Source organism: Candidatus Pantoea gossypiicola, assembly GCF_008632075.1.
GTDB lineage: Bacteria > Pseudomonadota > Gammaproteobacteria > Enterobacterales > Enterobacteriaceae > Pantoea > Pantoea gossypiicola.
In genome coordinates this window covers 344,625-456,787 of sequence record NZ_VWVM01000001.1, presented here as the reverse complement: position 1 = coordinate 456,787, position 112,163 = coordinate 344,625, and the positions used below count along the sequence as shown (strand labels likewise).

Annotated in this window: 116 protein-coding genes, 8 tRNA genes, 2 other RNA genes and 3 pseudogenes (2 of these 129 cut by a window edge); 67 read left to right on the top strand and 62 right to left on the bottom strand. The window is 49.6% G+C overall.

The window, feature by feature from the left end:
- Positions 1 to 426, top strand: partial view of an esterase gene (gene ypfH, locus F3I20_RS02090; RefSeq protein ID WP_150038306.1) — the 3' portion only. 255 nt of this gene lie to the left of the window's left edge; only the last 426 of its 681 coding nucleotides appear in the window; the start codon falls outside the window, past its left edge; the stop codon is at positions 424 to 426.
- Positions 427 to 457: 31 nt separating this feature from the next.
- Here ypfH and F3I20_RS02085 read toward each other — a convergent pair whose 3' ends face one another.
- The 3 genes from F3I20_RS02085 to F3I20_RS02075 are packed head-to-tail and all read right to left on the bottom strand — an operon-like array spanning position 458 to position 2,166.
- The gene (locus F3I20_RS02085) at positions 458 to 646 is read right to left on the bottom strand and encodes a YpfN family protein (protein WP_003848800.1); all 189 of its coding nucleotides are present in this window, start codon (positions 644 to 646) and stop codon (positions 458 to 460) included.
- A gap of 22 nt (positions 647 to 668) precedes the next feature.
- On the bottom strand, positions 669 to 1,796 hold the full coding sequence (gene dapE / locus F3I20_RS02080; RefSeq protein ID WP_150038304.1) for a succinyl-diaminopimelate desuccinylase: 1,128 nt from the start codon (positions 1,794 to 1,796) through the stop codon (positions 669 to 671).
- Position 1,797: 1 nt separating this feature from the next.
- The gene (locus F3I20_RS02075) at positions 1,798 to 2,166 is read right to left on the bottom strand and encodes an ArsC family reductase (RefSeq protein WP_150038302.1); all 369 of its coding nucleotides are present in this window, start codon (positions 2,164 to 2,166) and stop codon (positions 1,798 to 1,800) included.
- Positions 2,167 to 2,578: 412 nt separating this feature from the next.
- Here F3I20_RS02075 and ypfM point away from each other — a divergent pair, with 412 nt between their 5' ends.
- The gene (gene ypfM / locus F3I20_RS24615; RefSeq protein WP_376747919.1) at positions 2,579 to 2,641 is read left to right on the top strand and encodes a protein YpfM; all 63 of its coding nucleotides are present in this window, start codon (positions 2,579 to 2,581) and stop codon (positions 2,639 to 2,641) included.
- A 99-nt stretch (positions 2,642 to 2,740) separates the two neighbouring features.
- Here the strand turns inward: ypfM and acrD are convergent, their stop codons facing one another.
- The 3 genes from acrD to narQ form a co-directional block, all read right to left on the bottom strand.
- Positions 2,741 to 5,857 (bottom strand): multidrug efflux RND transporter permease AcrD, encoded by a 3,117-nt coding sequence (gene acrD / locus F3I20_RS02070; RefSeq protein ID WP_150038300.1) that lies wholly within the window; start codon positions 5,855 to 5,857, stop codon positions 2,741 to 2,743.
- A 168-nt stretch (positions 5,858 to 6,025) separates the two neighbouring features.
- On the bottom strand, positions 6,026 to 6,655 hold the full coding sequence (locus F3I20_RS02065; protein ID WP_150038298.1) for a response regulator: 630 nt from the start codon (positions 6,653 to 6,655) through the stop codon (positions 6,026 to 6,028).
- 129 nt (positions 6,656 to 6,784) lie between these two features.
- Positions 6,785 to 8,473 carry a nitrate/nitrite two-component system sensor histidine kinase NarQ gene (gene narQ / locus F3I20_RS02060; RefSeq protein WP_150012525.1) on the bottom strand — a complete coding sequence of 563 codons (1,689 nt, stop codon included), beginning with the start codon at positions 8,471 to 8,473 and terminating at the stop codon, positions 6,785 to 6,787.
- A 254-nt stretch (positions 8,474 to 8,727) separates the two neighbouring features.
- Here narQ and F3I20_RS02055 point away from each other — a divergent pair, with 254 nt between their 5' ends.
- The 4 genes from F3I20_RS02055 (at position 8,728) to F3I20_RS02040 (ending at position 12,758) form a co-directional block, all read left to right on the top strand.
- A complete protein-coding gene (locus F3I20_RS02055) occupies positions 8,728 to 9,000 on the top strand; it encodes a YdgH/BhsA/McbA family protein (RefSeq protein WP_150012523.1) in 273 nt (90 codons plus the stop codon).
- 280 nt (positions 9,001 to 9,280) lie between these two features.
- A complete protein-coding gene (ansP, locus tag F3I20_RS02050; protein WP_150012521.1) occupies positions 9,281 to 10,777 on the top strand; it encodes an L-asparagine permease in 1,497 nt (498 codons plus the stop codon).
- A gap of 142 nt (positions 10,778 to 10,919) precedes the next feature.
- Complete coding sequence (gene nudK / locus F3I20_RS02045) at positions 10,920 to 11,498, top strand: GDP-mannose pyrophosphatase NudK (protein WP_150012519.1); 579 nt, start codon at positions 10,920 to 10,922, stop codon at positions 11,496 to 11,498.
- Between the two features lie 186 nt (positions 11,499 to 11,684).
- Positions 11,685 to 12,758 (top strand): DUF1176 domain-containing protein, encoded by a 1,074-nt coding sequence (locus F3I20_RS02040; RefSeq protein ID WP_150038296.1) that lies wholly within the window; start codon positions 11,685 to 11,687, stop codon positions 12,756 to 12,758.
- On the opposite strand, the gene ampH is transcribed toward F3I20_RS02040, so the two are convergent.
- The 5 genes from ampH to amiA all read right to left on the bottom strand — a co-directional run bounded on the left by ampH (position 12,755) and on the right by amiA (position 19,384).
- Positions 12,755 to 13,918, bottom strand: a complete 1,164-nt coding sequence (ampH, locus tag F3I20_RS02035) for a D-alanyl-D-alanine-carboxypeptidase/endopeptidase AmpH (RefSeq protein WP_190285903.1) — start codon at positions 13,916 to 13,918, stop codon at positions 12,755 to 12,757. The genes F3I20_RS02040 and ampH overlap by 4 nt on opposite strands.
- Positions 13,919 to 14,176: 258 nt before the next feature.
- Complete coding sequence (tkt, locus tag F3I20_RS02030; protein ID WP_150012513.1) at positions 14,177 to 16,177, bottom strand: transketolase; 2,001 nt, start codon at positions 16,175 to 16,177, stop codon at positions 14,177 to 14,179.
- Positions 16,178 to 16,234: 57 nt separating this feature from the next.
- Positions 16,235 to 17,185, bottom strand: coding sequence for a transaldolase (gene tal, locus F3I20_RS02025; protein WP_150012511.1), 951 nt, complete (start codon positions 17,183 to 17,185; stop codon positions 16,235 to 16,237).
- 347 nt (positions 17,186 to 17,532) lie between these two features.
- Positions 17,533 to 18,447 carry an oxygen-dependent coproporphyrinogen oxidase gene (gene hemF / locus F3I20_RS02020; RefSeq protein WP_150012509.1) on the bottom strand — a complete coding sequence of 305 codons (915 nt, stop codon included), beginning with the start codon at positions 18,445 to 18,447 and terminating at the stop codon, positions 17,533 to 17,535.
- 88 nt (positions 18,448 to 18,535) lie between these two features.
- Positions 18,536 to 19,384, bottom strand: coding sequence for an N-acetylmuramoyl-L-alanine amidase AmiA (gene amiA, locus F3I20_RS02015; RefSeq protein ID WP_150012507.1), 849 nt, complete (start codon positions 19,382 to 19,384; stop codon positions 18,536 to 18,538).
- 207 nt (positions 19,385 to 19,591) lie between these two features.
- On the opposite strand from amiA, the gene F3I20_RS02010 reads away from it, so the two are divergent.
- From F3I20_RS02010 to F3I20_RS01965, 10 genes are all read left to right on the top strand, one after another.
- Positions 19,592 to 20,017, top strand: a complete 426-nt coding sequence (locus F3I20_RS02010) for a GNAT family acetyltransferase (protein ID WP_003848834.1) — start codon at positions 19,592 to 19,594, stop codon at positions 20,015 to 20,017.
- Positions 20,007 to 20,474, top strand: a complete 468-nt coding sequence (locus F3I20_RS02005; protein ID WP_150012505.1) for a DUF2919 domain-containing protein — start codon at positions 20,007 to 20,009, stop codon at positions 20,472 to 20,474. The genes F3I20_RS02010 and F3I20_RS02005 overlap by 11 nt, the downstream gene beginning before the upstream one ends.
- Positions 20,475 to 20,538: 64 nt before the next feature.
- A complete protein-coding gene (locus F3I20_RS02000; protein ID WP_150012503.1) occupies positions 20,539 to 21,156 on the top strand; it encodes an RpoE-regulated lipoprotein in 618 nt (205 codons plus the stop codon).
- Positions 21,157 to 21,409: 253 nt separating this feature from the next.
- Complete coding sequence (locus F3I20_RS01995) at positions 21,410 to 22,426, top strand: sulfate ABC transporter substrate-binding protein (protein WP_033733464.1); 1,017 nt, start codon at positions 21,410 to 21,412, stop codon at positions 22,424 to 22,426.
- Positions 22,426 to 23,259, top strand: coding sequence for a sulfate/thiosulfate ABC transporter permease CysT (gene cysT / locus F3I20_RS01990; RefSeq protein WP_150012501.1), 834 nt, complete (start codon positions 22,426 to 22,428; stop codon positions 23,257 to 23,259). Before F3I20_RS01995 ends, cysT begins: the two co-directional genes overlap by 1 nt.
- Complete coding sequence (gene cysW, locus F3I20_RS01985) at positions 23,259 to 24,134, top strand: sulfate/thiosulfate ABC transporter permease CysW (RefSeq protein WP_150012499.1); 876 nt, start codon at positions 23,259 to 23,261, stop codon at positions 24,132 to 24,134. The genes cysT and cysW overlap by 1 nt, the downstream gene beginning before the upstream one ends.
- Positions 24,124 to 25,212 (top strand): sulfate/thiosulfate ABC transporter ATP-binding protein CysA, encoded by a 1,089-nt coding sequence (gene cysA / locus F3I20_RS01980; protein ID WP_013358663.1) that lies wholly within the window; start codon positions 24,124 to 24,126, stop codon positions 25,210 to 25,212. Before cysW ends, cysA begins: the two co-directional genes overlap by 11 nt.
- An 82-nt stretch (positions 25,213 to 25,294) precedes the next feature.
- On the top strand, positions 25,295 to 26,176 hold the full coding sequence (gene cysM, locus F3I20_RS01975; RefSeq protein WP_150012497.1) for a cysteine synthase CysM: 882 nt from the start codon (positions 25,295 to 25,297) through the stop codon (positions 26,174 to 26,176).
- A 169-nt stretch (positions 26,177 to 26,345) separates the two neighbouring features.
- Positions 26,346 to 27,026 carry a response regulator transcription factor gene (locus F3I20_RS01970; RefSeq protein WP_150012495.1) on the top strand — a complete coding sequence of 227 codons (681 nt, stop codon included), beginning with the start codon at positions 26,346 to 26,348 and terminating at the stop codon, positions 27,024 to 27,026.
- The gene (locus tag F3I20_RS01965; RefSeq protein ID WP_150038294.1) at positions 27,023 to 28,363 is read left to right on the top strand and encodes an ATP-binding protein; all 1,341 of its coding nucleotides are present in this window, start codon (positions 27,023 to 27,025) and stop codon (positions 28,361 to 28,363) included. Before F3I20_RS01970 ends, F3I20_RS01965 begins: the two co-directional genes overlap by 4 nt.
- Positions 28,364 to 28,424: 61 nt before the next feature.
- On the opposite strand, the gene crr is transcribed toward F3I20_RS01965, so the two are convergent.
- The 6 genes from crr to cysZ form a co-directional block, all read right to left on the bottom strand.
- Positions 28,425 to 28,925: a PTS glucose transporter subunit IIA gene (gene crr, locus F3I20_RS01960; protein ID WP_069728735.1), complete on the bottom strand. Its 501-nt coding sequence runs from the start codon at positions 28,923 to 28,925 to the stop codon at positions 28,425 to 28,427.
- Positions 28,926 to 28,967: 42 nt separating this feature from the next.
- The gene (ptsI, locus tag F3I20_RS01955) at positions 28,968 to 30,695 is read right to left on the bottom strand and encodes a phosphoenolpyruvate-protein phosphotransferase PtsI (protein WP_150012491.1); all 1,728 of its coding nucleotides are present in this window, start codon (positions 30,693 to 30,695) and stop codon (positions 28,968 to 28,970) included.
- A 161-nt stretch (positions 30,696 to 30,856) separates the two neighbouring features.
- Positions 30,857 to 31,114 (bottom strand): phosphocarrier protein Hpr, encoded by a 258-nt coding sequence (gene ptsH / locus F3I20_RS01950; RefSeq protein WP_003848868.1) that lies wholly within the window; start codon positions 31,112 to 31,114, stop codon positions 30,857 to 30,859.
- 172 nt (positions 31,115 to 31,286) lie between these two features.
- Positions 31,287 to 31,481 (bottom strand): hypothetical protein, encoded by a 195-nt coding sequence (locus F3I20_RS01945; protein WP_150012489.1) that lies wholly within the window; start codon positions 31,479 to 31,481, stop codon positions 31,287 to 31,289.
- A gap of 20 nt (positions 31,482 to 31,501) precedes the next feature.
- Positions 31,502 to 32,470, bottom strand: coding sequence for a cysteine synthase A (gene cysK, locus F3I20_RS01940; protein WP_033733457.1), 969 nt, complete (start codon positions 32,468 to 32,470; stop codon positions 31,502 to 31,504).
- 141 nt (positions 32,471 to 32,611) lie between these two features.
- Entirely contained in the window at positions 32,612 to 33,379 is a 768-nt protein-coding gene (cysZ, locus tag F3I20_RS01935) for a sulfate transporter CysZ (RefSeq protein WP_150038292.1), read from the bottom strand.
- Positions 33,380 to 33,596: 217 nt separating this feature from the next.
- Between cysZ and zipA the strand changes: the two genes are divergently transcribed.
- The 3 genes from zipA (at position 33,597) to F3I20_RS01920 (ending at position 36,908) form a co-directional block, all read left to right on the top strand.
- On the top strand, positions 33,597 to 34,595 hold the full coding sequence (gene zipA, locus F3I20_RS01930) for a cell division protein ZipA (RefSeq protein WP_150038290.1): 999 nt from the start codon (positions 33,597 to 33,599) through the stop codon (positions 34,593 to 34,595).
- Between the two features lie 74 nt (positions 34,596 to 34,669).
- Positions 34,670 to 36,688: an NAD-dependent DNA ligase LigA gene (gene ligA / locus F3I20_RS01925; RefSeq protein WP_150038288.1), complete on the top strand. Its 2,019-nt coding sequence runs from the start codon at positions 34,670 to 34,672 to the stop codon at positions 36,686 to 36,688.
- 1 nt (position 36,689) lies between these two features.
- Complete coding sequence (locus tag F3I20_RS01920; protein ID WP_003848878.1) at positions 36,690 to 36,908, top strand: DUF3820 family protein; 219 nt, start codon at positions 36,690 to 36,692, stop codon at positions 36,906 to 36,908.
- A gap of 27 nt (positions 36,909 to 36,935) precedes the next feature.
- On the opposite strand, the gene F3I20_RS01915 is transcribed toward F3I20_RS01920, so the two are convergent.
- Entirely contained in the window at positions 36,936 to 37,946 is a 1,011-nt protein-coding gene (locus F3I20_RS01915) for a bile acid:sodium symporter family protein (RefSeq protein ID WP_150012481.1), read from the bottom strand.
- A 95-nt stretch (positions 37,947 to 38,041) separates the two neighbouring features.
- On the opposite strand from F3I20_RS01915, the gene F3I20_RS01910 reads away from it, so the two are divergent.
- Positions 38,042 to 38,962 (top strand): LysR family transcriptional regulator, encoded by a 921-nt coding sequence (locus F3I20_RS01910; protein WP_150012479.1) that lies wholly within the window; start codon positions 38,042 to 38,044, stop codon positions 38,960 to 38,962.
- On the opposite strand, the gene F3I20_RS01905 is transcribed toward F3I20_RS01910, so the two are convergent.
- From F3I20_RS01905 to F3I20_RS01875, 7 genes are all read right to left on the bottom strand, one after another.
- Complete coding sequence (locus F3I20_RS01905) at positions 38,959 to 39,309, bottom strand: FlxA-like family protein (RefSeq protein WP_223811639.1); 351 nt, start codon at positions 39,307 to 39,309, stop codon at positions 38,959 to 38,961. The genes F3I20_RS01910 and F3I20_RS01905 overlap by 4 nt on opposite strands.
- A gap of 414 nt (positions 39,310 to 39,723) precedes the next feature.
- Positions 39,724 to 39,856, bottom strand: a non-coding RNA gene (locus F3I20_RS01900) — RtT sRNA.
- Positions 39,857 to 39,899: 43 nt separating this feature from the next.
- A non-coding RNA gene (locus tag F3I20_RS01895) (RtT sRNA) lies at positions 39,900 to 40,033 on the bottom strand.
- 43 nt (positions 40,034 to 40,076) lie between these two features.
- A tRNA-Lys gene (locus F3I20_RS01890) sits at positions 40,077 to 40,152 on the bottom strand.
- A 4-nt stretch (positions 40,153 to 40,156) separates the two neighbouring features.
- A tRNA-Val gene (locus tag F3I20_RS01885) sits at positions 40,157 to 40,232 on the bottom strand.
- Positions 40,233 to 40,266: 34 nt separating this feature from the next.
- Positions 40,267 to 40,342: transfer RNA gene (locus tag F3I20_RS01880), tRNA-Val, on the bottom strand.
- Between the two features lie 40 nt (positions 40,343 to 40,382).
- Positions 40,383 to 40,458: transfer RNA gene (locus tag F3I20_RS01875), tRNA-Val, on the bottom strand.
- 272 nt (positions 40,459 to 40,730) lie between these two features.
- Between F3I20_RS01875 and gltX the strand changes: the two genes are divergently transcribed.
- Entirely contained in the window at positions 40,731 to 42,146 is a 1,416-nt protein-coding gene (gltX, locus tag F3I20_RS01870) for a glutamate--tRNA ligase (protein WP_150012477.1), read from the top strand.
- A gap of 35 nt (positions 42,147 to 42,181) precedes the next feature.
- Here the strand turns inward: gltX and F3I20_RS01865 are convergent, their stop codons facing one another.
- Complete coding sequence (locus tag F3I20_RS01865; protein WP_150036918.1) at positions 42,182 to 42,535, bottom strand: YfeC-like transcriptional regulator; 354 nt, start codon at positions 42,533 to 42,535, stop codon at positions 42,182 to 42,184.
- A gap of 111 nt (positions 42,536 to 42,646) precedes the next feature.
- Positions 42,647 to 43,435: a formate/nitrite transporter family protein gene (locus tag F3I20_RS01860; RefSeq protein ID WP_150012475.1), complete on the bottom strand. Its 789-nt coding sequence runs from the start codon at positions 43,433 to 43,435 to the stop codon at positions 42,647 to 42,649.
- Positions 43,436 to 43,794: 359 nt separating this feature from the next.
- Between F3I20_RS01860 and F3I20_RS01855 the strand changes: the two genes are divergently transcribed.
- A tRNA-Ala gene (locus F3I20_RS01855) sits at positions 43,795 to 43,870 on the top strand.
- Positions 43,871 to 43,914: 44 nt separating this feature from the next.
- A tRNA-Ala gene (locus tag F3I20_RS01850) sits at positions 43,915 to 43,990 on the top strand.
- 285 nt (positions 43,991 to 44,275) lie between these two features.
- Here F3I20_RS01850 and F3I20_RS01845 read toward each other — a convergent pair.
- Entirely contained in the window at positions 44,276 to 45,466 is a 1,191-nt protein-coding gene (locus F3I20_RS01845) for a NupC/NupG family nucleoside CNT transporter (RefSeq protein ID WP_013358646.1), read from the bottom strand.
- Positions 45,467 to 45,835: 369 nt separating this feature from the next.
- On the opposite strand from F3I20_RS01845, the gene F3I20_RS01840 reads away from it, so the two are divergent.
- Positions 45,836 to 47,077: an Nramp family divalent metal transporter gene (locus F3I20_RS01840; protein WP_150012473.1), complete on the top strand. Its 1,242-nt coding sequence runs from the start codon at positions 45,836 to 45,838 to the stop codon at positions 47,075 to 47,077.
- Positions 47,078 to 47,209: 132 nt separating this feature from the next.
- On the opposite strand, the gene F3I20_RS01835 is transcribed toward F3I20_RS01840, so the two are convergent.
- Together F3I20_RS01835 and mgrA are read right to left on the bottom strand one after the other, a co-directional pair.
- The gene (locus tag F3I20_RS01835; protein WP_150036919.1) at positions 47,210 to 47,623 is read right to left on the bottom strand and encodes a DUF2502 domain-containing protein; all 414 of its coding nucleotides are present in this window, start codon (positions 47,621 to 47,623) and stop codon (positions 47,210 to 47,212) included.
- A gap of 170 nt (positions 47,624 to 47,793) precedes the next feature.
- The gene (gene mgrA, locus F3I20_RS01830; RefSeq protein WP_150036920.1) at positions 47,794 to 48,783 is read right to left on the bottom strand and encodes an L-glyceraldehyde 3-phosphate reductase; all 990 of its coding nucleotides are present in this window, start codon (positions 48,781 to 48,783) and stop codon (positions 47,794 to 47,796) included.
- Between the two features lie 219 nt (positions 48,784 to 49,002).
- On the opposite strand from mgrA, the gene ipdC reads away from it, so the two are divergent.
- Positions 49,003 to 50,655 (top strand): indolepyruvate decarboxylase, encoded by a 1,653-nt coding sequence (gene ipdC / locus F3I20_RS01825; protein ID WP_150036921.1) that lies wholly within the window; start codon positions 49,003 to 49,005, stop codon positions 50,653 to 50,655.
- Between the two features lie 160 nt (positions 50,656 to 50,815).
- Positions 50,816 to 51,781 carry a glucokinase gene (gene glk, locus F3I20_RS01820; protein WP_013358641.1) on the top strand — a complete coding sequence of 322 codons (966 nt, stop codon included), beginning with the start codon at positions 50,816 to 50,818 and terminating at the stop codon, positions 51,779 to 51,781.
- Positions 51,782 to 51,915: 134 nt separating this feature from the next.
- Here the strand turns inward: glk and F3I20_RS01815 are convergent, their stop codons facing one another.
- Together F3I20_RS01815 and F3I20_RS01810 are read right to left on the bottom strand one after the other, a co-directional pair.
- Positions 51,916 to 52,644, bottom strand: coding sequence for a LytR/AlgR family response regulator transcription factor (locus F3I20_RS01815; RefSeq protein ID WP_003848909.1), 729 nt, complete (start codon positions 52,642 to 52,644; stop codon positions 51,916 to 51,918).
- On the bottom strand, positions 52,641 to 54,311 hold the full coding sequence (locus F3I20_RS01810; RefSeq protein ID WP_150037058.1) for a sensor histidine kinase: 1,671 nt from the start codon (positions 54,309 to 54,311) through the stop codon (positions 52,641 to 52,643). The genes F3I20_RS01815 and F3I20_RS01810 overlap by 4 nt, the downstream gene beginning before the upstream one ends.
- Before the next feature lie 278 nt (positions 54,312 to 54,589).
- On the opposite strand from F3I20_RS01810, the gene F3I20_RS01805 reads away from it, so the two are divergent.
- A complete protein-coding gene (locus F3I20_RS01805) occupies positions 54,590 to 55,114 on the top strand; it encodes a GNAT family N-acetyltransferase (RefSeq protein ID WP_150012663.1) in 525 nt (174 codons plus the stop codon).
- Between the two features lie 116 nt (positions 55,115 to 55,230).
- Positions 55,231 to 56,463, top strand: a complete 1,233-nt coding sequence (gene alaC / locus F3I20_RS01800; protein ID WP_150036922.1) for an alanine transaminase — start codon at positions 55,231 to 55,233, stop codon at positions 56,461 to 56,463.
- A gap of 51 nt (positions 56,464 to 56,514) precedes the next feature.
- On the opposite strand, the gene ypdK is transcribed toward alaC, so the two are convergent.
- The 3 genes from ypdK to F3I20_RS01785 form a co-directional block, all read right to left on the bottom strand.
- Entirely contained in the window at positions 56,515 to 56,589 is a 75-nt protein-coding gene (gene ypdK / locus F3I20_RS01795) for a membrane protein YpdK (protein ID WP_099257831.1), read from the bottom strand.
- A gap of 201 nt (positions 56,590 to 56,790) precedes the next feature.
- Positions 56,791 to 57,819, bottom strand: coding sequence for an HlyD family secretion protein (locus F3I20_RS01790; protein ID WP_150036923.1), 1,029 nt, complete (start codon positions 57,817 to 57,819; stop codon positions 56,791 to 56,793).
- A 2-nt stretch (positions 57,820 to 57,821) separates the two neighbouring features.
- A complete protein-coding gene (locus F3I20_RS01785; RefSeq protein WP_150036924.1) occupies positions 57,822 to 59,420 on the bottom strand; it encodes an MFS transporter in 1,599 nt (532 codons plus the stop codon).
- 149 nt (positions 59,421 to 59,569) lie between these two features.
- Here F3I20_RS01785 and F3I20_RS01780 point away from each other — a divergent pair, with 149 nt between their 5' ends.
- From F3I20_RS01780 to F3I20_RS01765, 4 genes are all read left to right on the top strand, one after another.
- Entirely contained in the window at positions 59,570 to 60,355 is a 786-nt protein-coding gene (locus tag F3I20_RS01780) for an IclR family transcriptional regulator (RefSeq protein ID WP_010257875.1), read from the top strand.
- A 7-nt stretch (positions 60,356 to 60,362) separates the two neighbouring features.
- The gene (locus F3I20_RS01775; RefSeq protein WP_013358635.1) at positions 60,363 to 60,815 is read left to right on the top strand and encodes a universal stress protein; all 453 of its coding nucleotides are present in this window, start codon (positions 60,363 to 60,365) and stop codon (positions 60,813 to 60,815) included.
- A gap of 9 nt (positions 60,816 to 60,824) precedes the next feature.
- A complete protein-coding gene (locus F3I20_RS01770; protein ID WP_150036925.1) occupies positions 60,825 to 61,631 on the top strand; it encodes a hypothetical protein in 807 nt (268 codons plus the stop codon).
- 266 nt (positions 61,632 to 61,897) lie between these two features.
- Entirely contained in the window at positions 61,898 to 62,179 is a 282-nt protein-coding gene (locus F3I20_RS01765) for a putative periplasmic lipoprotein (RefSeq protein WP_150012457.1), read from the top strand.
- Between the two features lie 75 nt (positions 62,180 to 62,254).
- Here F3I20_RS01765 and F3I20_RS23830 read toward each other — a convergent pair whose 3' ends face one another.
- Entirely contained in the window at positions 62,255 to 62,428 is a 174-nt protein-coding gene (locus F3I20_RS23830; RefSeq protein ID WP_190285901.1) for a hypothetical protein, read from the bottom strand.
- A 263-nt stretch (positions 62,429 to 62,691) separates the two neighbouring features.
- Between F3I20_RS23830 and F3I20_RS01760 the strand changes: the two genes are divergently transcribed.
- The gene (locus F3I20_RS01760; RefSeq protein ID WP_150019163.1) at positions 62,692 to 63,567 is read left to right on the top strand and encodes an SMP-30/gluconolactonase/LRE family protein; all 876 of its coding nucleotides are present in this window, start codon (positions 62,692 to 62,694) and stop codon (positions 63,565 to 63,567) included.
- Positions 63,568 to 63,614: 47 nt separating this feature from the next.
- Here the strand turns inward: F3I20_RS01760 and F3I20_RS01755 are convergent, their stop codons facing one another.
- Positions 63,615 to 64,841, bottom strand: coding sequence for an L-lactate MFS transporter (locus F3I20_RS01755; protein WP_150036926.1), 1,227 nt, complete (start codon positions 64,839 to 64,841; stop codon positions 63,615 to 63,617).
- 295 nt (positions 64,842 to 65,136) lie between these two features.
- Here F3I20_RS01755 and F3I20_RS01750 point away from each other — a divergent pair, with 295 nt between their 5' ends.
- Positions 65,137 to 65,370 carry a hypothetical protein gene (locus F3I20_RS01750; protein WP_033733431.1) on the top strand — a complete coding sequence of 78 codons (234 nt, stop codon included), beginning with the start codon at positions 65,137 to 65,139 and terminating at the stop codon, positions 65,368 to 65,370.
- Positions 65,371 to 65,406: 36 nt separating this feature from the next.
- On the opposite strand, the pseudogene F3I20_RS01745 reads toward F3I20_RS01750, so the two are convergent.
- Positions 65,407 to 65,922: pseudogene (locus F3I20_RS01745) on the bottom strand (DMT family transporter); the annotation flags it as partial.
- Here F3I20_RS01745 and F3I20_RS24610 point away from each other — a divergent pair.
- The 5 genes and pseudogenes from F3I20_RS24610 to F3I20_RS01730 form a co-directional block, all read left to right on the top strand.
- Positions 65,901 to 65,993, top strand: a pseudogene (locus tag F3I20_RS24610) (YdcA family protein); the annotation flags it as partial. The pseudogenes F3I20_RS01745 and F3I20_RS24610 sit on opposite strands and share 22 nt — an antisense overlap.
- A gap of 78 nt (positions 65,994 to 66,071) precedes the next feature.
- A complete protein-coding gene (locus F3I20_RS23825; protein WP_190286139.1) occupies positions 66,072 to 66,230 on the top strand; it encodes a hypothetical protein in 159 nt (52 codons plus the stop codon).
- Positions 66,206 to 66,334: pseudogene (locus F3I20_RS24085) on the top strand (GIY-YIG nuclease family protein); the annotation flags it as partial. The gene F3I20_RS23825 and the pseudogene F3I20_RS24085, both read left to right, overlap by 25 nt.
- A 46-nt stretch (positions 66,335 to 66,380) precedes the next feature.
- Complete coding sequence (locus F3I20_RS01735) at positions 66,381 to 67,757, top strand: VasL domain-containing protein (protein WP_150036927.1); 1,377 nt, start codon at positions 66,381 to 66,383, stop codon at positions 67,755 to 67,757.
- Between the two features lie 495 nt (positions 67,758 to 68,252).
- Positions 68,253 to 69,062: a DUF6387 family protein gene (locus tag F3I20_RS01730; RefSeq protein WP_150036928.1), complete on the top strand. Its 810-nt coding sequence runs from the start codon at positions 68,253 to 68,255 to the stop codon at positions 69,060 to 69,062.
- Positions 69,063 to 69,097: 35 nt separating this feature from the next.
- Here F3I20_RS01730 and F3I20_RS01725 read toward each other — a convergent pair whose 3' ends face one another.
- Positions 69,098 to 71,074 carry a hypothetical protein gene (locus F3I20_RS01725; protein WP_150053473.1) on the bottom strand — a complete coding sequence of 659 codons (1,977 nt, stop codon included), beginning with the start codon at positions 71,072 to 71,074 and terminating at the stop codon, positions 69,098 to 69,100.
- A gap of 368 nt (positions 71,075 to 71,442) precedes the next feature.
- Here F3I20_RS01725 and F3I20_RS01720 point away from each other — a divergent pair, with 368 nt between their 5' ends.
- From F3I20_RS01720 to F3I20_RS01685, 8 genes are all read left to right on the top strand, one after another.
- Positions 71,443 to 71,655 (top strand): helix-turn-helix transcriptional regulator, encoded by a 213-nt coding sequence (locus tag F3I20_RS01720; protein WP_033775676.1) that lies wholly within the window; start codon positions 71,443 to 71,445, stop codon positions 71,653 to 71,655.
- A 40-nt stretch (positions 71,656 to 71,695) separates the two neighbouring features.
- Positions 71,696 to 72,319, top strand: a complete 624-nt coding sequence (locus tag F3I20_RS01715) for a hypothetical protein (protein ID WP_150036931.1) — start codon at positions 71,696 to 71,698, stop codon at positions 72,317 to 72,319.
- Positions 72,320 to 72,635: 316 nt separating this feature from the next.
- Positions 72,636 to 73,856 carry a tyrosine-type recombinase/integrase gene (locus F3I20_RS01710; RefSeq protein ID WP_150036932.1) on the top strand — a complete coding sequence of 407 codons (1,221 nt, stop codon included), beginning with the start codon at positions 72,636 to 72,638 and terminating at the stop codon, positions 73,854 to 73,856.
- A complete protein-coding gene (locus tag F3I20_RS01705; protein WP_150036933.1) occupies positions 73,843 to 75,156 on the top strand; it encodes a site-specific integrase in 1,314 nt (437 codons plus the stop codon). The genes F3I20_RS01710 and F3I20_RS01705 overlap by 14 nt, the downstream gene beginning before the upstream one ends.
- Entirely contained in the window at positions 75,153 to 76,784 is a 1,632-nt protein-coding gene (locus F3I20_RS01700; RefSeq protein ID WP_150036934.1) for a DNA-binding protein, read from the top strand. The genes F3I20_RS01705 and F3I20_RS01700 overlap by 4 nt, the downstream gene beginning before the upstream one ends.
- Positions 76,785 to 77,201 (top strand): hypothetical protein, encoded by a 417-nt coding sequence (locus tag F3I20_RS01695; protein WP_150036935.1) that lies wholly within the window; start codon positions 76,785 to 76,787, stop codon positions 77,199 to 77,201.
- A gap of 83 nt (positions 77,202 to 77,284) precedes the next feature.
- Positions 77,285 to 77,692, top strand: a complete 408-nt coding sequence (locus F3I20_RS01690) for a hypothetical protein (RefSeq protein WP_150036936.1) — start codon at positions 77,285 to 77,287, stop codon at positions 77,690 to 77,692.
- A gap of 226 nt (positions 77,693 to 77,918) precedes the next feature.
- A complete protein-coding gene (locus F3I20_RS01685) occupies positions 77,919 to 78,491 on the top strand; it encodes a hypothetical protein (RefSeq protein ID WP_150036937.1) in 573 nt (190 codons plus the stop codon).
- A gap of 115 nt (positions 78,492 to 78,606) precedes the next feature.
- On the opposite strand, the gene F3I20_RS01680 is transcribed toward F3I20_RS01685, so the two are convergent.
- From F3I20_RS01680 to F3I20_RS01655, 7 genes are all read right to left on the bottom strand, one after another.
- Positions 78,607 to 80,430, bottom strand: a complete 1,824-nt coding sequence (locus F3I20_RS01680) for an ATP-dependent nuclease (RefSeq protein WP_150036938.1) — start codon at positions 80,428 to 80,430, stop codon at positions 78,607 to 78,609.
- 85 nt (positions 80,431 to 80,515) lie between these two features.
- A complete protein-coding gene (locus tag F3I20_RS01675; protein ID WP_150036939.1) occupies positions 80,516 to 81,157 on the bottom strand; it encodes an EcsC family protein in 642 nt (213 codons plus the stop codon).
- A 135-nt stretch (positions 81,158 to 81,292) separates the two neighbouring features.
- Positions 81,293 to 81,886 carry a DUF4755 domain-containing protein gene (locus F3I20_RS01670; protein WP_223822594.1) on the bottom strand — a complete coding sequence of 198 codons (594 nt, stop codon included), beginning with the start codon at positions 81,884 to 81,886 and terminating at the stop codon, positions 81,293 to 81,295.
- 284 nt (positions 81,887 to 82,170) lie between these two features.
- Positions 82,171 to 83,277 carry a relaxase/mobilization nuclease domain-containing protein gene (locus tag F3I20_RS01665; protein ID WP_370513502.1) on the bottom strand — a complete coding sequence of 369 codons (1,107 nt, stop codon included), beginning with the start codon at positions 83,275 to 83,277 and terminating at the stop codon, positions 82,171 to 82,173.
- Between the two features lie 9 nt (positions 83,278 to 83,286).
- Positions 83,287 to 83,679, bottom strand: a complete 393-nt coding sequence (locus tag F3I20_RS01660) for a hypothetical protein (RefSeq protein ID WP_150036942.1) — start codon at positions 83,677 to 83,679, stop codon at positions 83,287 to 83,289.
- A 366-nt stretch (positions 83,680 to 84,045) separates the two neighbouring features.
- A complete protein-coding gene (locus F3I20_RS23820) occupies positions 84,046 to 84,303 on the bottom strand; it encodes a hypothetical protein (RefSeq protein ID WP_150036943.1) in 258 nt (85 codons plus the stop codon).
- Entirely contained in the window at positions 84,291 to 84,533 is a 243-nt protein-coding gene (locus tag F3I20_RS01655) for a hypothetical protein (protein WP_150036944.1), read from the bottom strand. Before F3I20_RS01655 ends, F3I20_RS23820 begins: the two co-directional genes overlap by 13 nt.
- Positions 84,534 to 85,040: 507 nt before the next feature.
- Between F3I20_RS01655 and hxsD the strand changes: the two genes are divergently transcribed.
- From hxsD to F3I20_RS01630, 5 genes are all read left to right on the top strand, one after another.
- Positions 85,041 to 85,313: a His-Xaa-Ser system protein HxsD gene (gene hxsD, locus F3I20_RS01650; RefSeq protein ID WP_150036945.1), complete on the top strand. Its 273-nt coding sequence runs from the start codon at positions 85,041 to 85,043 to the stop codon at positions 85,311 to 85,313.
- The gene (gene hxsB / locus F3I20_RS01645; RefSeq protein WP_150053162.1) at positions 85,310 to 86,704 is read left to right on the top strand and encodes a His-Xaa-Ser system radical SAM maturase HxsB; all 1,395 of its coding nucleotides are present in this window, start codon (positions 85,310 to 85,312) and stop codon (positions 86,702 to 86,704) included. Before hxsD ends, hxsB begins: the two co-directional genes overlap by 4 nt.
- The gene (hxsC, locus tag F3I20_RS01640; protein ID WP_150036947.1) at positions 86,697 to 87,809 is read left to right on the top strand and encodes a His-Xaa-Ser system radical SAM maturase HxsC; all 1,113 of its coding nucleotides are present in this window, start codon (positions 86,697 to 86,699) and stop codon (positions 87,807 to 87,809) included. Before hxsB ends, hxsC begins: the two co-directional genes overlap by 8 nt.
- Positions 87,806 to 88,438, top strand: coding sequence for a His-Xaa-Ser repeat protein HxsA (gene hxsA, locus F3I20_RS01635; RefSeq protein ID WP_074399303.1), 633 nt, complete (start codon positions 87,806 to 87,808; stop codon positions 88,436 to 88,438). The genes hxsC and hxsA overlap by 4 nt, the downstream gene beginning before the upstream one ends.
- A 72-nt stretch (positions 88,439 to 88,510) precedes the next feature.
- Complete coding sequence (locus F3I20_RS01630) at positions 88,511 to 90,133, top strand: DUF6119 family protein (RefSeq protein ID WP_150036948.1); 1,623 nt, start codon at positions 88,511 to 88,513, stop codon at positions 90,131 to 90,133.
- A gap of 170 nt (positions 90,134 to 90,303) precedes the next feature.
- On the opposite strand, the gene F3I20_RS01625 is transcribed toward F3I20_RS01630, so the two are convergent.
- From F3I20_RS01625 to F3I20_RS01605, 5 genes are all read right to left on the bottom strand, one after another.
- Positions 90,304 to 91,176 carry a plasmid partitioning protein RepB C-terminal domain-containing protein gene (locus F3I20_RS01625; RefSeq protein ID WP_150036949.1) on the bottom strand — a complete coding sequence of 291 codons (873 nt, stop codon included), beginning with the start codon at positions 91,174 to 91,176 and terminating at the stop codon, positions 90,304 to 90,306.
- Positions 91,177 to 91,183: 7 nt separating this feature from the next.
- A complete protein-coding gene (locus F3I20_RS01620) occupies positions 91,184 to 92,056 on the bottom strand; it encodes a ParB/RepB/Spo0J family partition protein (RefSeq protein ID WP_150036950.1) in 873 nt (290 codons plus the stop codon).
- Positions 92,057 to 93,589, bottom strand: a complete 1,533-nt coding sequence (locus tag F3I20_RS01615) for a recombinase family protein (protein WP_150036951.1) — start codon at positions 93,587 to 93,589, stop codon at positions 92,057 to 92,059.
- A 426-nt stretch (positions 93,590 to 94,015) separates the two neighbouring features.
- A complete protein-coding gene (locus tag F3I20_RS01610) occupies positions 94,016 to 95,275 on the bottom strand; it encodes a tyrosine-type recombinase/integrase (RefSeq protein ID WP_150036952.1) in 1,260 nt (419 codons plus the stop codon).
- 179 nt (positions 95,276 to 95,454) lie between these two features.
- Positions 95,455 to 95,529, bottom strand: a tRNA-Arg gene (locus F3I20_RS01605).
- A 195-nt stretch (positions 95,530 to 95,724) separates the two neighbouring features.
- Here F3I20_RS01605 and F3I20_RS01600 point away from each other — a divergent pair.
- Positions 95,725 to 96,894: a tyrosine-type recombinase/integrase gene (locus tag F3I20_RS01600; protein WP_150019165.1), complete on the top strand. Its 1,170-nt coding sequence runs from the start codon at positions 95,725 to 95,727 to the stop codon at positions 96,892 to 96,894.
- Here F3I20_RS01600 and F3I20_RS01595 read toward each other — a convergent pair.
- From F3I20_RS01595 to F3I20_RS01550, 10 genes are all read right to left on the bottom strand, one after another.
- Positions 96,878 to 97,063 (bottom strand): DNA-binding protein, encoded by a 186-nt coding sequence (locus F3I20_RS01595; RefSeq protein ID WP_150019166.1) that lies wholly within the window; start codon positions 97,061 to 97,063, stop codon positions 96,878 to 96,880. The two genes, F3I20_RS01600 and F3I20_RS01595, sit on opposite strands and share 17 nt — an antisense overlap.
- A complete protein-coding gene (locus F3I20_RS01590; protein ID WP_150019167.1) occupies positions 97,050 to 97,640 on the bottom strand; it encodes a 3'-5' exonuclease in 591 nt (196 codons plus the stop codon). The genes F3I20_RS01595 and F3I20_RS01590 overlap by 14 nt, the downstream gene beginning before the upstream one ends.
- Positions 97,641 to 97,739: 99 nt before the next feature.
- Positions 97,740 to 97,952: a hypothetical protein gene (locus tag F3I20_RS01585; protein WP_150019168.1), complete on the bottom strand. Its 213-nt coding sequence runs from the start codon at positions 97,950 to 97,952 to the stop codon at positions 97,740 to 97,742.
- Entirely contained in the window at positions 97,931 to 98,293 is a 363-nt protein-coding gene (locus F3I20_RS01580; RefSeq protein WP_150019169.1) for a LexA family protein, read from the bottom strand. The genes F3I20_RS01585 and F3I20_RS01580 overlap by 22 nt, the downstream gene beginning before the upstream one ends.
- Before the next feature lie 300 nt (positions 98,294 to 98,593).
- A complete protein-coding gene (locus F3I20_RS01575; RefSeq protein WP_150019170.1) occupies positions 98,594 to 99,118 on the bottom strand; it encodes an HD family hydrolase in 525 nt (174 codons plus the stop codon).
- Positions 99,119 to 100,426: a ParB/RepB/Spo0J family partition protein gene (locus F3I20_RS01570; RefSeq protein ID WP_150019171.1), complete on the bottom strand. Its 1,308-nt coding sequence runs from the start codon at positions 100,424 to 100,426 to the stop codon at positions 99,119 to 99,121.
- Between the two features lie 77 nt (positions 100,427 to 100,503).
- Positions 100,504 to 101,313 carry a YfdQ family protein gene (locus F3I20_RS01565; protein ID WP_150019172.1) on the bottom strand — a complete coding sequence of 270 codons (810 nt, stop codon included), beginning with the start codon at positions 101,311 to 101,313 and terminating at the stop codon, positions 100,504 to 100,506.
- Positions 101,314 to 101,342: 29 nt separating this feature from the next.
- The gene (locus tag F3I20_RS01560; RefSeq protein WP_150019173.1) at positions 101,343 to 101,708 is read right to left on the bottom strand and encodes a YfdP family phage-associated protein; all 366 of its coding nucleotides are present in this window, start codon (positions 101,706 to 101,708) and stop codon (positions 101,343 to 101,345) included.
- Between the two features lie 291 nt (positions 101,709 to 101,999).
- Positions 102,000 to 102,188 (bottom strand): hypothetical protein, encoded by a 189-nt coding sequence (locus F3I20_RS01555; protein WP_150019174.1) that lies wholly within the window; start codon positions 102,186 to 102,188, stop codon positions 102,000 to 102,002.
- Positions 102,189 to 102,627: 439 nt separating this feature from the next.
- Positions 102,628 to 103,320, bottom strand: a complete 693-nt coding sequence (locus tag F3I20_RS01550; protein WP_150019175.1) for an XRE family transcriptional regulator — start codon at positions 103,318 to 103,320, stop codon at positions 102,628 to 102,630.
- Between the two features lie 107 nt (positions 103,321 to 103,427).
- On the opposite strand from F3I20_RS01550, the gene F3I20_RS01545 reads away from it, so the two are divergent.
- The 11 genes from F3I20_RS01545 (at position 103,428) to F3I20_RS01490 (ending at position 110,425) form a co-directional block, all read left to right on the top strand.
- Positions 103,428 to 103,652 carry a helix-turn-helix domain-containing protein gene (locus F3I20_RS01545; protein ID WP_150019284.1) on the top strand — a complete coding sequence of 75 codons (225 nt, stop codon included), beginning with the start codon at positions 103,428 to 103,430 and terminating at the stop codon, positions 103,650 to 103,652.
- A 30-nt stretch (positions 103,653 to 103,682) separates the two neighbouring features.
- Positions 103,683 to 104,006, top strand: a complete 324-nt coding sequence (locus F3I20_RS01540) for a CII family transcriptional regulator (RefSeq protein WP_150019176.1) — start codon at positions 103,683 to 103,685, stop codon at positions 104,004 to 104,006.
- Between the two features lie 377 nt (positions 104,007 to 104,383).
- Complete coding sequence (locus F3I20_RS01530; RefSeq protein WP_223811641.1) at positions 104,384 to 104,884, top strand: NUMOD4 domain-containing protein; 501 nt, start codon at positions 104,384 to 104,386, stop codon at positions 104,882 to 104,884.
- The gene (locus tag F3I20_RS01525) at positions 104,878 to 106,410 is read left to right on the top strand and encodes a DEAD/DEAH box helicase (protein WP_150019178.1); all 1,533 of its coding nucleotides are present in this window, start codon (positions 104,878 to 104,880) and stop codon (positions 106,408 to 106,410) included. The genes F3I20_RS01530 and F3I20_RS01525 overlap by 7 nt, the downstream gene beginning before the upstream one ends.
- Entirely contained in the window at positions 106,407 to 107,258 is an 852-nt protein-coding gene (locus F3I20_RS01520; RefSeq protein ID WP_150019179.1) for a Rha family phage regulatory protein, read from the top strand. The genes F3I20_RS01525 and F3I20_RS01520 overlap by 4 nt, the downstream gene beginning before the upstream one ends.
- The gene (locus tag F3I20_RS01515) at positions 107,258 to 108,232 is read left to right on the top strand and encodes a DUF7146 domain-containing protein (RefSeq protein WP_150019180.1); all 975 of its coding nucleotides are present in this window, start codon (positions 107,258 to 107,260) and stop codon (positions 108,230 to 108,232) included. The genes F3I20_RS01520 and F3I20_RS01515 overlap by 1 nt, the downstream gene beginning before the upstream one ends.
- Positions 108,229 to 108,804: a recombination protein NinG gene (locus tag F3I20_RS01510; RefSeq protein WP_150019181.1), complete on the top strand. Its 576-nt coding sequence runs from the start codon at positions 108,229 to 108,231 to the stop codon at positions 108,802 to 108,804. The genes F3I20_RS01515 and F3I20_RS01510 overlap by 4 nt, the downstream gene beginning before the upstream one ends.
- Entirely contained in the window at positions 108,801 to 109,445 is a 645-nt protein-coding gene (locus F3I20_RS01505; protein ID WP_150019182.1) for an MT-A70 family methyltransferase, read from the top strand. Before F3I20_RS01510 ends, F3I20_RS01505 begins: the two co-directional genes overlap by 4 nt.
- On the top strand, positions 109,438 to 109,836 hold the full coding sequence (locus tag F3I20_RS01500; protein WP_150019183.1) for an antiterminator Q family protein: 399 nt from the start codon (positions 109,438 to 109,440) through the stop codon (positions 109,834 to 109,836). Before F3I20_RS01505 ends, F3I20_RS01500 begins: the two co-directional genes overlap by 8 nt.
- A 209-nt stretch (positions 109,837 to 110,045) precedes the next feature.
- A tRNA-Thr gene (locus tag F3I20_RS01495) sits at positions 110,046 to 110,121 on the top strand.
- Between the two features lie 85 nt (positions 110,122 to 110,206).
- Positions 110,207 to 110,425, top strand: coding sequence for a DUF1327 domain-containing protein (locus F3I20_RS01490; RefSeq protein ID WP_150019184.1), 219 nt, complete (start codon positions 110,207 to 110,209; stop codon positions 110,423 to 110,425).
- A 20-nt stretch (positions 110,426 to 110,445) separates the two neighbouring features.
- On the opposite strand, the gene F3I20_RS01485 is transcribed toward F3I20_RS01490, so the two are convergent.
- A complete protein-coding gene (locus tag F3I20_RS01485; protein ID WP_190286010.1) occupies positions 110,446 to 110,748 on the bottom strand; it encodes a hypothetical protein in 303 nt (100 codons plus the stop codon).
- 241 nt (positions 110,749 to 110,989) lie between these two features.
- Between F3I20_RS01485 and F3I20_RS01480 the strand changes: the two genes are divergently transcribed.
- The 3 genes in view from F3I20_RS01480 to F3I20_RS01470 are tightly spaced (each overlapping or abutting the next) and all read left to right on the top strand, a layout consistent with a single transcriptional unit that may run on beyond the window.
- Positions 110,990 to 111,334 carry a phage holin, lambda family gene (locus F3I20_RS01480; protein ID WP_150019186.1) on the top strand — a complete coding sequence of 115 codons (345 nt, stop codon included), beginning with the start codon at positions 110,990 to 110,992 and terminating at the stop codon, positions 111,332 to 111,334.
- Complete coding sequence (locus tag F3I20_RS01475) at positions 111,327 to 111,941, top strand: glycoside hydrolase family 19 protein (protein WP_150019187.1); 615 nt, start codon at positions 111,327 to 111,329, stop codon at positions 111,939 to 111,941. Before F3I20_RS01480 ends, F3I20_RS01475 begins: the two co-directional genes overlap by 8 nt.
- Positions 111,938 to 112,163 carry the start of a lysis protein gene (locus F3I20_RS01470; RefSeq protein WP_150019188.1) on the top strand. It continues 236 nt past the right edge of the window, so only the first 226 of its 462 coding nucleotides appear in the window; the start codon lies at positions 111,938 to 111,940; the stop codon falls past the right edge of the window. The genes F3I20_RS01475 and F3I20_RS01470 overlap by 4 nt, the downstream gene beginning before the upstream one ends.

Below are 112,163 nucleotides of genomic sequence, written 5' to 3'. Positions count from 1 at the left end.
CGTCACTGGCAAAAAAAGAGTGGCGTGCGGCCGGAAGCGACAGCCTTAGTTGGTTTTTCGCAGGGCGGCAGTATGGTACTGGAAGGGGTTAAAGCCCATCCGGACCTGGCAGGTCGCGCAGTGGTGTTTAACGGCCGGTTTATTACCCTGCCAGAGAAAGCGAGCACCCGCACCACGATTCACCTGATCCACGGTGATTATGACGAGCAGATCCCGATGCACCACGCCCGGCAGGCAGAACAGCGGCTGACTGCCTGCGGTGGCGACGTCACGCTGGATATCGTTGACGATCTGGCGCACGCCATTGATAACCGCAGCATGGAGCTGGCGCTGAATCATCTGCGCTATACGGTGCCAAAACGCTACTTTGATGAGGCGTTAAGCGGCGCAAAACCGGGTGACGATGACGTTATCGCAATGATGTAAAAAAGCCCCTGCATTGCAGGGGCTTTTTCGTTTACTTCTTCTTCGGCCAGTTGTCGTCGTCATCCCACTTATCGTTGAAATCACGATGCGGCGGCAGGTCAGGTTTGTTATCCATAAATTTTTTGTGATCGATGCGTTTCAGATCTTTATAAACGTTCATCAGCACGCCAACCATCAGCAGGATCACCAGGATCCACCAGTAATCTTTAATAAATTCCATTTGCTGCTCCTTAACGTCGCCGTCAGGCGATCAGTTGTTCCATGATGCGCTGGTACATCCGGCTCAGCATCTGCAGGTCGGAGGCTTTCACACACTCATTGATTTTGTGAATGGTGGCATTCACCGGCCCCAGCTCCACCACCTGCGCGCCCATCCGGGCGATAAACCGGCCATCGGAGGTGCCGCCCGTGGTCAGCAACTGCGGCTTAATTTCATTATAGTGCGCTACAGCTTTCACGACGGCATCCACCAGCTTACCGCGTGAGGTCAGGAAGGGCTGACCCGAGAGTTTCCACTCGATGGTGTAACGCAGCTGATGACGATCCAGCAACTCAGCGACCCGCTGGCGGATCATTTCATCGGTAAGTTCAGTGCTGAAGCGGAAGTTAAACTGCACAAACAGCTCGCCGGGAATCACATTGTTGCTGCCGGTGCCCGCCTGGACATTAGCAATCTGCATGCTGGTGGCCGGAAAGAACTCATTTCCCTGATCCCACTCCGTCGCGACCAGCTCAGTCAGCGCGGGCATCGCCCGGTGAACCGGATTATCCGCCAGATGCGGATAGGCGACGTGGCCCTGCACACCGTGTACCGTCAGGTTGGCGGTAATTGAGCCGCGTCGACCATTTTTCACCACGTCACCGACAACTTCCGTACTGGAAGGCTCGCCGACCAGACAGTAGTCCAGGCGTTCACGACGCGCCATCAGCCGCTCAACCACTTTAACCGTGCCGTTGGTCCCGCTGGCCTCTTCATCAGAGGTAATCATAAAGGCGAGGCGGCCCCGGTGATTGGGACGCACCGCCACAAAGCGTTCGGCGGCCACCACCATGGACGCCAGTGAGCCTTTCATGTCAGCCGCGCCACGGCCAAACAGCATGCCATCGCGGATGGTGGGTTCAAATGGCGGGTTAATCCAGCGGCTGGCATCGCCAGGCGGCACCACATCGGTGTGACCGGCAAACGCCAGCGTTTCACCTTCGCCACGGGTGGCCCAGAAATTCAGGGTATCGTCGATGTTCATCGTTTCAATCTTAAAGCCAATGGCTTCAAGACGGGCGATCAGCAGAGCCTGACAACCGGCATCATCGGGGCTGAGAGAGGGGCGACGAATAAGCTGCTGCGTCAACTCAATGACCGGGCAAAACATATTATGGCTTCTCCTGAATAGCATTCTGATAGGTGGCTTCGCTGAAACCGGCGAGCAGGGAGCCATCCCGGGTGCGCAACAGCGGACGCTTAATCATGGCGGGATGCGCCAGCATCAGCGCTTTGGCGCTACTGGCATCGTTAACCGCTTCACGATCAGCCTCGGGCAGTTTACGCCAGGTCGTGCCGCGTGTGTTAAGCAGGGCTTCATAGCCCAGCGCATCGATAAATTCCTGTAGCAGGGCATCGCTCAGCCCATCGGCACGGTAGTCGTGAAAATGATAATCAACGCCTGCATCTGTCAAAAAGCGCCGGGCTTTTTTTATGGTGTCGCAATTTTTAATCCCGAACATCACCCACTGCGTGCTCATTGCCCGATCCTTTTTGTCCTGTGAGAAGAGAAAGCTGAAAAAGCAGCCAAAGCGCGAGTTTAGCATAGTGTGATCGGTTGCGGCATCCGCGCTGGCGCGGGAATCGGTCCGGATAGCCTGCACACCCAGTCGTTATGTCCCCGCGGGTAAACGCTATCAATTTCGCAGGCAATTATTACCCTGCTTATCAATGCGTGTTTAAGAATTTCGCCATGTTGATAAAATAGTCTACCGCTGGGCTTAAAATAAATTATTTTCAATGAGGTTAAGGAGTTGCTGAAATGTGCGTCAGCTTCCAGAATCAGTAACATTCATGTTTTTGTGAGGCTTGCCGATAGGTATAACAGGTGTAAACGTATTCACCTGCTTAAAAAAAGCGCGTAATATTGCCAGCACAATAAGAGAGGGCATTATGATTGACACTGAAATGGGAACCTGGAAAGAATTCATCGAAGCGATGTTACGCAACAAGTAACACGTGGAGATTAAAGCAGGACATTCCCGCTTGCTGACATTCTTACCACACACAGAAATAAGGCGGCCGCTGATCTCAGGGGCCGCTTTTTATTTAGCGTTAGTCGTGCGGTTTCTCTTTCAGCGGGAAGCGACGGCGGACCAGCACAAAGAACAGCGGCACAAAAAAGATCGCCAGCAGCGTGGCGGAGATCATCCCGCCCATTACGCCGGTTCCCACGGCGTGCTGGCTGCCGGAACCTGCACCGCTACTGATTGCCATCGGCAGCACCCCAAAAATAAAGGCCAGGGAGGTCATCAGAATCGGCCGCAGACGCTGACGCGACGCCTCCAGCGTGGACTCCACCAGTTCACGGCCTCTGCTGTTAATCTCATTAGCAAACTCAACAATCAGGATGGCGTTTTTGGCGGATAGTCCTACCACCGTCAGCAGGCCAACCTGGAAGTAGACATCATTCTCCAGCCCGCGCATCCAGGTGGCGATAAGCGCGCCCACCACACCCAGCGGCACCACCAGCATCACCGAGAACGGGATCGACCAGCTCTCATACAGCGCCGCGAGACAGAGGAACACCACCAGCAGCGAAATCGCATAAAGCGCTGGAGCCTGCGAGCCCGAGAGCCGTTCCTGATATGAAGCACCGGTCCACTGGAACCCGACGCCCAGCGGCAGGGCATTCACCAGCTTTTCCATCTCATCCATCGCCGTACCGCTGCTGACGCCATTCGCCGCTTCGCCGACAATCTCCAGCGACGAATAGCCGTTGTAACGTTCAAGACGTGGTGAACCGGTCTCCCAGCGGCTGCTGGCAAACGCAGAGAAGGGCACCATTTTGCCGCTGCTGTTGCGCACGTACCACTTGTTGATGTCGTCCGGCAGCATGCGGAATTCGGCGGCGGCCTGCACATAGACCTTTTTCACCCGGCCACGATCCAGGAAGTCATTCACATAGCTGGAGCCCCATGCGGTAGTCAGGGTGTCGTTAATGGTGTCCAGCGACACGCCCAGCGCCTGCGCTTTACGGGCATCCACATCGATCCGCAGCTGCGGGCTGTCATCCAGTCCATTGTGCCGCACCCGCGATAGCGACTTATCGTTGCCCGCCATCTCCAGCAGTTTGTCACGCATCGCCATCAGTTGCGTATGACCGATACCCGCGTGATCCTGCAACTGCATGTCAAAGCCAGAGCTGCTGCCCATGCCGGTAATGGCGGGCGGACTGCTGGCAATCACACGCCCCTCTTTAATCTTCTGAAACGCCTGAGTTGCACGATCGATAATGGCGAATGAGGTGCGATCGGCACCGGGCCGATCTTCCCAGTCTTTCAGCCGCACAAACAGACGCGCCACGTTCTGCCCATTGCCGCCCGGGCCAGCGCCGATGGTGGAGAAAACCGACAGCACGTTGGCCTTTTCCTCGGTGAGGTAATAGTGTTCGACTTTCGCGACCACGCTGGCGGTTTGCTCAAGCGTTGCGCCTGCCGGAAGCTGGACCTGAGTCAGGAAGACGCCGCGATCCTCCAGCGGCAGAAACGAGGTGGGCAGACGCAGAAACAGAAACGCCATCAGGCCGATAATGCCGAGATACAGCAGCAGCCAGCGGCCCCCCCGGCGCAGAATGCCTGCAACGCCGCGCTCATAGCGGTCAGCATTGCGATTAAAGTGACGATTGAACCAGCCGAAGAAGCCGCGACGTTCAGGCTGCTCACCTTTCGCCACGGGTTTCAGCAAGGTGGCACACAGCGCCGGTGTCAGGATCATCGCGACCAGCACCGACAGCACCATCGCCGAAACAATGGTGATGGAGAATTGACGGTAAATAGCGCCGACGGTACCGCCGAAAAACGCCATCGGCACAAACACTGCTGAGAGCACCAGCGCGATCCCGACCAGCGCGCCCTGAATCTGTCCCATCGATTTTCGCGTGGCGGCACGCGGCGAGAGTCCCTCTTCGTGCATGATGCGCTCAACGTTTTCCACCACCACGATGGCATCGTCCACCAGCAGTCCTATCGCCAGCACCATGGCAAACATGGTCAGGGTATTGATGCTGAACCCGCAGGCATAGAGCACGCTGAAAGTACCGAACAGCACCACCGGCACCGCAATAGTCGGGATTAACGTGGCGCGGAAGTTCTGCATAAACAGGTACATTACGCCAAACACCAGCACGATCGCCTCCAGCAGTGTTTTCACCACATCGGTGATCGATGCTTTAACGAACGGCGAGGTTTCGTAGGCAATTTTTGCTTCCAGCCCGTGCGGGAAGTAGTGCGACAGCTCCTCTATGCGTGCGCGCACCAGCTTATCGGTGTTCATCTCGTTGGCACCGGATGCGAGCTTCACCCCCAGACCGGAGGCGGGCTGGCCGTTGTAGCGGCTCAGATAATCATACTTTTCTGCGCCCAGCGCCACGCTGGCGACATCACCCAGCGTCACCACGGAACCGTCGGGGTTGTTCTTCAGGGTAATGGCCCGGAACTGCTCGGGGGTCTGCAGCATCGACTGGGCATTCACCGTGGCGTTCAGCGCCTGCTTCTCTACAGATGGCAGACCACCGACCTGACCCACGGCAACCTGGCTGTTCTGCGACTGAATTGCACTGACCACATCGTCGGTGGTCAGCGCGTAGGCGATCAGTTTGTTAGGATCGAGCCAGATGCGCATCGCATATTGCGAGCCGTAAGCGTCTACCTGGCCGACGCCGTCAATACGGCTCAGCGGGTCCTGAATATTACTGGCGACATAGTCTGAAATATCCTGCTTATCCATACTGCCGTCGGTTGAGACGAAGGCGACCATCAGAATATTACTGTCACCGGTTTTATTGACCGTCACGCCCTGCGACTGTACCGCCTGCGGCAATTTGCGCAGCGCTGACTGCAACTGGTTCTGAACCTGCTGGCGGGCTTCATCGGGATTGGTCCCGGCGGTAAAGGTGAGGGTGATCTGTGCCTGACCGGTATTGCTGCTGTTCGAGGACATGTACATCAGATTATCGATGCCGGTCATGTTCTGCTCGATGACCTGGGTAACGGTATTCTCCAGGGTCTGGGCGGATGCGCCGGGGTAGTTGGCGGTAATGCGCACGTTGGGGGGGGCCAGATCGGGATACTGTTCAACAGGCAGCGAAATAATCGAAAGCGTGCCACACAGGCACAGCAGAATCGCCAGAACCCAGGCAAAGATGGGACGGTCGATAAAGAAATTCGACATTAAATCGACACTCCTCAGAAACTTTCATAAGCGTTCAGGCCCACCGGCAACGGGCGCACTGGCGGGCAAACCGGATGATCTATGCCACGATTTTCCGCCGCCATTTACTCTACGTGCGGCAGCGGGGGAAATCGTGGAGAAATTGAGGAGAAAATGTAAATTCGTTGGCTATTTGCGGCTTTCAAGCCACATCACCGTGGCGGCGACGCGTGAGCGGACATCCAGCTTACGCAGCAGGTTGCGGATATGCACTTTTACGGTCTCTTCAGAGATATGCAGATTAGACGCGATCTCTTTATTCGACAGGCCGCGCGCTACCTCCTGCAGCACGTCGCACTCGCGCCCGGTGAGCTGACGCAGGGGATCGGCACTGTGCTGGCGGTTAGCCAGATAACGGGCCACGCCTTCACTGAAGACCTTTTCACCCTGCGATGCCTGCAGAATATGCCCCAGCAGGATTTCCGGCTCGCTGTCCTTAAGCAGATAGCCATCGGCACCTGCATCCACCATGGCGAAGATATCACTGCGGGCGTCAGAGACAGTCAGGACCAGAATGCGTGAACTGATCCCTTCATGGCGCAACGCCTTCAGCGTATCCAGTCCGGACATACCTTTCATATTCAGGTCGAGCAGAATGATATCGGGTTCCTGACGGCGGGCCTCAGCCAGCGCTTCCGTGCCGTTGTTGGCTTCTGCGATGACCTCAAGTCGGGGATCCAGCGCCAGCAGCTGACGAACACCGCGGCGCATCAGCGGATGGTCATCCACAATCATCAATGTTAATGCGGGCTGTTGCATAGGTTCTCCATTTCATCGGCTTCAGACGGCAGCAGAAGAGCAGGGCTGGTACCCAATGGCTCCGTACCCGCTGGCCTGCATGCTGAGACCGATAGATTATCTGAATAAGTTAACATCACACCGGGCGATCTATGTCAGTGAGCGCGCCGGCTGCGGTGGAAAGCGCAGTTCGACCCGGGTGCCCCGTTGCTGAGTGTGAATCGTCAGATTGCCACTCAGACGCTGGGCACGCTCGGTCATAATCGTCAGGCCGTAATGGCCCGCAGGCTCGTCAGTGCTGCTCATTCCCACCCCGTCATCGGTAATTGTCAGTAAGTGCTCACCATGTTCGCTGTGCTGATAATCCACCCGAATCACCTGCGCGCTGGCGTGACGAATGGCATTCAGCAGCGCCTCACGGGCAATCTGCAACACATGCACCTGCTGTTGTGCCTCCAGACTCTGCAGGCCGGTCTGATAGTTAAAGTGTATCTCTGCGCCGCTTTTTTCCTGCAACGAGGCGATCATCGCCTGCATCGCCGCCACCAGATCCGCCTGCTCAATGGTCAGGCGGAAGGTGGTCAGCAGCTCACGCAGCTGACGGTAGGCATCGGCCAGCGCCTGATCGAAGTCAGCGATAATCGCGTGGGCGGCGCTGTCATCCTTATCTACAGTGCGGCGCAGCAGGGTCAGCTGAATACGTAAAAACGAGAGCGACTGGGCCAGCGAGTCATGTAGTTCCCGGGCAATGGTGGCGCGCTCTTCAATCAGCAGCATCTGCTGATACTGCTGCTGTGCCTGCCAGATCCAGATGGCCCGTCCCAGCATCGCCGCCAGGCTGCGCATCAGCTCATTGGGATACGTAACGCCAGCCGACTGCCAGCGCAGTTCGCCAATCTGCTGGTCGTCCTGCTGTAACGGCAGACGCTGCCACTCACCGTCAGCCTGAGCATCGCCCGCGCAGAACTGAAACTGGTCGCTGTCCAGCCGGATCGCTGTCAGTTTTTCGCGCGTCAGCACAGTGGTCAACACTGCCTCAAACAGTGCCGGGTGCAACGGGCTGGCCGTCAGCATCTGCGAACTGTCGTAAAGCAGTGACAGCGTGCGATTCGCCTGGGTTAAGTCTTCCGTTTTCGCGCGTACCGTACTTTCCAGCAGTTGATAGTGCGAGTGCAGACGCGCCGCCATGCCGCTAAAGGCGTGTGATAGTACCCGCAGTTCATTCTGGTGCTCAACGTGCAGCGGCGGAAAAGCAAAGTTGCCGCTTTCGACGTAGCGACTGGCCGTGACCAGCGCATTGAGTGGCCGCACCACCTGTAGCCGGGTAAAGCGAATCGTCATCAGTGCCAGCACGACGATTGCAATAACACCTGCCAGACTGCTGGCCGCCACAAGACGCATTTTCAGCTCGGTATAGCGCTGCAAACCCAGTACAAAGCGATCGATTTCACCGACGTAGTTCGGCACCTGCTGCTGGTATGCCACGGTATCACCCTGCTGCAACTGCTGCTGCAGGGATGGCCATGCAGCGCGCAGTCGCTGATAGCGAGCGCTGACTTCGCGTGGCACCCAGGGCCGATCCAGCTTTTGCAGCACCGGGGCATCAAGCGTTTGCTGATAGAGCGTCAGGTGATGCGCAAGATTTTGTGGCTGACGGCTGGCATCCCATGCCATGCGATAGCTCTGCATGCGCAGGGATCCCGCCAGATTGATCGCCTCTGCATCGCGCTGACTGCTGAGCAGCGTGACTAAGGCGAGACCGGTGGTAAGCAGCGACAGCAGGACAATAGCGCTGAGCGCCTTAGCGATACTTTGAGTAACGGAACGTTTAACAATCACATGGATGGCCCTGTTGAAAGTGCGGGAATTATAAGAGCGCAATAGCGTAACGCAAATGATCCCTTCCCTGTTTATCGCACAGACGGTTACACATCGCACATAAAATGACCTCAACTGACAGTTCCCAGGATGGGCTACCGGTTTGTGGTTAAAAAAGGAACAGGTTTACATCGTCCCGATGTTGCTTTTCATTGCAACGCTAATAATTCATCCAGTCATCAGCTCAACCCCGATCGCAGATTAAGGAGCATCCAATGAAAAAGCTGAATGCTGTACTGGCGGGCGCACTACTGGCTACCGCTTCCTTTGCCACTTTTGCTGCTGCGCCGGTCGACCGGTCACAGGCTCAGAATATGCAGAGCATCGGCAGCGTGTCGGTCTCCGGCGTTCGCGGCTCACTGGACGATGCTAATCGCCAGTTGTCGCAAAAAGCCGAAGAGATGGGTGCCAGCCATTACCGCGTTATCGGCGTTGATAACCCAGGCGACTCCAGCCTGTGGAGCGGCACCGCAGAGATTTATCGCTAACCCAACCCTCCTGTTTCCATCCCTGTAGCTTTTACCGGCCTGAAAATGGCCGGTTTTTTTGTTTTTGTGCATCAGGATGGATTCTTACAAATCAGCCTGTGCATCTGCCCGGTATATTTTGCTTCGTTCCTGCAGAACGGGTAGGATTCATCGCCGTAAATTCCCGCGTTGCCCGGCACTCACTCACGGGCAAAGGCACAGAGGAAAATCCCCCATTTTGCAGGACGTTACGTCCGCATTGGGGAGACGACGATTTATGGTCAGGACAAACAGGAATGCTATGAAATCTAAAAAGAAAACCCCAGGTGAGATGCGCGCTGCGAAGCGCCGCTGGCTGAATTCTCACGATGCTGGTTACCAGAAGGCGATGGGTAATCGTCACGTACAGATGATTGCGATCGGCGGTGCTATCGGTACCGGTTTGTTCCTGGGCGCAGGTGGCCGTTTGCAGGCTGCTGGCCCCGCGTTAGCCATCATCTATCTGGTGTGTGGCATCTTCTCCTTCTTTATTCTGCGTGCGCTGGGCGAACTGGTATTACACCGTCCCAGCAGCGGCAGCTTCGTCTCCTACGCCCGTGAATTCCTGGGCGAAAAAGCCTCCTATGTGGCGGGCTGGATGTACTTCGTCAACTGGGCGATGACCGGCATCGTTGATATCACTGCCGTCGCGCTCTACATGCACTACTGGGGCGCGTTTGGTGATGTGCCACAGTGGGTCTTCGCCCTGGGCGCGCTGGCGATTGTCGGCACCATGAACATGATCGGCGTTAAGTGGTTTGCCGAGATGGAGTTCTGGTTCGCGCTGGTAAAAGTGCTGGCGATTGTCATCTTCCTGGTGGTGGGCGTGGTATTCCTTGGCACCGGCAAACCGCTGGATGGCAACAGCACAGGCTTCCATCTGATCACCGATAACGGTGGCCTGTTCCCGCACGGTTTACTGCCTGCGCTGGTGCTGATTCAGGGCGTGGTGTTCGCCTTTGCCTCTATCGAACTGGTGGGTACGGCGGCCGGCGAATGTAAAGACCCGAAAACCATGCTGCCGAAAGCGATCAACAGCGTGATCTGGCGTATCGGTCTCTTCTATGTTGGCTCTGTGGTACTGCTGGTGCTGCTGCTGCCATGGAACGCTTACCAGGCGGGCCAGAGTCCGTTCGTGACCTTCTTCTCGAAGCTGGGCGTGCCTTACGTTGGCAGCATCATGAATATCGTCGTACTGAGTGCGGCGCTTTCCAGCCTGAACTCCGGCCTCTACTCGACCGGGCGTATCCTGCGCTCCATGTCGATGGGGGGCTCTGCACCGAAATTCATGTCGAAAATGAGCAGTCAGCAGGTTCCTTATGCTGGTATTCTGGTGACCATCGCCGTCTATGTGATTGGTGTGGTGCTTAACTACTATGTGCCTTCTCAGGTGTTTGAGATCGTCCTGAACGTTGCTTCGCTGGGCATCATCTCCTCCTGGGCCTTTATCGTGGTTTGCCAGCTGCGTCTGCGCAAAGCGATCAAAGAGGGCAAGGCGGATGATGTCAGCTTCAAGCTGCCAGGCGCACCGTTCACCTCGTGGCTGACGCTGCTGTTCCTGTTCAGCGTGCTGGTGCTGATGGCGTTTGACTACCCGAACGGGACGTACACCATCGCCTCCATTCCGCTGATTGCGGTATTGCTGGTGCTGGGATGGTTTGGCGTGCGTAAGCGCGTTCACGCCGTCGCTCAGACCGAACAGGATCATCACGAAGAAGAGCCTCAGCCGACCCGACTGGCTGACGACACCTCTCGCTGATAAGTTCTGCAGCAATCAGGCCAGCCTCCGGGCTGGCTTTTTTTTGCCCGCAAATCGATACGTTACGACGCGAATTAGGATAGTTTTCCCGCAAGCACCCCTCTATGATGAAAGGCTCCCTTTATGCGGTAGCGGAGCCATCATGTCGTTCAAGATCAACATCATCAAAGATAAACTCCTGTCTGAAAACTGGTTTGTGCTTCGTAACTATACCTATGAAATCACCGATCGCCGTGGCGAGGTTATCCGCCATAAGCGTGAAGTCTACGATCGCGGAAACGGGGCAACCATCCTGCTCTACAACCGTGAAAAGAACAGCGTGGTCCTGACGCGCCAGTTCCGTATTGCGACTTACGTCAACGGTAACGACGACGGCATGTTAATCGAAGCCTGTGCGGGCTTGCTGGACGACGACTCCCCGGAAGATTGCATCCGCAAGGAGGCGATTGAAGAGACCGGTTATGCGGTGGGCGAGGTGGAAAAACTTTATGCCTGCTATATGTCGCCGGGCGGCGTGACTGAGCTTATCCACTTTTTCGCAGCAGTTTATAATGAATCGTTGCGCGACAATGCTGGCGGTGGCGTCGAAGATGAGTCAATCGACGTGCTGGAATTAAGCTTTCCGGATGCGCTGGCGATGGTCGCTGAGGGTCGAATTCGTGACGGCAAAACCATCATGCTGCTTCAGCATGCACAGATTGCGGGCTGGCTGACGCCATAAAACCGTGTTAATAAGCCTGTTGCCGCGTGACAGCGTTGAGAGAGAGTGGTGAGAGTTAATCCACTTTATGCACGCTTTTTAAGCAGTTAACTGCGCTTTTTGCACAGGTTCACAGATTGCGAACCCTGGCAGGCCCGTTGATGCGCTATTCTCTCCACTCTGGCTATTCGGGGATCGATCTTCTTAATGTCGTATTGGATGAAATCGTTTTGGCTGTTGCCGTCTCTGTGGGTTGCCTCTGTTCAGGCGGAACCGTTGCAAAAGTCATTCAACGACTGGCAAATCACCTGCAACAATGAAGCCTTTTGCGTGGCGCGGAATATTCCGGGGGACAAAGGGCTGGTGATGACGATTTCGCGCCATGCGGGCGTCAACGATCGCCCTTTGCTGCGCATCGACTACGGCAGCGCCTACAGTGGTGCGCTGCCGGGTGGCCCGCTACAGGATAATCTGCTGCTCGATCAACGCCGGCTTAAACCCGACCTCAAACACTGGACGGTAGAGCCGCATCATCTCGCCACCAGCAATGCTATCGCCATTGATGAATTTTTTAATCTGGTGATGGAGGCCAAAAACCTGCAGCTCACCTACGACCCCAATGCGCTGATCTCCCTGCGCGGCATGAAGGCCGCGCTGTTGCTGATGGATGACACTCAGGGACGGGTCAACAGCATGAGCGCGTGGATCAAACGTGGCGACAGGGCCAGCTGGGATGTTCCGTTACCACCAGCACTGCCGCCGCTGCCGCCTGCGGTCAGGTCACCCGCTGCACTGACGCGCGATGAGACCAGCGGATTAATTGACTACGGCACCTGGCGGGTTAATACCGACTCCTGCTCACTCGATCCGCTGCGCCGCGAAGTCAGCGTGGCTCCACTCACCGACCAGCGTGCGCTGCTGCTGGTGAGTTGTGAAATGGGGGCGTATAACGTGATCGATCTGGCGTTTGAAGTGACGCGCAGTCCGCCCTATGTGGCGCGTGGCATCACCCTGACTCTGCCGTTTACCCCGCCAGGCGCCAGCGATCGCCAGCTTGAGCTGATTAACGCCGAATATGACGCGGCCAGCGGCCAGCTCTACACGTTTGGTAAGGGCCGTGGATTGGGCGACTGCGGCAGGGCGACACGCTGGCAGTTTGATGGCACGCGTTTTGTGTTAGCGGAATATGCGGAAGAGTCGACCTGTGACGCCTGGCACAGCAGTGATGACTGGCCAACCCTGTGGGTCAGCCAGTCTGACGGTGGTGTACAGCAGCGTTAACGAATGACCTGCACCATCATCGGTGAGCCAAGCTGGTTGCCGACCAGCTCGGCCAGCATATCATTCACACCGTCACTCATCGGCGTAAAGCGGGTCAGCGGCGAGCGCGTCACCACCACAAAAACCCCCACATTATGCTGCGGCACCATCGCCATATAGGTGATGAATCCGCCGCCGCCGCCGGTTTTCTGAATGATGCCGGGACGACCATTTTTCGGTCCCATGTAAACCCAGCCCATGCCCAGCGCATCCGCTTTCCCTGGCACATCCATACCTTCAACTTTATTGAGCTGGTCGCGGCGATAGATCAGCGTCTGCAGGCGATCGATCTGTGGTGTACGATGGTTAACCGACGAGTTAAGGAACTGCTGCATCCAGCGGCCCATATCATCCGGCGTTGAGTAAACCCCTCCGCTGCCAATCGCGGCCAGCGTGTTATTACACGGACTGGCCCCTTTTTCAGCCACCATCAGGCGTCCGCACTGTTCAGGCGATGGCGTAAACGTGGTGTCCTTCATGCCGAGCGGGCGGGTAATCAGCTGCTGAAACAGCGCCGGATAGGGTGTTCCGCTGGCACGTGACAGTGCATCGCCCAGCAGATCGTAGCCCAGGTTAGAGTAGGCGGCACTGCTGCCAGGTGCCGCTTTGAGGTTCGCCCGTGACAGCCATGCCCAGCGTTCGCTCTTCGTTGGCCAGACAAATACCGGACGTTGCGCTTTGCCGCCGGGCTGCTCGCGCGGCAGTCCGCTGGTATGGGTCGAGAGATTAATCAGGCGAATCGGCTGGCCATTGTAAGTGGGTACTCGTGCACCCGGAGGCGCATATTTACTCAAGGGGTCGTCAAGGCGAATCTGTCCGCGCTCAGCCATTTTTACCATCACTTCACTGGTCATCAGCTTACTCAGCGAGGCGATCCGAATCAGCGAATCTTTCTGCGGACGAACATTGTTGCCGGGACGGGTTTCACCGAAGCTGGCGAACACCCGCTGATTGCCATCAATCGCCACCAGCGCCATACCGGTTGCGCCGCTGCCATAAAAGATATGTTCCGCATAGCGATCAACAATCTGTGAGGCCAGCAGCGGATCGGGCGCAACCTGCGCCATGCTTTTTAATGGAAGCAGTGAAACCATCAGGGCCAGTAAATAGGGTGTACGCATGTTCAACGGAAGTGGCTTCGCTATAAAAATCGGAGAAAATCTGCCTTCACTCATCAGGATGCATCAGGTCGCAGCCGCGTTATCCCGGCATTATGACAGCAGGAAAAGACGGTCAGCCCGTACACAGGCAGCATTAAGTATGACGGCTCTATAGTAATCAGTTTGCGCGGAGCGGGAAGAGGGGAATGGATATTTTTTTAACGGTGGGGCTGCAAAATAAAATGGCCCTTCCCGATGAAGCCGGGAAGGGCAAATGCATTAAACCGGCTTGAGTAATGCTTCAGCGTGGCTGACGATGTTCTCTACCGTGAAGCCAAACTCCGGGAACAGCTGACTGGCTGGCGCGGATTCACCAAAGGTGGTCATGCCCACAATCGCGCCGTCCAGACCGACATACTTAAACCAGTAATCCGCAATACCGGCTTCAACCGCCACACGCGCTTTCACGCCGCTCGGCAATACGGATTCGCGGTAAGCGGCATCCTGTGCATCAAACAGGTCCGTAGAGGGCAGTGAAACCACCCGCACCTTGTGACCGCCTGACGTGAGCTTATCGGCTGCACCCAGGGTGATCTCAATCTCTGAACCGGTTGCGATAAGAATCACCTCTGGCGTGCCGTCACAATCCTTCAGCACGTAGCCGCCGCGTTTGATGTTTTCAATCTGCTCCGGTGTGCGTTCCGGCTGCATCAGGTTCTGACGTGACAGGATCAGTGCAGTCGGCCCATGATGTCGCTCGACAGCGGCTTTCCACGCCACCGCGGTTTCTACCTGATCGCATGGACGCCATACGCTCATGTTTGGCGTCAGACGCAGGCTGGCGATCTGCTCAACTGGCTGGTGCGTCGGGCCATCTTCGCCCAGACCGATGGAGTCATGGGTGTAGACCAGAATCTGGCGTGCCTTCATCAGCGCTGCCATACGCGCGGCATTACGCGCATATTCGACAAACATCAGGAAGGTTGCGGTGTAAGGCACGAAGCCGCCGTGATGTGCGATACCGTTACCAATTGCCGTCATACCAAATTCACGCACGCCGTAGTGGATGTAGTTACCCGCCGGATCCTCTTTGATCGATTTGGAGCCTGACCAGATCGTGAGATTACTCGGTGCCAGGTCAGCGGAACCGCCAAGGAATTCCGGCAGCATTTTGCCGTAGGCTTCCAGTGAGTTCTGAGACGCTTTACGGCTCGCAATTTTCTGCGGATTAGCCTGCAGCTCCTGGATGAAGCGAGTCGCTTCTGTTTCCCATGTGGCGGGCATCTCGCCATTCATCCGGCGCTCATACTCTTTCGCCAGCTCAGGGTGGGCCTCTTTATAAGCTGCAAACTTCGCATCCCAGGCTTTTTCGCGTTCAGCACCCGCCGCTTTGGCATCCCACTGCTGGTAGATTTCAGCCGGGATTTCAAATGCCGGATAGTTCCAGCCAAGCTGTTTGCGGGTCAGCGCCACTTCGGCCTCGCCCAGCGCTGCGCCATGCGACTCCTCTTTACCGGCTTTGTTCGGCGAACCGAAACCGATAATGGTGCGGCAGATAATCAGTGAAGGCTTATCCGTGACGCTCTGCGCTTCTTTAATCGCCTCGCGGATAGCATCAGCGTCATGGCCGTCGATGTCGCCGATCACATGCCAGTTGTAGGACTCAAAGCGTTTATGCGTATCGTCGGTAAACCAGCCACTGGTTTCGCCATCAATCGAGATGCCGTTGTGGTCATAGAAGCCGATCAGTTTACCCAGACCCAGGGTGCCCGCCAGAGAACACACTTCGTGCGAGATCCCTTCCATCAGACAGCCGTCGCCCATGAATACATAGGTATGGTGGTCGACAATTTCATGGTCCGGACGGTTAAACTGTGCAGCCAGCGTGCGCTCAGCAATCGCCAGGCCTACGGCATTAGCCAGACCCTGACCCAGTGGGCCGGTGGTGGTTTCAACGCCTGGCGTATAACCAATCTCCGGGTGGCCTGGGGTTTTAGAGTGCAGCTGACGGAAATTTTTTAACTCTTCAATCGGCAGGTCATAACCACTGAGGTGCAGCAGGCTATAAAGCAGCATGGAGCCGTGACCGTTGGAGAGGATGAAGCGGTCACGATCAAGCCAGGCGGGATTGGTCGGATTATGCTGGAGGAAGTCGCGCCACAACACTTCGGCGATATCGGCCATACCCATCGGCGCACCGGGGTGGCCTGAATTTGCCTTCTGAACCGCATCCATGCTCAGTGCACGAATCGCGTTTGCCAACTCTCTGCGTGAGGACATAAAGTTCTCCCTTGTTATGCATCAGGGCGGGAAAGTCCCGCCCGACTAAAATAAAGACTACAGGCGTGCGGCGAGCACATCTTCCAGCTTCTGCTGGTCAACCGCGAACTGGCGGATGCCGTCAGAGAGTTTTTCGACTGCCATTGGATCCTGGTTATGTTCCCAGCGGAACTCCGCTTCGGAGAGCGGTGATGGCTGATGGAAGCCTTCGGTAGAGGGTTCCAGCTTGCGCTCCAGCGGCGCGTCGCTGTTCTGCAGCTCTTCCAGCAGGTTCGGCGACAGCGTCAGGCGATCGCAGCCGGCCAGCGCGATAATCTGCTCCACTTTACGGAAGCTGGCACCCATGATGATGGTGCTGTAACGGTGCTTTTTGTAGTAGTCATAAATACGACGCACAGATTTTACGCCTGGATCTTCATCCGCCACGTAGGGTTCCAGTGGCTTGCGTGAGTTATACCAGTCGTAGATACGGCCAACGAACGGGGAGATCAAAAACACGCCCGCTTCGGCACAGGCACGCGCCTGTGCAAAGGAGAACAGCAGCGTCAGGTTACAGTGGATGCCGTTCTTCTCCAGCTCTTCCGCGGCACGGATGCCTTCCCAGGTCGAGGCCAGCTTGATCAGCACGCGTGAGCGATCGATGCCGTGCTCTTCATACATCCGAATCAGTTTTTCTGCTTTGGTGACACACATGCCACGATCGAAGGAGAGGCGCGCATCCACTTCGGTCGAAACACGGCCCGGTATGCTTTTCAGGATTTCCATACCGAGGTTAATCGCCACTTTGTCGCTGGCATTGATAATCTGCGTCTCTTTGCTGCCGCCCTGTTTTTTCGCGTACTCAATCGCGTCATCCATCAGGTGCTTATACCCTTCAAGACCGGACGCTTTCAGAATGAGTGAAGGGTTGGTAGTGGCGTCTTCCGGGTGGTAATGACGAATCGATTCGATATCACCACTGTCCGCCACCACGGTGGTGAACTGTTTTAGGGCTTCTAGCTGGTTCATCTCTAAACTCCTTGAAAAGAAAAAATAAAAGCGAACAGGGTGCACCTCAGGCCTCGCAGCCGGTCTGGGTCATGTTCTGCTACCGGTAACGCGAACCCATAACACTGCAACAGAGACTTTCTGATGAAAATGCGGTTTCTCTGATTGTTGCGCTGCGAGGCGGTGCGAAGGAGCCGTCATGCGGTGTAACCCGAGGGGTGCGCCATATTCCATCCTTAAGCATAGCAGTCAGGACGAATGACGCAGGTAACACTGTAGCAATCTGTGCCCTGTGAAACGGAACGGGCCGATCGGGAGAAAGGTAAGCGCAGCGCGGGTTGCGGGCCGCGCTGCAACGGGATAAGCGATCAGACGGGGAGGTTAAGCCAGTTTTTTACCGGCAGGAAATCGCGATAGAGGGCAGCTTCAGGGGAGTCGGGGTCAGGCTGATAATCATATTCCCAGCGCACCAGCGGTGGCATCGACATCAGAATCGATTCCGTACGGCCACCGGTCTGCAAACCAAACAGCGTGCCGCGGTCCCAAACCAGATTGAATTCCACATAGCGACCACGGCGGTAGAGCTGGAACTGGCGCTCACGGTCGCCCCACGGGTGATCTTTACGGCGCGCGACAATCGGCCGATAGGCATCAATAAAGCCACGGCCTACCGCCTGCATAAAGCTGAAGCTCTGCTCAAAGTCGGGCGTGTTGAGATCGTCAAAAAAGAGGCCGCCAATGCCGCGTTGCTCATCGCGGTGTTTCAGATAGAAATAGTCGTCGCACCACTTTTTATAGCGCGGATAAACGTCGTCGCCAAAAGGCTGACAGAGATTGGCTGCGGTCTGATGCCAGTGAAGCGCATCTTCTTCAAAGCCATAAAATGGCGTCAGGTCAAAACCGCCGCCAAACCACCAGACCGGATCGGCCCCTGGTTTCTCTGCGATAAAAAAGCGCACGTTGGCGTGGCTGGTCGGCACATAAGGGTTATTCGGGTGGATCACCAGCGACACGCCCATCGCTTCAAAGCTGCGACCGGCCAGCTCAGGCCGGTGCGCGGTCGCCGATGCCGGCATCTGATCGCCATGCACATGCGAAAAGTTAACGCCCGCCTGCTCAAACACGGTGCCGTTGCGCAGGACGCGGCTCTGACCGCCGCCGCCGCCAGGGCGCTGCCAGCTATCTTCAGCGAACCGTGCGCCGCCATCTTCAGCCGCCAGCTGGTTACAAATCTCATCCTGCAATGCGAGCAGGAACGCTTTTACGCGGGAAATATCAGCCATCTTTTCGCTTATCGTTTATCAAAGTCTGACGCGATTATACGCAAAAGCGCGCCGCTTGCATGAGCGCGGCGCAAACCGGCCAGACGAATCAGGCATTGCGGCGGTCAAACTCATCGAAGTAGTTGATGATGCCGCTGGCAATAGCCGAAGCAATTTTCTGGCGAAATGCGGTGGTGCCGAGCAACTGCTCTTCACGTGGATTGGTAATAAAAGAGGTTTCGACCAGCACCGAGGGAATCGACGGTGACTTGAGCACCGCGAAGGCCGCCTGCTCGGTGTGTTGGCTGTGCAGATGGTGCACCGGACGGATCTGATCCAGCACATGCTTGCCCAGTGTCAGGCTGTTCTTGATGGTGTCGGTCTGCACCAGGTCGAACAGAATCTGCTGCAGATAGTGATCCTGCTGCTGTGCCTTTACGCCGCCCAGTTTGTCCGCATCGTTCTCCCGCTGTGAGAGATAACGTGCCATCGAGCTGCTGGCTCCACGGTTAGAGAGCGCAAACACCGAGGCGCCACTGGCATCGGGGCTGGTAAAGCCGTCGGCATGGATTGACATAAAGAGATCGGCACCGTGCTGGTGGGCGATTTCTACCCGCTGATAAAGCGGAATGAAGTGATCACTGTCGCGGGTCAGTCGCACTTCAATGCGTGGATGGCTCTGCAGCTGGCGCTGCACGTTACCGGCAATCTCCAGCACGATGTGTTTCTCTTCGGAACCCTCTTCGCCAACGGCACCCGAGTCAATACCACCGTGGCCGGGATCGATCATCACAATACGTTTGCCGTTTTTCGCGGGCGGGGCAGGGCGTGCAAGACGATTTGCCCCGGTAAGGGCAGACGACTCTTTAGCCTGAACCGCACGCGGCGATAAAATGGCCAGAGCCAGCCCGGAAAGCAGTAACTGGCGACGATGGATCAAACGTTTAAGCAGGTGCATGTACGGGTCCGGTAACAGGAATCTTGCCGGTGTTATAGCCTAAGGCTCTGCTGCCTGCGATCACAGAACCATTTCAGGGCATTACTTTGTATTGCAGGTCGCGAACAGAAAATTCGCGCTTTTTTATTTTCCGCCGGCCATCGAGGGTTGCGTGCAGCAGAGAATGCGTGATAATCAGCAAATTGTGCTTATCTGCAGGTAATTAAGATGGAAATCCGCGCCTTTCGCCAGGAAGATTTTGAAGAAGTGATCACCTTATGGGAACGTTGCGATTTGTTACGGCCATGGAACGATCCTGAGCTGGATATCGAACGCAAAATGAATCACGACCCCGATCTCTTTCTGGTCGCTGAAGTGGGCGGCGTGGTCGTTGGCACGCTGATGGGCGGTTACGATGGTCATCGCGGCGCGGCTTACTATCTCGCGGTTCATCCAGACTATCAGGGACGCGGCTTTGCGAATGCCCTGATGAATCGTCTGGAGAAGAAGCTTATCGCGCGCGGCTGTCCGAAACTGCATCTGATGATCCGCGAAGAAAACGATCAGGTGGTGGCGTTCTATGAGAAGCTCGATTATGAACCGGTAGACGCGTTACTGTTTGGTAAACGTCTGATCGAAGATCGTGAATACTAATCCATTGCCTGACTATTCGCCGGACGAGTATGACGCCAGAGGGCAGCTGCGGCTGCCGTTTCTTTTTTGGCTGATCCTGTTACTTCAGGCGCGGACCTGGCTGCTGCTGTTGATGGCCGGGGCGTCACGGCAGCAGGGCAACGACCTGCTGGCACTGTTCTATCCGGATCGTCAGGCGTTCTGGGTCGGTCTGACGCTGGGATTACCGGCACTGGCGGGGCTGCTGCTGACCGGCTATCGCACACGCCTGCCGCGACTGTGGCAATCCTGGCGCAGCGTGCTGGCACTGTCGCTGCTGGTGAACCTGGTCTGGCAGGGCATGCAGTTTATGCAGGGCGATCTGCTCAGTTCGCCGCTGCCGTTGCTGCTGGTGCTGTTTGACCTGCTGGCACTCATCTGGCTGCAATCCAGCCGCCGTTGCCGCGACTGCTTTCTGCCTGAACATCATCTCAACTAAACTTTTTGTCGCTTTGCGACTCCAATCAGTTCCGCCTTCCGGCATCGCATTTACAGGAGTTCTCATGAAAGCTGTTCGTTCCACGCTACTGATCGCCGCCGTTGTACTGAGCGGCTGTGCCAGTTCGGGTTCCGGCGCTGACAGCAGCCAGCAGGCAAGCTGGTGGAATCCACTGACTTATCACTGGTCTTCGGCGCTGCCGTGGAACTGGTTCGGTTCCACGCTGACCGCGACTGAACAGGGTGTGGGTGGGTTAACCGCCTCGACCGCCATGAAAGAGGACGCAATTAAGGACGGACTGAACGGTGACTATACCCTGCGTCAGGGCATGCGCAGCCAGAACGGCCAGGTAGTCTCTTTCTGGCAGGCGCTGGATGACGGCAAAGTTAAGCTGGTGATTTACGGGCAGTCGCAGGTCGAGCGTATTGAGGTTATGGACAGCGCGATTGCCAGCAGTGACGGCAGCAAAGTGGGCGACGCCTTCAGTAATAAGTTCAGCAAAGCCTTCGACAACTGCACACTCGCCAGTGGCACCGATGCGCGTGATGTAGCGTGCCGTGCGCCAGGCAGTCAGCATCTGACCTATGTCTATCAGGGTGACTGGCACGGGCCGGAGGGATTAATGCCGTCAGACGATACCCTGAAAAACTGGAAAATCAGCAAGATTGTCTGGCAGCGTTAATCTTTTTCTTCAGCGCGCCGCTCCCCAGGCGGCCGCTGACGCCTCTTAAAACCCCCGCCAGAACGGGCTGCACGCGGGTCCTCTCTTCCATCGGCTTTTGCTGATTTCTGCATAAACTCTGCCGTCGTCTTATGCTTTTTTCGACTTTGAAATCATCAAACGATATATAAAACCGTTACTGGTTTTCACTGAGTTATAAATAAACTGATGCCTCAGCGGGTAAGATCCGCATCAAACTTTTTCAGGGTGCCAAATGACATTACAAGCGATGAAAAAAATCGTGAGCGGTATCGCGTTGTCGCTGAGCCTGGCCGGCGCAGCCAATGCCACTGAACTTCTTAATAGCTCATACGATGTGTCGCGGGAGCTGTTTGTCGCCCTGAATGCTCCGTTTGTTAAACAGTGGGATGCCAGTCACCCCGCTGATCCCCTGACCATTAAGATGTCGCACGCCGGTTCATCGAAGCAGGCGCTGGCTATCCTGCAGGGACTGCGCGCAGATGTGGTCACGTACAACCAGGTAACAGATGTACAGGTGCTGCATGATAAAGGCAATCTCATTGCGGCTGACTGGAAAAGCCGTCTGCCGAACAACAGCTCGCCTTTCTACTCCACCATGGCGTTTCTGGTGCGCAAAGGGAATCCAAAGCAGATTCATGACTGGTCAGATTTGACCCGCAGTGATGTGAAGCTGATTTTTCCGAACCCGAAAACCTCGGGTAATGGTCGCTACACTTACCTGGCCGCCTGGGGCGCAGCAGATAAAGCGGACGGCGGCGATCAGGCTAAAACCCGTGCCTTTATGACGCAGTTCCTGAAAAACGTGGAAGTGTTCGACACCGGCGGTCGCGGCGCGACCACCACATTTGCTGAACGCGGCCTGGGCGACGTACTGATTAGCTTTGAGTCGGAAGTGAATAACATCCGTAATCAGTACGGTAAAGATGAATACGAAGTAGTGGTGCCGAAAACCAACATTCTGGCGGAGTTTCCGGTGGCATGGGTGGATAAGAACGTCGCGACGAATAAAACCGCTGATGCGGCCAGCGCCTATCTGAACTATCTCTACACGCCAGAAGCGCAGAATATTATTACTCACTACTATTATCGTGTGAACAACCCACAGCTGATGGCAGAGCAGAAAGATCGCTTCCCGCAGACCAGCCTGTTCCGGGTCGAAGATGCCTTTGGCGGCTGGGATAAGGTGATGCAGACGCATTTTGTCAGCGGCGGTGAGCTGGATAAATTGTTAGCGGCGGGGCGCGGATAATGTTTGCAGCCAGCCATAAACGCGTGTTGCCCGGCTTCAGTCTCAGCCTTGGCACCAGCCTGCTCTTTACCTGTCTGATCCTGCTGCTGCCGATTAGCGCGGTGATCATGCAGCTGTCGCAGATGACGCTGCAGCAGTACTGGGATGTCGTGACCAACCCTCAGCTGGTTGCCGCCTACAAGGTGACACTGCTCTCTGCCGGTGTCGCCTCTCTTTTTAACGCGGTGTTCGGCATGCTGATGGCATGGATCCTGACCCGTTATCGTTTTCCAGGCCGGACACTGCTGGATGGCCTGATGGATCTGCCGTTTGCACTGCCGACTGCGGTAGCCGGCCTGACCCTGGCCGGACTCTTTTCGGTTAACGGCTGGTACGGACAGTGGTTCGCCCAGTTCGACATCAAAATTTCTTACACCTGGATTGGTATCGCCATTGCCATGGCCTTTACCAGCATTCCGTTTGTTGTGCGTACCGTGCAGCCAGTGCTGGAAGAGTTAGGCCCGGAGTATGAAGAAGCCGCCGAAACGCTGGGTGCCACGCCGTGGCAGAGCTTCCGCCGCGTCGTGCTGCCGGAAGTCGCGCCTGCGCTGCTGGCCGGTACGGCGCTCTCCTTTACCCGCAGCCTGGGTGAGTTTGGTGCGGTAATCTTTATTGCCGGTAACATCGCCTGGAAGACGGAAGTCACCTCGCTGATGATTTTTGTCCGGCTGCAGGAGTTCGACTATCCGGCAGCCAGCGCTATCGCCTCGGTGATCCTGGCGGCATCGCTGATTCTGTTATTCGCGATTAATACATTGCAGAGCCGCTTTGGCCGTCGTCTGGGAGGTCACTAATGGCCGAGGTTTCACAACTTAATCACACGGCTCATCAGCCTGTGAACTGGGGCAAATGGCTGCTGATCGGTATCGGCGCGCTGATCTCGATTCTGCTGCTGGTCGTTCCGATGGCCTCCATTTTCTGGGAAGCGCTGAATCAGGGGCTGATTGTTGCGCTCAGCAATCTGGCCGATCCGGACATGCTGCACGCTATCTGGCTGACTGTGCTGGTGGCGCTGATTACCGTTCCGGTGAACCTGGTGTTCGGCACGCTGCTCGCGTGGCTGGTAACACGCTTTACCTTTCCGGGCCGTCAGTTGCTGCTGACCCTGTTTGATATTCCTTTTGCCGTGTCGCCCGTCGTAGCCGGTCTGATGTATCTGCTGTTCTGGGGCGTGAATGGCCCGGCAGGCGGCTGGCTGGATGCGCATAATATTCAGATTATGTTTGCCTGGCCTGGCATGGTGCTGGCGACGGTGTTTGTGACCTGCCCGTTTGTCGTGCGCGAACTGGTGCCGGTGATGCTGAGCCAGGGCAGTCATGAAGATGAAGCGGCGGTGCTGCTAGGCGCGTCCGGCTGGCAGATGTTCCGTCGTGTGACGCTGCCGAACATTCGCTGGGCGCTGCTGTATGGCATCGTCCTGACCAATGCCCGTGCGATTGGTGAATTTGGTGCGGTCTCGGTGGTATCGGGATCGATTCGCGGTGAGACCTATACGCTCCCGCTTCAGGTTGAATTATTGCATCAGGACTACAACACCGTTGGCGCGTTTACCGCCGCCGCCCTGTTAACCCTGATGGCAATTGTGACGCTGTTTCTGAAAAGTATTGTGCAGTGGCGTTTAGAGCAACAGCACAAACGCCTGCAACAGGAGGGAAATCATGAGCATTGAGATTAACAAGATCAACAAGTCCTTTGGTCGCACCTCGGTGCTGAACGATATCTCTCTGGATATTGCCTCAGGTGAAATGGTGGCGCTGCTTGGCCCATCAGGCTCGGGTAAAACCACGCTGCTGCGCATTATTGCCGGGCTGGAGCATCAGAACAGCGGTCAGATCCGTTTTCACGGCAACGATGTCAGCCGCCTGCATGCGCGCGATCGTCAGGTCGGCTTTGTCTTCCAGCACTATGCGCTGTTCCGTCACATGACGGTGTTCGACAACATCGCCTTTGGCCTGACCGTACTACCACGCCGTGAACGTCCTTCAGCGGCGGAGATCAAACAGCGTGTAACCCGTCTGCTGGAGATGGTGCAGCTGGCGCATCTGGCGAACCGCTTCCCGGCACAGCTGTCAGGCGGCCAGAAGCAGCGTGTGGCGCTGGCGCGTGCATTAGCGGTTGAACCGCAGATTCTGCTGCTGGATGAACCTTTTGGTGCGCTGGATGCTCAGGTGCGTAAAGAGCTGCGCCGCTGGCTGCGTCAGCTGCATGAAGAGATTAAATTCACCAGCGTGTTCGTGACCCACGACCAGGAAGAGGCGATGGAAGTCGCAGATCGCGTGGTGGTGATGAGCCAGGGCAACATTGAGCAGGTTGGCACGCCAGATGATGTATGGCGCGATCCGGCGACCCGCTTTGTGCTGGAGTTCCTGGGTGAAGTGAATCGCTTTGATGGCGAAATTCAGGGATCGCAGTTCCATGTCGGCGCGCACCACTGGCCGCTGGGTTATACCTCAGCTCATCAGGGCGCGGTTGAGCTGTTCCTGCGTCCGTGGGAAGTCGACGTGTCACGCCGCAGCAGTTTAGAAACGCCGCTGCCGGTGCAGGTGCTGGAAGTCAGCCCGCGTGGACACTTCTGGCAGCTGGTGGTTCAGCCTGCTGGCTGGCAGAGCGAGCCGTTCTCGCTGGTGTTTGAAGGTGAGCAGACAGCCCCGATTCGCGGCGAGCGTCTGTTTGTTGGCTTGCAGCAGGCGCGGCTCTATAAGGGCGACACGCCGCTGCGCGCAGTTGCCTTTGCACAAAGCGCCTGATATTTTCTCATCAACACCCGGGCGGGAGTGTCACTCCCGCCTTTTTTTCGCCTCTCGTTTGTAAGATGCCAGGAACTGCACCGTGACGACTCTTGAACATACCATCGGCAATACCCCGCTGATTAAGCTGCAGCGCCTGACGCCCGCTAACGGCAGTGAGGTCTGGCTCAAGCTGGAAGGCAATAATCCGGCAGGCTCGGTAAAAGATCGTGCGGCCTGGTCAATGATCAATCAGGCGGAGCTGCGCGGTGAAATTTCACCCGGCGATCAGCTGATTGAAGCGACCAGTGGGAATACCGGTATTGCGCTGGCGATGATTGCGGCGATGAAAGGCTACCGACTTCGCCTGCTGATGCCGGACAACATGAGTCAGGAGCGGCAGGATGCGATGCGTGCTTATGGCGCAGAGCTGATTCTGGTGCCGCGCGAGCAGGGCATGGAAGGCGCACGCGATCTGGCACTGGCGATGGCGGCGCGTGGTGAAGGCCGGGTGCTGGATCAGTTTAATAATCCCGATAACCCGCTGGGCCATTATCAGACCACTGGCCCGGAGCTGTGGCAGCAGTCAAACCAGCGGATGACCCATTTTGTCTCCAGCATGGGCACCACCGGCACGATCACCGGCGTGGGACGTTACCTGAAAGAGCACAACACCGGCGTGCAGGTCATTGGCTTACAGCCCAGCGAGGGCAGCAGCATTCCGGGCATTCGCCGCTGGCCGCTGGCCTATCTGCCGGGGATCTACCGCCCCGACTTAGTGGATGATGTGTTGGATATGACGCAGAAAGAAGCGGAAGAGACCATGCGGTCGCTGGCTCGCCGTGAAGGTATTTTCTGTGGCGTCAGTTCAGGCGGCGCGGTTGCGGGTGCACTGCGCATCGCCCAGGCAAATCCGGGAAGCGTGGTGGTGGCGATCGCCTGCGATCGTGGCGATCGTTATCTCTCGACCGGACTCTATCATTAGTAATCTCTGCTGATGGGAAATCAGACCTGTGCGCGCGTTTACCGCCCACAGGTCTTTTTTTTAGCCAGCATCCCCATCGGATAGACTGAATCTGTAAGGATCGCGTAAATCAGGCTGCGCGAATGCCCGGCACAGGACAAAATAGCGCCAATTCTGTCGAGAGATAACCATGAAAATTTTGCTTGTTGATGATGATGTCGAATTAGGCACGATGTTAAGCCAGTACCTCATTGCCGAAGGATTTGATGCCCAGCTGGTGCTGACCGGCAGCGCCGGGATTCAGGGCGCGCTCTCCGGCGATTTCACTGCCATGATTCTGGATATTATGCTGCCCGACATGAGTGGCATCGATGTGTTACGTCAGGTGCGTCAGAACAGCCGGATACCGGTGATCATGCTGACTGCCAAAGGCGATAATATTGATCGCGTGATCGGCCTGGAGATGGGGGCGGATGACTATATGCCTAAACCCTGTTATCCCCGTGAACTGGTCGCCCGTCTGCGCGCGGTACTGCGCCGTTTCGAGGAGCAGGTACCGCAGCCGGATGCTAAAGAGCCGCTGCGCTGGGGAGACCTGACGCTTAATCCTGCCACCCGAATGAGTGAATGGCAGGGTAAAACGTTCGATCTGACTGCATCAGAATTTAATCTGCTGGATTTGCTGCTGCGCGCGCCGGACAGGGTCGTGTCAAAAGATGAACTCTCTGAAAAGGGGCTGGGACGTCCGCGTGAAGCCTATGATCGCAGCGTTGATGTGCACATCAGCAACATCCGCCAGAAACTCAGCGCACTGACCGCTGACAGCATCATTATCGAAACCGTACGCAGCATCGGTTACCGCATTCGATGAAACAGAGTTACCGTGGACGCATGTTCTGGAAGATCTTTATCGGCTTCTGGGTCGTTTTTGTCATCATGAGCCAGCTTATCTGGCTCGGTTTTTCGCTCTCCGGTAAACGGCATGAACCGCCTGAAATTATGGCTATCCGTCGCATTATTGATCTGCAGATGACTTCTGCTGCGTCGGTGCTGGAGCGGGGCGGGCCTGATGAGCTGAATGCGATGCTGTCGGACTGGGATGAAACTGACCGTCAGTTCTTTCACGTCACGCAGCAGATTAAATCGCCACAATCACAGGACAGCGGCAACCTGGATTTCAGGGGCCCTCTCCCTGAAGAGGTGGTGCGCTGGGTACAGGGTGCGGATGGCAAAGAATATCAGCTGCGCTACGACCTGAATGGCATGCGCATCAACAGCAAACAGAACATGATGCCGCGAAAATTTCTGAATATCCCCGAGCCGATGTTTGTCTTCGCCGGGTCGGTGGGGTTGCTGTTCAGTCTGCTGCTGGCCTGGAATCTGACGCGGCCCATGCGTCAGTTGCGGGAGGGATTTTCCCGCGTCGCCGAGGGTGATTTAAGCGTGCGTCTGTTCCCGATTATGCGTAAGCGGCACGACGAGATTTCAAATGTCGCTGAAGCGTTTGATGCCATGGTTGAGCGGCTTGATACCCTGGTGCGCGCTCGTGAAGAGCTGCTGCACGATATCTCACATGAGCTTCGTTCACCGCTGGCCCGACTGCAGCTGGCGACCGGACTCGCCAGACAGACGCCAGAAAGCGTAAACAGTTCGCTTGATCGCATTGACGAAGAGGCGCATCGCCTGGACAAAATGATTGGTGAACTGCTGACGCTGTCGCGGGCTGAACATGAAAGCATCCCGGATGAGCAATATTTTGACCTGACCGGTTTGCTGGAGGCGGTCATTACCGATGTCCGCTATGAAGCACAGATCCCCGGTGTGCAGGTCGATTTTCAGGTTGACGAGCGGGGTGATTACACCGTGCGGGGTAATGCGGAGCTGATACGGCGCGGGGTCGAGAACGTCTTACGCAACGCGCTACGCTTCTCTTTGCCAGGGCAGCGGATTGAGGTCGACTTACGCGTTGAGCAGCAGTGGCTGGCGATTCAGGTGCGCGATCAGGGGCCGGGTGTCGATGAGGAGAAAATCTCCAGCATTTTCGATCCGTTTGTGCGGGTAAATTCGCCGCTGATGGGCAAAGGTTATGGTCTGGGACTGGCTATCGTGCGTAAAGTTGTGCTGGCGCATCATGGTGAAGTTGAGGCGCGGAATCGGCCAGAGGGCGGACTTGAACTGACGCTGCGCCTGCCACACTGGCAGGGTTAAAACGTCATCCGGCAGAAACGATAACGGCACCCGCAGGTGCCGTTATGTTATATCCGAATGCTTACTTTTTGATGCGAATCACCGGCGTTTCGCCGACGGTGACCTGACCAGACAGCTTAATCAATTCCTTGATTTCATCCATGTTGGAGATGACAACCGGTGTCAGGGTTGATTTTGCTTTCTCTTCCAGCAACGGCAGATCGAACTCAATAACCACGTCGCCTTTTTTGACCTTCTGGCCTTCTTCAGCGATGCGTTTGAAGCCTTCACCTTTCAGTTCAACCGTATCGATACCAAAGTGGACGAACAGCTCGATGCCGTTGTCTGATTCGATCGAAAAAGCGTGATTGGTTTCAAAAATCTTGCCGATAGTGCCATCAACCGGCGCAACCATTTTGTTGCCGCTGGGTTTGATCGCAATACCGTCGCCCACGATTTTTTCTGCAAACACTACATCTGGTACGTCTTCAATGTTCACGATTTCGCCTGACAGAGGCGCTACGATGTCGATTGTCCCAGCGCTATCCGTTTTTTCGCCAAAAAGTTTAGAAAACAAACCCATGATCTTCTCCTAAGCAGTAATTTGGGGCCAGCATCATGCAGGTTAGCAGAGCGTTTTTTCTTTAATGAACTTGTTAACAAGGTTCATTAAGTCTTCCGCTGTCGGTTGAGCCAGTGCCTGCTCTGCCAATGCCTTCGCATCTTCAAAATTAGTATTACGAATGATTTTCTTGATGCCAGGGATAGAAATGGCACTCATACTGAACTCGTCCAGCCCCATTCCCAGTAACAGTAGTGTAGCACGTTCATCACCTGCCAGCTCACCACACATGCCGGTCCATTTACCTTCAGCGTGAGATGCATCAATGACTTGCTTGATTAAGTTAAGCACAGACGGCGTCATTGGGTTGTACAGGTGCGAGATCAAATCATTACCACGATCGACCGCCAGAGTATACTGCGTCAGATCGTTTGTCCCAATACTGAAGAAGTCGACCTCTTTCGCCAGATGATGGGCAATGACGGCTGAAGCCGGGGTCTCGACCATGATGCCGACTTCGATGCTTTCATCAAAGGCTTTACCTTCTTCACGCAACTGCGCTTTCAGCAGTTCCAGTTCCGCTTTCAGGCTGCGTACTTCTTCAACCGAAATGATCATCGGGAACATGATGCGCAGTTTACCGAAGGAGGAGGCGCGCAGGATGGCACGCAGCTGTGCATGAAGAATCTCTTTGCGATCCATCGCGATACGGATAGCACGCCAGCCGAGGAACGGGTTCTCTTCTTTTGGCAGATTCATGTAAGGCAGATCTTTGTCACCGCCGATATCCATGGTACGTACGATAACCGCCTGGGAACCCATCGCTTCAGCGACCGCTTTGTACGCCTGGAACTGCTCTTCTTCGGTCGGCAGCGCATCACGGTCCATGAACAGGAATTCGGTGCGGTAGAGACCGACGCCTTCCGCGCCGTTGCGCTCAGCACCGGCGATATCGCGTACAGTACCGATGTTGGCACAGACTTCAACCTGATGACCATCCAGCGTCACGGCTGGCAGATCTTTCAGCTTGGCTAATTCATGTTTTTCCGACAGATACTGGTTCTGTACGGCTTTAAGCTCTTCCTGAACTGCTTCTGAAGGATTGACGTGAATGGCATTGTTAACGCCATCCAGAATCAGGAAATCGCCATTTTTAATCGTGACGGTCACATTGCCGGTGCCGACAATGGCCGGGATCTCCAGCGAGCGCGCCATGATTGAGGTATGTGAGGTACGGCCACCCAGATCGGTGATAAAGCCCAGCACCTTTTTCAGGTTTAGCTGTGCGGTTTCTGACGGCGTTAAATCTTTGGCCACCAGAATGGATTCGTCCTGAATAGCGCTCAGGTCAACGATGTGCAGACCAAGGATGTTTTGCAGCAGACGTTTACCGATGTCACGCACGTCAGCCGCACGCTCTTTCAGATATTCGTCATCTAATTCTTCCAGTGCTTTCGCCTGGCCATCAATGACCGAGTAAGCAGCAGCATCGGCAGTCGCGTGATCTTTTTTGATCAGGTCGATGATTTCCTGCTCCAGCTCTTCATCTTCCAGCAACATGATGTGGCCTTCGAAGATGGCTGCTTTCTCTTCACCGAGGGTTTCACCCGCTTTGACGCGAATCGCTTCCAGTTGTAATGCCGCTTTGCTGCGGCCATCGAGGAAGCGCTGAACTTCCTGCTCAACCTGGTCATCAGAAATTTTCTTGCGGTTGATGACGATCTCGTCTTCTTTCAGCAGCAGTGCTTTGCCGAAAGCGATACCTGGTGATGCTAAAATGCCTGAAATCATAACGCTACCTTTTAATCACGATGGCTGATGGGACTCTTTGCGGTGCCATTGTCGCGGGACACGTACTTTACGAAAGCAATAACGCGGACAGGTTGTCCGCGATCAAGATGTTTGCACTCAATGGCGCAGAGGAGTCGATTGGCTGGAGAGCTGAGCGGAGATTACTCCAGTTCAGCCATCAGTTTGACCAGATGCTCAACTGCTTTCTGCTCATCTTCACCTTCCGCGGAAAGGGTGACAACCGTTCCCTGGGTTAAACCCAGCGTCTGCAGTTTGAACAGGCTTTTCGCGCTCGCTGATTTGCCGTTAGAGGTCACGGTGATTTCTGACTGGAAAGCTTTGGCTTCTTTAACGAATTGCGCAGCTGGGCGAGTATGCAGACCGTTTGGTGCAGTAATGGTAACTTCTTGCTGGAACATTCTATTTCCCCAACGTTATCAGGATGAGTATTATGGATCTAAAGTCTAGCCTGGAGCCTTCACTTTAGCCTGTGTAGGTGCGCGGGTATAGCTTCATGCTGACCAAAGACGCGCATGCGTCAAATCTGCAATCCGTTGCGTCTCAAAACCGATTCTACACGTCACCGGTTAATTATGCCGTGATTCGCCGTTTCACTGAATCCGTAAATCGATTCAGCTTGATCCACTTCAAGCGCGGATTAATTTCAGGCATCGAAATAATTGGCAGTCTGAATACCAGATCGGCATCACTGAAATCAATCTGCCGGGTGATGAAAGTGAGATCTGCACCACAAAAAAGCACCCGGATGGGTGCTTTTTTCGACATTTTCAGACTATCGGCTCCAGCTACTGCAGCTCTTTTTCCGTAAAGAGATCGGCGAACAGCGCGGTACTCAGATAGCGTTCGCCAGAGGAGGGCAGAATCACCACGATGTTTTTGTTCGCGAAGGTTTCGTCTTCCTGCAGCTTCAGCGCGGCGGCGACAGCAGCACCGGATGAGATACCGGCCAGGATACCTTCTTCTTCCATCAGCCTGCGCGCCGTGCTGATCGCTTCTTCATTGGTAATGGCCACCACGCGGTCAACCAGGTTCAGTTCCAGATTGCCCGGAATAAAGCCTGCACCAATACCCTGAATTTTGTGCGGGCCGGGTTTGATCTCTTCACCCGCCAGCGCCTGTGCAATCACTGGCGAATCGGTCGGCTCAACCGCGACGGTAATCAGATCTTTTTTGCCTTTGGTGTTTTTGATGTAGCGACTGACGCCGGTCAGCGTCCCGCCTGTGCCGACACCCGCAATAAAGACATCCACTTCGCCATCGGTATCTTCCCAGATTTCCGGGCCGGTGGTCTTTTCATGGATTTCCGGGTTAGCCGGGTTGCTGAACTGCTGCAGCAGCACATATTTGTCCGGGTCGCTGGCGACAATCTCTTCTGCTTTGCCGATGGCACCTTTCATGCCTTTGGCACCTTCGGTCAGAACCAGCTTCGCACCCAGCGCTTTCAGCAGCTTACGACGTTCCACCGACATGGTTTCCGGCATGGTCAGCGTAAGCTTATAACCGCGCGCAGCGGCAACGTAGGCCAGCGCGATGCCGGTGTTACCACTGGTCGGTTCAACCAACTCAATACCGGGTTTCAGAATACCGCGTTTCTCTGCGTCCCAAATCATGTTGGCACCGATACGGCATTTAATGCTGAAGCTCGGGTTACGGGATTCAACTTTCGCAAGAATGCGGCCGTTACCGATGCGGTTCAGTCGAACCAGTGGCGTATGACCAATTGTCAAAGAGTTGTCTTCATAGATCTTACTCATAGCCTGCCCTTAACTGTATGAATTATTGGGAACCCTATGAGCATACCTGTTCTGCCTGGGGGCGGAAGGAAAGAAATCGTATATCTATATGTCCCCCGGCAATAAGCCCTGCGAAAAAGAGCATAAGGCGCGCTGATGAGTCTAGCGCACCTCATTACGTGCCAGCTGCGGTCGGTAGCGATCGACCCACATGGCGGTGGCACCGCAAACAGCAACGGGCATAATCACCAGATTCAGAACTGGAATCATAGTGAACAGGCTGGTGAGTGCGCCAAACTGCATATTGGCTGTTTTGTGCCGACGCAGGGCGTTTCGCATCTGCTGAAACGGCACTTTGTGGTTGTCGAACGGATAGTCGCAATACTGGATGGATAACATCCAGGCACTGAACAGGAACCACAGCACCGGGGCAACCGTCTGACCAAAACCAGGAATAAAGTAGAGCAGCAACAGTCCCAGCGCGCGGGGCAGGTAATAGCCCAGTTTTTGCATCTCGCGCTTCATAATACGCGGCACATCTTTAATCATTCCTGCCCAGCCGCTATCGGGCAGAGGCTTACCGGTCAGGCGTCCTTCGAGCTGCTCGGCCAGCAGGCCGCAGAAAGGGGCCGCTATCAGATTTGCCAGCGTCGAGAAAAAGTAGCTAAACACCAGCACAATCGCAATCACAGACAACGGCCACAACAGATAGCTCAGCCATTGCAGCCAGTCCGGAATATGGGTCATCAGGCGCGGGATCCAGTCACCGAGACGATAGAACAGCCAGACGAATGCGCCACCGAGCATGATAATGTTAATCAGCAGTGGCATCACCACAAAGCGGCGAATGCCAGGCAGACGGACCAGTTTCCAGCCCTGGCTAAAGTAGTGCATGCCGTTAAAATCTGAGACCGAATTCTCAAAGGCCATAAAGCCATTTCTCCTGGAAGTGTTAAGGCGCGCCCACTATAACCTGGCTTTTTCTCCAGGCCAGGTGCCGTTTGGGTAAAAAAACAGCGAAAAAGCGTGGGTGCCTATCTTATTTGTCAGAAAATAGTGCACAGACTTGCACTTGTGTAGCAGGGCAAATACAGTTAGAGGATAAAGTTTGCCGCGGTGGCAAGGTATTGGAACAACAGAGAATACAATGATGCAGGATTTGCGTCTGATATTAATCGTTGTTGGCGCGATCGCCATTATAGCGCTCCTTCTTCACGGGCTGTGGACCAGCCGTAAAGAGCGTTCGTCAGTGTTCCGTGATCGCCCGCATAAACGTCTGAAACAACGTAAAGAACATGATGAGCAGGATCTGATTGACGACGAAGATGACGGCGTCGGCGAGGTTCGCATTCGTTCTGAACGCAGCACACACCAGGAACCGCGTTTCGATGAGATTCGTGAGCCACAGTCAGAAGCGCCGCGTAAGCAAGCGCCTGCTGAGCCTGTGCGTCAGCCTGCGCCACGACCTGCTCCGCAAGCCGAACCAGAAAACGATCCGCTTTTCAATACGGCACCGAAGCCTGCTCCGCAGCCGCGCCCTGAACCGGCTCGTCAGCAGCCCGCGCCGACTTTTGTCGCGCCGCCAGTCCAGGCTGACCCGCTGCTGGATCTCGATCCGCTGGAATCTGTCCAGCCCGCTCCGCAGTACCAGGCAGAACCTGAGCCTCAGCCTGAAGTAACACCGGCTCCCGCGCCTGCACAGCCTGCAGCGAAAGCGCCAGTGGAAAAACCGAAAGAAGCGGTACTGGTACTACATGTTGCAGCCCATTCGGGCGGTGAGCTGAACGGTGAGGCATTACTGCAGGGTATACTGCAGGCGGGCTTCCAGTTTGGTGAAATGAACATTTTCCATCGTCATCTGAGTCCGGCAGGCAGCGGCCCGGTTCTGTTCAGTCTGGCTAACATGGTTAAGCCGGGTTCGTTCAACCCTGATCTGATGACTGATTTCAGCACGCCAGGCATCTCTATCTTTATGATGGTGCCTTCTTATGGTGATGCGAATCAGAACTTCAAGCTGATGCTGCAGTCTGCACAGCGTATCGCTGATGACGTTGGCGGTGTCGTGCTCGATGATGAGCGTCGTATGATGACGCCGCAGAAGCTGGAAACCTACAAAGCGCGTATTCGCGATGTGGTTGGCGTCTGAGACCTGCGCTGACCGCTATCTTAATTGTTAAATAAACCCCCGCCTGTCGGGGGTTTTTTATCTGATGGGGCTATATGAAATCCGTCCAGGATCACATCACTGAACTGCGCACCACGCTGCGCCATCACGAATATCTTTATCACGTCATGGATGCACCGGAAGTGCCGGATGCCGAATACGATCGTCTGATGGGCGAACTGCGTCAGCTGGAAGAGGAACACCCCGATCTCATTACGCCGGACTCGCCGACGCAGCGTGTAGGTGCTGCACCGCTGACGGTATTCGAGCAGGTTCGCCATGAAGTCCCGATGCTGTCGCTGGATAACGCCTTTGATGAAGCCACGTTCATGGCTTTCAACAAGCGGGTGCAGGATCGGCTGAAAAGCAGTGACGACATTACCTACTGCTGTGAACTCAAGCTCGATGGCGCTGCGGTCAGCCTGATGTATGAAAATGGCCTGCTTGTGCGGGCCGCAACGCGCGGTGACGGCACGACTGGCGAGAACATTACTGCCAACGTTCGTACCATTCGCGCTATCCCGCTGCGGCTAAAAGGCGACAACATTCCGGCCCGGCTGGAAGTACGCGGCGAAATATTTATGACGCAGCGCGGCTTCGAAAAGCTGAATGAGGAAGCGCGACGCACTGACGGTAAAGTCTTTGCTAACCCGCGCAACGCAGCAGCAGGCTCTCTGCGTCAGCTTGATCCGCGCATTACCGCTAAACGTCCATTAACTTTCTTCTGCTACGGTTTTGGCCTGCTGGAAGGCGGGGAGATGCCGCACAGTCACATGGGGCGTCTGCAACAGTTCAAAGCCTGGGGCCTGCCGGTCAGTGACCGCATTAAGCTGGTACATAATGCGGAAGAGGCCCTGGCTTTCTATCGGGATATTGAGCAACAGCGTCCGAACCTGGGTTTTGATATTGATGGTGTCGTAATCAAAGTCGATTCACAGGCACTGCAGGAACAACTGGGCTTTGTGGCGCGCGCGCCACGCTGGGCGATTGCCTTCAAATTCCCGGCTCAGGAACAGCTGACCTGGGTACGGGATGTCGAATTTCAGGTGGGTCGTACGGGTGCTATCACGCCGGTGGCTCGTCTTGAGCCGGTTCAGGTGGCGGGCGTGATTGTCAGCAACGCCACGCTTCACAACGCCGATGAAATCGCGCGGCTGGGACTGCGCATTGGCGACCGGGTCGTGATTCGCCGTGCAGGCGATGTGATCCCGCAGGTTGTGAATGTGGTCACCGCTGAACGTCCTGAAGAGACGCGTGAAGTGGTGTTTCCCGCTCACTGCCCGGTCTGTGGTTCTGAGGTGGAACGGGTCGAAGGCGAATCGGTCACGCGCTGCACCGGCGGTCTGATTTGCGGCGCGCAGCGAAAAGAGGCGCTGAAGCATTTTGTCTCGCGCCGGGCGCTCGATGTCGACGGTATGGGCGATAAGATTATCGACCAGCTGGTGGAGAAAGAGTATGTCTCGACCCCAGCCGATCTCTTTCGTCTCACGGCGGGCAAGCTGACAGGGCTGGATCGCATGGGGCCAAAATCGGCGCAAAACGTTGTCGATGCGCTGGAAAAAGCAAAGTCGACCACGCTGGCACGTTTCCTCTATGCGCTGGGGATCCGCGAAGTGGGTGAAGCTACCGCCGCCAATCTGGCAAACCACTTTGGTGAGCTGCAGAAAGTGATGGATGCCGACCTTGAGGCGCTGATTGCCGTGCCGGATGTCGGCAAAGTCGTTGCCGCGCACGTGCGCAACTTTATGGAAGAGGAGAGCAACCGCGAGGTCATCCGCCAGCTGACGGACGACATCGGCATTCACTGGCCGGCCGTTGTGGTGGTGAAAGCCGAAGAGATCGACAGTCCGTTCGCCGGTAAAACCGTGGTTCTGACCGGCTCGCTGTCGCAGATGAACCGCGATGATGCCAAAGCGCAGCTAATCGCGCTGGGCGCAAAAGTCAGCGGCAGCGTATCGAAGAAAACCGATCTGCTGATTGCCGGTGAAGCGGCGGGTTCCAAGCTGGCGAAAGCGCAGGAGCTGGGCATTGAGGTGATCGATGAAGCTGAAATGATTCGTCTGCTGGGTGCCTGAGATGGATGAACATCAGCTGGTGGCGATTGCCAATACGCCTATGCCGTTTGGCAAATATAAGGGGCGGATGCTGATCGATCTGCCTGAGCCTTATCTGCTGTGGTTTGCCCGTAGCGGCGACTTCCCGTCCGGGTTGCTGGGGGATTTGATGCAGCTGACCCTGACGATAAAAATAGAAGGTCTGGAGGGATTAGTTAAACCGCTCCAGACCCGCAAGTAAAAGTGCCCGCGCAGGCGGGCAGCTGTTTTACTTCTGTGACTCCATTACCGAATCTTTCACCTGCAGAGCCTGCTGTTTCTCATTGGTCCTTTTGTAACGTCCGGCGATAAACGAGCAGACCATCAGCTGTACCTGATGGAAAATCATCAGCGGCAGCACAATGATTCCCACGGTACTGGCCGGAAACAGAATGTTCGCCATCGGCACGCCATTCGCCAGGCTCTTCTTTGAGCCACAAAACAGCACCACAATCTCATCGGCGCGTTTAAAGCGGAACAGACGCGAAGCCAGCAGGTTGATAATCAGCACGGCGGTCAGCAGGATGACAGAACCCGCCACAATCCACAGCAGCGTAATCAGGCCAACACGATGCCAGATACCGTTCACCACGGCTTCACTGAAAGCGGAATAGACCACCAGCAGAATTGAAGTCTGGTCAGTTTTGCCAATCAGGCTACGGTGTTTCTCAACCCAGCCACCGATCCAGCGACGTGAAAGGTGACCCAGAATGAAAGGCACCATCAGTTGCAACATAATCTTGCCGATCTGCTCCAGACCATCGCTGGGCGCACTGCTGTGGATATCCATCACCAGATTCACCAGCAACGGTGAAATGAAGACACCCAGCAGGCTTGATGCCGAGGCGCTGCACACCGCTGCGGCAACGTTACCGCCTGCCATTGAGGTAAAGGCGATAGCAGACTGCACCGTCGCAGGCAGGATGCAAAGGTAGATAAAGCCGGTATAAATCTCCGGGCCGACATCAACCGGATGCCACCAGACCAGCAGCAGACCCAGCGCCGGAAACAGCACAAAGGTGCTGAACATAATCCAAAGATGCAGCTGCCAGTGACTGCTGCCTGCGATGATCTTTTCACGCGAGAGCTTGGCACCGTGCATAAAGAACAGCAGTGCTATTGCTGCTGTCGCAAGGTAGCTGAAGATATCGACATAGATCCCTTTCGCTGGCAGGAAAGAGGCCAGCAGCACGGTGATGATGAGTTTAACCATCATCGGATCGAGTTTTAAAAAGCCCATTGTTAAAATCCGGTAAATTTTTCAATAGCACGATTGTGCGACAAGTAGTTTTAGAAATAAAATTGATTTATTGAATCAATCTATGAGAAAAATCGATGAATTATACGCTGCGTCAGCTACGGACGTTTATTGCGGTGGCCCACTATGGCGGCTTCAGTCAGGCGGGGCAGGCGATAGGTCTGAGTCAGTCGGCGGTGAGCCACAGTATCAAAGAGCTTGAAGCGGAAACCGGCGTGCGGTTGCTGGATCGTACTACGCGTGAGGTGATGCTGACCGAGGCAGGCAAACAGCTGGCATCACGCATGGAGCGCCTGCTGGAGGAGATTCATACCACCTTGCTGGATATCCGCAGTTTTGGCGAGCAGCGCAGTGGCACCGTCAGAGTCGCCGCCAGCCAGACTATTTCCGCGCATCTGATGCCGCAATGTCTTGCCGCCAGTCAGCACCATTTTCCCGATATTAAAGTCATCCTGCACGATCGCGCCCAGCAATGGGTGCTGCAAAGTGTGCGTAATGCCGAAGTCGATTTCGGGATCGTGATTGGGCCACTCAGCGACAGCGATTTCGACAGCATCGCGATTCTGGATGAGCCTTTCCTGCTGTTATGTCGCGAGGATGATCCGCTGGCGATGGTGGAAAGAGCTGAATGGGCGATGCTGGAGGGCCGAACCATGGTCTTGCAGGATTACGCGTCCGGCAGTCGGGTTTTGATTGATGCGGCAATGCAGCAGCAGAATATCAGGGCAGAAGTGGTGCAGGAGATTGGTCATCCCGCCACGCTGTTTCCGATGGTGCAGGTAGGGATTGGTATCAGTATTCTGCCCGCGCTGGCCTTACCGCTACCGGCGGATCGCGCCCTCAAGGTGCGGCGTCTCTATCCGGAAATCAATCGCAGCCTGACGCTAATCAAACGGAAAAACCGCTCGCTGACGCCTGCCGCAGAAGCGATATGGCAGGAAGTGCGCCAGCAGGCGGCGCTGCTGGCGCAACAACGCACGCTTAAACCGGCGTTTTAGATATAGACATCGACATTATTTTTGTCAGTTGGGCGGTTAATACCGTTCGCCTGGCTTTCACTGACCGGATTAACACTGTCGTTTTTGTGCTGCGCCTTCTCGGCCTGCTCAGCCTGTTTCTTTTGCAGATGAGCAATCTGCGCCCATAGCATGGTGAGTTGCGACTGGTACATCTGCGCTATTTTAAATTTCTGTTCTTCGTCGAGATCGTGGTTGTCGGCCAGCTCTTTGATTTTTTTCATCACGCTCTGAATCTGTTTATTCAGTGCGGCGATCTGCGAGGCGATACTGCCGCTGTCACCACCCCCCGGCATAACTTTCAAAACTCCGGCTATTGAGGACATCATTTTCTCCCTGTAGTTCGTCTATAAAGTTATCGGCGCAGGCGAAAATAACTAAAGTGTCAAAAAGAGCAGGGGAGTAAAAAAGCAGATTCTTCTCCTGAATGTCCTTTCTGAGGGGACTCGTCATTCAGGCTTAGCCTGGCGCAGTAAAATAAACGTGGCACTCAGGCAGCATAAATGGAGTGGGATTCTGAACGCGTAAGCGGCTAAAGCGCAGAAACGAAAAAAGCGCCCAAAAGGCGCTTTTCTCGGAATGGGAGGGTCGTGCAGGATAGCCTCGGCCCATCCGGGTGATGCTGTCGCATCAGCCTGAATCGCCAGGCGATTCAGTCGAACCTGCAGCAGGTTCTCATCCTGCACGGGAATGACTGTGCGGCAGAAACGAAAAAAGCGCCTTAAAGGCGCTTTTTTCTGAATTGGTGGGTCGTGCAGGATAGCCTCGGCCCATCCGGGCCTCGCCCTGCGGGTGATGCTGTCGCATCAGCCTGAATCGCCGGGCGATTCAGTCGAACCTGCAGCAGGTTCTCATCCTGCACGGTAAAGTCCGTACCTCGGAAACGAAAAAAGCGCCTTAAAGGCGCTTTTTTCTGAATTGGTGGGTCGTGCAGGATAGCCTCGGCCCATTCCGGGCCTCGCCCTGCGGGTGATGCTGTCGCATCAGCCTGAATCGCCGGGCGATTCAGTCGAACCTGCAGCAGGTTCTCATCCTGCACGGCATAGTCCGTGCTCCGGAAACGAAAAAAGCGCCCAAAAGGCGCTTTTTTCTGAATTGGTGGGTCGTGCAGGATTCGAACCTGCGACCAATTGATTAAAAGTCAACTGCTCTACCAACTGAGCTAACGACCCGAAGTGGTGGGTGATGACGGGTTCGAACCGCCGACCCCCTCCTTGTAAGGGAGATGCTCTACCAACTGAGCTAATCACCCACTTCGTACTTCGATACTACTAACAGGCAAGATATGGTGGGTGATGACGGGTTCGAACCGCCGACCCCCTCCTTGTAAGGGAGATGCTCTACCAACTGAGCTAATCACCCATATCTTCATACCTGTTCACTGCGGGCACCCTGTTAAGAGTGGTGGGTGATGACGGGTTCGAACCGCCGACCCCCTCCTTGTAAGGGAGATGCTCTACCAACTGAGCTAATCACCCCCGCTGTGTGGAGTCGCATTATAGGGATAGTTGATTTTGAGTCAACGCTTTTTAAAACATAAATGTGCGTTCGGTTTATTTTTAAACATCCTGTTGCGCTTTTAGTCAATGTGCTGGTTTTACTGGCAGAAAAGCGCCTTTTCCCTGAGGGCAACCCGCGGGCATGCATTGAGGATTCACCGTCAGATGCTAGAATGTGCCCACTGTTTTTTCGCGTCTAACCTGTTTTTTGTCATCCAGACAGAGAACCCGCGCATCTAAGGCAATACTCAATGAAAATCAAAACACGCTTCGCGCCCAGCCCAACCGGCTACCTGCATGTTGGTGGCGCCCGTACCGCACTTTACTCCTGGCTCTTTGCGCGTCATAACCAGGGCGAGTTTGTGCTGCGCATTGAAGATACCGATCTGGAGCGCTCCACGCCGGAAGCTATCGAAGCCATCATGGATGGCATGAACTGGCTCAGTCTGGACTGGAATGAAGGCCCTTACTACCAGACTAAGCGTTTTGATCGCTACAACGCGGTCATTGATGAAATGCTGGAAGCGGGCACGGCATACAAATGCTACTGCTCCAAAGAGCGTCTGGAAGCCCTGCGTGAAGAGCAGATGGCTAACAACGAAAAGCCGCGTTACGACGGCCGCTGCCGTGACAGCCATGAACATCATGCCGATGATGAGCCGTGCGTGGTACGTTTCCGCAATCCACAGGATGGTTCGGTCATCTTTGACGATCAGATCCGCGGCCCGATCGAGTTCAGCAACCAGGAACTCGACGATCTGATTATCCGCCGCACCGATGGTTCCCCCACCTATAACTTCTGCGTCGTTGTGGATGACTGGGATATGGGCATCACGCACGTTATTCGCGGTGAAGACCACATCAACAACACACCACGTCAGATCAACATCCTTAAAGCGATTGGCGCGCAGGTTCCGGTCTATGCCCACGTTTCAATGATCCTGGGCGACGATGGCAAAAAGCTCTCTAAGCGTCATGGCGCAGTAGGGGTGATGCAGTATCGGGATGATGGCTACCTGCCGGAAGCGCTGCTCAACTACCTGGTTCGTCTGGGCTGGTCACATGGCGATCAGGAAATTTTCAGCGTGCCTGAAATGACTGAGCTGTTTACGCTGGACGCCGTCAGTAAGTCTGCCAGTGCGTTCAACACAGAGAAACTGCAGTGGCTGAACCATCACTACATCAATACGCTGCCGCCAGAATATGTGGCGACGCATTTGCAGTGGCATATTGAAGAGCAGAAAATTGATACCCGTACCGGGCCGGAACTGGCGAAACTGGTTAGCCTGCTGGGTGAGCGCTGCAAAACGCTGAAAGAGATGGCGGCGTCCTGTCGCTACTTCTATGAAGACTTTGCAGAGTTTGATGCCGATGCCGCGAAGAAACATCTTCGTCCGGTGGCGCGTCAGCCGCTGGAAGTCGTGCGTGATAAGCTGGCCGCAATCACCGAGTGGAACGCTGAAAACATCCATCAGGCGATTCAGAGCACTGCAGATGAGCTGGAAGTGGGGATGGGTAAAGTCGGCATGCCGCTGCGTGTGGCGGTGACCGGTGCCGGTCAGTCACCGGGTCTGGATGTCACTGTTGAAGCGATTGGCCGCAGCCGCAGTGTGGCACGTATTGAGCAGGCTCTGGCCTTTATCAGTGAGCGTGAAGCACAGGCTTAATCAACACAGCCGGAAGCATCACGCTTCCGGTTTCTTTACTCCTGGCTGATGCCCAGTCGTTGCAAAACGCCTTTTATCCCTTCACGTAAGATTAACGCGGTGAACTGATCCTGTTCATCCTGACTCATTTGCTGGATGGAACTTATCAATAACGCAGGTAAAGAGTTAGCCACTGCACCATAGGTCGCTGCGGGCTCGTTAAGATTGCGTGTCGACTGAATAAAACTTTTTACGCGTTCATCAATATGAATCAGACGTGCCTTGCCGCCTTGTACACCGGGCTTTGGCGTGGTTGTCCAGTTCTCTCGTTTAATCCATTTATTCACCGTTTGCCGACTGTAACCCGTTTCTGCAGCCAGCTCTTCGGGAGTAAGCCATTCCTTTTTCACGATGCTATCCCTGTTAAATACATTAGCGGTACATATTACAGCAAAATGTAACGGGGGAAAGTAACTGAAGCTGAAATTGCCTTTTGTCTTTTGACAAAAGGCAAAACAGGATTACTGCGGGTTGCTGGCAGGTTCTGCGGCAGGGCGGAAGGCAAGGAAGTAGGCCAGGCCAACGAAGACGGCACCGCCCACGGCATTGCCCAGGAAGACGGCAACAAAGTTAGGGAGATACTCTGCCCAGGTCATCTGACCGGCAAAAATGGCGGCCGGAATGATAAACATGTTGGCGACAACGTGCTGGAAACCAATAGCAACAAACGCCATAACCGGGAACCACATGCCGAAGATCTTGCCGACCACATCTTTACTGGCAAACGCCAGCCACACCGCCAGACACACCAGCCAGTTACAGCCAATGCCTGAAATAAAGGCGTGCAGGAAATCGGCATGGACTTTTGCAGAGGCAATCGCAACGGTCTTTTTCAGGTAATCGCCTTCGGTCATGCCCAGCATATGGCCAAAGAACCAGGCGACAGCCACGCTGCCGAGGAAATTCGCCAGGGTCACCCAGAACCAGTTCCGCGCTACGCTCATAAAGCTGATGCGGCGGGCGAACCAGGCTACCGGCAGGGTCATCATATTACCGGTCAGCAGCTCACCCCCTGCCAGCACGGTCATGATGATACCCACAGGGAAGACAGCTGCACCTAACAGGCCACCAAATGAGCCCCACTCAGCCGGCAGAGTGTTAATCACGTGAAGATCCAGCAGGAAGCCGGTCGCAATAAATGCGCCCGCCATAAAGCCGAGAATAAGGAGGATGCTGACAGGCGCACGGCTTTTGGCCACGCCTGACTGGATCGCCAGTTGTGCGATTTCTTTAGGTGTATGCAGCGACATAGTATCTCAATAGTTTTTTTATGATTAATGGGACGATAACGCCTGGTGGACGCGTGGTGTGCGGGAGAGGATCCCGGTGACCACTAAGTTAGCGGGCTAAGTTTTGCACGCGAAAAAGACGAAGACAAGAAAATTCCTATAACATATTTAACCGGGAATTAACCTGACGGCAGACTGAATAACAGTTAAAAAACGGCCCTGCCGGAACAGACACGATTTTCAGCTGCGGCATGCTGCTGAAACTTCGCAGGTTGCCGCCTTTTTCAGCGATCAAACAGAGAATGTCATTTTGCCGTTGACACCCTGGAGGCGGTTTCATATTATGCCGTCCGTCGCTTAACGCGACAGTTTTTCGGTTCGGGGCTATAGCTCAGCTGGGAGAGCGCCTGCATGGCATGCAGGAGGTCAGCGGTTCGATCCCGCTTAGCTCCACCAAACTTCGTCTCAAAAGTTTGGCACTGAAAAACGATTCCAGATGTGGGGGTATAGCTCAGCTGGGAGAGCGCTTGCATGGCATGCAAGAGGTCAGCGGTTCGATCCCGCTTATCTCCACCATTTTCTGACACGTCGCTGTCAACATCCTTCCTGCTATCCCCTTCATTCGCCTTTTCGTGCGGATAAAAACCTTATTGCTTTATTATGCACGTCACGCTGAGACGTTTTAGCCGGCATGACCTTCGGAACGCGGTGCTGCCTCACGCGCACGGGTTAACTGCAGATGTGAATTTGTTGTGTAATGTGAGAAGCGACGCTTTATGGGCGAATCAACGGGAAGCAGAGCAGGAATGCCGCGGAAAGAGAAGGGCGAGACCCGCTCGCCCTTTATTGCTTAGAACCGTATCAGAACGCCAGAACCAGACCGGCGATAGCGGCGGAGAGCACGCTGACCAGCGTAGAGCCGTACAGCAGCTTCAGGCCGAAGCGGGAAACCACGTTACCCTGTTCTTCGTTCAGACCTTTAATCGCACCCGCTACGATGCCGATTGAAGAGAAGTTGGCGAACGACACCAGGAACACGGACAGAATACCTTCTGAATTTGGCGACAGCTGACCCGCGATTTTCTGCAGATCCATCATGGCGACAAACTCATTCGATACCAGCTTGGTCGCCATAATGCTGCCGACCTGCAACGCTTCGCCAGAAGGCACACCCATCATCCAGGCAAAGGGATAGAAGACAAAGCCGAGAACGCCCTGGAAGCTGATGCCGAAGATCAGATCAAACAGCGCATTCAGGCCTGAAATCAGCGCGATAAAGCCAATCAGCATGGCGGCTACGATAATCGCGACGCGGAAGCCAGCCAGGATATATTCGCCCAGCATCTCGAAGAAGCTTTGACCTTTATGCAGATCCTGCAGTTGCAGATCTTCTTCGTTCTCAACGCGGTACGGGTTGATCAGCGACAGCACGATAAAGGTACTGAACATGTTGAGTACCAGTGCAGCGACCACATATTTTGGCTGCAGCATCGTCATATAGGCTCCGACGATAGACATTGATACCGTCGACATTGCGGTCGCAGCCATGGTGTACATGCGGCGCTGTGACATCTTGCCGAGAATATCTTTATAGGCGATGAAGTTTTCTGACTGTCCCAGTATCAGAGAACTCACGGCGTTGAAAGATTCCAGTTTTCCCATGCCATTGACTTTCGACAGCACGGTACCAATACCGCGGATAACCCATGGCAGGATACGGAAATGCTGCAGAATACCGATCAGTGCAGAGATAAAGACGATTGGGCACAGTACGTTAAGGAAGAAGAAGGCCAGGCCTTTATCACTCATGTTGCCGAAGACAAAGTTGGTTCCCTGAGCCGCATACTTCAGCAGATGGTCAAAGAAGCCCGCGAAGCCTTTGACGAAACCCAGCCCCGCTTCTGAGTTCAGGAAGAACCAGGCGAGCACAATTTCAATCACCAGTAGCTGTATAATGTAGCGAATGCGAATGCTTTTACGATCGTGACTGACCAGCAAGGAGAGTATTCCGACCACCACCAGTGCTAAAAGAAATTGCAAAATATGGGACATGGTTGCTCCAAATTTGAGGAGGGTTGTATTTTGTTGCGTATTCTATGTAACGCGTTACTTAAAAACGAGATCTGAACCACAATATAAGTATTCGCTATCGCTATATTTTCCAGAAAAGTTCCAGAGATCACGTCCTGTTTACAAATCATTCACTCCAGATAACCACATATTTATTGTCTATATTTTACACGAGGCGTAGAGTGACACTATTGCTCACATTTTTAGCAATCACCTCCTTTACTGTAATGTATAGCAATGGCTATACTTTATAGCAGCATCTATTACACCGATTACAATAAACGAATTTCACTTGCACATGCTAACCCCTAAGCTGCCGGGGCAGGCAAATGTTCAGACAGGGTACCGGATATGTTTGAAAGTCGTACCGCCGAGCGCGCCGCTCGCGGAGTCAGAAAAGTCAAACTCGCACTGCTGGGCCCCGCCTTTATTGCCGCTATCGGCTATATCGATCCGGGCAACTTTGCGACCAACATTCAGGCGGGCGCTGCTTACGGCTACAAATTGCTGTGGGTAGTGGTATGGGCCAACATCATGGCCATGCTTATCCAGCTGATGTCCGCCAAGCTGGGTATCGCCACCGGCAAAAATCTCGCTGAACACATCCGCGATCGCTTTCCACGTCCAGCCGTCTGGTTTTACTGGGTGCAGGCAGAAATTATTGCGATGGCCACCGACCTCGCGGAGTTTATCGGCGCGGCGCTGGGCTTCAAACTCTTGCTCGGCATCTCGATGATGCAGGGCGCGGTGCTGACCGGCATCGCCACGTTCCTGATATTGATGTTACAGAGCCGCGGTCAGAAACCGCTGGAGAGGGTGATTGGCGGACTGCTGCTGTTTGTGGCGGCGGCCTATATCGTCGAACTCTTCTTTTCTCAGCCCAACGTCAAAGAGCTGGTAGTCGGCATGGCGCTGCCCGCGCTACCGACGTCGGATGCCGTCTTCCTGGCAGCCGGTGTGCTGGGTGCGACCATTATGCCGCACGTAATCTATCTGCACTCCGCACTGACGCAGGGCAAAAGCGAGGACAGCAAAAGCCAGCGTTACTCTTCAACCAAGCTGGACGTTGCGATTGCGATGACCATCGCCGGATTTGTTAATCTGGCGATGATGGCGACCGCGGCAGCGGCCTTCCACTTCAGCGGCCACAGCAAAATCGCTGAGCTTGACCAGGCCTATCTGACGCTGCAACCGTTGTTAGGTCAGGCGGCGGCAACAGTATTTGGTCTGAGCCTGGTGGCTGCTGGCCTCTCCTCAACGGTGGTCGGCACGCTGGCGGGACAGGTAGTCATGCAGGGCTTTATCCGTTTCCATATTCCGCTCTGGGTGAGGCGAACTGTCACCATGCTGCCTTCCTTTATTGTTATCTGGGCAGGATGGGATCCGACACGTGTTCTGGTGATGAGTCAGGTGCTGCTGAGCTTCGGTATCGCGCTGGCGCTGATTCCGCTGCTCTCCTTTACCGGCAACCGCGAGCTGATGGGCGAAGATATGGTGAACTCGCGCCTGATGCAGAACACCGGACGACTGATCGTGCTGCTGGTCATTGCGCTGAATCTTTATCTGCTGGTGGGCGAAGCGCTGGGGCTATAAGGGGCGGGGGAAAAAACGCCCGGCATAGCCGGGCGTTTTTTGTTCAGGCGGTCTGGCCTGCATCGCTTTAAGACAGTACCTGCGCGTTGAGTTTATCCGTTGCGGTCAGATTCATCCTGTCGGGCGTTTTTATTAGTGACGATCGTGGCCATGCGGGCCGGGTCCACCGGGTCCATGAGGGCCAAAACCACGCGGGCCAGGACCACCACGGTCATGACGATCCCAGTCACGATCGCGGCGATGCTGATGTTCCCAGCGGCGCTCACGGTCGCGCTCATGCCAGCGGCGTTCACGCTCCCATTGCTTCTGACGACGCCACTCTTCGTGTCGCCACCAGCGGCGTTCGTTATAGGTATAACGATCATTCCACCAGCGTGGTTCACGCCAGCGACCGCCATCCCAGTAATAACCACGATTGTCGCGATCGCCCAGATTCAGCGTAACGCCGGGGGCCAGAGTAATAGAGGCACTGGAGGCCTCAGCTGTGTGGTTTGCCAGCGGCGACAACACCGCCAGCAGGGCAGCAAAAATAAGTGCTCTTTTCATTATATTCTCCTCATCAACAGTCTGATGCTGTTGCGGCGCAGTGATTATGCCTGCGTAATGCTGTCGTTACCGCATCATTGTGTCGGAAGATTGTGAGGAAATTGGGGAGAGAAAGGGGATTGAGACTATTCTGGTGAGAAAACACCCGGCCTGCACCGGGCGGGGAAAAATTACAGCAGGGCCGTGTCAATCGCCGTTAACTCCGCGTCGCTGAACTGACGTCGGGCGAGCATTGCCATCGCGTCATCAATCTGAGCCGTTTTACTGGCACCAATCAGCACCGAGGTGACGCGATCGTCGCGCAACACCCACGCCAGCGCCATCTGCGCCAGCTTCTGTTCACGTTGCTGCGCAATCACATTCAGCCTGCGGACCCTCTCCATCTTCTCTTCGGTCAGTTGGCTTTCACTCAGGAACTTGCTGCCGCTGGCCGCACGCGAATCTTCCGGGATGCCCTGCAGGTAGCGATCGGTGAGCACGCCGCCTGCCAGCGGCGAGAAGGCGATACAGCCGACACCCGCATCATCCAGCGTCTGAATCAATCCCTGTTCAGGCGTACGTTCAAACATCGAATAGCGCGGCTGGTGGATCAGACAAGGGGTGCCGAGATCGCGCAGGATAGCGATCGCCTCGGCAGCAAGATTGGCCGGATAGTTAGACAGGGCAGCATAAAGCGCTTTACCCTGGCGCACCACATGATCCAGCGCACGCATGGTCTCTTCCAGCGGCGTTTCCGGATCGGGGCGGTGATGATAAAAAATATCTACATACTCCAGTCCCATGCGCTTCAGGCTCTGATCCAGGCTGGCGACAAGATACTTACGCGAACCCCAGTCGCCATACGGTCCCTGCCACATGGTATAGCCCGCTTTGGTAGAGATAATCAGCTCATCACGATGGGCGCGAAAATCTTCCCGCAGAATACGACCAAAATTCTCTTCTGCTGAGCCCGGCGGCGGACCGTAGTTATTCGCTAAGTCGAAGTGGGTGATGCCGAGGTCAAACGCATGGCGCAGCAGCTCACGGCTGTTATCGACCCGGGTACTGTCACCAAAGTTGTGCCACAGTCCCAGCGAAATGGCGGGCAGTTTAATGCCGCTGCGGCCGCTGCGACGGTATTCCATCTGTTGATAGCGTTCGGGACGGGGGAAAGAGGACATTCAGCGCTCCTGAGTAAAAACGGGGATATGTGCCAAAAGTCTATCAGTGTATACGGTTACACTCAGTGACAGCGCGCAGCAGTTCGCGTTTTTACAGAATATTCTGCCAGCGTAACGCCGCCTTTCCAGCCATTGTGGCTGGCGAAAAGCGTGGCACTCCTCGCTAATTTCATCGGCTGTCAGATACTTAACCCAACTCTTCCCTGAAAGGATTGCGCAATGTGCACATTCACTGTTGGAGACTACCTGCTGACCCGTCTGCAGGAGATAGGTATTAAGCATCTGTTTGGCGTGCCGGGCGACTATAACCTGCAGTTTCTTGACTGCGTTATCGACCATCCGGAAATCAGCTGGGTGGGCTGTGCCAATGAGCTTAATGCCGCCTATGCGGCGGACGGCTATGCACGCTGTAAGGGGGCTGGGGCGCTGTTAACCACCTTTGGTGTTGGCGAACTCAGCGCGATTAACGGCATTGCAGGCAGTTATGCTGAGTATCTGCCGGTGATCCATATCGTTGGCGCGCCAGCGACTTCAGCACAATTACAGGGTGACTGTGTTCACCATTCTCTGGGCGATGGCGATTTCCGGCATTTCATACGCATGGCCGCCGAAGTCAGTGCGGCAACGGCCCAGCTTACGGCCGATAATGCCACTGCTGAGATTGACAGGGTAATAGAGCACGCGTTACAGGCCCGTCGTCCCGGCTATCTGTCGCTGGCCGTTGACGTGGCAGCCATCGAGGTGCAGCCACCTGTTCAGCCCCTGAACCCTCATCAATCCTCTTCGCCCGATGCGCGCCGCGCTTTCCGCGAGGCGGCGGAACGGTTGCTGGCACCGGCAGAGCGCGTTTCACTGCTGGCCGATTTTCTCGCACTGCGCTGGCAGCAGCAGTCCGCCCTGGCCGCGCTGCGTGAACAGAGTGCGATTCCCTGCGCCAGCCTGCTGATGGGCAAAGGCGTACTGGATGAGCAGCAGCCGGGGTATGTGGGGACTTATGCCGGTGAAGCCAGCGCAGGGCAGGTGTGCGGGCAGATTGAGCAGGTGGATGTGGCTGTCTGCGTCGGGGTACGTTTCACCGACACCATTACTGCAGGCTTCACGCAACAGTTTGCGCCTGAGCGACTGATCGATCTGCAACCCTTCAGTGCCAGCGTGGGCAGGGAACATTTTGCACCGTTGTCGATGGCGGATGCGCTTAGCGAGCTGCAACCACTGTTTGAACACTACGGCCAGCAGTGGCAGCCCGCCATAGCACCGTCTGCCGTGCAGCCGGCGGAACCGGCCGCCATGATCAGTCAGCAGGCTTTCTGGCAGGCGATGCAGAAATTTCTGCAACCCGGCGACCTGATTCTGGCGGAGCAGGGGACAGCCGCTTTTGGTGCCGCTGCGTTGCGACTGCCCTCGCAGGCACAGCTGGTGGTTCAGCCATTATGGGGATCAATCGGCTATACTCTTCCGGCAGCGTTTGGCGCGCAGACCGCTGATCCTGATCGCCGGGTTATCCTGATTATCGGCGACGGTTCGGCGCAGCTGACGATTCAGGAACTGGGTTCAATGCTGCGGGATGAGCAGCGACTGACACTCTTTTTGCTGAATAATGAAGGCTATACCGTCGAACGGGCCATTCATGGCGCAACACAGCGTTATAATGATATTGCTCAGTGGAACTGGACAGCTTTACCGCACGCACTGAGTCTGCAGGGCCAGGCGCAGAGCTGGCGCATCAGTGAAACGGTGCAGTTAGACGAGGTGATGGCGCGACTTTCCGCGCCTCAATGGCTGTCGCTGGTTGAGGTGGTCATGCAGAAAGAGGATTTGCCGCCACTGCTACGAAAAGTCACCGCCTGCCTGAATCAACGCAACGGCGGCTAAGATTCAGATAGTTGCCGCTGTGCAGGGTGGACTATCGCGGTTAGGCTGTAGCGCACCTGAGTAAGACGCTCACCAATCGCACCGGTGAGCGTTGTTGTTTTATGGGCAGAAATTTATAGTGTCCTCCAACTCTTAAGACCCCAAGCGGAGCAACAGAAGAATGACAACCTATGCCTTGGTCGGCGATGTCGGCGGTACTAACGCACGCCTCGCCCTGTGTGAGGTGGAAAGCGGCAGCATCACCCAGGCCAAAACATTCTCAACATCAGAATACGACAGCCTCGAAGCCGTCATCCGCCACTATCTTGATGAACAACAGCAGGATGTTAAAGATGGCTGTATCGCTATCGCCTGCCCGATTACCGATGACTGGGTTGAAATGACCAACCATGACTGGGCGTTTTCGACACGCAAGCTCAAAGAGAACATCGGTTTTGAACACCTGGAAATCATTAACGACTTTACTGCGGTATCCATGGCGATTCCGATGCTGACCGCCGACAACGTGATTCAGTTTGGCGGCACAGCCCCGGTTAAAGACAAGCCTATCGCGATTTATGGTGCCGGAACCGGATTAGGTGTCAGCCATCTGGTGCACGTGGACAAACGTTGGGTCAGCCTGCCTGGCGAGGGCGGTCATGTCGATTTTGCCGCCAACAGCGAAGAAGAAGATCAGATTCTGGAAGTGCTGCGTGAAGAGCTGGGCCATGTTTCAGCAGAACGTATCCTGTCGGGTGCCGGTCTGGTTAACCTCTATCGTGCGATCGTTAAAGTCGATAATCGTGTGCCGGAAAACCTGAAGCCTAAAGATGTCAGCCAGCGTGCGCTGGATGACAGCTGCATCGACTGCCGTCGGGCGCTGTCGATGTTCTGCGTCATCATGGGCCGTTTCGGTGGCAATCTGGCATTGAACCTCGGCACCTTTGGTGGCGTCTATATTGCGGGTGGCATCGTGCCACGTTTCCTGGAGTTCTTTAAGGCGTCAGGTTTCCGTGCCGCTTTCGAAGATAAAGGCCGCTTCCGCGACTATGTTGCCAGCATCCCTGTCTATATGATCACGCACGATCAGCCTGGGCTTCTGGGCGCGGGCGCGCATCTGCGTCAGACGCTGGGTCGCATTATCTGATTCAGTGACACCTCGCGCGCACGGCCACTTTGCGCGCGTTCGATTTTCCTGGCCTGCCTGCTTCAGCAGGGCAGGTTCGGGAAATCATCCTCTGCTTCACCACACGTTCTCCTGAAATATTCACCACTCCAGCGCTACAGGCGCATCAGCTGCCGAAACTGCTTCACCTTGCTGCGGCTCACCGGCACCTGAAACTCCAGATCGCGCAGCTTCAGCAGATAGGTGTTGTTAAACCACGGCTCAATTTCTCGGATCTTGCTAAGGCTGACGCAGTAAGAGCGGTGGCAGCGGAAGAACTGCTGTTCCGGCAGACGTGAACAGAATTCGGTAATATTCATCGACATCACATAAGACTCGCGCCGCGTGTACACAAACGTCAGCTTTTCATGGGCCTCTACGTAGTAAATGTCGTTCACGTCCGTGACGATAATGCGCTCATCTTTGATCAGGTTGACTGTCTGCGGCGCTGGCGTGGCGCTGAGATGGCTGACCGCCTGCTGCGCCTGTGCAGTGGCTTCCAGCTTGTTCAGCATGGTGACAATCCGCGACTCCTGATAAGGCTTGAGAATGTAGTCAAACGCCTCCAGCTCAAACGCCTCCACCGCGTGCTCTTTCCACGCGGTGATAAAGACAATCAGCGGCTTATGCGCAAACTGATGGATATTCTGTGCCAGCAGCATGCCATCCAGCGAAGGAATGTTGATGTCGAGAAAAATCACATCAACCCGATGCTGTTGCAAATACTTCAGCACATCGAGGCCATCGTCGAAGCAGGCTTCAATCTCGATTTTGCTGTGATGCTGAATCATCCAGCTCAGCTCCTGCTGCGCCAGGAATTCATCTTCCACAATAATGGCTTTCATAACAGATTCTCCGCCAGGCGCTGGCCATTCTTACTCAGCGTAAAGGAAATCTCGGTTCCCGGCTGGTGCCGTACGATGTTCAGTCCCTGACCTGAAAGAAGTTTTACCCGATGATGCACATTGAGCAGGCCGATTTTATTTCCGGGCATCTCATTGCGCGCCACTCTTGCCACGACTTCGTCACTGATGCCCTGGCCGGTGTCCCGCACCGAGATGCGCACGCTATCGCCCCGATCCCGGACGCTCAGTGTCACCACGCCTTTACCTTTACAGGGCTGGATACCGTGGACAATCGCATTCTCCACCAGCGGCTGGATCAGCAGACTGGGCAGCAGAAAATGAAGATCTTCGTCGACGTCATAGATCATCGTCAGCTTGTCGCCAAACCGCGCCTGCTCAATGGCGATGTAATCTTTGACCTGCCACAGCTCCTTACGAATATCAATCAGCTCATCATCATTCAGCTCCAGGTTGTAGCGCAGGTAGCGTGACAGGTTAATCACCAGCTGGCGGGCGGTATCGGGATTGAGACGGATAGAAGAGGAGATGGCATTAAGGGCGTTGAACAGGAAATGGGGATTTATTTTACTTTGCAGCGCCCGTAGTTCCGCTTTATTGGCCATCTCACGTAGCTGCTCGGCACGTGACACTTCAAGCTGGGTAGAGATGATTTGTGACAGGCCGATGGCCATCTCTTTCAGCGAGCCGGTAATACGGTGCGCACGGCGATAGTAGATTTTCAGCGTGCCGGTGACTTTGCCTTTTTCCCATAGAGGAATGACGATCATCGAATGGATATCTTTAGTGCGGTGCGCTTCATCGTTGTTTTTAATAATAATTTTGCCACTGGCAATCGACTGCGCCGTGGTGGGACTGATGCCATCATCCCCATGTTGATAGTTGTGTTCGCCATAGCCGACGTAGGCCAGTATCTGCTTTTTATCGGTCATCGCCACCGCATCGGCTTTGATCTCCCGTCGGATAATGTCACAGATGTTGCGCAGCGAGTCGCTGTTCACCTGACGAAACAGCGGCAGGGTTTTGTTGGCGATCTCCAGTGCCAGTTTGGCCTGACGGGCGGCAATCGCCTCTTTCTCTCCTTCGACGCTCTGCACCAGCAACACAATGATACCGATACTGGAGGCACCGAGGATCATCGGCAGGGCAATCTCTGACACAATCGCCAGCCCGAGTGAGGTTGGGCGCGCCCACAGCACGATCAGCAACATCGTCAGGGCTTCACACAGCATGCCGCCGACGATACCGGCGCGCCAGCGATGCTCTTTCAGCACCCGGCGATTAATGCCGCCCGAGACGACACCGGCAATGATGCTGGTGATCAGGCAGGGTACGGAGGTTACGCCGTGAATATCGATCAGAAAACGGTGCAGGCCCGCAATCACCCCGGTGGCGATGCCGACCCAGGGACCAAACAGAATGCCGCCTGCCATCACGGCAATCACCCGCACATTCAGCAGCGAACCGTCGACATTGACCCCAGACCAGGTACTGAACAGCGCAAACAGGGAAAAGATGGCGGTTACCGCTATTTTTTCTGCGCGCGTGTGTTCATCTTTTTGCAGCAGCTGACGAAAAGGGCGGGTGCGCGTCAGGAAGAACAGGCAGATCAACATCAGGGCGGCGCGGTCAAATACTGCCAGTAACATCGTGAAGTGGGAGGACACAGGCGGCTCGTCGGCAAGGGAAAGTGTCTCTATGATAAAAAATGTGATCGCGAACCGCTAGCGCCCCGCACAATCACGCCGGGACTTCGTGTTTCAGATCAATTTTTAAGGCCTGTGCATAAAAAGGGGAAAGGTTGAGTGCAATAAAGGGGAACGGTTTTTCATCCTGTCAGCGCTGGTCGCTGTGATGCCGTTTTGCTATGTTGCGCGATGACGCGCGCCAGCGACTGCTGGAAAACCACGCCCATCGGGAGCAGCAGATGCAACTTGTCACCGCCAGATTAACCCTGAATAAATTACAGCCAGAAGACTGGCAACTGTTTCGTGCCGTCCATGAAGATCGCGACACCATGACGTGGGTGAGCGAAATCCCCGATGAAGCGGATATCCGTCAGCGCTTCAACACGCGTCTGGCACCCTGGCAGCCGGGCAGTTTTCATATGCTCTGCCTGGTGGCACGACGCCGCGACAGCGGTGAGCCGATTGGCCTGTTTGGCTGCAGCCCCGAATGGGAGCCACATCGTCAGGCTGAAGTAGGCTATATGCTGCTTCATCGCCACTGCGGCCAGGGCTATGGCAGTGAGGCACTGGCGGCGCTGTGTCAGTTTCTGCTTGAAGCCGATTTCCACAAACTCAAGGCAATGGTGGTTGAAGGTAACTGGGCGTCGCGCCGGATTCTGGAGAAAAACGGCTTCCAGCTGGAGGGCACGCTACGGGATAATTATCTGCTGAACGGCTGCTGGGTGAACGATTGGCTGCTGGGACGACTGAATCCGCAAAAATAAAAATATTTTCTGCCCCCTCGACAAAATGATCTTCACCGCGTTATGTTCGTAACGGGTCACCGCAGTGACCCGCGTCGCTCGGACGGTCCGGGCGCTTACGTAATCCAGAGGACATCATGGCTGATAACAGCACACCCCGTCGTTTCTCACGTATTGAACGTTTACCCCCTTACGTTTTCAACATCACCGCTGAACTGAAGATGGCTGCGCGCCGGCGCGGCGAAGATATCATCGACTTTTCAATGGGCAACCCTGATGGCCCGACCCCGCCGCACATCGTCGAAAAGTTATGCCAGGTAGCGCAGCGCGACGACACCCACGGTTATTCCACCTCACGCGGCATTCCGCGCCTGCGGCGGGCGATCTCGCGCTGGTACGCCGAGCGATATCAGGTGGAGATCGATCCTGAATCTGAGGCGATTGTTACCATCGGTTCCAAAGAGGGACTGGCGCATCTGATGCTGGCGACGCTGGATCATGGGGATACCGTGCTGGTGCCCAATCCCAGCTATCCGATTCATATTTACGGTGCAGTGATTGCCGGAGCGCAGGTGCGCTCGGTGCCGCTGGTGGCAGGTGTCGACTTCTTCAATGAGCTGGAACGCGCCATTCGTGAGAGCTATCCCAAGCCAAAAATGATGATCCTTGGCTTCCCGTCAAACCCCACCTCACAGTGTGTAGAGCTCGACTTTTTCGAGCGGGTGATTGCGCTGGCAAAACAATACAACGTGCTGGTGATCCACGATCTGGCTTATGCCGACATCGTCTACGATGGCTGGAAAGCGCCGTCCATTATGCAGGTGCCGGGCGCACGTGACGTTGCCGTCGAGTTTTTCACCCTGTCAAAAAGCTACAACATGGCGGGCTGGCGCATCGGTTTCATGGTGGGCAACAAAGAGCTGGTCGCCGCGCTGGCACGCATTAAAAGTTACCATGACTACGGCACCTTTACGCCGCTGCAGGTGGCGGCGATTGCGGCGCTGGAAGGGGACCAACAGTGTGTTCGCGACATCGCAGAGCAGTACAAACGGCGTCGTGATGTGCTGGTCAAGGGATTGCATGAAGCGGGCTGGATGGTCGATAACCCGAAAGCCTCGATGTATGTCTGGGCAAAAATTCCGGACCACTATGCGCATCTGGGCTCCCTGGAGTTTGCCAAACATATGCTGCAGGAGGCGAAAGTCTGTGTTTCGCCCGGTATCGGGTTTGGCGACTATGGTGATACGCACGTGCGTTTTGCACTGATTGAAAACAGCGATCGCATTCGTCAGGCGGTACGGGGAATTAAAGCGATGTTTCGTGCCGATGGCGTTTTGCCTGGCAGCATGAAAACGGAAGAAGAGCACTGACAGCCAGCAGGGGCGACGCAATGGTCGCCCCGTGGCGGCACTGTCACGCCATTACTTCAGCAGCAGAACAAAGGTTCCGAACCAAAGTAATGCGAAAAAAGATATTCCCATCAAGGCATATTTCACAAAGCAACTCCTCTGAGCGGTTACGATGATGGCGATCCCAAACCAGTGCAACGCGAACAGCTGTGGAAAAGAGATCGCCATTTCAATAATGGTCTGCTCATTTCCGGGTCGATCTGAATAACTCAGAACAGGATCAGGCGCTAATTTACGCGTAATCCCGCCTAAATGAAATAGGTCCGTTCTGAGATATTGCTCACAATTTTACGGCACCTGAATTTCCGGGATCGCCGACATGCCGACACGTAACTGAGCCAGATGCTGTTGGTCACTATCCAGCACAATTTTAACCGGCAGACGTTGAACGACTTTAGTGTAGTTGCCGGTGGCGTTATCGGGGGCGATCGCGGAAAAAGTTGCGCCGGTGGCCGGCGCGATGCTATCCACGTGACCGGTGAAGGTCTTGCCTGGCAGGGCATCGATACGAATCTGAACCCGCTGACCCGGACGTACATCGCTTAACTGCGTTTCAAGGTAGTTAGCGGTAATGTAGGTTTGCTGCAGGGGTACCACCGCCAGCAGACGGGTTCCGGCTGACACGTAAGCGCCAGTCCGCACCGAGCGCTGACCCACCATCCCGTCAACAGGTGCCGTAATACGCGTGTAGGAGAGGTTCAGTCTGGCCTGATCGACGCTGGCTTTAGCCGCTGCGACATCCGCTTCCGCTGAACGCACCGCAGCCTGTAATACGCCGACCTGTTTCACTGCCGACACTAACGCAGCCTGACTCTGATGCACGGCTGCCAGGGCTGAACGTTGGTTCGAGCTGGCTTTCTGCTGATCGTCGGCGGCTACGGTACCGCTTTTATAGAGTCGGTTGTAGCGATCGGCACTCTGACCGGCATACTGCGCGGACGCCTGGCTGGCCGCAACGCTGGCTTTCTGCTGATCAATCACCGACTGCTGCTGTTCAAGCTGGGCCTGGCTGCTTAGCAGTTTCGCCTGACTCACCTGCAGGTCAGCCTCGGCACTCTCCAGCGCCACACGATAGTCACGGTCGTCCAGTGTTGCCAGCAGCTGACCGGCTTTGACCTGCTGATTATCCTGCACCTGCACATTGCTGATGTAGCCGGAGACTTTTGGTGCCACCAGAGTGTAATCCGCATTGACGTAGGCGTCGTTGGTGCGGTGATCGTTGCCGCTCATCAGTGACCAGACTCCAAAAGCGATGGCCAGTAACACCAGCAGCAGCAGTGTGAGCACCAGAGTTCTTTTCATTTCGAAAGCACGCATATTCAGTTATTCCGGGAGGGGTTTTGAAGCAAAGTTTGAGGCGGCCAGACCCGTTTTGGCAGGATGGCGGTAAGCAGTAACAGGCAGGCGGCAAAACCGGTGAGCATCAGCCAGCTGTCGCTCAGGCTCAGCACCGTGGCCTGATGCCGGACCAGCGTGGCGAATCCGCTGAGATTATCGCTGGCGCTGATGCTGCCATCCGGCAACAATGGCAAACTGCCGCTGGCCTGATCGGCCGTCGGCGCGGTCATCAGCCAGCTGCGACTGGCGGCCTGATCAATCAGAACACTGGAGTGAAACTGCTCACGATGGGAGAGGAACACCTCAACCAGCGTGGAGGCGGCGATGCTGGAGAAGCCGCGTACTGTATTAAACATCGCCGAGGCAAACGGGCCTTCAGGGGGAGCCACCACGCTGGTGGCGCTCATCAGTATCGGCAGAATTATCATCGGTTGGCCGAACGCCTGCAGAATCTGCAGCAGCCAGAAATTCTGGCGCGCCCAGTCACTGGTAATTTGCGAGCCCAGCAGACAGGACGTTACCAGCAGGCCGACGCCCGCCGTCAGCATCCAGCGGCAATCAATCCACCGAATATTCAGCAGTGCCGCAATTAGCGGTGCGATCAGCAGTTGCGGCAGGCCGACCGCCAGCGCCAGCGGGGCAAACTCCAGGGTGGGAAAACCGCTGACCTGCGCAAAATAGGCCGAAGGCAGAGCGGAGCCAGACAGACCAAGGATGAGCACGCAGGCCAGTCCCAGCAAGCCGTGCGCCAGATTGGGCCGCCGCAGCATCTGCAATTTAAACAGGGGCAGCGGGTGAAACCACTCATTAATCAGGAAAACCAGCAGCAGCGGCAGCGCCGTCAGCAGCATACCGGCGATCAATGGCGAGTTCAGCCAGTCGAGACGCTCACCCTGAGTCAGCACCAGAACCAGCAGCGCAACCGCGCTGCAGCCGGTCACCATGCCAGACAGATCGATCTGCTGAAAGCGTTCCGGACGCAGCGGGTCCTGCGGTATCCCCCAGCTAATCAGCACCATGGCAATGAGCATTAATGGCACGACCTGCCAGAACACCATCATCCAGCTGACATGATCGGTCCATAACGACGCCAGTGAGGCCGCCATATTGGGGCCAAATGTCGCGGTCAGGGCATAGCCCGCCAGGCCAAACAGCTTAAAGGGCGGCGGCAGAAAGCGCAGGGCGACGGTCATCAGCATCGGCGGCAGTGCGCCACCAAACAGGCCCTGCAGTACGCGCAGGCTGATAAACAGCGTTGGGTCAGGCACCAGCGGCAGCAGAATGCCGGTCAGCATAAATCCTGCCGATACGCCAAGGGTGAAACGCCGCAGCGACAGCGTGACGGCAAACCAGGGCGCGATCATCATGGCAGCGACTTCGGCGGCCTGATAACCAGAAATGATCCAGCTACCCTGATCGTAACCGATGCCAATGGCAGCCCGGATATCGGCCAGTGCGATATCACTGACGCGATCATTCAGCCCGGAGGTCAGGGCAGCAATGAGTACGCCGACCAGGCCAAGCGCCAGTCGCAGTGTAAAAGGATGAGGGGCCGGCGCGGTGGCAGGCTTAGCGTTCATTGCAGGCGATCTCGTTATTATGATGCAGTGTACTGCGATGTGATACAGGGCGTGATATTACATCCCGGTATGCTGTATTGCAATGTGGTACAGGCTGTAAAAAGTGCGGCATTCGCGCTACAGTAAGGCAGCTCAAACAGGACGACGCTATGGCACATCAACCCTCCAGCCGTGAGGATGAAAAAACGGGCGGTATTCAGGTCATCGCCCGTGCGGCAAAAATTCTTAATGCGCTGGGCGAACAGCCGGGCGGCATGAGCCTCGGCGAGATTGCTCAGGCAGTAGAACTGCCCCGTTCAACGGTGCAGCGTATCGTTGCCGCGCTCGACAGCGCCGAGCTGGTGCGCAGCAGCGGGGCAGGCGGATTGCGGCTGGGGCCGGCACTGTTAAAACTGATCTCCAGCGTCCACACCGATGTGGTCGACCTGGTCAGTCCGCTGCTGGAAAAACTCTCTTCCGATACCAATGAAACCGTCTCGCTGGCGCGCGCCAGCGGCAGCCAGCTGGCAATTATTCACCACGTGGTCGCGTCGCGGGAGCTGCGGGTCGTTCCGCATATGGGACTCAATCTGCCGCTCTACAGCACCTCCGGTGGACGGGCACTGCTGGCGCTGGAGTGTGAAAAAGATGTGCGGACGATCGTCGGTGACGCCTGGCAGGAGTTAACCGATATGACGGTGAAAACACTGCCGCAGTTACTGCAACTTATCAGGGAAGTGCGCGAAACCGGTATCGCTGTGGATCGCGGTGAAACGCTGGAAGGTATCTCTACCATGGCGTTTGCACTGGATACACTGTTTGGTCGCTTTTCTGTCTCTTTGCTGGTGCCCTCTGCACGTTTTCTGCGTCACGAAGCCCGTTTTCGTGACGAGATGCTGAAGTGCAAAGAGGCGCTGGTGCGTGAAATCGGCAAAGTCGCCGCGATAGAAGGATAAGCATCTGATGAAAACCCTGCTGATGGCTATTGATCACTCTCCGGTCGCGGAGAAAGTGGTTGCCTTAACCATTGAAGAAGCGCTGGCGCATCGCGCCGATGTGGTGGTGCTGTGCTGTGTTGATCCTGCTTACTCCTCCTGCAATCAGCCAATGGAAATCGATGCTGGTGAAGATCCCGCCGATTTTGTGGCGGCGCAGGATGAGCAGAATACAGCAGAAATGGTGGTGCGCCATGCGCTGGCACCGTTATTGCGCGCGGGCATTAATGCGCGTGGCATGATTCTGGCAGGTGACGCAGCAGACACCATCGTTGCCCAGTCGCAACAGCTTAAAGCCAGCATGATTATCATGGGACGTCGCCATCTCTCTTCTTTTAATCGGCTGTTAAAAGGCTCGGTCAGCGCATCAGTTATTGAGCGTGCTCACTGTCCTGTGCTGATCGATGTGCGTAAGGATTAATCCCGCAGTATGAATTCTCTGCTTTTTATTACGCTGGCCGCGTTTGCGCTGCTGGCGCTGATTGTCATTGTGCTCATCAGAACCACCCGGCTGCGTTTGTGGCAGGGGCTGATCCTCTTTCTGCTGCCACTGATAGTGGCAAATCTGCTCTGGTTCAGCTGGGTCGCGCCGCATCAGCAGCAGACTGCTCAGCATGAGCAGGCGGTGAATCAACTGGCAAAGATGCCTGGCTATCGGGTATTGCAGACGCAGGAACCGGCATTATGGCTGTTACTGACTCAGGAACTCACCAGACGGATCCGTGCGGGCGAGCAGCCTGACAGGGCGACGGGTGAACTGCGTGGCTGGCTGATTGAGGTGATTAATCAGCGACTGATGCGCGGAACAGATGCGGCGGTCGTTAACTATATCAGCGTCTCGGTTGAAGAGATGCGGGCACTGAACCAAATCGATCCGGGCCTCTGCTTCCGTTATCTCTATCCGCAGGTGAGTGGTGGCATCAATTTGCAGACCACACTCTCAGCGTCGCTGAATCAGAAAGAGGCTGATGCCATGGAGCTGTTGCTGCTCAATAGCCCGCCACCCGAACAGCCCCTTGAAAAGATCCAGGCGCAGGATGATCTGCAAAAGATTGTCGGTCGGCTTTATCTGAAGTGGGGCGACAAGCTGCAGCAGCTGAATATGCCTGCCGACACGGCGGTGGATCGCTCTTCGCTGTGTGCCATGTCGATTGATCTCTACAGTGCCATTCTGGCATTACCTGACAAGCGCGCCGCTAATCTGTTACGTAGAATGGTTGCTATGACAGGCCAGTAAATCAGCGTACAGCGGGCGAAAAAAAGCCCGCTAAGCGCGGGCAGGGAAGAGAGAGGAACAGATTTCTTATTTTTGACATTTCCTGGTGTGGTGCAGTCTTCGTTTGGTCTGATTACATCCTGTCACGTTTAGAATGATAGTGATAGCCGTTTAATCGTATTACATTAATCGGTAAAATCTTATCAAGTTTTGATTTTTCGCGCATTAATCCTATGGATGCGCGGCATGCTGCGTCATACACTGCGTGGCAACGTGAGGATAACTAAATGAAAAAATTAATTACCGGCGCACTGGCGCTGATTCTGCTGAGTGGATGTACTGCCAGCAAACCCGGGGCATTTGAACGCGTTGATGAAGATCCCAGCTCGAATACCGTGCAATACCGTTATGACCCGGTAAAGGTTAATCGTGATGCGATGGATATCGATCTGGCGAATTACTGCAGCAATAAAGGATTTGATAAAGTTGAGGCGCTGCCTGCCCAGGAAAGTCATATTCCGGGGCTGAAGAAAGTCTGGTTTCAGTGTAATTATGCGCTGAAAAGCTGAATAAAACGGGCGGGATAATTATCCCGCCCTTAAAGTTTAATGCTTTTATTTTATGCTGTGTGACATCTTTGCCCGTTAGTGGCGATGGTGACCGCCGTGATACCCACCGTGATAACCTCCATAGTAGCCTCCATGATATCCGCCGCCACCCCCGCGGTGCCAGCCATTGTCGTGTCTGGGGCTGATGATACAACCGCTTAATAATGTCATCAGCACAATCACCGAAGCGACTTTAATTGATCTTTTCATCGGAAGCCTCTCCTCTTTTCCAATGACTACGACACTACGCTGGAAAAGTGGAGTGAAGATGCAGGCTTTGTAGAGTTATTTAAGAAGATATGACGGAATATTTCAGAGTGATCTATTTTTCCGCGGCGGTAAATAAGAAAATCGGAATGAGCTGAATATTAAATACTATCAAAGAGAATAGTCTTAAAATCAAGAGAAAATAATTCTCATTTGAAAGTTTTTACCACTACATTATTAGCATGTCATTTTAATGGGAGAGAAACATGGCGCATAACGTAAAAAATATTCTGGCGTTACAGGCTGAACTGGGGGAATGCCCGCTCTGGTCAGTAGAAGAACAGGTACTCTATTGCGTCGATATTCTGGCTCCGGCCATTCACCGTTTTGATCCGGTCAGCAGTGAATTGCAGACCTTCCCGCAGGCGGAAGAGGTAGGATGCATCGGTCTGCGTGAACAGGGCGGGCTGATAGCCGCATTGCGCAATGGTGTCTGGCTGCTGGATGCGCAGGGTAAACCAGAGAAAAAGATTGCAGAGAATCCCGGTGTGGCGGCACAAAGTCGCTTTAATGATGGCCGTGTGGATCCATGGGGTAACTTCTGGTGCGGCAGCCTGTGGGAACCGCAGGACAAAAACGGCGGGCTGCTGTGCCGCGTAACGCCTGACCTGAAACTGGAAGTGAAGGCGCAGGACATTAAAATTTCCAACGGGCTGGCATTTTCTCCGGACCGGCAATGGATGTATCACAGCGATACACCGAATGAGTCGCTCTATCGCTATCCGTTAAACGAGCAGGGCGAACCGGGTGAACGCACGCTGTTCCGTCGTTTTGACGCGAAAGGGGGATTACCGGATGGTGCCGCGGTGGATAGCGAAGGTTTCTACTGGTCTGCACAGTTTGATGGCGGACGCGTGGTGCGTATCGATCCCCAGAGCAGCGAAATCGTTGATGAGATCCTGCTGCCGGTGAAGTGGCCAACTATGGTGGCCTTTGGCGGTGCCGATCTTAAAACGCTGTTTATCACCAGTTCACGGGAAGATCGCACTGAAGAGGAACTGGCACGCTATCCGCAGTCAGGCGATATCTTTGCCGTGGACGTCGCGGTGGCGGGAATAGCAGAGCCGCGATTCCGCGGCTAAAGGTTAGCGGGCCGCGCAATGGCGGCCCGTTAACGTTGCCCGTAAAGTTAGTGGCGTTGTAACACCGGTTCTGCTGTTACGGAACTCTGCGGCAGTCGGATGGTGAGCGACAGGAACAGGGAGATGACCAGCAGCGTCATAATCAGGCTGAAGGTAACGGTGAAACCACCAAACAGCGAGGCGACCAGCGAGCCCAGCACGCTTCCGATACCAAAGCCCAGATAGAGCAGGCCATAGTTTTTTGTCAGGTTGTTGAGGCCGAAAAAATCACTGACCAGTGATGGGAACACCGTGATGGTCCCGCCAAAGCTAAAGGCCACACAGGCGAGTGACAGGAAGAAGGTCATCTCATTCATTCGGGTGAACAGCAGCACGCTCATCCCGATCAGTGACACAATTTGCGCCAGCGAAATGACCCGGATACGCAGCATTTTGTCAGAAAGCACGCCCAGCACCAGACGACCACTCAGATTAGCAATCGCTATCACCGTAACTGCGCTGGCAGCAGTCTGCGTGGAGAGATGCACCAGACCTTCGCCGATATCTTTGGCAACCCCTATCACATAGAGTCCACTCATACAGGCGGTCAGGAACATCAGCGCCAGCATCCAGTACTGCGGCAGACGCACTGACTGTGCCAGCGTGTAATCCCGCGCATGTTGCTGACCTGGGGTGATGGTCCGGGTCTGCTGCAGTGGCGCTTCACGCATCAGCAGCGCACCAGTAATAATCATCGACATGGCAAGCACGCCCCAGATCATAAAGGTCTGCTCCAGACCGACCGTAGCCAGCAGTGCTCCGCAGATAAACTTGAATCCCAGACTGCCAAGGCCGTAAGCGCCAATCGCACAGGCAGAGATCATCCCTTTACGCTCCGGGAACCATTTCACGCAGTTTGACAGCGTCATCAGGTAACCGGCACCATCGGCCAGACCGACCAGCAGCCCGGCACTGAAGTAGAGCATCATCAGGTTATTCGCGTGTGCGGTGAGCCAGAAGCCCAGCGCCATCAGTACACCCGCGCCGATAGTGACGCGGCGTACGCCAAAACGTTCCTGTAATTTTCCAGCCAGTGAAGAGGCGATAGCCAGCCCTAAGCTCAGCAGGCCAAAGGAAAATGCGACCTGACTGATCGGTGCATCCAGCTTCTGTGATAGCTGACCGTTGAACAAACTCCATGTATAAACTGACCCCAGCGCAAACTGAGTGATTACCGTTCCGAACAATGTAAGCCAGCGGGAACGCTGGTAAGAAGCCTGTTGAGTCTGGTTCATAATTTATCTCTCCCGTCCGGGAATCTGGAAACTGCGGTCAGAATAAAGCAGTGATTCGCGCGCGTGAGCAGCAAAGGTATGAACGGAACGTATCAGGGAATGAAATGCCATTCAGACGGTATGAATGACACAACGCAAGTGTGCAGCGATAATGCAACATTGCGTTAAAAGTAACCAAAGCGGCAGCTTAATAAATAAGCGTAACCACCCGTAATAGAATGTTTCAGCGAGCCGGTTATGTGAGCAGGCTTGGGGATCTTTTGCCAGGCTGATAGTTCACTTATCAGGAGGAAATATGAAAGACCGGACATATGAATCCACCACCAGTGAGGACGAAGTTTGCTGCATCATCGGTCAGGCGGTGATTGAACTCAGTACAGAACAACAGCCTGTGACCAAATCGACGCTGGCATTGAAGCTTTTGTCGATGGCCGATCGTGATAGTGACGATGAGCGTGTTCTGCTCTACTGGATTGCGCGTAAAGCGATTAATCAACCACAGAAACTCCTTCAGCAGCAGTGGGCTTAATGCTCATCCGGACGCGGGCCTGAGCCCGCCTCCGCGTCAGATGATTACCTGGCGACGGCTTGTCGGCCAGCGGGCAAACATCACAATATTGCCCAGTAGAATCATGACAAGGCCAGGGATGGCGCTGACATGCCACTCATAACCCTCAAAACGGGTCGAGAGTGCCAGCGCAACCAGCGGAAACAGAACCGTTGTGTAGGCAGCCCGACTGGCTCCGATACGTCCCACCAGCGTAAAGTAGGCCCCGAAACCCATTACTGATCCGACGATAGCCAGATAGGTTAATGCGCTAATCCACTGGACATTCCATGTTGGCTGTAGTGATACACCCTGTAGCAGTGAGACCAGTCCCATTATCAGCGCACCGTATAACATGCCGTAACTGTTCGTTGTCAGCACGTCGCGTTGCAGACGCTGATGCCTCTGACTGATCATATTGCCGAATGAAAATCCCAGCGTGCCCAGCGCACTCAAACCAATGCCCCACATCAGCCCGGCAGAGGCCTGCGTGCTGCGCAGATCGTGCCAGAACAGCGCAACGACAGCCCACATGCGCTCCCCTCTATATGGCCAGTAAGCCCGGATATACTCATTTACCGATTTGCTCAGGGAATCAGTATTAATCTGTTATGGCAAAGGTCCCTTGCCCGTTATTCAGATTAAATAATCAGGATTGAAAGAAAAAAGGAAAGAGATAAAACATGGCGCGAAGAAAAAAAGATGACAATGCAGCAGGTATTATCCTGGTTATTCCTGGCGTCATTGCCTGGGGTATTTATGTCGCGGTAAGAGCATTAATCAATATTAATGGGCGATTTAAGCAGCGTAAGGCGTTTTCCGGGTCGAGCTCAGCCGGATAATCGATGAGGTTGAGCGTCATCATGGGCAGGTTGAATATATTGCTGACCCGGTGGCGCTACAGTATCTGCAGAGTCTCGAATATGCAGAAAGCCAAGCCGCATAAGCAATAACTTTCAATAGCTCCTTATATGTCAAATGGACAACTGGTCATGAATGACATCAACCCGCGAAAAATTAAAACCGGCGGCGACCCGCGCACGCTACCGGACTATGCCACCCTGCGTCATGAACTGAGTAAGCTGACGCATCCGGCTCGCCCGGATGTGAACTGGCATTATGTCGAAAAACTCTGTCTCTCACTGTTTGAGCAGAACGGTGTGGAATTGCAAACAGCAGCCTGGTATACGCTTGCGCGTACACAACTGACCGGTTTACTCGGGCTCAATGAAGGGCTGGCGATACTTGAGGCCCTGATAAGCCATCAGTGGGGGGCGCTATGGCCGCAGCCAGTCCACGCGCGCATGGAAATCCTCAGCAGCCTGAGTCAGCGCCTGCAGCAACGGATGCGCTCGCTGCCGCTGAATTACAGCGACCTCAGCCAGCTGTATCGGGCGGAGCAACTGCTTACCGGACTCGGAGAGGTACTGCAGCGTCTGGAACTTAAGCATCTGAGTCAGCTCGATACGTTGCGTACCCTGATGCACAACAGTGCTGTCCGGCTGGAAAACAGCGATAGTACCGGGTCGAACATTCAGCCAGGTATTGTGCTGCCAGCCACCGTGATGAATGATGCGACAGCATCCACCAGAGACTTTGCTGGTGGTCCGGATGAAGATATGTCAGAGAGTGCAGTGAAGAGGGCTTACGTTGCGCAGCCGGAACAGCAGCCGAACGTGGAAGTGCTGGCTGCTATGTCCACTCCGATAAAAAAAGGGAAATCCTTCTCCGCCGGGATGTGTACCATGCTGGTAATAAGCATAGTTTCAGTGTGGAGCTGGCATTTTCTACACCGTCCAGACCCTCTACAGAATCAGCTTGCTGCTTCACTGGCTCCGTTCCCTGCACCTCTTACGTCTGAACAGTTGGGGATGTTGCGTCAGCAGACTCCGTTACCGCAGGATCTTATCGCACAGACACAGCGGCAGCTTGCCCGGCTGGATAAGTTGCCGCCTGACTGGAATATTGACTTCAGTCGACAGCTTGTAAAACAGGCGCAGGTGCTTTCGCCAGAGCAGGCTAAACCTCTGGCACAAAACTGGCAGCAGCAACTCAATGCGATTGCATTACCGACAGAACATCTTGCTGACTGGTATCAGGGAATGACAACGCTACAAACACTCAGCGACAGACTTAACGGGCTTGATGAGCAGAAAGGTAAATACATAACGGTCAGTGAGCTGAAGTCAGTCGTTTTTTCAGCCATGCAGTCTTTCAGCCAATCGATACCGGCTGAAGAGCAGCTAAGGGCATTGTCACAAAATCCCGCGGGCGAACCTCTGCCTGCTGCTGCCAAAGCTCAGCTGGAGATGCATCTGAAGCAACTGACTGCCCGTTATGCAGAAATAAAACAGAATGCATCTAAATAAAAAATATCTGAAGCATTCGATGCAGCCAATTACCCATACCCGGCCGGTCATGATTACAACGCATTCGCAGGTGTTCATTCATTTGTCTGAAGAGCATAGCCATAGCCGTTAAACAATCAATGGTAATTGAGCAGAGAAAAGGCAAAGGGGGGTAGCCGTCATTAATGACCTGATGTTGATTTTTAAGGGGTTTAAATGATGGGGGCGTTTTCTAAAGAGAAGAAGTCTGGTGTCCCCTGCAGAAATCGAACTGGTGGTTAACTTGCTGATTTGAAGGATTTTTGTTGGAGTTAAGGTTTTTATACCATCATAGATACCAACACTCAAAAATAACCTTAAAAACTGTTGTGAGACACTGAAAAAAGCGTCTTAATTATACTCAATTTTATCAGCCGTTGTTACTGTTTCACAGCTTGTTGATTGAAGAGCTGGTTCAAGGTGATGATGTGCTGACTTCTACATTGAGCTATAAAAACACAAATGTAAGGCCTCAGTATGGATACGGTTCAGATCTACAAAGAGCTACAGGCTTGGTTTGACTACGACAACTATGTTGATGTTGAGTCTTGCACTTTAAAAGGCTTACATAAGGAGTTACAGGTAAGAAAGAACATCCTCGACTCAATTGAGTTTTTTGGGGAAGGAAATGATTATTTTAACCAAATCCTCGCGGGTAACCCTCTAATAAGTAAAACAATTGACCTCGACACTCATCTGGCAGAAAGCCAAACGCACATACGACAAGTCACTTTTGGTCATATTGAAAGCCTCAGAAGATCTCTTGAAATGTTCTCGCAAGAATCATTTGTCAAAGGTAGTAATCAACTTAAGAAAGAGGTCAGGGAGAAGGCACTTACTCAAAGTATGAGAGCCGTTGTTATGGGAACAAACGAAAGCCGTGTGTATACCTACTTTGACCTCGAAAGCTCTTCGGATGACGAAATCATAGGCTCGCTTCGTGCGCTACTTCCTATGTGGAGGAAAGAGTATGGAATCAAGGGCAGGAAGCAAGAGGCTTTCGGGCTGGGAAAGATTCTAAAGTTGGTTGACTACCGTATCCTTCCAATGATTGATCTGCTCTTGTGGGCTAAGTTAAATGATGTCTCTCTTTCAAACACCATCCTTTCCAGAGTTCTTTATCCTAAGCTCACAGATGAGGTTCGAGGAGATGAGCAACTCAAGGACACAGATCGACCAATAGCTGAGAGAGCTATGTCAGGTGAGACCTGTAAGAACGTTGAGAGTTTCATAAATAAGAATCGTCATCTTATGGATGTCACTCTCGCAATGTTAAAGAAATTATAGTTAGCAAATGATTATTCAACTAAAAGGTTGAATCTTCAGTAGGAACCATTTTTCAATTTTTGTTTCATTAATAGATTTCTGTCGTGCATTTTATCAATAAATGGGGAGAGTAGGTTATTAATTTGTGAGATTTTATGCTTATTAAGAACGAGCTTTCCATCTCTTTCACAAGCAATAAAGCAGCGAAAAATCATATCAATTAACATTGTTCTTTTATCGTAATCGTTAATTCTTTTTTTCAAATTATTTATCGATGATAGTAAATTTTCATAAGTTGATGGATATGCGTTTAAGCATCCACAGATGTATCCTAAATATCTGAATTCAGTATTATTTATTAATATCAAAAGTGCATTGAAGAGAGAAAGCATTTCGTCTCTTGGAAATGCAATGCTATCTGAACCGCAGTGATAAAAACTTTGCAAGTCAGCTACCAATTTAGAAAAAACCGTCATCTCATAATCGGTTGAAAGAAGAGTTGGAGAAGGTTTTTTATAAAGTGAAGAAATAAGGTTAATGTCAAACCTTTCTTCATTCCTGTCTCTAAATAAATATGAAGGTTTAATTTTAGTAAGAAAGGATACTTTTTTTGTATTCAAATACCAATCGAGAGCTGTCGGGAGTAAAAATTCGTTTAGCCAATCGTGAGTGGTCAAAGCATCAGCATATACGTTTTCCCTGATAGCTAAATCAGATGGTTTTTGGATAATCAGACTAAATGATTTAGGTGGTTCCCATAGAATAATAGCTTCGCGAATATGGAATTCATCGATGCATTTTGGGGGCACTATTCTAAAAGAAACATAACGAGAGGGGAATGTATTATAATTTAAAGTATTAAAGACCACGATTCTATTATGCAATGCGTTAAATATTGCCCATTCGCCTTCGTTTTCTACATAATCGAAATCTGTACAGAACTTATGCAATCTATACCACATCCATAGAGGAATCTTCATGATGGGAACACTATTTTTGCAATAGCCATCATCATCAAAGTTATAACTGCAAAATAAATTTCCAATTTGTTGGATTTTTTCTTTATAAGCAAACCACAGTTTATCAAAAGCGTTACATATACCTTTAACGCTATTGTAGGGTAAAGATATCCGTAGATTTCCAAGGTCACATACAAATTCATTATCGTTGGATTTGAAAAGCCACGGACGGCACTCGGACTCAGGTGGTGTTGCTGAACCTTCGAAAGCATAACTTAAAAGAAAATCTTGGCTTAAAGTAACTGACAAATGATTGTAATCATGATGTCTAAGATCAATAAAGCATGAAATTGATTGCCTGTCTGGTGTGGGTAAATAGGCAACAATATTTACATACTCATTAATATAACTATAGGGTTCTGACTCTTTATTTTCTTTCTCCCCACGGTAATTATTCCAAGAGTTTTGCTTTAGTTTTCCCCAGATACCCTGATTCTTTATTTGCCAAAGTCCTTCTTCACCACGAAGTCTTTCAATATATCCCTTACTAAAAAACTCAACTATCAAATTATCAGAATGAACTGACTTCATCCAAGACTCAATATCTTCACGGCCATAAACTTCATGGAGGATACCGAATTTACGCAGTCGCTCTTGTTGTTCCGATATAGTATTGAGCACTTTGGCTGAAATGAAACTTGCTGAAATTATATTAAAAGATCTTAATTTAAAATCCCATTCTTTTACGCTACCAATGAATTTATCAACTGCTTTTATGTATTTGGATACAGATAATGTTGCTCCACCTTTGCAATCATATAAGTCATTAACTGACTCATTATTGTTGTCAGTAATTTTAACTATAATATCTCCACCTAATTGAACACAGCCTCTACCACCAGTAGATTTAACACTTACAGACAATACGTTATGATGATTTTGTTCCTTAAGTTGAATTAAGGAGCGGCAAAAAGATTCGAAAACTTCAGGGACAGGTAATCTGTCATATGGCAAGTTATAGTCACCTTCACCTGCGGGACCAGTTGCTGGCATACTTTTATTGTTGAGAACCATATACATCATTCCAAATCTAAGAATTAAAAGAAAAATTAATGCATAAATATTTATAAATGAAGTTTTTAGAAGGTGCCAGCGATTTCTTGAATTTTTGGCCGCAGGTTTTTATTAAAAATCCCATAGTTTGTGTAATAGCTTGGAAAGAATGTTCATATCATTTCGCTTAGTAAAATTCGACATTCATGTATAAAAAAAATCCAATGCCATTTTATCATTGAAAAGTCAATGCACAAAACAAAATAAATTTTCTCATCAAGCATATCGCAAGTAGTTCATCTCTTATGAAACAATGTCCACTACATCCCTTCAAAGCCTGTTCCCGTCTATTTAGTATCAACTCATCGACAAGGCGAGGAGATACAATCATGAACACATCTACTAAACAAACCACACGACTTATCCGCTTACCAGAAGTCATGCATAAAACAGGTTACAAGAAAGCATGGATTTACCGATTGATTTCTGAAAATAAATTCCCTAAACCTATCAAACTGGGAGCAAGGTCTGTAGCTTTCATTGAGATTGAAGTCGATGATTGGATTTCTGACACCATTAGCAATTCGAGAACAGCTTCATAGTTAGGCTCTAGACGAACAACATCGACAAAGTGAGGACAATGTGGAAATCAAAGAATTCTTAGATATTGGCAACCTTTCGCTGCTTGTTAGTCAAAAAAGCTTTGATAAGATTTTTGATGCTGAAGCTATCAGGTTATTACCTGTTAATACATTGAGTAAAAAATCCGTGGCCTGTTTAAGCTATTACCTCGAAGATAGCGAATACAATCCATTCCAATTTTTACCTGAGTTAAATGAAGATAATCGAAACTATATCTATGAAACCATACTGTCTGTAATCAAGTGTAATAAGCTACTCAAAAAATTATCGAGGAAAATCACACAGAATGAAATTAATATCGCATTAAAAAAGACTGAAAAGGGCGAAGACTATGTGTTGCTATGTGGCTTAAGTATTAAAAGAAGTATGCTTAACCATTATGTTGACACAATGCCGGATCTTCTGCCAGATGAAGATTCATTTATGACAGATGACATTGACCTTCTTAAGCTAAGCACTGAAGATATAACAAAAATTTTGCTGTGTGACATGTTGGAAAGAGGAGCATTGATAATTCATATGGGAGATGAACTCCGCAGTAAAGTTAAAGTTATTAAAGAGAAATACTGGAACGAAGTAGAAAGTATTTACAATGGACGAACAACAATACAAATCACTATTTAAAAATATCATCATTTTAAAAATGTAAAGTTTTAAGATTAAAAAATAGTAAAATTTAACAGAATACTTTCCAAATTATTTTTTGGCGCCGCTGTATTACTCATGCAATAAGGCTTTATTAGTTTTTCTTCTTGAATCGGGTATGACTACAATAAACTAGCCGTACTGGTTTCTTTCACGTGAAAGAAATTTTTTTAAGTATCTAAATGGATTATAAATAAATCCAAAAATAACAAAATAAAATTGCAAAGTTTAAATCGATAAAATAATGATAAGCCGTAGTGATTACTAAATGTAAAATTTTCGGAGGGTTATTATAATGTCATTCAAAATAAAAAAATTTGTTATGAGCAATGGAGAACGCGATTGCTTAATTCTCAACAAAGAAACACTGCTACCAGTTTACTATCAGAACCTATATCTCACAACTAATGTCAGGAACAGAAGTGCGACTGCATCTACGATGGAGATAGTCGCAACGAATCTACTTATCCTTAGCAATTTTATGGAAAGTAGGAAAATCAACATCATTGATAGGATTGAAACCAAGCGTTTCCTAAGTGTAGCCGAAGTCGATGACCTGATACGGTATGCAAAGCAAAGATTCGATCAACAAAAAATTACGAATGTAAGATTACTAAAAGGAAAGCAGATTGCTACAAGAACTTTTAGTTACAGGATACACGTTTTTTCAAGCTATCTAAATTGGTTGTGCGGATTGATCCATTCTATGAAGGGAATCCATGCCAGATATGAAGTCGAAAGTTTTATTGAAAGCATAAAGGCGCACATCCCGCGAAATCGCTCACTCAGCATCAATGACAGAACTGACAAATCGATAAGTGAAGAACAAATAAAAACTCTGTTTAAGCTGTTGGAAGTCGGAGGGAGTCAAAACCCTTTTCAGAAGGAGGTTCAAGTCAGGAACCGGCTCATTTTTACCTTGCTACTGAATTGTGGGTTGAGAGCAGGTGAATTACTAAACCTTAAAGTAAATGATCTAAATCTTAGAAAAAACACACTGAGTATCTTCAGAAGACATGACTGCATTGAAGACCGGAGGCTGAATCAGCCATTAGTTAAAACTGGCGAAAGGATAATCCCATTATCAGATGAGTTAGCGATGGAAATTTTCGATTACATACAAACTTGTAGAAGTAAAACCACTAAAAAGAAAAAACATGACTTCCTGTTTGTAACTCACAGCGCAGGAAAAACGGCAGGAGAACCATTATCTGTTTCAGCATATGAGAAAATAATTTCAACCATTAAAAAAGCAAGCCCGGAATTAAAGAATTTATCGGGGCATAGATTGAGGCATTCATGGAACTATTTCTATTCAAATGAAATTGATGGTTCAAATTTGGAAATCAGTCGTAAAACAGGATTGAGATGCTATCTCATGGGGTGGTCAAAAGACTCAAAAATGTCTGAAAACTATAATTTCAAACATATATCAGAAAAAGAAAAAGAAGTTATTGGAAGAGTATATGAATCTTTGAAAAAGATAACTGAGGGTCAATATAATGGCAACGTGTAATTTAAGAAAAGAGAATCTGGTTTTTGCAACAATGCAGGGGTATAGCTTCAAGCTTTCTGATATCAGATGGCAATTAGATAAAGAGACTTGTATTTTTCCATATAAAATTGCCGACAAAATGCCAGAGTCGATGCGTATTGGTTACCTTACTACCTTGGCTTACTTTTCGGCTGAATACAGTGCAGGTTACACAAAAAACATAAACCAGATTTTTAGTCAATGGTTAGGAATGATAGACATTAAGACGATAGATGCTAATGCGGTTTATCAATTTAATGTTAGTTTAGGCCCTGAGAAAAACTACAAACTAAATTCTATAAAGAAGTTTCTAACGAAGTGGAAAAAGCTCGGTTATGTAGGAGTTGAAACCTCAGCTTTAACAATGCTGGAAAAAATAAAGGTTAAAAATAATTTGACAGGAGAAGCCGTCAAACGAAGAGACCCAAATACTGGACCGTTAACTGGAGAAGAGCTGGAAGTCGTTCTTAAGAGTATCAGCAATTTGTTAAAAGAAGATAAAATTCCCATGTGTCTTTATTGCTATGTCATTCTTTTAGCAACAACGGGAAGGAGGCCTTTACAGTTAACCTCATTAAAAGCAAAAGATCTCATCAGAACGGGAGAAGGTTGCTTTCTAAATATACCGAAAGTTAAACAAAGGAAGGACTTTAGAAGTGAGTTTAGCTTGGTAAGTATCGATGACTGCCTTTATGAGAAACTAACAACCTTGATTGATATGAATCAAAAATATATCGAAGATAGTATTAATCAGAAGATTAATCATATAAAAAATAAATTACCTATATTCATGGACTACAAAAAAACCGTATCAATTCAGTCTGGTCAAAGTTTAGATACCATTATCGCAACTGATTTTTTACATATGAAGAATTCATTTATCTCTAAAGAATTAGATAAAATCACCACTAAATTTAATATCCAGTCATCAAGAACCCATAATCCTATAAGGCTGAATGCCAGACGATTCAGGTATACCCTTGGTTCTCGTTTAGCAAAGGAAGGAGCCTCAGTTGAAGTGATCGCTAAAGCATTAGACCATAAATCTATTAACTCATCAGGGATATACGTAAAAAATAGCCCAGATAATGTTCACTATATTGATATGAAACTTCATTCATTTTTTGAACCTCTATCGAAGATATTTCAGGGTAGCGATAGCACACAGAACAAGAAGCTCTTTACAGAATATGTTTTAAATTCTTTTGGATTCACTGATTGTAAACACGAACACGTAGAGTGTTTTACCTGCAAAAACTTTAGAGCCTGGAGTTCTGAATGACCAATGTGATTTTATTCGAGCCAATCAATGCTAACAACCCAAATTTAAATGTTGTAGATTTTATTAAATTTTGCAAAGGTAATGTTTTCAACTCTAAGTTAGCCATTGCATGGGAAAGCAATATATGGAAGGGATGTTACAGATTCAACAAGTTTGACATGAAAAATAATCGAAACAGCAAAGATAGATTAGATGATAGCTTCATTGATTTTGCTAAGGCTTATATGTTTCATATTCACTCGTTTAACAAGTCAAAATCAAACCAGAATGCTTTGGCAATGTTGAAGATCGTTGAGTTTGTGCTATTGAAATCATACGGTGAAGCTAATGTAGTCAAGTGTAATAATAACATTTTTGATGAGTGTGTAAGAGTAGCAACGGCTAAATATACGAAATTAACAGCAGTTGGAATTGGTAAGGAACTTGAGAAACTATGTTTATTTTTGAGTGAAAACAGAATGACAAGCTCATCATACTTTTTTTGGGTAAATCCGTTAAGGCATAAAATAACTCAAAGTTGGCAAGGTTATGAACCTTCTCTGGAAGGGCACTCAAAATTACCAGATATAAAGTCCGTCATAGCCATTGCGGAGATTTTCTCAAAAGATGAAAGCCAACTGTCTGTGAGGGATATTTTCACAACGTCTGTTCTTGCACTGCTGATGTGTGCACCAGGACGAATCTCGGAAATATTAAGCCTTCCTGCGGATTGTGAGATTACAGAGCATGATGAGAACGGCATTGAACGATATGGTCTAAGGTTTTTTTCAGCGAAGGGGTATGCTGGAGACATCAAATGGATTCCTTCAGTAATGGTCCCTGTAGCTAAAAAGGCCATAGCCCGGTTGAGAAAGTTGTCCACCCATCCAAGGTTTGTTGCAAAAACGATGGAAGGGAAGGTTCCTGAGTCATATAGATATGGACTCTTTAGTAAAAAACCTCAAAATTTTCCTTGGTATGATGAAGAGAAAAAAATCAAATATTCAAATGCTTTGTGTCTGTTATTTGAGGGACAATTATGTAAGAAAACGAGCAATCATTTGGCACCTTTGTTCAGACCCACTGCTCAGTTTTTTAGATCGGATATTGATGCCTTTGCAAGTATCAAAGGCACTACAAGCTTGTTTAAAAGACACGGTTATATTAACGAAGATGGTAGCCCGTATTCGCTTAGGACCCATCAATTAAGACATCTACTTAATACGTTTTCTCAAATCAATGGTATGGACGAGTTTAGCATCGCCAGATGGTCTGGAAGGAAGCTGGTCTCACAAAATGTTTCCTACGATCACCGATCACACTTACAAATGATCAATCTCATGAAAGATAAAACTTCAATCGGAGCCGGTAATAGCCATAGGAAAAAAGAAATAGCTGTTATGGACATAACTGAATTCGATTTATTGAATGATGGAGCTGTGCTCGTCACTAAGCATGGCTACTGCAAGCACTCATATGTTTTTGAGCCTTGTAGTTATTATCCCTTACAAGACTCTGGAACGGATGATGGCCAACTAATGATGATACACACTAAAATTCTTGAAAAAACCAATTATGATAAAAATGATGGGAATGTTAATGCTGATAAATGGTATAAATTCCAAACAAAAATAATAAAAGGAGAATAAATGGCTAAACATATTACTGGTTACGATGAAAAATTGATAATGAAAGTTATTAATACCTGGAATGACGATGAGAAGCTGACCTGGGAGGCTTTATGTGACGAGTTGATAAAGGTCATTGGGAAAAGACCTTCAAGACAATCTTTGAGTAGTCATGTTAAAGTTGTAGATTGTTTTAATTCAAAAAAGATGCTTCTCAAGTCTGGTGTGAAAGAAACATGTGCGGTTAAACCTGCTAATTTAAAGATTGCTTGTCAGAGAATAAAAAGGCTCGAAACTGAAAACGAAGCTTTGATAGCATTGAATAACAAATATTTAGAGCAGTTTAAGATATGGCTGTATAACTCTCACTTAAAGCAAATAACAGTCGATGAGCTTAATCGTCCTTTACCTAAAAAAGATATTCAAATAGAAATTTGATAGGTTTTAACTATTGACATGATTGGATATTATGATATTTCTTTAATTGTCAGGATGACATTCACAACAGCAAGGATGCTACTATGAATAAATTAAACAGATATTTGCCAGATCAGAAATTTTTGATACTCCTCAATCGCTTCATTCTTAGATACGATGAATCAGACTGCAATAAAGAAAAAATCGTAAAAGATGCCTACCTATTCTGTGTAGGATACTTTTTGAAGTATCAGCAAGACTATCAGAATCCTTATCTGAAGGGACCAAGCAACATTATTGCAGTTTTGAGTTCGGCTTTGCTCAGTCCAAATTTCTATACAATACCTTCAACTGTCAGCCTTGAACGAGTGCTGTATTTCTACAAGTTTATTATCGAATACATTATCTGGAATGAGTATGAAGTAGAAAGAATATTTGCTACTCAAAAACAGAGCCTTACGCATTCACCAGAGCTTAAATCAGATGACTTTAAGGTTAAGAAAAAAGTATGAGGGTTTTATATTCCTTGTCAAAATGATATATAATGTGTTTGCCACACGAACTTTAAACTTAAACTGGATGATTAGTGTTCTGCAAATAGATTATGTGGCATCTTACTTTTCATCGACATATCTTAATTACAATTAATGCATAGAAAATATTTATTGTAATTTTTTAAATTAATAATTAAGGTTTATAGTTTTATTTTAAATCTTTCTGCAAATTAGGGGGTGAGGTATGGGATTACCAACTGAATTTAAAACTAAACGATTAGAATATTTGAAAAGAAAAGCTGAAATTTGTTTTCCAGATAATTTTGAAAGCTTGGCAGACGATGATTTTATAGTTTTAGGTAAATACATACAAACATATAGTTATATTGAGTTAAATATCAATAGACTATTTAATACTCTTAAGAATGCTGGAGTGATAAAGGTAAGTTCCAATGATAGAGTCAATATCCCATTTATTATTAAGAAACTTATATTTTCAGTCCATGATTATGTTCATTCTCTTTCAGACATAAAAGATGTTATTGATAATCTTAATGAAATAAAATTTCGAAGAGACTATCGAAATATCTTTGCTCATTGGGCAGCAAAAAAAATTCCTGATGAAAACGGTATTATATTCCTTACTGGTGACTCTAATGATTATAAGAAAATTTTTGGCGATAAAATGCCGCATGGTTCAATTTCTTATGTTGTTTTTGATATCAATGATATTCATTCACTATGCTCACATATAGCAAGTTATGAATCATGGATTGCACACTTTTGTTCTGCTGTTTTTGAACAATACAATTCATGACACATTTAAATAAAGTGAAGATAAATTAAAATGATAAGGCTAAACTATATTTTCATGTGCATGAAAAATGGAAAGCTAAAATCCCGCACTGGATTTTAGCTTTTTGTATTTAAGCTTAGAGAGCTAAATGATCGAGATGAGGTGAGTGAAGATTAATAAATATTTCTTGCCAGTTTGTTGGTAAGTCTTCAAATGCCTCTGACCAATTATCTTCTATGTGTTTATGCGCTTTGTATGGCTTTTCGCTGCTTGGAGCCTTATAGCCCAGTATATCTTCAATGCATTCTTCAACCATTATTCTGCGTTCTGCACCAGTCACTGATAGTATCAAAGGGTTCATTGCTTCAGCCTTTTCAGTTCCTCCATCCCTGTCATGCATAATAATGTAATTCACATCCAAAGCATTTAAGTATTTTGCCAGGGAAATTAGAACAGCTTTCCCTCTCGCTCTTAAAAGTTCGCAGTTTCCTATTACTATCGATTTATCTCTCGGCGATAATCTTTTTATTGTTTCTCGAACAATTATTTCCTCTGTATCACCTTCAACAAATATGCATTTATTTGTGAAAAATAATCTTGATATATAATCATCTAATTTTAAAAGCATCTTTAAATTTTGCTTTTCATCGGCTTTTAATTCTTTAAAAGCTTTTTCAATATTAAACGTTTTGGTGGCTGAGAATCCATTTTCGCTAATTGAAAATTTTGTAAGGCTTATTTTTTTATCAGATCCTAAGTTAATCATATATGGTGAGTGGGTGGTAGCTACAATTTGATGGTTATTACCGGAAAAATCGTAAAGAGCATCTCTGAGTTGATTAGATGCGGCAGGGTGTAAAAATAGTTCTGGTTCTTCAAAGCAGAGAATAGTTCTTCTTGGACATTCGGATGCTCTGTTCAGGAAGTCCTGAATGAATCTTAATAACTGAAATACCGTTGTCCTTATCATCCCATGTCCTTGATAATTTACAGCCGTTTTAACATTGCTTTCCATCTCTATGCTAAAAAGTGGTTTAATACTTTTATCAGCGTCATCAAGGTTTGCAGATACATGTATAAATGTATTTGGGAAAATATTGTGCGACATCGAATTAAGATTTTCCATCAACTGACCAAATTGAGTATTCTCATCTTGAGGATTCATTTCTCTCGCAAGAGCAGAGAGGTATGTTTGCGCCAGAGCATAATTTTGTGAATTCTTTCTCACATCACTGAATAGGTCTACTAACAAACTTAGCAAAGCTCCATTTTGACTTGTTAGTTCAGCTATGCATGATTCAGCAGGAATAATAATAACCTTGGGGAGTTTAGATAATACATTCCCAGGTATTCCGCCTGGGTTTTTTACCCACGTTATAGCGCTATCCGTATTAACATCCCATAGCTCAGGTAAGTCATTAAAGTTTTCTTTGTTGTTCTTATGTGTGAATGGTAATTCTAAATTTTCGATCCCGAAATGTTCAGTTAATCTATCAATATCAAAATTTTCGCTGATAAGATCCATTGGCTTAGAAGCATGAGCATATTTTCCTGCTCTGGTTTTAGTATACTCCTTTAAATAAACCTCAGGCTTTGCTGCATCGAGCTTCCATACTTTCCTATAAACTATCATGTTATCTGTCTCACCTTCAGCAGGAGCGCTGTTCTTGATAACACGACCTTTGAATCCTACCCACTCTTTAGCAATATCAGGTAGGTTATGATATTCACCAATTATCTCTATTTCGTTGGCCTTTATGAAGTCATCTCGTTCTTCATTATAATGTTTTGCATAGTCTTCAGATGAAACATTTGTGTTCTTATGGAGATAATCTAATGCCTTAAAAACACTCGATTTACCCGCGTTATTCGAGCCAATTAAGAAAGTCGTATCCCTAAAATTCACAGTGCAGTTTTTAAGCTTCCTGAAGTTTTTAATTGTAAGTTTATCTAATCTCATGTTTTTCTCGCATATTCAATGTAAAAGCAATTTTTCTTAAATTCGTCATTTTATCTTTAAGACTTACGTCCTTTATCGAGTTACTTCATGACAATATGCTTTTTTCAATAAATGTTTTGCGGGCGACATTTCCAACAATATTTGTAGATATACCATCAAAAGTTCCACCGATGATCCCACCTACAACAGGTATCATCTTGCCTAAATTTATAGCTCCTTTTTCACCAAACTTCGTCAGCAGCCTAAAGCCGACCTGCTTATTGATGGCAAAAATGGTTTCTTTAGAAATACTTTTGATCAACTGAGTAGACATTTTGGAACCAATGATAATGCCAGTGCTTTTGAGTATGTCTTTTGCGGCATTTCCAGCAAGGCAGCTATAGACAATGGTTTTTACGCGATCATCTCTTACATCATATCCGCCCATCAGAGCGATGGCTGTAATCATGCGGATTTGAACGTAAATGACTGTAGCTATGCTTGCGGGGATTGCTACAGGGAGGGTTATGATTCCCCCAAGTCCAGAGACAAACCCTGTTGTGGCGGATTTGGTATTTTGCCAGCGAATGAGAGAGTTTACTTTTTCAACTAAAGTGTCATCGCCTTTTAGATAGCTCTCGGCCATTTCATAAGCAGAGTCTGTTCCTGGTATGCTTCCATCCAGCGCCTTATCGTAAGCCCAGTTAAGAGCCTGCATGATTTTGCCTTCATTTAATGCTTCAGCCATTCTAAGTCCCTATTAAAATTTTGTGAAAACATAGAACTTATCGGAATGGTTAAGTTTATCTTTACAGTTAAGAGGTAAAAAAAAACCAATCTGGCGATTGGTTTTTTAAGTTTCTGATAAATATGATTTTTTAATTTATCTATTAATTACATTATTAAAGATATGCATCCAGCGCTTAAGTTGCAGTTCCGTATCACGGATACCTTCCTGCGAGTTGAAGTCACCCTTTTGAGGAAAGAACATTACTCTCCATTCTGGATACTGAACATCGTCCACTGCGATGTAAAAGCCCGATTCTCTAAAATCATGAGTGCGGTCGAGTTCTTTGTTGATACCAGCCCGTTCTCTCGTAGTAGACAAATTGTATCGCCACTCTTTGATTGCTGAGAACGGATAGGTTTTTTGTTTGTTCTCTTCCTTGAGATGGATAAGTCCTCTTTGCTGGTCGAGCTTCATAAAAGTGGAACCAAATTCATGACTCCACATACCGTCTTGCTCGCCAAAATGGTCTCTGGTGCTGGCATTCCACTTCTTAATGCGGAATTTTTTGTAGGCAAACATCAAGAGCATGATGCTTGCGAAAATCCATACGAGAGCGAGTTGGACCAACCCCTGAATTCCAGAGAAATAGAAAATGACAATTGGAAGTGCAATAGCAATCCATACCCGTTTCATCATAAGGAAGTTGGGCTGTTTTACTTCAGTTGTTGCTGTCATAGGTTCGTCCAAGGTTAGTTTCTCTGAATCAAAGGCGCACGTATGCATCAGCTTATTCTGCTGATAAATCAGTGTGCTATGTGGTTTCGTTTGAAGTTACATTACGGCTAGGAAACAGGGTCTAGCAAATCATTTATACCGATCGATCGCTTTCTTTCGATAGTCAATGACTATCATGAATGGGTAATTGATCAGTAATAACGATCGATCGTTTTTATCTATCAATCTGATTTGAAATGAAAATATTTGTTGTGTTTGCCTTAGGGAATGATTTTAACTATCTGAAAACTAGCCGTTTAAAGAGGTTTAAATTGCGGTTTTCTTGCCGAGTCTTGAGAATTTACCTCAGAAATCTCTGGTGCTTCAGAGTTGCTGGTTCGTATTACGGTCAAGATGAAGTTTCTTTTGAGAGGGTTGAGAATCGTTGAGCCAACAGCTTTTAAACTGGCAACAAGCTCCTCAAGGTAAGGTATCCATTGCAACCAGCGAGATCGGATATGTTCTCTGGAATTTGCCGTAAGGGGTGTTGGTATAGCTGTGGGAGGAACTTCAATGGGATTCGAAACGTTTTCATTGTCGGCAATCGATTCAGGAGCAACAGCCTCTATTGGTTGAGTGACGGTGATTCGTTTACTCATGTTTGACCAACTGTATGCCTTACCGAGCTGTGATGCCTTAAAAGCGACTCCCTGATGCTCAAATGAAAAACCGTTCATCTTGCCAGTTGATGCGATGTTTGCTGTCGCTGATATGTTTTGCTTTTGTAACTCATTTATGAAGTCTTCGATTGTGATGGTATCGAAGAAGATAAGGATCGCATCTATAGCTTCCTGTATCACTTTTTTAGAAGGTTTCTCTCCGGTCCTGTCCTGCATCATCTTTTCATTACGAGTGAGCTTCCTTTGCTCTTTGGGCTGTTTAGTAGGAGAAGGACCTTTCGTTCTGGTGAGCTGATGATCTCTTTCAAGCTCCTGAATGACACGAGTGCTCTTAAGGTTCTCGTTCCTGCCCAGGTAAAGCTGGCCATCTGCTAAAACGTTTATCCGCGAAGCAATGATGTGAATGTGCTGTCCTGCCTCGTCGTCATGCAGAACATAGCAACGGAGGTGAGTGTCACAGAATCCCATTCGCTTCATGTAATCGTCAGCAATTTTCCTCCATTGCTCTTTAGTGAGTGATTCACCTACTGGTAGACGAAGGGAGTTATGCCAAACTGGTTTCGTAACATTCTCTCTTAGCTTCTGAGTCTTTGCGAACTCAGCGGTCAGCTCGTCTATAGTGATGCCGACAAGATTGCCACCAATCACCATTGGTGTAGTCATATGATGAGGAGCAGGGGCAAGCGCATACGAGATTACTCCTCGAAAGTTCTTACCCCTTTTTATTTTATTCATACCCTTCATCAGCGATGATCACTTTTCAAGGGTCAGCAAAGCATCTCTTACATGCAACAGCTTCACTTTTAAAGCACTTACTTCCTGCGATAGTGGCTGAGCATCTTCGCCTCTGCGAAGCAGGAACGAAGTAAGATCATTCAGTTTCTGTAAGGAACCAGTAAGCTCCTGCCAGGCTTCTTTGTTGATTTCGGGAACAGAAGGGGGTAGTTGCAGAAGAGCTGAGGATCTAAGCCAACAGCTCCTGCTTAGCTGTCCTCTGAACTGGTTTACTTTGCTCAGCTCAACCTCATTTAATCTGACAGTCACTGAGTGTTTGCGAAGACGATTAGGGGGTGATTTTTTAACGGCAGGGTCATTGGTAAATGTAGAAGGGAACTCATCGTCAAAAATGATATTGTGTTCTTTCATATCAACTCCTTTTGATATTATTTCATTAAAAGCATATCCATATGCTAACTATAATAAATACCACAAACATCAATCGCGTCAATGGGTTGGGTTTGGTATTTTTTTTGCTTTTATCTTTCTTTTTCAACCGAAGGGCGGAAAAAGCAAGGCAACTCAAAGATGCGGAGCATCTATGAGTTAGCCCTTGCTTATTATTTAACAGTTGACTTAATAATTTAATGAATTATAAAAATAAAAACTAATTCTTTTAAAATCTGGAGGTTTAATATGTCACACTGCATAGCAATATTAATGTCATTGATTTACTTATCCACAATACTATTGATTTTTTTCCTCAATTAATTATTTGATGCGAATTTAGATGGCCTACTGTTTAGGTTGTTCTGTATCAGAAATAGAACGATAGCTTTCTATACCATGAATTATTGTTTTTAGAAAAGTGCAGGAGAGTATTATTATCCAAATTATTATTGCAATATTTCCGGTTTCAAAAAAGTTAGCAATTGACTTAACTTTCTCTGAACCTACATCGTTAGCGGCAAATGTAAATGCTTTACATGAAGCAAAAAGATATAAAGTTGTGTCATTGATGTTTTTTAAAAACTTAGCATTTATTTTTGCCATTTTTTATAAGTAAATAAAGCAATTAAAGATGGTATAAAGCAAAATATATAAAAAACAGGCCAGAATCCTGCCATAAGCAAAAGAGATATTAAATAAACAAAAAATAAAATAAAAATTGTTTTCTTCAGTTTTAAGAAAGTTACAGTTTTTTCTTTTGCCTTCTTAAAGTCATAATTGCGTATTTTCTCAATTATGTTTTTATTTCTATTGTTGCTTTTATTATCACTCACAGATTTTACTCCATTACTCTATGAAAATTTATTATAAAATTTAATGTTAAAGCCTTTATAAAATATAGAGCTAAAGGCAGTGACTAAGATAAATGCTACAGTTTATCCAAGCTAAGACTACAGTAGTATATCCATATGAAGTTAAATATCATCAAACCTCCATTCATTTTCATCAGATGTGCATCTGCTAAACTTTTTTGGGTAACTTCTATAAATAACAATAAGTTAATTAATTATTTGCATGTTTTTCATGCATTCACACTTAAATCTGTCCAATTTCTTTAGTACATGATTAGTGAAGTTTATCAAAACAAATTTACACATTAGTTCTATGGGGTTAGAATGCTCAATAAGAATAATCTGTAATTATTTCTATGAAAAGCAATTTAAATCAATGGTTTACTTAAGTTGTTGGGTTTGTGGTGCGCTTTAAGGTGGGTTTAGACGGGGCTGATAGTTAAGGAATGTTTCTTTTTTTAAGCTATTTTCTTTCAATATGGTAATGTCATGCTGAAAAAATTAGATAAAACAATGTATTCGGAGTGGGTAATCAGAAACAGCCTCTACTGGATGAGTGCAGTTACCCGCTGGAAGCTTGATGAAGACAACGAGCACTGGCTCATTTCGTTCGAACCTTTCAATGACGAGATTGAGTTCGAGTTCGAACGACTGCTGAATGATTACAAGCTCAGGGAGAAGCTTCAGGCTCATACTGGTCAGGTTAGGGCTTCTATCATCGACAATGTTCTGAGGAGCATCGATTCGAGACTCTCTCAATGAATACGATGCCATTCAACTTTGACCGCCTTCGCAATGGCAAAGTCTTCATCAGCAACCTTGCTGGCTTTCACAGCTTTGTCGATAACGAAGAACTCAACCTCCTTGCCAATAACATTTTTCCTCCAGAACAAACCATCTCACGCCAACTTGAAAGCAGATTGTTCATTTCAGACGATGTTACTCAGGCAGTTTCAAAAGCCTCTCTGAGTTCTGCCTTCGCTAAGCGACTTATGAACGAACTGGCCGTAAGACCAATTTTCATGATTGTGCCGACTCTCAGGTGCGATCACACCTGTAAGTATTGCCAGGTCAGCAGAGCATCGGTTACCGCTGACGGTTATGACCTGAATCCAGAACTGATACCGCAAATCGTCAGCACCATTAAGAAGCTGGGCACTCCACCTTACAAGATTGAAGTGCAGGGCGGAGAACCGCTTCTCAGATTCGATCTCGTCCAGGCAATTTATGAAGAGTGCGATAGTTCATTAGGTAGTGGTGCTTTCGAAATGGTTATTGCTACGAGTCTTTCAATACTCGATGAAAGCATCCTCTCTTGGGTTAAAGAACGGAATATCACCTTTTCTGTCTCTCTTGATGGTAATGAAGCCGTCCATAATAAAAACCGTATCCTCACCGACTCTCAGGCTCACAACAAAGCCGTCACGGGCATTAGAAAAATCTCAGAAGAGCTGGGAGCAAACCGGGTAGCTACGGTAACCACAGTTACTAAGGAGCTGACAAAAGAGCCAGCCTCTATAGTGGATGCTCATCTGTCCCTTGGCCTAACCGACATGTTTATCAGGCCAGTAAGTCCTTATGGGTTTGCTCAGAAGCAGAGCTTCACTTTTTCGATGCCTGAATATTTTGAGTTCTATAAGAAGTTAATGCAGGAAGTGTTGCTTCAGAACCAGAAGGGTATACCTGTCGTTGAGCATTCGGCTTCAATCCATCTAAAGCGGATTTTCAATCCGGGATTCAGTGGTTATGCAGATCTGAAATCACCAAGTGGAGTCGTGCTGAACTGCATTCTGTTTAACTATGACGGCAAGATCTACGGTAGCGACGAAAGCCGTATGCTCCAGAAAGTAAATCCCGAAGCAAATTTCAGTGCCGGAGAGTTTGCTTCACTCTCATTCAGTAGCAACGAATACTACCGTTCCGCTCTCTCATCATCATTCAACTTTGCCATGCCAGGTTGTGACACCTGTGCATATCAGCCTTTCTGTGGATCAGATCCGTGTCAGAACATCAGTGTTCATGGCGAACCTGTTGGTGACAAGAGTCGGTCAACCTTCTGCCAGTATCACAAAGGGATGTTCCGCTTCCTACTGAATGAAATCTCTCAGGATGGACCAATGGCTGAGATGCTCAAAAGGTGGGCTTATGTCTGAGGTGTTGAGAAACGATATTTTCCGGTTTTCATCAGACTTGCCAGTTCAGCAAGGCTTCTATTGCCTGTGTAAAACAAAGCCCAAGAATCCTCAATTCTATCTGCCAAATTTGCTTGTCACTGCGACACAACTTAATTCCAGACTGCCTGCATATTTTGCAGACTCGATTGTGAGCCAGGAACTTTTCGATTCCATAGAAGATGGTGACATTGGGATCGTCAACAACGGCAACATGCTCCGGGTGATACTGTCCCGTAGAGCAAACCATAACACTGTCCTTGTCACTGAAAGGTGCAACAACAGTTGCCTGTTTTGTTCTCAGCCTCCCAAGACAGGTAATGATGACTGGCTTCTTAACCAGTCAGCTTTGGCTATAGCTTCTTTCTCTCTGAATGGAGTAGTGGGAGTGAGCGGGGGAGAGCCTTTGCTCTATGGCGAAGACTTCCTGCATTTTCTGGACTTCATAATCGAAAATTCCCCTGACACAGCACTGCATGTTCTTACCAACGGACGGAAGTTTGCGGATGTCAGCTTTACCCAGCAGATGAAAGAAAGAAGCGAGAAGATCAAAATCACGTTTGGGATACCGCTTTATTCCTCAAGAGCATCAGTTCACGACTACCTTGTCGGAAGCGAGGGAGCATTTGATGAAACAGTCAGGGGAATGATCAATGCCGGTAACTCAGGGATCAACATAGAACTGAGAGTCATCCCTACTCAGGCTAACTATACAGAGCTTGATGACATCGTTGAGTTTGCTGGTCGTGTGTTCTCGAACATTAACCAAATCTCCCTGATGGGGTTAGAGTCGATTGGATGGGCCCGTAAGAACTGGTCATCGATCTTCATAGAGCACGACAACTACAGCGAACAAATCCTTTCGGCTGTAGACACTGCACACAGGTCAGGTATCCCTCTTACCATCTTCAATTACCCATTGTGTCACCTTCCTGAAAGGGCATGGGATTTTGCTACACAGTCCATCTCTGACTGGAAAAATTACTATCCCAAAGAATGTGATGAATGCACTCAGAAGTCTTCCTGTGCTGGTTATTTCAGTTCATCAAAAGGCCGTTTTCATCAACCTCCGAGACCAATAATATGAAAAAGTTTAATTTCGCGGCTCTGCTTCCTGGTTTTTTGGCTCTCAATAACTCTGTTTGGGCAAGTGATTCATCTACTGGTGCCAGTGACTTACCTGGTATGACCCTGAATGAGCATGATTTGGTGATAGCCCCACTCAACACCGAAGTGCCGTTCTACATTGCAGGACACAGAAGTCACAGTTCTCACCGTAGCCACAGCTCCCACCGTTCTTCATCAGGCGGTGGTTACTATGGAGGAAGCACTCCCTACTATCCCAAAACATACAGCTCCCCTAGCACCTCAGATTCATCCAGCTCAGGAACTCGTTCGTCGTCATCTTCCTCTGTTCGCTCACTTCGCTCCAATGATACTGACACCTCCGCCACTACAAACTCATCAGGAACGACAGGTGCCAACCGTGCAAGTAGTGGGCTGACTTCGGATACAGAAAAACGTAAGCGGTTGATCATGAGAGTGCAGTTCGCATTACTCGATAAGGGGTTCTACAACGGCAATATTGACGGGAGCATGGGACCTGCGACACGAACAGCTATCAAGGATTATAGAGTTGCTAATGGACTACCCACACCGGCAAGGGAAACCTTGGATACGCAGTTGTTAAATTCACTGAGTATCTTAGCTCGTTAGGGTATATTTTTTATGAACCTGCACATTTGCAATTTTTAGTGTTCCTCAATAAAAGTAACAAAAGGATCTATAATGTCAGTGAGTTATAACATATATAGAATGCCATGCAAGCTATTACCAGATTTAACCAAGAAAATCATTAAGGAAGGGCTTATTGAGCAAAAGACTATCTTGCATAAAACTTATCAACTTAAGTTTTATTTTTCTGATAAGCTAAAAGGAAACGAAGTTTGGTGGTGGGATGTGTTTAGTGATTTCTTTAAAGATGGAATTGAAAAGCCGCATAATATTTTCTATTTTGGCCTTTTGATAGGATTTAAAGAAAAAGACCCCGAAAATTGCTATCTTATTAGTCTTGGTAAGTCGCATTTTTATCTAAGCAAGTTTATAGAGACAGACTTTGGATTAAATGTAGCAATGCGTATAGCTAATGATGAGAACATCTTGCTTAAGAAAAGTAGATTTTTTTGCGGAGGTAAGAGTCAGGAGGCATCATCATATTCACAGTTTGTGCAAGGCTCATATTTCCCTGGCGAATCAATTGAACATCTTAAAACAAAGGCTAAAGAGACAGATAAGTGGGGAGCAAATAATATTACATTTTCAGACTCTATCCAGCTAACTTTAGATGGTGATCCTACTGCATTGGTTGATGTCTTCAACGATATAGATTCTTCATTGGCAACTAAGGAAATAATTGAATTTCCTAAATCAGAAAAGATAACGGACGAGTTAAAAATAGAAGAGCTTGATGAGCGTCTACTTAATTCAATTCTCACAGAAAACGCAAATGTTATTATAGATGAGATTCAATCTTTTGGTGCCTCAATTATAATAAACAACGCTTTGACATATTTTAAGTTACACACAAAAACTGAGGGAAGCAGTAAGTATCATCAATCGGCAAGTAAAATCAATGATATAAAAATAACAGATATAAAAGAATTTATCAATAACAATGCTATAAAGGATATTAATAAGGTTTACGTTAAAATAACCAATGAGGCTAATAATGGTCACACAGTATCCTTGAAAGAAATACTTAGCATTACTTACACTGAAGTAAGCGAGCACTACTTTCTTAAAAGAGGGGTTTGGAATAGATTTAACACTGCTTTTATGAAATATCTTTATAATTCCTTAGGGAATATAGTTTTTGAGATTAAAAATGATCTTAAGGAAGATGAGTTCAAAGCATGGCAAGTTATTAAAGCACAACAAATTGCCAAAGGTACTTCTAAAGATAAATTGGACTACAGAGAATATTACTTCAATGAAAAAATGGCAAATGAAGAAGGTTATACGCTTTTAGATCGACAGCTTAAAAAAATACCTTCACTACGTAAGGGCGGGAAAGATTATAATGTTGAAGTTGCAGATCTCTATAAACACGGGGCATTAATAGCCGTAAAGATATCAGATAAACCACATGATCTCATTTATAATATCCAACAGTCTATAACAACCATCCAAAAAATAAAGAGAGGATCAATGGAGTTTAAAAGGTCCGTTACCGATGTTGTTTTATGGATTGCCACTACAAAAAAGGTTAAAGAATTAATAGATATTAATTCCATACAATTCTTATTAGCTATACAAACTTGGAAGGAGGTGGTTGAAGGGTTTAATTTGAAGCCAAAAATCTACTATTCTCATCATGATATACCCAAAAAACCAAAGAAAAAAGTCGTTTGAAAATTATAGAAATTCAAATTTATTTATCAGGATTTTGAGGGGCGGAGGATTGATTTCTAAATTAAGGCTATTCTTACCGAATGCTGGTTAACTTAACAACCTTAAAAGGTGGTGTTATTTGAATATAACACCATTAAACTCATTTTAATAAATTTTTAGAGGTTTAGAGGCTAGGTTAGTTTATCAATATCAGATATCTTAGTCAGTTCACTAAGATAATCTTTTTTATTCCTAAGAAGCCAATGGAAAACCTTAGGGTTTTCGAGTATTTTTTTTATGTGAGAAATAACAATCGTTAGTTTCAAACTATTGGAACCGTAATTTTCTTTTATCTTTTGCGTATCGAAATGGACCTGAGCCATCTCTTTCTCAAGCCTTTCAATTGCTTTTCTATTACCAGATCTTTCATCAATGTTAGGTTTACCTTTATCGTTTAAAAGCTCAGGTGATGAACTGTGATAAAGCGATTGAGCAAAAATCTTTGAATAATTATCAAATTTTATCATTAAGTTTGCACATTCTATTTGCCTAAAAGGGATCATTCTTTTTAAGATCATAAATGTGTTTTTAGGTATATCTCTATCATTAAATAATTCTATAACCTCAGGGCATATGCCTTTAAGAACAGATAGATTACTTTTTAATGAATCGGAACTTATATTCAAAGCTGAACAAAGCATGTCTTCAGGAACACCTACTCTAACAGCCTCTTTTAACATTCTTTGAATTTGAATGATTGTTATTCTATTAACTTTTTTGTTAGGCGTATAAGTGTCGTAAACAGTTGAAACGAGACAAGCAACTCTTTCTTCTCCAATATCTTTTAATGCCTCAACTCTCAGATGACCATCAAGGATTTTTGCAGTGCCATCAGCCCCATCAATGTAAATCAGTATAGGTTCGACTAATCCAAGTGCAGATATCGTGCTCTTTATTTGAATGTATTTTTGGCTACTTTTGTAGTTGGTAGGAGGTTTTTTTGTATAAATAAGATCAGATAATTTAAAGCTGACTGTTTTTTCATTAAAGCAATATTTAATCATTTTAACCTCAGCAAGAAGTATTTTTCATTATAACCTTTACTACTCCATTTAAATTCTCTTCGTTTAAAATTTTACTAAACTCTTCGCTTTCAGATAACTCTTTAAATATTTGACTGGCTATGAGTAAGTTTCTCTCGACATATTCAGCTTTGTTTTTTATTTTTCTGTGCTGTGAAATGTTATCTTGGTATATCTGTTTAAGTTCATCAGTAGTGAGTTTTTTCTTTTTCTTTGCAACTCCGAAACTATTGTTCAGAAAACCTTTTAAACCTTCATCTCGGGAATCCAGTATATCTCTTATTTTACCAACATCTTTATGCTTTATTAAACCTTCATCAAAAGCTTTAATTAGTAATTCTTGCCCACCTTCGAAGTCTACTCTGGCAATTTCAACTGCAAGTGAAATTGGAATGCTTCCTGATTCTACAGCAGATAATAGTTTGTTTTCTCCTTTGCTAATTAGCATAGTCAAGCTGGTAATCCAGTGTAATGATAGGCCAGTAGAGTAGGATATTTCTTTGTTAGATAAACCTTGGTCATTCATTTCTTTTATTCGTTGGAACTGCTCGCCCGCTCTTGGTATTACACGAGCCATATTTTCAACCAAACTCATTATGTATGCTTTGTTTTCATCAATGTCCAGTATGAAAGCAGGTATTAGCTCTTCTCCCAAAGCTGAGAGTGATTCAAGTCTACCCTGACCACAAATTAAGGCAAATTCGTATTTTCTATCCGTAATTCTTCTTACTGTTATTGGTTTTCTTAATCCACTTGTATCAATACTATCTGTTATCTCAGCATGTTTGAACTTGTTCCGGGAACGTGGAATTACAACTTTTATTTTTGATATTTCGAGCATGTGAATTTGGTCGTCGTTCATTTATGCCACCTCCATTTCCGTAGTTGAAAGCATATCAAAGAAGGTCCTGATGTTATCAAATCTATACATCTCAAATAGAAGGTTATTATTCTCTTTTAGACTCAGTTCATTTTCAAAACTTTCAAGCGAAGGCAGGATGTAATAATCTACAGGTTCGGTATTAAGACTGTTCATTCTTGCAATCACACTAACTTCAGGATTTAGCCCCCTGTCTAATCTAACAATCCATCTATATTTTCCAGATCCCATTTTTCTACATCGAGAAAGTATTATGGTAAAGGTTAAGCTTTTGTTTATGGTAATTAGTTTATTATCTAATATAGATATTTCGCTATTGTTAATTTCTTGGTGGATTTTATTTATAATATGGTCATGTTTAATACGTAGAGATGAGTTTATTTCTAAATAACGGTAATCTCGTTCGGGGGTGTAATTTATCAGCTTATATGCTGGTAGAAGCCCTCCAAAGCGGCTTGCTACTACACTGCTTGATGGACCATTATCCTCTTCATCTATGATAAAACCTGATATTTTTCCATGAGTCGAAAGGATCTTTTTTAAAAACTCAAGAATCTCTTCATTGCTCATTTTTATTGAGCGGTTATCAATAATCTCTTTCGCTAACCTGAATTTTTCTTCTGAAATTATGGGTTTAAAAAATGAATTATACTCAACCCAATCCTCTTCAGGATTTTGAACTCTTTTGGTTTTTAGTTTCTGAGATGTTCGATTATATGTATACCTACCAGTATAGCGATTATTTATAAGCACAGAATGTATCCGGCTTCGTGTCCAATCCGATTTGTCGCTGTATTTATATCCTTCTTGGTTTAGTTTAGAAGCAATGAGATACTCATTTAATCCTTCAAAAATAAACATGTTAAATATTTTCTTAACTAACTCCGTTTCCTTTTTACTTCCTGGCACTAATACTATCCTATCTGTTTGCAGACTCTTTCTCTCACCATTGTTGAGTATCATTTTTGCTTTGTTATTATTATCAAGTAACTTTCTTTTAAGTCCGTATCCAGGCACTCCACCTTGATAGTATCCTCGCTTAACAAGATTTACATGTCCGGCAAATACTTTGATTGAAAGGTTTTTACTAAAGGCTCCCGCAGCATACATAAGTGATGAAAGTATGAACGTCTCAGTATCACTATTCGCAGGAAGATTTTCAGCACAGTAGATGACATCTACCTTATTCATTTTTAATAGATATTTATAGTAGATTCCTTCTTGTGGATCTTTAAAGCGACCAAAACGACTTACATCATATACAAGCACAGCATCAATATTGATTTCCTTAGTGAGTATATCGTTGATTAACTTATTAAAATCATGCCTTCCTGACGTGGATACACCGCTTTTTCCTGCATCATCATAAGTATGCAAGATTTCCATATTGTTGTCGTCAGCATACTTTTTTATGAACTGAGCTTGGTTATCTAACGAAAATTCCTGAAGATTTGTAGACATCCGTAGATATTGGGCTACTTTAACCTTCTGTTTTTTCTCATTTTTATTATCCATTGCAGTGCCTTAGTGCAACTGTGGAAAGCCAATCTGTATAAAAATTGATCAATTTCGTTCTGGTTGCAACCTTTTTTGGCATTAATTTATTAAGTTTGTTTTTTAGCTACAAAACAAAACCGCTTTTGAAGATTCATTGTTATGAACTAGGGGGAGAGGATGGTTGAGTGATAAGAATGAAATGAAAATCTTGTAACATGAGGATGGTTTAACTTATTGATTTGCAGTGTTATTTGGATGATTTATAAACATCGATTTTGAAGTATGTCATTAATAACCATCATCGTTTTTGCCACGATTATGCTGAATGGATGTATGTATTAAAGTAATTATTTATTTTACAAAGGGGAGATTTGAATTCTTGATAGATATTCGCATCCCCATTGAGTTATCGATTATAAATATTAAATACGTATCGTTTGCTACTCATTTTTCTGATTGTTGAACAGAGTAGGAAAAAGGTGTCTGTGCTTCTTCTTTACAAGCATCCAGATAGTCAGCCCACCATTGCAACATGAGTCTTCGTTCTTCCAAATGCTCCGCTTTGTGTATGTAAGCAGCCCGGACACTGTTGCGTTCCTGGTGGCTCATTTGTCTTTCCACAGCATCTCTCGACCATAATCCCGATTCGATTAAGGCACTACATGCCATAGTCCTGAAACCATGCCCGCAGACTTCAGCTTTCGTATCGTAGCCCATCGCCCTAAGTGCTTTGTTGACTGTGTTTTCACTGATAGGTTTGTCGTCCCCGGTAAAACCAATGAACATAAGTTCTTTGTTACCACTGTTCGTATGAAGCTCTTCCATAAGTGCTTTAGCTTGTGAGCTTAATGGAACCAAATGAGGCGTTTTCATTTTTGCCCCTCTTGCAGAATATTTTACCCCTTCCATAGGTTGTCGCTTTCCGGGGATAGTCCACAGTGAATTTTTGAGATCGACTTCTGACCAGCGAGCAAATCGCAGTTCACTCGAACGGACAAAGGTCAGGAGTGTTAACTGCACTGCAATTTGGGTAATGCCTCTTCCTTTATATGCTTCCAAACGATTCATAAGCTCTGGCAATCGCTCCAGAGAAAGGGCAGGGCGATGAACACTTTTAGTGGAAACAACAGCACCAGCGAGGTCGTTTGCAGGATTCTGTTCAATCAAAGCATTGTGAACGGCATACCTCATTACCGCCGTAATGCGCTGTTGTAAGCGGGAAGCCAGTTCATGGTGTCCAGAAGCTTCTGCTTTCTTCAGAGGAACCAACAAATCACGAGTTTTTAGATCGCTGATATTACGTTTGCCGATGACAGGGAACACATGGGAAACAAGGCTGTTCAAAACAGTTGTTCTATGACTTTCTGACCAGGTTCTGTTACTGGTATGCCATTGTCGTGCAACTTGCTCAAATGTTAGCAAGCCCTTGCTCTCAATCTTTTGCGCTTTTCGCTTCTCACTTGGGTCTACATGGTTTGCAACGAGCTGACGAGCTTCATCTCTTCGTCGTCTGGCTTCGGACAATGAAACCTCAGGATAGACACCCAGTGCGAGTATTTTCTGTTTGCCAGCGAAGCGATACTGGAAACGCCAGTATTTGGAACCACTTGTGGTGATCAAAAGATGCATACCATTACCGTCTGTCAATTTGACAGGTTTATCAGAAGGCTTTGTATTTCTTACTGTTAACTCAGTGAGTGCCATACTAAAAACCCTCTTCTGATGGTATCTGCATTATCGAACTTAAAATACCAACATATGTACCAACAAAACAGCGTGGATTTTGAAATATGACGGTGTACGTTAGTGGGCTACGAAAAGAAGGTAAGCGTTTGAAATTGAAGAGTTGACTAGACTTTAAGATACTTAGGTGGGCTAACATATGGTGTCCCCTGCAGGAATCGAACCTGCAACTAGCCCTTAGGAGGGGCTCGTTATATCCATTTAACTAAGAGGACGTAGAGCTAACAGATTTTCAAGTGTTCGTCTCGTATTGCATGTTATCCCAAGAGTCCGCACACCATCAAGCCTTTTGTTTCTTTTAGTTCCTGTTCTTTCATGTGTTTCCGCAAAGAAAACCATTTAGTTCACTTGCCATTGCGTACAGATTGAGTACAGAATGCATAAAATCATTGTGTACAGGATACAGAGCCGTGGCCCTCAGTGATACCAAACTTCGCAGCATCAATGACAAACCTTACAGTGGTGCACCCGAAGTCACAGATGGTGACGGCCTCAGCGTGCGTATTACCCCAAACGGAACGATTACATTTCAGTTTCGTTTTCGCTGGAACGGTAAACCCGTTCGTCTTTCTATTGGTCGTTATCCTGCCACATCTCTGAAAGAGGCGCGTGTTGTGGTCGGCGAGATGCGCGAATTGTATCTCAAGGGGCTGAACCCAAAAAATTATTTTGCTAAACAAGATGGTGAGCTCACTCTTAAAGAGTGTCTGGATCAGTGGTGGGGCAAGTATGTTGAGACCCTGAAGCCTAATACACAGACGTTGTACAAGTCAGTTGTGTACAACACCATGTACACAGAATTTCCAGACGCGCCAGTTGTTAACATACCTGTTTCTGCATGGGTGAGGTTCTTCGATAAGCAGGAGAAGAAAAACGGTAAAAAGGCCAGGGTATTGCTTCTGCAGCTACGATCTGTGATGAACTGGTGTATCAGTCGGCAGTTGATCCCTTCCTGTGAGGTTCTTAAGCTCAGCGTGAAGACCATTGGAAAGAAACCAGATGTAGGAAGTCGGGTGCTCACCTATACCGAGTTGGCAAAAATATGGCTGGCCCTGGAAAACAACAAGATCGTTTCTTCAAACAAGGTCCTGCATCAGCTGCTGTTACTCTGGGGGGCCAGGCTGTCAGAACTCCGCCTGGCTACCGCTGGCGAATTCAACATGGATGACCTTATCTGGACTGTTCCAGCAGAGCATTCGAAGATGGGAAACCTTATTCGTAGACCTGTATTCGACCAGGTTAAGCCTTATATCGAAAGGTTACTTAGTTCAGATAATGACGTTCTCTTCCCCGGTCAGGAGCTGGACAAATCAATTGATCGTTCATCTGCAAATCTGTACATGAAAAAGCTTAGGGATGTAATTGATATACCAGGGTGGCGAACGCATGATTTCAGACGCTCACTGGTAACGAATTTATCTGGGGAGGGGGTCATGCCCCACGTCACCGAAAAGATGCTGGGGCATGAGCTTGGAGGGGTTATGGCGGTGTACAACAAACACGATTGGCTGGTGGAACAAAAGGAAGCGTATGAACTTTATGCCGACAAGATATTCTGGCATGTTAAACAACTCGGTTGACGCCGCCTTCGTCTATCCATTTCATTACTGCTTTTCGGCTGTATCGTGACGGATAGGTTAGAACAGGATCAGGAAAACCACATTCTTTCCGTAAACGCCAGACAGCCGTTTTTTTCTTTTTGAGCAGGTCAAAAACTTCCTGCTCTTCCATAAAATCACTTTTGGTCATAAGTCACTCCATCCATTAATTTAGCCGGAATCAGTCGCTGCCAGATTGCAGAAACGTATTTAGCCTGATGTCTTGCATCAGCAAGTGCGTTATGGGTTACACCATCAAATGGCATATCGCGCTTAGGATCGAAACCAAGCTGTTTGCCGAGCAGCACCATGGTGCGCACGTCGCTGTCGTTCCAGAATTGCCATGGGCAGGTTTGGCCGGAACGTTCGTAGGCTGAACGCATAATCACGTTGTCAAAGTTGGCACCATTGCCCCAGACTTTCAGGTAACGCGGCTTGTCAGAGTTACGGCTGATGAACGAACTCAGTTCGGACAGAGCTTCGGCGATGTGCCTGGTATCGTCGGTACAAATCGCGGCGCGAGCCTCTGCTGATTGCCTCAGCCACCACAGTATTGTGTCACCGTCTGGGGCAGCACCCTGAGCCATGGCGCTGGCGAGGTTAACGGCAACATAGAACTCTGCGCCCAGCTCGCCGCTTTGTGGATCAAAGAATACAGCGCCGATCGCGACAATTGGCGCAGCAGGCTTATTTCCCATTGTTTCGAGGTCAATCATTAAATGGTTCATTGGATTCAAAACCTCCCGATAAAATTTATTTAAAAAGAGCGATGAAGATACGTGCCAGGCAGATTACACACACCGCTCCGAAAAAAGCCTCAGACCAGCTCATAACTCACCATCCTCTTCGTTGACTTCAACTTCTGTACCATCGTAAGCAGACTTAATGCTATTCGACGCAGCAATGATGGTGTTGAACTGATCAGCGTCTACAGTCACACCGGGATACTGGCGTGAGAGTTCAAAACTAATCGCAGCAACGAGCTTGATCTGGTCAATGCAGATAGTGGTCTTCATTTTTACGCATTCGTCAGTGAGCATGATTTGCTCCTCCCCTTCAGTCCCGCCGCTTCGATAACCTTATACACATCCCGCTCGTAACGCAGATGCTGAAATACCCCGTCAAACCAGTATTCACCGCTGTTAACGTCGGGAATATCCACGATGGCGCTGCCGGTGATTACAATGCCCCGGCTTGCGCCACGCCGTATCTTGAGCCAGCCTTTGCGCTGCAGTGCCTGCAAATGAGACTGTGCATTATTGGCTGAAGCCCATCCCATGCCGGCAGTGATCTCTTTGTTGGTCGGTGCCATACCGTTTTCATGGATGTATGCCCGGATAAATTCCAGCGTTGCCTGCTGTTTATCTGTCAGCGGTTGCACGATGTTTCCCCCTTACACTCACACCACACCTCAAACATGCGTTTCACGATTTCTCGACAGTAATAACCATGCATATCGCGGGTGAGGTCGTAGCGGTTCCCATAACGACGCCGCATCCAGGCCTCAAATGACTTATTCATGATGGTTCTACTGCGCGTGTGTAAGGCATGTCGGTGGCGTCAATTTCTGCATCACAGTGGATACAGTATCCATCGGCGTTGGAGAACTCGTTGTTGCTCATCCACTCCATGCATGACCAACAACGGATTTCGCCGGAGCGGGTATACTGGATTTCTTCCATCATCTACTCCTGTTAAGATCGGCAAAGCGCTGAAGAAAAAGCACAAATGATTGGCGAGGGTTTAGAGGGGACAGGATAAAATAAGCAGGCTCAATACCTTCCAGTATCGGCCATGGTGTTCCGTCATCTAAATCAAGGTCCCGGCGTTCTGTAGCCAGCATGACCAAATCTGCATGCTTAACAGCTGAGCTCATGGGAAAAGGGACTCCGAATTTAGCGGCAATAACAACCTCCACTTCTTCAATCTGTCGTTGATAATCGGGCAGTAGTTGTTTAAGTGGTGCCGCCAGATCGTTGCAGTAAGCCTCTGCAGCGTCATGTAGCAGCGCTTCCAGTGCGAACTCTGGTGGTACCAGATAACTTACGTGAACTGAGTGCTGCGCCACGCTGTAAAACTCAGGAATATGGCCCGTGAAACGGCAAATTTTTGACAGTGCTCCGGCTATATCCTCAATGCAGATCGCATCGGGAGAAATGTCGTGGAAATTGAAATGTTTCCCCGAGAGAGTAGTAATCCAGCTCATTTATTTGACCTCAGTATCTATGGAAGCAAAAACGGCAGCGCGGAGCTTTCTGATATTGAACCAGGTGTCTGTTGGCGTACCCTTCATTAATGAAATAAAGTCAGCCATATTTTTTATGGGGCTTTTGTCATCCCCCATAGCCTCATTGGCGACATCAATCATACGTTCGTGAACATGATCAATTTCCTCAGCGGCACATACACTGCTTTCGAGCCATGATCTAAGCTCTTTAGAATCCAGATATTTCTCCATCAGATGTTTGGCCTTAAGGATGATCTCCGGCATTACAACTACAATTGTCGGATGTTCAAAAGAGTCGGCTAACCAAGAGTGGGCAAACTTTGACTCAAAGAAAGTGAACTCTTCTTTGTCACCGAACGCGGCTGCAGCACACGCCCATAGCTGGACGCTTTTATTGATGAGGTCCATTTTAAGCACTGGTAAACACTCTTCAGATGATTCATCTGTGGTCTGACAAGGCTGTTGTTCGCCGCTGGTGAGTGCTGGATCAGTCTGTATGCCCTGACGGTACTCAGTAAGGATACGATTAATCTCTTCTGAGGTGCCATCAGTGAGGATCAGGCATTCACCGTTGGTGTTACTGAACTCTGCGTCACATAGTAACTCCAGAACGCGCCGCGCTTTGGCTGCGTTGAACTGGGGCTTGGCGATGCTCTTTGTGATTTTTGTTTTACCGGCGTCTTCGGCCTTTTTCATTAACCGCGCCGCTTCGCGGTCAGCATAAACGCCGTGTTCACGTGAGATATTAATTGCCAGTGCATAATTCAGTGAACCGGAACGCACCAGGCTTTTAAGATATGGAGAGCACTCGTTTAGCTGGATGTGTTGAAGCACATCGGATTCTGATCGTTTAACCTTTTTGGCAATCTCCGCATTACTGAATCCTTGATTCTGCAGGCGCATATAAGCGATACCGCGTTCAAGCGGTGTTAATGCAAGGCCCTGGGAACTGGTGATCATGAAGGCAATCTTGTCTGCTTCAGTACCTACAAAATCTTTGCACTCAAGGCGAACAATTTCATGCCCCATCTCAACAGCCGCTAGAGCACCATAATAACGGTGGTGGCCGTCGATGACTTTTACACCGCGTTCAGTTACTTCTACGGCTAAAGGCGGGAGATATTCACCGGAAATAAAAGCGTCCCGAAATTCTTCAACGTGCGGTATATTCAACTCACGAACGTTATAGCCTTCTTCGGCGTATATTTCAGCCAACGGAACCATAAACGTTTTCTTTGTAGTGAGTCCTGAATCTTTGTTGTTATAAAGCTGGCCTAAACTTGCCATCGTAAACCTCCATTAAGAACAAATGCTTTGCTATGCGCCACATTATGTGGCGCATAAAACAACACTTAGATCATTAATCAGACAGAACCTTCAAATACTGGAACATCAGTCAACTGTGTTTCCAGATCGGTCACTATTTCCTGAAAGGCATGTTCAACTATTTTTGCCGGTTCAATTAGCTCAAACCAGAGGACCAGCTGACCTTCGCGAAGACGGTAACGAATTCGCGCATCAACCTGATATGGAGCTCCATTATGAAAAGGGGAAATAGCTAGGCTGATTTTTTCCGGCATAGAGGTGTTACCAGAGCCAGATTTTTCGTCGCTGTAAGACATCTGGAAAGTGCCATCCTGCAAACGACGAACCGACTTAAACTCAGCTTTACGCGTTTCCTGGAATGCCAAAACCATTTCCAGCAGGTCAGTGCCTGACGGACCTTTGTAGTCATCACTGATGGGTGCAATATTTTGGATATGGTTTTCAAGAAACTCTGCAAAGTCGGTCTGACCCATTGCCTTTTTGTCGCGGCTTGCCCACTCTTTCCAATCCTCAGAGAACGGGCAATCATAAACAGCTTTATGTTCGCCCCAGTTAGCTGCAGCGGCTGACTCGTGATAATCAAGTACAGCTACAATTTTTGTATTCTCTTTGTCAGCGAAAACAACTGAGCGCTCATCCTTAAATTTACTGATATATGCAATCAGTGAGGATGGAGAGATAAGGCGCACGCGCTGACGGATACGTGATGGTGAGAGCTGATGGCTTTCCAGCGATTCCAGAGAATAATTATCTGGTAAAGCAATCGCCGGAATTTCTGTGGCTGGTACAAGGCTGATTGCCGCCAGGTCACGAATTTCTGAAACAACAGAGCCTTCAATATTTTTCATTGAATATTCCTTTTAATTGATGGGAAAGTTTACTGGTTGGATTGCAGTTTGATAGGAGCTGCAGATTGTTCTGGTTTATCAATTACACGCAAATCGAGTTGCGTCTGGCTTGGATCATCGCGAAGCAGGTCGCCGTCAGCGGTTGAAAACATGATAGTGTCTGCACGGTCCAGTTCCGGAACAGAACGTGTGACCTTAGGCGTTAATTTCATCGTGTTTTCGTCACGAGTATTTAGCATTGAACAGTTAAGGGTTAATGTTACCGCCCCTTTTTTACCTGTTTCACGCACAGCTTTGATCACTTCAGCTAAAGTTTCAGTTAATTCACTATCAAGTGTGCCACGGTTGATATAGGCCAGTTGCTGGCTGAATGGTGTACATTTATTTTCAGACATAAAGTTTCCTTTTTTTCAGAGTGGATTGCCTTTCTGCGTCAGAAGCTTTCCAATCCAGCTCTTACGCAAAACCAAAAGGATTTTGGGTTTCCTGACAGCCTGCACACCACGAGTGACGCGCATCAGGTCTATAAAAGTTGGTACTGCATTTGGTTGAAACATTTGATGTCCTTCTGCTGTGCCCGTAATAAAAAGGGCGGTTACCCGTCAGAACATTATCTCCGCTCCTCCATTGGATTAGATTGAAGACCGGATAACCGCCAAACCTACATAATCAAAGATGATTGCCCATTACGCCGGGCCAGCGTTCACCCTGGTGCCGCGCAGGTCGAGCCAGCCGCCCACGTTCAGATTGTCCGGCAAAGCGTCGACCTCGCTAACATCTTCCAGGTCCAGATCGTGAGTGACGGTAATATTTCCATTATCTGAAACAGCATGATGAATATTTTTTTTAACCAAGTGCTTAATTAAGTCGAACATTGCATATCCTTCTTATTTTCAAGGAGGTGACCATTTCACGAACGTGGTCCCTGAGTGGTTTTATTGCTGCCGCCTTACTGAAAGCGACAGTGTAAAAACGCTGCTCGTCACATCATCGTGACGCTTCAACCACTGCTTATCAGCCAACCCCTTTGTTAACTCTTGACTCTCGATCTCCCGCAGAAGAATAAGAGCCTGCCATCCTTCCATGTCCGACGCTGATACTCAGCCAGGGCGCGGGGGTAAGCCTGCAGTGCGTTCCATAATGTTAAAGAGCGTCGGCGGTGTTCGTGCCGATGACGGTTATGTTGTCGATGTGAGGAATATAAAATTAAAATGCGAAATGCGCAAACAAAATATTTGCGTAAATTGCAACTAGTGAGGGCGGGCGAAAAAAAACCGCCAGGCATGGCGGTTCATTTACTGCAGAGGATGAGAGTTAACCGTGTCGTTTGAAAGCTTGTGATTGGCTGATCATTACCTTGCCATAGACGTAAAAGCGAGATTCATTGCTTTTATCAATGCACCATTCTTTGTAATTAACGTTGTCAGAAAGTACTAAAATCTTATCGGGAACCATCTGTAATCGTTTGACATGAATTTTTTCATCAAAACCAAAGACATATATACCATCCCCATCAAAGTTATGGATGGATATGTCTACAAAGATTAAGTCGCCGGGCTCGATAGTGCCAGACATGCTATCCCCACGAACATTGATCATTCTTACTGAAGAGGCTGGGCGACCTCCAAAAAGCGTACTGGCGTGAGTATTGTCGTACTCTATGGAATGTATAACATCGACAACATCGCTGACATTAAATGATCCCGGCCCCGCACTTGCTGAGACGTCGAGGACATCAACACGATACATCATTGCTCCCTCCCTCCTAGATGGTTCAGTACTGTTATTATAAACAGTATTTTCATCAGGAGTGCCAGTAAATAATTCACTGACGTCAATAGAAAGAGCTTTTGCAATCTTATTAAGTGATTGTTCAGTAAATGATTTCTGCTTCCCTGTCTCCAGTCGAGATATGTTTGCGCTGTCCACCCCTACGGCGACAGCAAGGTCACTTATTTTCAGGCCACGCGAGATACGTAGCGCTCTTATCTTATTTCCAATATTCATGCGGTTATTACAAGTCAGATTTGCGATATGTACAAATCAACTTGCGCAATTTCCTTTAGTGAAATATTATGCGGAATACGCAATCAGAGGGCAGCTAAATGCAAATTGTGCAAACCCCATTACGGGACATACGAAAACATCGAGGGTTAACCCTTCAGCATGTCGCAACAGCAATCAATCTTGATGTGGGAAACCTCAGTCGCATTGAGAGAGGTATGCAAATCCCATCACTGGAAGTGGCTGAGCGACTATCAACTTTTTTCGAGGGTCAGATAACAGAAATGCAAATTTTGTACCCCCATCGCTATCTCAAAACGAATGGTGCTGCTTAAGGACTCACCAAAATTACAGGCTAATTATTGATGAAAAACAACGCAATCGCACGAAAGTTAGATCCTCCGATTTTCAACCCGGTTGAGATGGAGGGGATTTTGCTCAACCGGCTTGCTTCAGTAGGGCAGAAGGCCGTTGCCGAACATCGAGGCGTCAGTGAATCTGCAGTCAGCAGGTGGAAAAACGACGGCTATTTTCGAGACATCGCTGAGCTGTTGGCGTTCCTCGGCATTCAGCTGGCACCTCCGGAAGCAATGATCGTATCCCGCACTTATCTGGAATCTGTTGAAACACTGGCAGATATCGGTTTGAAAGCCGAGCGAATGAGGCCAGGTCCTTTGGGGTGGGATTGAACCCGTTGCAATAGCGCCAAACGGGGGAGTTTATGCACCCGGATGAATTAGCTGGATCAGCCATGCCTGCTGCATACGTGCGTGATGACCGGTCATGGATTGATGCGCAGCTTTCAACACTACCCCCGCACATTCGGGAAAGGATCGCAGGAGAGTACGCCAGAGTCTACCAAGCGGCATTTGACGCCGAGCCTGTTTCATTCAGGCAGGAAAACGCGGGAAGGAAAGCCGCCAATAAGCGTCTGCGCGAGTTTTGTACCCGGTATTCGCCGTCAGTGCGGGGATACACGGTTAATCCACCGAAGACAGTTTAGTTTTTTGTTTGGATGTATGGACGTCTAAATGGCTGAATCTGATTTGGGGGAAAGGGGGCGGTGTTGGGTTTAAGCGCGAAGCGCCTTGGAAAAGCTTTACCAGACAAAGCAGTAGTTAAAGAAGATCACTGTATGGGGTTGAAATCGTCCACAGCCGTATGGACGTTTAGCCATCCAAATGTAGAGGCCACAATGATTATTTCAGCAACCGAAGAACAATGGAAACCTGTACCGGTAGAAGACTACTCCCGTGCATATGAAGTCAGCACCCTGGGACGGGTCAGGGGGATTGATCGCATTGGTTCATCTGATTTTTTTATCCGTCGTATTCGCGGCGTAATCATGAAAGGCCGCATATGCAGTGATGGGTCAAAAACGGTCAGCCTGAGCGTCAATCGCAAACGCGCCAAATTTTGCGTTGACTGGCTCGTTGCTTCGGCATTTATCGCAAACCCGCACGGATATGTAACACCGCGCCATTTAAACAATGATTTGTCAGATAACCGTGCAGTAAATCTGGCATGGGGAACTGAGGCTGAAGTTATGCAGGAGGCGACATGCTGAGCATCCAGCCCCGCGAAAAACAGGTAGTGGCATTAAACATGCTGCGTGCAGCCTGGAAGCAACACGGCTCATTCATGCTTTACGCGCCAGTTGGTTTTGGAAAGACGGCCATCGCCGCGCTAATCACTCATGGTTTCGTTTCTCGCGGTCTACGGGTGATGTTTGTCGCTCCTTATACAGTGCTGCTGGATCAGACTGCCAGTCGGTTTGTTGAGTACGGCCTGCCAGAGGACGAGATTAGCTATGTGTGGCGTGATCACCCGTCATATTTCCCACAGAACCTGATCCAGATAGCGTCTGCTGACACGCTCATTCGTCGCAAATTCCCGGACAACATCGACCTGCTGATCGTTGATGAAGCGCACCTGCGTCGCAAACAGCTTCTGAAAGTAATTGAGTACCTGACGCAGGAAACAAACGTAAAAGTGGTTGGCTTGTCCGGCACGCCGTTTGCGAAGTTCCTGGGCAATTACTACCAGAAGCTGATTAAGCCGACGACGATGAAAGAACTGATAGAAATCGGGGCTTTAAGTCCTTATGAGTTTTATGCGCCGTCCCACCCGGACCTTACAGGTGTCAAAACTTCTGTTCAGGCTGGCTACGGTAGTGACTACAACGAAGAACAGATCGGCAAAATCATGAGCGCAGCGCCACTTGTCGGCGATATCGTCAGGAACTGGCTCGAGAACGGTCAGAACCGGCCGACGATCTGCTTCTGCGTCAACGTAGCGCATGCGAACTTCGTCACGATGGAATTTAGCAGGGCAGGTGTCGCGGTGGAAGTTATGACGGCACACACGCCACATGACCAGCGCCAGCTGACCATCCGTCGCTTTGAGCAGGGCATAACAAAAATCATTGTGAACGTTGGTGTGCTGGTGGCCGGGTTCGACAGTGATGTTCGCTGCATCATCTTCGCCCGGCCAACAAAATCGGAAATACGCTGGATTCAGACGCTGGGTCGTGGGCTGCGTCCTGCTCCTGGCAAAGAACAGTGCCTGATATTCGATCACACCGGCACCGTCAGCAAGCTGGGTTACCCCGATGACATCGAATACGACTATCTTCCCGCCGACTCAGACGGGATGGAAACCGCGCCTGTCCGCGTCAGCCGGGTTGAAGAACCTGAGCAGCTTCCTAAAGAGTGTCCATCCTGCCATTACGTGAAACCGGTTGGTATTTACATCTGCCCGAAATGCGGCTTCAAACCGCTGGCGGGTGAAGATGTAGAGACTGATCGTTCGCGTGGACTCAGCCGCGTTAAGAAAGAGAAAGTCACCCACACCAAAGAGCAGAAACAGAGCTGGTGGTCACAAATTCTCTATTACCAGCGTATCCGCAGCGCCCAGGGAAAGCCTGTCAGTGATGGCTGGTGCGCTCACACCTATCGACAGAAATTTCAGGTATGGCCACAGGGATTACACCGTACCCCAATGGAAATCACACCTGAAGTGAGCAACTTCATCAAATCCAAGCAAATCGCCTACGTGAAGGGCAAACAAAAGCAGGAAGGTAAAGCAGCATGATCACAACCTTACTCAGCATTGATAATTCGAGTTCCGGGCGTTATAGTCCCGTTGCAGCGGCAAAATCCGCTGCCGGGCTTCGCATCCCGGAACTTTCCACAGCGCATAACCATGCTTTAAGCGGTTTTTTTATGCGCGCAGCCTTTGTGCACCTGTCAATGGTGGCTCAGGCGGGGGCTTCTTTGGAAGCGCCGGTATCTGTGGAAGCCGGTAATGCGAACTCCGTCTGGGCTACCACCAATCATGGCTTCGCATCTGTGGGTGGTAGTAACAATCATTCCACAGAGGCTGCCATCATGGCTACGATCCCCGCTATTGCTCAACCTAAAATTACTGTCACCAACGGCCAGGCCGTTACCACCTCCTTTGCAATCGCAGAGTATTTTCATAAACGTCATGCCGATGTTCTTCGGAAAATTGAATCCCTTGAATGTTCGGAGAAGTTTATGTCAACGCATTTTTGCGTTCACACAGAAAACATCCGAGCTGGCGCGGTAAGTCGGGACTCCAAGTATTACCGCATCACCCGTGACGGCTTCGCGTTCCTCGCTATGGGCTTCACTGGCAAACGTGCTGCGCAGTTCAAAGAGGCTTACATCAACGCTTTTAACCAGATGGAAGCAGCGCTGACTCAACCTGCCTTACCTGATCTGCGTTCTGCATCTCATAACGCCGAAGTTGTCGCTGAATACCTGAATATCATTCACCGTGCCTGGTGTAAAAAGTTGTACCCAATGCTGGTAGCCGCTGACTCCCCTCTTGCAAGAATGCTGAATGACAGAATCAGCGATGCCGCAACACTCGCCTCATTCGTCAAATCTGACATTGATCGCGTAGGGAGGCATTGATGAACACCAAACAGGCGGCGATGGGCCGCTGGCCGGAGATTTTCGAATATTACGGTTTACCACCGGTTACCGGAAAAAATCATTTCAGGGGTGAGTGTCCGCTATGTGGCAAAAAGGGCAAATACCGCTGTGACGATAAAGGTGGTTCTGGCTCTTACATCTGCACATGCGGATCGGGTGATGGCTGGGCGTTACTTGCTGGTTTCACGGGTAAAGAATTCAAGGTACTGGCACATGAGGTGGATCAGCTTATTGGCAACACGTTCACACCGGGCCATGACAGCATACCAAAAGCCAGATCACCCATTGCCACACAGCGGCTAACTGTCAGTCGTAAGTTTGCGAGTCTTGTTCCTCTTCGAGGCACCAGTGCAGAGGGTTATCTGAAGAATCGCGGGATTAACGCATTACCCGCCGAACAGGTTCGCTATTGCAATAAACAGCGTGCTGCTGGCAGAGAGTTTCAGTCGATGTATGCGCTGGCAACGGATGATAAGGGTGAGCTTTGTTATCTGCACCGCACTCTCCTGGACGGTGATCGTAAGGCACACACAGGTGGTGCAGCCAAAAAGCTGATGAAGTTACAGGAAGACAGTTACCTGGATCACGCCAGGTCAGTGGCGATCCGCATGTTTCCATCTGCCAGCACACTCGGTATTGCAGAAGGGATAGAGACTGCGCTGGCTTGTCATCAGATAACTGGTTGCCACACCTGGGCGACCCTAAATACCACGTTCATGAAAAAGTTTCGTGTCCCGAAAGGTGTTACGCACCTGATTATCTTTGCTGATGCTGACGATAACGCTGCGGGTCATGCAGCTGCTTTTGAATGTGCGTCTGCCAACCTTCACGCTAAGAACGATCTGGAGATGGTATCTATCCGCTGGCCTGAGAGAGGGGATTTTAATGATGTTCTGCTGAATGGCATGGACGTCTACGAGCTGACATTCCCACCCAGGGGGAGCCGCCATTGAAAACTAAAAGCAAAAAGCGGGTTTACAAGCCCAAAACCTGCCCACAGTGCCTGACGGTATTCACACCTGATCGCTACCTGCAAAAAGTCTGTGGTCCGGTGTGTGCCGTCAGCTATCAGCGTGCCGCCAGAGTGCGTTTAGCCGAACGGGATAAAAAAGACAAGCTGAAAATCAGAAAACTGGAGGTTAAACCGTTAAGTTATTTCCGGGCGAAAGCGCAGGAAGCCTTCAACGCTTACATCAGGGAACGAGACGCTGCGGAACCATGCATCAGTTGTGGTCGGTTTCATGATGGGCAGTACCACGCTGGGCATTACCGGACTGTTGGCAGCAATCCTGAGCTGAGGTTCGACGAGGACAATTGCCATAAGCAATGTTCAGCCTGTAACAATCACAAGTCGGGAAATCTGAGCCAGTACAGGCCCAATCTGATAACCAAAATCGGCCAGGCACGTTTTGACCGTCTTGTTGGCCCACATGAGCTGAAGCATTACGGGCGTAATGATTACGAAGAAATAGCCCGACTTTATCGCCATAAAGTGAGAGCCCTGAAAAAAGAGAGAGCCGCATGAGTTATCAACTGATTTATGCCGATCCACCGTGGTCTTACGGTAATACAGTCAGTAATGGAGCAGCCAAAAATCACTACAGCACTATGACGCTGACTGAACTTAAGCGACTGCCCGTTTGGGAACTTGCAGCAGATAATGCTGTGCTGGCGATGTGGTACACCGGCACACACAATCAGGAAGCACGTGAGCTGGCAGAGGCGTGGGGTTTCACTGTCAGAACCATGAAGGGCCTGACGTGGGTGAAACTGAACCAGCTGGCTGAACAGCGATTCAATAAAGCGCTGGCAGAGCAAACGCTGTTTGATTTTAACGATCTGCTGGACATGCTCAATGCTGAGACTCGCATGAACGGCGGCAACCATACACGCGCCAATACAGAAGACTTACTGATTGCCACCTGCGGAACGGGCTTACCCCGCGCCAGCGCCGCAGTGAAACAGGTTATTTTTTCCTGTCTGGGAGAGCATAGCGAGAAACCCGCAGAGGCTCGCTATCGTCTGGAGCAACTTTACGGTGATGTTCAGCGCATAGAATTATTTGCCCGCGCCAGCGTTGATGGGTGGGATTGCTGGGGTAATCAGTGTGAAAGCGTGGTTGAAGTGTTTCCGGGTACGTTTAGCGAGGTGCGAAATAATGCGTGATATTCAGATGGTGCTTGAGCGCTGGGGTGCCTGGGCGGCAAACAACAATGAACATGTACAGTGGAGCGGTATTGCTGGTGGCTTCAAAGGACTCATACCATCAAGAGTTAAATCGCGAACAGCCTGCTGCGACGATGACGCAATGATTATTTCCAGTTGCATTGCAAAACTTAACAAAAACAATTCGGACCTGCATGATTTGCTTTTTGATTATTACATCTTCGGCATGACCTTTATGGCACTTGCCCGCAAACATAATTGTTCTGACGGGCATATTGGTAAAAAGCTACAGAAAGCGGAAGGCGTAGTTGATGGGATGCTGATGATGCTTGATATACCGCTTGAAATGGATCGGTATGTCGAGAAAGAAAATATCGTAAAGACCGCATAAAGATATTTACGTACGTAAAAAAGAAGATAGTCTGTTATGACTGGTCACAACGTACTGGCACATAGCATTTGAAACCTCGCTACCCAGCGAGGTTTTTTATTCCTATCCCTGCGGAGGGATAAAACCTTCCACATACCCTCTAGCGGATAGGTAACATCACTAAACTATTTGAGAGCTCGCTTCGGCGGGCCTTTTTTGTATCTAAATTCGCCGGTTTAGCTCAGATGGCAGAGCGCCTGACCTGTAATCAGGATGTCGCGGGTTCGAAGCCTGCAACCGGCACCATATAACACGCTAACGCAGCGGGGTAGCGCCCGCACTATTAACAGGCTCGCCTTCTGGCGGGCCAGCTAAATGGAGAACAATTAAAATGAGTACAGATTATGAATTTGCTGTAACCAGTTTAGGTACTGAAGGGGAGTCGGTTAATGCAACAGTTACTCTGCGCCAACGGGGCTTCGTGTTTGGTGAAATACTGACATTGAATTGCCGTATTGAAAAAGTGGACGGTGAATCACTTTCATATTACGAAAAAGAGGCAATTACCAAAGCAACCCGGGCGCTTAAGGATATTGCCTCTCAACTTTAAGCAGTGCCTATCCTGCTTTGTTACGACTCATCATTGCCTGGCAATTTATCAAAAATCTCCCGTACCTTAGCATGGACCAGATACGCATATTCTGATTCGGCACGTTCCTTATGACTCTTGCCGGCTTTTGATGTGCCAAACACAGCCTCAAGTGCTTTGGCGTTATATCCGAATATTTCATCCGGGCTTTTGCCCGAAATTTTTGCAATTACAGCAAGATAATAAGGTAACACATTATCCAGCACTTCTTTTTGACCGATAAGGTGAGGCAACACTTTATCAAGCTGTGAGCTTAAGGGCTTAAAAAAATCAAGTCCTTCCATAATGATTCTCCTTTGTCAGAGAGTTATCAGCCATCTCTCTAAAGTGACTTTCGTCCGTGCCCCAAACACGGGCGGGCTGAGATTGGATTTTATTTAGTATGAAGTAATGGCTGGTGACTTAAGTCATAGAAATATCTGTTTACCCATAACGAAAGCCACGACCAGCATCTTATCGCGCACCTGCGCACGGCTGGCGTGTGGCTTTCTTCTTTTCATCTGCCGCCATACGGGCGGAGGCAATATGAATGACAACCACCTGCCCGATATAGCGAATCAGACCTTGAAATGGATTGCGACCTATCTGCCTTCGGTATATGCGGCTGGCGCTGCACTGACTATATCGGCCCTGAACGACATTCGTGCGGGGAAGCCGCGTCTTTACACCATTACCGGTGCGCTGATCTGCGGTCTCTTCGCGCTGTCACTTTCCGCCATGCTGGAATATTTCGGCCTGCCCCCCAATGCGGGTGCGTTTGTCGGTGGCCTGGTTGGATTCGTGGGTGCTGACCGCCTTCGCGACATTGCCCTGGCGCTGGTTTATCGCCGTGCCGGTATGGATGAACAAAAGGAAAAAGAAATTGAATAAAACACAGTTTCAGCAGGCGGCGAATATCAGCGACGAACTGGCCGTGCGATGGTTTCCGCACATTGACGCCGCGATGAAAGAATTTGCTATCACTTCTGCTGACGACCAGGCGATGTTTATCGCCCAGGTGGGGCATGAATCCTCAGGATTTACTCGCATCGCCGAAAGCCTGAATTATTCGCCGGAAGGACTACTTGCAACCTTTGGTAAATACTTTACTCCCGACACTGCACAACAGTACGGGCGCACCGCAGACCATCCGGCAGAGCAGCAGGCTATTGCGAACATCGTGTACGGGACCCGCATGGGAAATAACGGTCAGGATGATGGCTGGAAATATCGTGGTCGTGGGTTGATCCAGATAACCGGCCACAATAATTACCGCGACTGCGCAGCCGGACTTGTTGCCGATTTATTGCTGGTACCGCAACTGCTAGAGCAGGAAAAATATGCCGCACGTTCGGCTGCCTGGTTTTTTTCCTCTAAAGGTTGCATGAGGCACAGCGGCGATATTGAGGCTGTCACGAAGATTATTAATGGCGGTACCAATGGCCTTGATGACCGCAGAGCTCGTTATCAGATGGCGCTGGTGGCACTTAAGGCATGAAAGAATATTTTATAGCCGCGCTTCTTGCTGTTGCTCTCCTGTCTGCTTCTGTCGCTGCGCACTACCGGCTTAAAGCTACCGAGTGGCGCACCACCGCGTATCAATTCCAGAAAGTAGCCAGACAGCAGGCAGCCACCATCACCGATATTAATCAGCGCCAGCAGCGTCTGGCCGTGCTCGATAAAACCCACACGGAGGCGCTCAGTGCTGCCGAATCTGAAA

What these genes read in the sequence shown, in the direction of transcription:
- F3I20_RS01480 (WP_150019186.1), top strand. Translation starts at nt 110,990, where the DNA reads ATGAATGACAACCACCTGCCCGATATAGCGAATCAGACCTTGAAATGG.
- alaC (WP_150036922.1), top strand. Translation starts at nt 55,231, where the DNA reads ATGGCTGATAACAGCACACCCCGTCGTTTCTCACGTATTGAACGTTTA.
- acrD (WP_150038300.1), bottom strand. Translation starts at nt 5,857, where the DNA reads ATGTCGAATTTCTTTATCGACCGTCCCATCTTTGCCTGGGTTCTGGCG.
- F3I20_RS01555 (WP_150019174.1), bottom strand. Translation starts at nt 102,188, where the DNA reads ATGTTCGACTTAATTAAGCACTTGGTTAAAAAAAATATTCATCATGCT.
- cysA (WP_013358663.1), top strand. Translation starts at nt 24,124, where the DNA reads ATGAGCATTGAGATTAACAAGATCAACAAGTCCTTTGGTCGCACCTCG.
- F3I20_RS01695 (WP_150036935.1), top strand. Translation starts at nt 76,785, where the DNA reads ATGGCTAAACATATTACTGGTTACGATGAAAAATTGATAATGAAAGTT.
- ipdC (WP_150036921.1), top strand. Translation starts at nt 49,003, where the DNA reads ATGTGCACATTCACTGTTGGAGACTACCTGCTGACCCGTCTGCAGGAG.
- hemF (WP_150012509.1), bottom strand. Translation starts at nt 18,447, where the DNA reads ATGGCTGATATTTCCCGCGTAAAAGCGTTCCTGCTCGCATTGCAGGAT.
- dapE (WP_150038304.1), bottom strand. Translation starts at nt 1,796, where the DNA reads ATGTTTTGCCCGGTCATTGAGTTGACGCAGCAGCTTATTCGTCGCCCC.
- mgrA (WP_150036920.1), bottom strand. Translation starts at nt 48,783, where the DNA reads ATGTCCTCTTTCCCCCGTCCCGAACGCTATCAACAGATGGAATACCGT.
- F3I20_RS02040 (WP_150038296.1), top strand. Translation starts at nt 11,685, where the DNA reads ATGTCGTATTGGATGAAATCGTTTTGGCTGTTGCCGTCTCTGTGGGTT.
- F3I20_RS01515 (WP_150019180.1), top strand. Translation starts at nt 107,258, where the DNA reads ATGAACACCAAACAGGCGGCGATGGGCCGCTGGCCGGAGATTTTCGAA.
- F3I20_RS01690 (WP_150036936.1), top strand. Translation starts at nt 77,285, where the DNA reads ATGAATAAATTAAACAGATATTTGCCAGATCAGAAATTTTTGATACTC.
- F3I20_RS01570 (WP_150019171.1), bottom strand. Translation starts at nt 100,426, where the DNA reads ATGGCAAGTTTAGGCCAGCTTTATAACAACAAAGATTCAGGACTCACT.
- F3I20_RS01520 (WP_150019179.1), top strand. Translation starts at nt 106,407, where the DNA reads ATGATCACAACCTTACTCAGCATTGATAATTCGAGTTCCGGGCGTTAT.
- F3I20_RS02000 (WP_150012503.1), top strand. Translation starts at nt 20,539, where the DNA reads ATGAAAGCTGTTCGTTCCACGCTACTGATCGCCGCCGTTGTACTGAGC.
- ansP (WP_150012521.1), top strand. Translation starts at nt 9,281, where the DNA reads ATGAAATCTAAAAAGAAAACCCCAGGTGAGATGCGCGCTGCGAAGCGC.
- F3I20_RS01910 (WP_150012479.1), top strand. Translation starts at nt 38,042, where the DNA reads ATGAATTATACGCTGCGTCAGCTACGGACGTTTATTGCGGTGGCCCAC.
- cysT (WP_150012501.1), top strand. Translation starts at nt 22,426, where the DNA reads ATGTTTGCAGCCAGCCATAAACGCGTGTTGCCCGGCTTCAGTCTCAGC.
- F3I20_RS23820 (WP_150036943.1), bottom strand. Translation starts at nt 84,303, where the DNA reads ATGGCAAAAATAAATGCTAAGTTTTTAAAAAACATCAATGACACAACT.
- F3I20_RS01660 (WP_150036942.1), bottom strand. Translation starts at nt 83,679, where the DNA reads ATGAAAGAACACAATATCATTTTTGACGATGAGTTCCCTTCTACATTT.
- nudK (WP_150012519.1), top strand. Translation starts at nt 10,920, where the DNA reads ATGTCGTTCAAGATCAACATCATCAAAGATAAACTCCTGTCTGAAAAC.
- F3I20_RS01630 (WP_150036948.1), top strand. Translation starts at nt 88,511, where the DNA reads ATGTCAGTGAGTTATAACATATATAGAATGCCATGCAAGCTATTACCA.
- F3I20_RS01780 (WP_010257875.1), top strand. Translation starts at nt 59,570, where the DNA reads ATGGCACATCAACCCTCCAGCCGTGAGGATGAAAAAACGGGCGGTATT.
- F3I20_RS01785 (WP_150036924.1), bottom strand. Translation starts at nt 59,420, where the DNA reads ATGAACGCTAAGCCTGCCACCGCGCCGGCCCCTCATCCTTTTACACTG.
- F3I20_RS01905 (WP_223811639.1), bottom strand. Translation starts at nt 39,309, where the DNA reads ATGATGTCCTCAATAGCCGGAGTTTTGAAAGTTATGCCGGGGGGTGGT.
- tal (WP_150012511.1), bottom strand. Translation starts at nt 17,185, where the DNA reads ATGAACCAGCTAGAAGCCCTAAAACAGTTCACCACCGTGGTGGCGGAC.
- F3I20_RS01625 (WP_150036949.1), bottom strand. Translation starts at nt 91,176, where the DNA reads ATGATTAAATATTGCTTTAATGAAAAAACAGTCAGCTTTAAATTATCT.
- F3I20_RS01735 (WP_150036927.1), top strand. Translation starts at nt 66,381, where the DNA reads ATGAATGACATCAACCCGCGAAAAATTAAAACCGGCGGCGACCCGCGC.
- F3I20_RS02065 (WP_150038298.1), bottom strand. Translation starts at nt 6,655, where the DNA reads ATGCAACAGCCCGCATTAACATTGATGATTGTGGATGACCATCCGCTG.
- tkt (WP_150012513.1), bottom strand. Translation starts at nt 16,177, where the DNA reads ATGTCCTCACGCAGAGAGTTGGCAAACGCGATTCGTGCACTGAGCATG.
- F3I20_RS01700 (WP_150036934.1), top strand. Translation starts at nt 75,153, where the DNA reads ATGACCAATGTGATTTTATTCGAGCCAATCAATGCTAACAACCCAAAT.
- ligA (WP_150038288.1), top strand. Translation starts at nt 34,670, where the DNA reads ATGAAATCCGTCCAGGATCACATCACTGAACTGCGCACCACGCTGCGC.
- cysW (WP_150012499.1), top strand. Translation starts at nt 23,259, where the DNA reads ATGGCCGAGGTTTCACAACTTAATCACACGGCTCATCAGCCTGTGAAC.
- F3I20_RS01620 (WP_150036950.1), bottom strand. Translation starts at nt 92,056, where the DNA reads ATGAACGACGACCAAATTCACATGCTCGAAATATCAAAAATAAAAGTT.
- cysK (WP_033733457.1), bottom strand. Translation starts at nt 32,470, where the DNA reads ATGAGTAAGATCTATGAAGACAACTCTTTGACAATTGGTCATACGCCA.
- F3I20_RS01755 (WP_150036926.1), bottom strand. Translation starts at nt 64,841, where the DNA reads ATGAACCAGACTCAACAGGCTTCTTACCAGCGTTCCCGCTGGCTTACA.
- F3I20_RS01500 (WP_150019183.1), top strand. Translation starts at nt 109,438, where the DNA reads ATGCGTGATATTCAGATGGTGCTTGAGCGCTGGGGTGCCTGGGCGGCA.
- F3I20_RS01565 (WP_150019172.1), bottom strand. Translation starts at nt 101,313, where the DNA reads ATGAAAAATATTGAAGGCTCTGTTGTTTCAGAAATTCGTGACCTGGCG.
- F3I20_RS01805 (WP_150012663.1), top strand. Translation starts at nt 54,590, where the DNA reads ATGCAACTTGTCACCGCCAGATTAACCCTGAATAAATTACAGCCAGAA.
- F3I20_RS01945 (WP_150012489.1), bottom strand. Translation starts at nt 31,481, where the DNA reads ATGTCGAAAAAAGCACCCATCCGGGTGCTTTTTTGTGGTGCAGATCTC.
- hxsA (WP_074399303.1), top strand. Translation starts at nt 87,806, where the DNA reads ATGAAAAAGTTTAATTTCGCGGCTCTGCTTCCTGGTTTTTTGGCTCTC.
- cysZ (WP_150038292.1), bottom strand. Translation starts at nt 33,379, where the DNA reads ATGGCCTTTGAGAATTCGGTCTCAGATTTTAACGGCATGCACTACTTT.
- F3I20_RS01775 (WP_013358635.1), top strand. Translation starts at nt 60,363, where the DNA reads ATGAAAACCCTGCTGATGGCTATTGATCACTCTCCGGTCGCGGAGAAA.
- F3I20_RS01915 (WP_150012481.1), bottom strand. Translation starts at nt 37,946, where the DNA reads ATGGGCTTTTTAAAACTCGATCCGATGATGGTTAAACTCATCATCACC.
- F3I20_RS01760 (WP_150019163.1), top strand. Translation starts at nt 62,692, where the DNA reads ATGGCGCATAACGTAAAAAATATTCTGGCGTTACAGGCTGAACTGGGG.
- F3I20_RS01835 (WP_150036919.1), bottom strand. Translation starts at nt 47,623, where the DNA reads ATGAAAAGAGCACTTATTTTTGCTGCCCTGCTGGCGGTGTTGTCGCCG.
- F3I20_RS23830 (WP_190285901.1), bottom strand. Translation starts at nt 62,428, where the DNA reads ATGAAAAGATCAATTAAAGTCGCTTCGGTGATTGTGCTGATGACATTA.
- F3I20_RS01810 (WP_150037058.1), bottom strand. Translation starts at nt 54,311, where the DNA reads ATGTTACTGGCAGTATTTGACCGCGCCGCCCTGATGTTGATCTGCCTG.
- F3I20_RS01720 (WP_033775676.1), top strand. Translation starts at nt 71,443, where the DNA reads ATGAACACATCTACTAAACAAACCACACGACTTATCCGCTTACCAGAA.
- F3I20_RS02075 (WP_150038302.1), bottom strand. Translation starts at nt 2,166, where the DNA reads ATGAGCACGCAGTGGGTGATGTTCGGGATTAAAAATTGCGACACCATA.
- F3I20_RS01590 (WP_150019167.1), bottom strand. Translation starts at nt 97,640, where the DNA reads ATGAACCATTTAATGATTGACCTCGAAACAATGGGAAATAAGCCTGCT.
- F3I20_RS01845 (WP_013358646.1), bottom strand. Translation starts at nt 45,466, where the DNA reads ATGTCCCATATTTTGCAATTTCTTTTAGCACTGGTGGTGGTCGGAATA.
- F3I20_RS01490 (WP_150019184.1), top strand. Translation starts at nt 110,207, where the DNA reads ATGAGTACAGATTATGAATTTGCTGTAACCAGTTTAGGTACTGAAGGG.
- F3I20_RS01615 (WP_150036951.1), bottom strand. Translation starts at nt 93,589, where the DNA reads ATGGATAATAAAAATGAGAAAAAACAGAAGGTTAAAGTAGCCCAATAT.
- F3I20_RS01485 (WP_190286010.1), bottom strand. Translation starts at nt 110,748, where the DNA reads ATGGAAGGACTTGATTTTTTTAAGCCCTTAAGCTCACAGCTTGATAAA.
- F3I20_RS02055 (WP_150012523.1), top strand. Translation starts at nt 8,728, where the DNA reads ATGAAAAAGCTGAATGCTGTACTGGCGGGCGCACTACTGGCTACCGCT.
- F3I20_RS01765 (WP_150012457.1), top strand. Translation starts at nt 61,898, where the DNA reads ATGAAAAAATTAATTACCGGCGCACTGGCGCTGATTCTGCTGAGTGGA.
- F3I20_RS01730 (WP_150036928.1), top strand. Translation starts at nt 68,253, where the DNA reads ATGGATACGGTTCAGATCTACAAAGAGCTACAGGCTTGGTTTGACTAC.
- F3I20_RS01965 (WP_150038294.1), top strand. Translation starts at nt 27,023, where the DNA reads ATGAAACAGAGTTACCGTGGACGCATGTTCTGGAAGATCTTTATCGGC.
- F3I20_RS01920 (WP_003848878.1), top strand. Translation starts at nt 36,690, where the DNA reads ATGGATGAACATCAGCTGGTGGCGATTGCCAATACGCCTATGCCGTTT.
- amiA (WP_150012507.1), bottom strand. Translation starts at nt 19,384, where the DNA reads ATGCACCTGCTTAAACGTTTGATCCATCGTCGCCAGTTACTGCTTTCC.
- F3I20_RS01710 (WP_150036932.1), top strand. Translation starts at nt 72,636, where the DNA reads ATGTCATTCAAAATAAAAAAATTTGTTATGAGCAATGGAGAACGCGAT.
- F3I20_RS01680 (WP_150036938.1), bottom strand. Translation starts at nt 80,430, where the DNA reads ATGAGATTAGATAAACTTACAATTAAAAACTTCAGGAAGCTTAAAAAC.
- hxsC (WP_150036947.1), top strand. Translation starts at nt 86,697, where the DNA reads ATGTCTGAGGTGTTGAGAAACGATATTTTCCGGTTTTCATCAGACTTG.
- hxsD (WP_150036945.1), top strand. Translation starts at nt 85,041, where the DNA reads ATGCTGAAAAAATTAGATAAAACAATGTATTCGGAGTGGGTAATCAGA.
- F3I20_RS01815 (WP_003848909.1), bottom strand. Translation starts at nt 52,644, where the DNA reads ATGAAAGCCATTATTGTGGAAGATGAATTCCTGGCGCAGCAGGAGCTG.
- F3I20_RS01610 (WP_150036952.1), bottom strand. Translation starts at nt 95,275, where the DNA reads ATGGCACTCACTGAGTTAACAGTAAGAAATACAAAGCCTTCTGATAAA.
- F3I20_RS01840 (WP_150012473.1), top strand. Translation starts at nt 45,836, where the DNA reads ATGTTTGAAAGTCGTACCGCCGAGCGCGCCGCTCGCGGAGTCAGAAAA.
- crr (WP_069728735.1), bottom strand. Translation starts at nt 28,925, where the DNA reads ATGGGTTTGTTTTCTAAACTTTTTGGCGAAAAAACGGATAGCGCTGGG.
- F3I20_RS01750 (WP_033733431.1), top strand. Translation starts at nt 65,137, where the DNA reads ATGAAAGACCGGACATATGAATCCACCACCAGTGAGGACGAAGTTTGC.
- F3I20_RS01665 (WP_370513502.1), bottom strand. Translation starts at nt 83,277, where the DNA reads ATGAAGGGTATGAATAAAATAAAAAGGGGTAAGAACTTTCGAGGAGTA.
- zipA (WP_150038290.1), top strand. Translation starts at nt 33,597, where the DNA reads ATGATGCAGGATTTGCGTCTGATATTAATCGTTGTTGGCGCGATCGCC.
- F3I20_RS01725 (WP_150053473.1), bottom strand. Translation starts at nt 71,074, where the DNA reads ATGGTTCTCAACAATAAAAGTATGCCAGCAACTGGTCCCGCAGGTGAA.
- F3I20_RS01995 (WP_033733464.1), top strand. Translation starts at nt 21,410, where the DNA reads ATGACATTACAAGCGATGAAAAAAATCGTGAGCGGTATCGCGTTGTCG.
- glk (WP_013358641.1), top strand. Translation starts at nt 50,816, where the DNA reads ATGACAACCTATGCCTTGGTCGGCGATGTCGGCGGTACTAACGCACGC.
- F3I20_RS01790 (WP_150036923.1), bottom strand. Translation starts at nt 57,819, where the DNA reads ATGCGTGCTTTCGAAATGAAAAGAACTCTGGTGCTCACACTGCTGCTG.
- F3I20_RS02010 (WP_003848834.1), top strand. Translation starts at nt 19,592, where the DNA reads ATGGAAATCCGCGCCTTTCGCCAGGAAGATTTTGAAGAAGTGATCACC.
- F3I20_RS01560 (WP_150019173.1), bottom strand. Translation starts at nt 101,708, where the DNA reads ATGTCTGAAAATAAATGTACACCATTCAGCCAGCAACTGGCCTATATC.
- hxsB (WP_150053162.1), top strand. Translation starts at nt 85,310, where the DNA reads ATGAATACGATGCCATTCAACTTTGACCGCCTTCGCAATGGCAAAGTC.
- F3I20_RS01685 (WP_150036937.1), top strand. Translation starts at nt 77,919, where the DNA reads ATGGGATTACCAACTGAATTTAAAACTAAACGATTAGAATATTTGAAA.
- F3I20_RS01770 (WP_150036925.1), top strand. Translation starts at nt 60,825, where the DNA reads ATGAATTCTCTGCTTTTTATTACGCTGGCCGCGTTTGCGCTGCTGGCG.
- gltX (WP_150012477.1), top strand. Translation starts at nt 40,731, where the DNA reads ATGAAAATCAAAACACGCTTCGCGCCCAGCCCAACCGGCTACCTGCAT.
- F3I20_RS01505 (WP_150019182.1), top strand. Translation starts at nt 108,801, where the DNA reads ATGAGTTATCAACTGATTTATGCCGATCCACCGTGGTCTTACGGTAAT.
- ptsH (WP_003848868.1), bottom strand. Translation starts at nt 31,114, where the DNA reads ATGTTCCAGCAAGAAGTTACCATTACTGCACCAAACGGTCTGCATACT.
- F3I20_RS02085 (WP_003848800.1), bottom strand. Translation starts at nt 646, where the DNA reads ATGGAATTTATTAAAGATTACTGGTGGATCCTGGTGATCCTGCTGATG.
- F3I20_RS01675 (WP_150036939.1), bottom strand. Translation starts at nt 81,157, where the DNA reads ATGGCTGAAGCATTAAATGAAGGCAAAATCATGCAGGCTCTTAACTGG.
- F3I20_RS01595 (WP_150019166.1), bottom strand. Translation starts at nt 97,063, where the DNA reads ATGACCAAAAGTGATTTTATGGAAGAGCAGGAAGTTTTTGACCTGCTC.
- F3I20_RS01525 (WP_150019178.1), top strand. Translation starts at nt 104,878, where the DNA reads ATGCTGAGCATCCAGCCCCGCGAAAAACAGGTAGTGGCATTAAACATG.
- F3I20_RS01550 (WP_150019175.1), bottom strand. Translation starts at nt 103,320, where the DNA reads ATGAATATTGGAAATAAGATAAGAGCGCTACGTATCTCGCGTGGCCTG.
- ampH (WP_190285903.1), bottom strand. Translation starts at nt 13,918, where the DNA reads ATGCGTACACCCTATTTACTGGCCCTGATGGTTTCACTGCTTCCATTA.
- F3I20_RS01575 (WP_150019170.1), bottom strand. Translation starts at nt 99,118, where the DNA reads ATGAGCTGGATTACTACTCTCTCGGGGAAACATTTCAATTTCCACGAC.
- F3I20_RS01540 (WP_150019176.1), top strand. Translation starts at nt 103,683, where the DNA reads ATGAAAAACAACGCAATCGCACGAAAGTTAGATCCTCCGATTTTCAAC.
- F3I20_RS01585 (WP_150019168.1), bottom strand. Translation starts at nt 97,952, where the DNA reads ATGCTCACTGACGAATGCGTAAAAATGAAGACCACTATCTGCATTGAC.
- ptsI (WP_150012491.1), bottom strand. Translation starts at nt 30,695, where the DNA reads ATGATTTCAGGCATTTTAGCATCACCAGGTATCGCTTTCGGCAAAGCA.
- F3I20_RS01705 (WP_150036933.1), top strand. Translation starts at nt 73,843, where the DNA reads ATGGCAACGTGTAATTTAAGAAAAGAGAATCTGGTTTTTGCAACAATG.
- F3I20_RS23825 (WP_190286139.1), top strand. Translation starts at nt 66,072, where the DNA reads ATGGCGCGAAGAAAAAAAGATGACAATGCAGCAGGTATTATCCTGGTT.
- F3I20_RS01860 (WP_150012475.1), bottom strand. Translation starts at nt 43,435, where the DNA reads ATGTCGCTGCATACACCTAAAGAAATCGCACAACTGGCGATCCAGTCA.
- F3I20_RS01970 (WP_150012495.1), top strand. Translation starts at nt 26,346, where the DNA reads ATGAAAATTTTGCTTGTTGATGATGATGTCGAATTAGGCACGATGTTA.